A 112,776-nucleotide genomic window follows, 5' to 3' on the forward strand; every position below is an offset into this window, starting at 1 on the left:
GCCGTCTGGGCCGGGGTGAGCTCGCCGCGCATGATCTGGCGCATCAGGTCCAGCATCTCATCGTAAAACAGTTCATTGCCGTCGATCAGACGGTTGAGGGCCGCTTGCGGGCTGATCATGGAAAGTCCTTATGAGCTTTGTCGGGCCAGGTCGGCCAGTCTTTGCGTGTCCAGGTCGATTTCGCAAGCCAGGCGCGCTTTTTCGGCGCCATTGCCGCTGGCGTAGCTGGCTTCCACCCAGCCGCATTGTTGGCGACGATAAGCCTGATAGGCCTGTTGCGCGCGGCGCAGAACGCGGGCGGCGTGATAGCGGTTGTCGGTAGTGGCGTCCAGCTGCTGCATCGCAGTCAGCGACTTGTGCTCTTGCTCCGCCAATTTTCTTTCAGACTCCTCGTGCCGCTGCTTGAGGCAGCTGGCTATCGCGGGGGAGTCGGCTTGCTGCTGGGTGCATTCCTCCAGCGCGCCCGCCTGAGCCGCCAGGCTCAACAGCGATGCGACCAGAAAAGCGGGCAGTTTCATCAGGCGAATTCCTTGAGGAAGTTGTCCAGCATCTGGTGGCCGTGTTCGGTAAGGATGGACTCCGGATGGAATTGCACGCCTTCGATGGGCAGCGTCTTGTGGCGCACGCCCATGATTTCGCCATCCTCGGTCCAGGCGGTGATTTCCAGGCAGTCCGGCAGTGTTTCGCGCTCGATCACCAGAGAGTGGTAGCGGGTGCAGGTGACCGGATTGGGCAGGCCGTGGAACATGCCCTTGTCCAGATGGCTGACCGGCGACACCTTGCCGTGCATCAGCTGTTTGGCGTGGATGATCTTGCCGCCGAAGGCCTGGCCTATGCCCTGGTGGCCCAGGCACACGCCCATGATGGGCAGCTTTCCTGCGAAATATTGTATGGCGGGCACGGAGACGCCGGCCTCGTTGGGCGTGCACGGGCCGGGAGAGATCACCAGGTATTGCGGATTCAGCGCTTCGATTTGCTGCAGCGTGATTTCATCATTGCGGAACACCTTCACATCCTGCCCCAGCTCGCCGAAGTACTGCACCAGGTTGAAGGTGAAGGAGTCGTAATTGTCTATCATCAATAGCATTTTTGGCTTGGTTCCTTGATTTTACTGGCTTCAAGACGTTCGCCAGCTATTTGACACCCCTAATTTTACCCCCTGTTTATTCGCTGGGCTCTCAGGGGTGGGGGGAGGATGCGGATTACTATACCGGATGACAGGGCCGTACGCAGCCTATGCGCAAAAGGCGCAGTGCTTCCCGCTGGAATTTCACATCATCTCCAGTTATCGTCAGGTGCGAGTCCATCCTCTCGCGATATGAAATCTCCCGCTCATGTTTTCAAGCGTAAAGCCGATGAAGCTGCCCATCCTGTTTGCCGGTGTGCTGTTGACTCCTCTCGCATATTCCGCACCGCTGCCGCCCGCGCCGACGATGAGGTCGGGTTCTCGCCCAAGGGTGGCAGTCCGGCGCTTGTCTTGCAAGGCATCGATAGCGCGAAGCCGTCTATCTTTCCCTTGCCTACTCGATACCGGAGGAGGGACGTCGTTTTGAAGGTTAGGTGGAGTTGAATGGCGGCATCGCTATAGGTAGGGACCTGTCTGCGCTTGCCCTGGGGAGCATCCCGTCGTGATAAGTTTGCGTCCAAGCAGATGAACAGGCCGCCGCGCAGGATCTGGACTTGGTTGCAAGCGTTCCTGTGGGAGCTTCGGTAGCGTTCAGGCAGGGCTTGGTCGCGCTGATATCTTGCCAAGCCCGGCGCAGACGGATTTGCGCAACACAGCTTTTTCATGGTCATGCTCATCACATGCTCTTGTGAGGGCGGATGGCTGGGATAGGATCCCCAAAGCTTATTGCAGGACCACTAAAATGGGTGTCGCTATTGTCGGAAATCGTGGGATTTTGCAAGCCTGATTTGATTGGATGTTTTATTTTTTGGCAATCAGGCTGCTCATGTATTCATTTAAATCGCGCAGGTCTTTAATGCTCCACGGGAATGGCGCCAGCTTTACTCCATTCTCTCGCAAGGTTTTGGGGATTAGATCCCCGTTTGGGCGGAGTATTATTGAGGAGACGATTACGCCTGGATAGTCGTTAAGCCGCTTTCTAAAGACAGTGGTTGCAAGATTGGGTGTTGGCGGCTTGCTTCTGTTGGCGAGCGGCCCCGTGCCTTTCGCATTTTCTCCATGGCATATGGCGCATCTTGCTGAGTAAATTTTCTTTCCATTATTTGCGTCTGCAAAAGATAGTGGTGTTTGTATAAATAAAACACATGAAAGATTGATAAGTATTGTTTTGGTTTTCACGGTCAAAAATCTCTGGTTTCGTAAGGCTGCGTTTTGCGGCGGAAGCGTAGTCAGGTAGGTCTCGGCTTGCCCCTTTAAAGTAAAGGGCAAGGTCGGGACCTGGTGTATGTCAATGTGGCGGGAGGGGCGGGTTTAGCCTGAGATGTTTGATTTTCCAAGACTGGCGCGATCTATCGGTCTTGCTTTTCTGAGCATTATCATGCTCAAAGTTGTAATGATGATAATCAGGAGCATGCCAAGGCTGTAAATTGGTATCGGCTCCGCCAACCAAATGGAACACATCCAGCCGAAGCTCAAAACGGATGAGATGACTAGGCTTTGCACCGCGCCTCTTGCTATATAAACAAAAATGCAAATCAATAGTCCCGATAGAACAACACCAGAGAACCATGCGATGTCTTGGGCTTGTGATAACACTAGGTTTTCTCCCGCCTCGGCCCTGGCCTTGACTCCCATTAGAAGCCGTCTTTCCATGATGAAATGGAAAGAAACTTCCAGATAGCTGGATATTCGCTGCCATGCATTTGTTTTGTTGGCGACCTCTTGGGTTCGAATGACTAGCCGTGTCTGCTGGCCATTCACTTCTTTTAGTAGGAATGTTCCCCATTTGTCCAGGATAAAGGTTTCTTCCGGCTTGACATAGGAAACTTTAAAGTTGTACGGGAAAATGCTATGTTCTTCATTGATTGACCCTCTAATCAGGTCGCCAACTTTCATTTCTTTAAACTCAGGCTTGATGGCGTTTTGGTGGCGGGTTTCATAGCCAAGCGCTTCTTCAATAAAGGAGTAGCTGTAGAATCCTCCCCTGTCTGCGCCAAGCTGCACTAACCATTTCCATACATCCGACTTTGGAGCGTTGATGGTTATGGCTCTGGTCGCAGTGACAGCCAAATCCTTATTGTCACCGGCCATTGGCATGGATATCTCTTCTTTAGAAGCTCCCCAGGTGGTAATGATTGGTCTTGCGATGATTCCGTAAAGCAATAACTGCAACAAGGCAATGCAGGCAATGATCAGTATGGATTTGACTAAGTTACGCATATCATCCTTTCCATTGGCGGTTTGTTTATTATTTCCAAGACGTTCGTTAATCTATTTGAATCCCAAAAGCGGTAAAACAATCTGGATAAGACCTCACCCTCCAGCTCAGCTGGAGCCATGCTGAAAAGTGTTCGTGGGGGGGCAAGAATAGGCTGGTCTTCGCACAGGACTGAAGTCGTCTTTGCGTGGAATGTAGTCCGGCGAACATACGGGATTTTACCGCATGGGCATGCAATTAGCATCATTGCGTGCGCAGCATGTTGCCGCTGCTGGCATCGCCGAGGGGCGATCTAGTGTGGCTGCTGGATGAAAATCGCGACGGCCTCATCGACAAGGCCTGGCGAGGCGGGCGCATGGCGGGCGTTGCCGCCGCCAGCGGCCGCAATGGCATGGCGCTGTGGTCAGAACAGGCAGATGAGTAGGGGAGAGGTCAGCCTGTGCGGCTGACCGCTGCAAGGCTACAGCTCTTTGCCGGAGCGCCAGATCGACCAGACCAGCCAGATGCTGTTGAACAGCGCCAGCATGAAGCCGAAAAAGCCGAAAAAGGGCAGGCCAAACAGTTTGGGGCCGGCGTTCACCGTCATGACGATGGATGAGCCTATGATCAGGCAGCCGGTGACGATGCCCATGGTCAGCCGGTTGCTGCTGCGGTCCAGCTGTTTGCCGAAGCTGTCCAGACGCTGCAAGTCCAGATTGACGCGGAACTTGCCGTGGCGCATGTCTCGGCCTACGCGCACCAGGTCGCGGGGCAGGCCGGTGAGCATCTCCAGGCCTTCCGATATCGTCTGGCGGCCTCGCTTGAGCAGCGCCGCCGGATGGTAGCGGGCGACGATCAGCTCTTTGACGAAGGGTGTGATGTGGGCCACCAGCTGGAAGTCGGGGTTCAATTGCCGGCCCAGGCCCTCCAGCGTGATCAGGGCCTTGAACAGCAGGGCCATGTCCGGCGGCAGCACGATGCCGTGGTTGCGGATCAGGCCCATGATGTCGGCGATCAGCTGGCTGATGTTCAGGCCTTTGAGCGGCACATGCTCGTACTGGAACATGAATTCGCCCACTTCGTCGGCGAATTTCTGCATGTCCACCGGCGTGCTGCCTGTCCATTCGATCAGCACGTCGATGATGCCGTGTTCGTCGCGCTCGGCCACCGCCGACAGCAGATCGACGATTTCATCGCGGCGGGCATGGCTGATGCGGCCGACCATGCCGAAATCGACGAAAGCGATGCGGTGGTCGTCCAGAAACAGCACATTGCCGGGATGGGGGTCGGCATGGAAGAAGCCGTTGACCAGAATCATCTTCAGCACCGCATCGGCGCCGCGCTGGGCCAGCAGCACCGGATCCAGTCCCTGCGTTTCCAGCTTGTCCAGCTCATTGGCCGACACGCCGTGGATGAAGTCCTGCACATTGACTTCCGCGCGGGTGTAATCCCAATGGACTTTGGGCACGACGACATGGGGATCGTCGGAAAAGTCCTTGGCGAAGCGTTCCATGCTGCGCGCCTCTACAGCCAGATCCAGCTCACGCCTCAGCGAACGGGTGAACTGGACGACGATCCCCGCCGGTTGATAGCGGCGCAGCTCGGGAAACTCGGTTTCCAGCAGGTGGGCGAGGTGGGCCAGAATGCGCAGATCGGCCTCCACCTTGTCCAGAATGCCGGGCCGGCGCAGCTTGACCGCCACTTCATGGCCATCCTTTAAACGCGCGCGGTGCACTTGGGCGATGGAGGCGGAGCCTATCGGATGCATGTCGAACTCGGCGAACAGCGCTTCGGGCCCATCGCCCAGCGCCTCCACCAGCATGCGGCGGACCAAGGCTTCCGGCACCGGCGGCACCCGGTTCTGCAGTTTTTCGAACTCGTCTATCCAGTCGGGCGGAAAGACGTCCACCCGCGTGGAGAGAATCTGACCCAGCTTGATGAAGGTGGGGCCCAGCTCTTCGAACGCCAGCCTCACCCTTACCGCCGTGGGCAGCGCGGATTCATTTTCCGGCAACGACAAATTGAGCCATTCGCCGGCTTTTTCCACCGCTCGCGGCAATTTGAGCCGCTGCGCGAACTCTCCTAGTCCGTGGCGGATCAAAATTCCGCTGATTTCCCTTAGGCGCGGTAAGTCCCGCATTGCAATCAAGGTTTCCCGAATCATGTGTTTTTCGCCGTCCCGCTTGGCTTTACACTACCGGCCCTGTCCGATAGAGTGCGGCCTATGAAATTGCAACTCCGTTTATCTGCCCTGGTGCTGGCGGGCGTGATGATGCTCGCCCAGGCCGCGCCAGAGAAGGCGCCTGTGGACAGCCGCGCTCCCGCTGCCGACCGCTCCGCGCCGGATGCCCCGGATGATCCCATCTCCAAATATTCCGCTCCCCAAGAGGATGCGGTGGGAGATCTGCTTTTGCAAGCGATGAGCCTGTTGGGCGTCGCCTATCGTTTTGGCGGCAATACGCCGGACGATGGCCTGGATTGCAGCGGCTTCATCCGCTATGTGTTCCAGAAATCGCTGCGGGTGAATCTGCCGCGCACCGCCGCCGAGATGGCCCATATCGGCAAGGCCGTAGGCCGCGGCGAACTGATGCCGGGCGATCTGGTCTTTTTCAATACGCGCGGCTTCAATTACTCCCATGTCGGCATCTACATGGGCAACAACAAATTCATCCATGCGCCGCGCACCGGCAAGAACATAGAAGTGGCCAACCTGAGCCAGAGCTACTGGACCGGACGCTACAACGGCGCGCGACGGGTCAATCGTAGCACTGCCTACCTGCCGGCGGACACTTCTGATGACGTCAGCGTGAAATCGGGCGCTAAAAAAGCCGCGCCTGAGGCCAAATGCCGCAAGGGCCACAAGAAGTGCAAGGCTGAGGTGGCCTCGGCCAAGAAAGAGAAGGGCGGCAAGTCGGCCAAGGCCGGCAAGAGCGGCGGGAAAAAGAAAAAGGGCAGGCATTAAGTTTGCCACGGCGATGCCCGCGTAGCGCGGGCATCTTGTTTTTGGAATTTTGGATAAATTAGCGATGGCTTTGAAAATCGACATGCCGGTGTGGCGAGATCCGGAAGGCAATGTGGTGGCTTGCGTCGAAAAACTGAAAGTGATGCGCGAGAATCTGGAAGAGATCGCGCAGCTGGCGCAGGATGCTTTTGAAGACGCGGTGCTGATGGGCTGCGAGGAAAATCAGGTGCGCGACTATCTGGCCGCGCTGATGCAGAGCCTGGAAAACCCCTACCGTTCCGAGTGAGACGCCTACATGCCCTTTGAAGCCTTTATCGGTCTGCGCTATCTGCGCGCCAAGCGCCGCAACGGTTTTATCTCTTTCATTTCCCTGATTTCCATCGCCGGCATCGGTTTGGGCGTGGCGGCGCTGATCATCGTGCTTTCTGTGATGAACGGCTTCCAGAAGGAAGTGCGCGGCCGCATCCTCAGCGTGGCCTCCCATTTGGAAGTGGCCAGCTTCGACGGCCGGCTGCAAAACTGGCAAGGCGCGCGCAATATGCTGCTCAAACAGCCGCATGTGCAGGCGGCGGCGCCCTTTGTCACCAGCCAGGGCTTGTTCGTTGCCAATGGCAATGTGCGCGGCGGCCTGCTGCGCGGCATCGAGCCCAAGCTGGAAAACCAGGTGGTGGATGTCGGCAGCCATATGGTGGCCGGCAAGCTGGACGATCTGCGGCCCGGCGGCTTCGGCATGGCCATGGGCGTGGAGATGGCGCGCCAGCTGGGCGTTGGGGTCGGCGACAAGGTGACGTTGATGACGCCGCAGGGCAATATCACGCCGGCCGGCATGATTCCGCGTTCCAAACAGTTCACCGTGACCGGCATCTTCAAGGTGGACATGTTCGAGTTCGACTCTTCGTTGGCCATGGTCAACCTGCGCGACGCGCAGGTGCTGGAGCGCATGGGCGACGGCGTGAGCGGGGTGCGGCTGAAGCTGGATGATCCGATGCTGGCGCCAAGCGTGAAGGAAACCTTGCGGGCGCAGCTGCCGCAGCAGATGGTGACCGACTGGACCGACACCAATGCCAATTATTTCCGCGCAGTGCAGATCGAGAAACGGATGATGACCATCATCCTGACGCTGATCGTCGCGGTGGCGGCTTTCAATCTGGTGTCGACGCTGGTGATGGTGGTCACCGACAAGCAGGCCGATATCGCCATCCTGCGCACGCTGGGCGCCTCGCCGGCCAGCATCATGAAGATTTTCATGATCCAGGGCTCGGTGGCCGGCGTGCTGGGCACCTTGTCCGGCGCGGTCGGCGGCGTGGCCATTGCGCTGAACCTGGATGTGATCGTCCCCATTATCGAACGCATCATCGGCGCCAAAATTCTAAGCAGCGACGTTTACATGATCGATTATCTGCCATCCGATGTGCAGTGGGGCGATGTCTCCACCATCACCATCATCTCGCTGATTCTGGCGCTGCTGGCTACGCTGTACCCCAGCTGGCGCGCGGCGCGCACCCAACCGGCGGAGGCGCTGCGCTATGAGTAAGGTATTGAGCTGCCGCGGCCTCGGCAAACGCTATCAGGAAGGCAAGCTGGCGCTGGATGTGCTGTCCGGCATCGATCTGGAAGTGAACAAAGGCGAGCACCTGGCCATCGTCGGCGCATCGGGATCCGGCAAGAGCACGCTGCTGCACTTGCTGGGCGGCCTGGACACGCCTACGTCCGGCGCCGTGGAGGTGCTGGGCAAGGATCTGTCCAAGCTGTCCGAGCAGGAGCGCGGCAAGCTGCGCAATGAGTCCATGGGCTTTGTTTACCAGTTTCATCACTTGCTGCCGGAGTTCTCGGCGCTGGAAAACGTGATGATGCCCTTGCTGATCCGCCGCATGGATAAGCAAGAGGCCGCGCGCCGCGCCGGCGAGATGCTGGAGCGGGTGGGGCTGGGCAAACGCGTGGAGCACAAGCCGGGCGAGCTGTCCGGCGGCGAGCGCCAGCGGGCCGCCATCGCGCGGGCCTTGGTCACCCAGCCAGCCTGCCTGTTGGCCGACGAGCCGACCGGCAATCTGGATGCCCATACCGCCGGCCAGGTGTTCGAGCTGATGCTGGAGCTGAACCGCACCTCGGGCACCAGCTTGATCATCGTCACCCACGATATGGAGTTGGCCGCGCGTACGCAGCGGGTGCTGCGGTTGAACGAAGGGCGGCTGGCGCAGTCAGAACAGATTTGATTTTGACGAAACCGCCCGCGAGGCGGTTTCCTGTTTAAGCCAAGGAGAAGAATATTGCTGTGGTTCCTCCGTAAGGAAATGGACTTTTTCGCGCTGCTGGACGCGCTGCAGACGCCGAATGGTTTGATCGAGCTGGGCATTGGCGCGGTCTGCGTGATGTTGGCGCTGGTCTTCGCCCGCAAGATGTATCACCGCTGGTTCGCGCATGATCCGGAGCGCTATGAGCAGTTCTTGCCTTACACCGGCTTCCGGTTGGTGTTGCCGGTATCGGCCCAATTATTGGTGATTCTCGCCAGCCTGGCCTGGAGCCGTCTGGAACACGCGCCGATGTTGGTGTTGCATATTTTCAGCGCGCTGTTGTTCTGGTTGGCGATTATCCGTCTGTGCACCGCCGTGGTCAGACAAGCCTTCCCGCATGGCCGTTTCGAGCGCCATTCCGAACACCTGCTGGCCACGGTGCTGTGGCTGGGTTTTGTCAGCTGGGCGATCGGCTTTGATGTGGCGGTGACGGATTGGCTGGAGTCGATCAGCTTTTCGGTCGGCAAGACCAAGCTGGATCTCCTGACCATCATCAATGGCCTGCTGTGGGTGACGGTGATTGTGGTGGTGGCGCTGTGGGCCAGCCGCTTGATCGAAGCGCGCATCATGAAGCTCAAGCACCTCGATTCGAACTTGCGCATCGTATTCGCCAAGCTCACCCGCACCGTGCTGGTGATCGCGGCGGTGCTGATCGCGCTGCCGGTGGTGGGCATCGATCTGACCGTGTTGTCGGTCTTCGGCGGCGCGGTCGGTATCGGTCTGGGTTTCGGCTTGCAGAAGATCGCCAGCAACTTCGTGTCCGGCTTCATCATTCTGCTGGACCGGTCCATCCGCATTGGCGACCGGCTGATGGTCGACAACCGCGTCGGCTATGTCACTAAAATGACGTCGCGCTACGTGGTGCTGAAGGGCGCGGACGGCACCGAGGCGCTGGTGCCGAACGACACGCTGATTTCCGGCACGGTGATCAACCAGTCTTATTCCGACAAGAATATGTGGACCAGTCTGCCGGTTTCGGTGGCTTACGGCACCGATCTGGACTTGGCGCTGTCCTTGCTCAAACAGGCGGCGAATCAGCCGCGCGTGCTGAAGAACCCCAGTCCCAACGCTTTCGTCACCTTGTTTGCCGACAGCGGCATCAATCTGGAGCTGGGTTTCTGGGTAGCGGATCCGGAAAACGGTTTCATGGGGCTGAAGTCGGACATCAATCTGGCCATCTGGCGTTTGTTCAAACAGCATAATATCGACATCCCTTACCCGCAGCGGGAAGTCCGCATCGTCGGCAATCTGCCGGCGCAGCAATAATCGGAGGCAAGCATGGGCGCGAAGCGGCTGGCGATCATCGACGACGACGAGGCAGTGCGCCAGTCGCTGGTTTGGCTATTGGAAGGGCAGGGCTATCAGGCGGTAGGCTATGACGGCGGCGAGGCCTTTCTGGCCGCCGGCGACGGCGAAGAGTACAATGGCATTGTGCTGGATCTGCGCCTGTCCGGCATCAGCGGCATTGTGCTGCTGGAAAAACTGTCCGCCTGGGGCTATTGCCCGCCGGTGATCATGCTGACCGCGCATGGCGATGTGCCGCACGCGGTGGCGGCGTTGAAACTGGGCGCGCTGGATTTCATCGAAAAACCGTTTGACGACGTGCATCTGCTGGAGCGCGCGGCCGCCGCGGTGGCTTTGGACGAGCAGAACCGCGAGCGCCATGGCTATCAGCGCAAGGTGTCGGCCGCGCTGGCGCAATTGACCGACCGGGAGCGCGAGGTGATGCAGCTGGTGCTGGCCGGCAAGCTGAACAAGCAGATCGCCGAAGAGCTCAACATCAGCATGAAAACGGTGGAGGTCCACCGCTCGCGGGTATTCGAAAAAATGGGCGTCAAATCCGCCGTGGAGCTGGCCGGCATGCTGGCGGCTCCGGGCGCGCAGGGAGGAAAGGCCTAGATGGGCAATAAGCAGCCGGTGTCGGTGCTGGTGGTGATCCATAGCCGCGATGGCCAGGTTCTGTTGCTGGAGCGGGCGGACAAGCCCGGCTACTGGCAGTCGGTGACCGGCAGCCGCGAGGGGAGCGAAGACCTGTTGGAAACCGCGCGGCGCGAGGTGATGGAGGAAACCGGGCTGGATGCGTCCCGCTTCGAGCTCAGCGATTGGCGCCAGGTGAATCGCTACGAAATCTACCCTCATTGGCGGCACCGCTATCCGGAAGGCGTCACCCACAACGACGAGCATGTGTTCGGCTTGCAATTGCCGCAGCCTTGCGAGGTGGAGTTGGCGCCGCGCGAGCATCTGGGCTACTGCTGGCTGCCCTGGGCGCAAGCGGCGGAGAAGGTGTTCTCGCCTTCTAATGCCGAGGCTTTGCGCCTGCTGCCGCAAAAATTGGGTTTGGCTTTGGGCTGACCCTGAGTCGCTTCTGATCCAGAGCCCGCCTTGGCGGGCTTTTTTGCGGGCGGACGCTGGCCTGGCAAGGTGTCGACGAGTGTTGCGTGCGGCGGATCCGGGAAGCGGTGAGGATGAGGGGCCGGCCTGTTGGCCGGCCTGGCGCTGTTATTTCTTGATGGATTCCAGATAGAAGCTCGCCCGCGTCTGATCGTCCCGTGTGTAGGTCATATTGGCCGGGAAAGTCTCCTGGTGCGTGGTGATTTGGATTTCGTGGGTATGCTGATCCCAGTGGAAGAAGACCGCGCCGGTGGCCACGGCTACGCCGCTGCGATCGAACACATAAATGGCGCAGGTGGTTTCGTTGGTGCTAGAGCTGGAGGGCAGGAACACATACTCATCCAGGCCGGACGGCACCTCGACGCGGCCGATGTCGGCGGCTTCGAACACCATTTTGTAGTCGCCCGGCTCGCCGCCGGTTTTGTCATGCAGCTTCAGGCCCACGGCGAAAGCCGTATCCAGCGCCAGAACCTGGAATTTGGACAGGCCGCTGATCTGCGCGTCGATATTTTGATGACGGCCGGGTTGGTACTCGTGAGTCAGGCCGCTGCCGTTGATGTGCTGATAACAGCGCACCTTGGCGGTTTCGCCGACCTCCACGGACTTGTACTTGTCGTTGAAGTTGTCGCCGAAGTCGAAAGTGACGTCGTCGCCCACATGGTAATAGTCGGGCTCGCCCTGCAGATTGGTGGTGCGGAAGAAAGCGATCTGATCCGGTAACAGTGCCATGCGGAGCTCCTTGATGGATGGGTTCGAGAAAGCAGGTCTGGAGCCGCTGACAAGATCCCGAGGGAGTGCCCGAGCCAAGGCGAGTCGAAGCCCTGGGGCAAGGAGATGCAACACAGGATCAAGTGTTTTGTGAGCGGCGCTTAGACTGCAGGGCGCAGCATGACGGCGCGTAGTCAGGCAGGCAATGGGCCAAGCGGCCAGCAGAGCCGGTCTTGTAAATCCCGCTTTTTATGCAGGTGGCGGAACCGCAGGCGCAAAAAAGCCCCGGCCGAAACCGGGGCTGCTAGCCTTACTCCGGGGAGACGCCGGGTTCGGGCAACTGCTCGATTGGGCCGAGCAGGAAGACAAAGGCCAGGATGCCGATCACCAGCATGCAGCCAGCCACCAGGAAGGCATTGGCGAAGGAATGGGTGGCGCCGACGATGATGCCGGTGACGATGGGGGCGATGGCGCCCATCATATTGTTGGCGAAGTTCATGATGCCGCCGACGGTGCCGGTGCCGCCGCGCGGCGCGATCAGCGAGGGCAGGGACCAGCCCACCGGCGCGGCGGCGGCCAGGCCGCTGAGCGCGATGGTGATCCAGATGATGGCGATATAGGGGTCGGTGGTCGTGGTCGCGCCGAATACCGCCATGCCCATGGCCATGCCGCACAGCAGCACGGTTTTGCGGACACGGGTTTCGTCATGGCCGCGAGCGATCATCTTGTCGATCAGCCAGCCGCCGACGAACAGATCGGCCGCGGTGGCGAACAGCCAGGGGATGGCGGAAAACCAGGCCGACTTCAGGGTATCCATATGCATGGCTTGCACCAGATAGCCGGGCAGCCAGGTCAGGAACAGGTAGAACACATAGCCGTAGGCGGCGAAGCCGATGGACAGCCCCCATACCTTTCGTTGGCGCAGCAGGTAGCCCAGCATGGCCAGCGAGCTCTGCTGGCTGACGCCTTCCTCGGTCGCGCCGCCCTGAAGGATGTACTGGTGCTCGGCCGGGCTCAGCTTTTTATCGGCGCTGGGGTCGCGGTAGATCAGGCAGAAGGCGATGAAGTACAGCACGCTGAGGATGGCGGACACGCCGAAGCCCCAGCGCCAGCCCAGATGAACCACGGCCAGCGCCACCAGCGGCACGCCTATCACATTGGAAAACTTGGCAGCCGCGTCGAACAAGGCGGTGGCCATCGCCCGCTCGCGGCGCGGGAACCAGTAGCCGGTGGCCTTGGAGCTCACCGGAAAGCCCGGCGCTTCGGCTATGCCCAGCAGCACGCGGGCGGCGAAAATGCCTCCGAAGCCGCCGGCGCAGGCGGTGAGGGTGGCGGCTACGCCCCACAGCAGCGCGCCCAGCCGGCCGATGCGCGTGGTGCCGAAGCGGTCTAGGATCACGCCGGTGGGGATTTGCAGCAGCGCGTAGCTCCAGAAGAAAGCGCTGAACAACAGGCCCAGGTCAGCGCTGCTGAGGCCGAACTCCTGCTGCAATTGCGGCGCGGCCACAGAGAGGCTGATGCGGTCGAAATAGTTGACCAGGATGCCGATGCCCAGCAATCCGCCTATGCGCCAGCGGCGCGTCGGCACGGTCAGAGTAGGGTGCGAAGGGGCGTTCATGATTATTCTCCTCATTCCTCTATTTATTGGAAAGCTATTCGAGCGCGCTCAGAATTTGCCGCAGCAGCGCGTCCGGGGAAGCGCCTATGTGAGCGTCGAGGCCTTGCTCGTCGGCGGCCAAGGTCTCCAGATCGGCGAATTGGCTGTCGATCAGGCTTTCCGGCATGAAGTGGCCGCTGCGCTCGCGCATCCGGGCCGCAATCAGCTCGCGTTCGCCATGCAGATGGACGAAGCGCAGTTCGGGGTCGCCCGCGCGCAGCGCGTCGCGGTAGCGGCGTTTCAGCGCCGAGCAGGCCAATACCAGCGGCTGGCCTTGTTCGCGGCCTATTTCCAGCTCATGGGCCAGGGCGGCCAGCCAGCCGGCGCGGCTGGCATCGTCTAGCGGAATGCCGGCGCGCATCTTCTCGATGTTTTCAGGCGGATGGAAGGCGTCGCCCTCGATGAAGCGTGCGCCGATGGCCTCGGCCAACAAGCGGCCGACGCTGCTTTTGCCGCAGCCCGCCACGCCCATTACCACGATGTTACGGTCTGTCATGTTAGCGCTAACATATAAGGTTGCAATAATGGCCGGAGCGAGCCGGCCTGCTGATTTCTGCTGATGTTAGCGCTAACAAATTTAGATGAACAAGCAGTTTGATCAAGTTTTGACTGTCATGGGCTTGAAATGTAGTCGCCGCACAACATCGGGAAAGGCGAGCGGCTTGGGCGCAATTAACTGCTGCGGCGCAGCATTAATTGAAATCCAAGATCGGAGGAGGCGGCTTCGACGGCATCATCTTCCAGCATGCGCAGCAGTTGGCGCGCCGCCTGCTCGCCTATCTGCCGCCGCGGCGTGGCGACGGTGGTGAGCGGCGGGGTGGACCAGGCGGCGGCTTGCAGATCATTGAATCCGGCGACGGCCAAGCGCTCCGGCACGGCGATGCCTTTTTCGCGGCAGCGGAACAGCGCGCCCAGGGCCAAGTCGTCGTTGCAGCAGAACAGGGCGTCGCAATCCGGGCGTTGGGCGAGCGCCGCGTCCAGCATGTCCGCGCCCATTTGCATGCTGGACGGCGCGGGGTTCAGCCATTCCAGCGCCGCGTCGTGGCGGCCGGCCTCGTGCAGGGCAAGGCGGTAGCCGGCCAGCCGTTTCATCACCCGTTCGTCGAGCTGGGCGCCGAGAAAACCGATTTTGCGCCGACCCTGCGCAAGCAGATGGCGCGCCATGGCAGCGCCTGCGTCTTCTTGGGAGAAGCCGACGCAGCAGCGTCCGTCGTCGGCCAGATCCATCATGTAAACCGCGGGCAGGGCATGGCGGCTCAGCAACGCGTCGAATTGCGGCTCATGGGCGAGGCCGGTGATCAACACGCCGTCAGGGCGATGCTGCAGATAAGCGCGCAGCAATTGCAGCTCCTGCTGCGAGTCGTAATGGTAGTTGCCGATCAACATCTGGTATCCCGCCGGCTGCAGCACGTCTTCTATGCCGGACAGGGTGTCCAGGAACACGGTATTGCTGAGCGAAGGGATCAAGACCAGCGCGGTGCGCGAACGGGCCGAGGCCAGGGCGCTGGCTGAGCGGCTGGGGACATAGCCCAGCATGTCTACGGCGCGGGCTATTTTTTCCCGCAGTTCCTGCGAGACTTGTCCGGGCTGTTTCAAGGCGCGGGACACGGTGATGGCGCTGACGCCGGCCGCGCGGGCGACATCATGCATGGTGACGCCGCTGCCGGCGCGCATACGGGGTTTTCTCGGCATGGGGCAGGCGTTTTGAGAATCAGGCCCGTATTGTAGCGCAATGCCAGGCGGCGATCCTGCATGTCATGCGCAAGGACGGGGCGTGTTTTTCGCCCCGCCGCGCCGGCCGCTGGGGCGTCAATGGAAGTGCCGGTTGAGCAACTCCGCCAGCAGTTCCGGCACCGAGGGTTCGCCCTGCCGCAGCCGCTGCAGGAAACTATCCAGGAAAACGGTCAGGGAAATGGCGCCGCACAATACCGCTCCCGCGCCATTATGATCCCACTCCATCACCAAGCCCTGCATATAAGCGGTCAGCCGATTGCCGTCCTGCTTGAATGAATGGTACAGGCTGATGGCCGGCGCGCCGGGCATCTGGTAACGCGTGAGCAGGGTGTGTTTGTCCAGATGGCTGCGGCTGATGATGTCCTGGCTGTCGAACTCCACATGCCAGGGCTGCACGACCTGGCTGCCGCGGGTGTGGCAGCGGTAGGCCCGCGAAACAATGCCGATGGGGCCGCTGGGCGCGCAGGCCGGGCGGGGGCCGATGACCGGCATGCCTAGCAGCAAGGTGAAGGCGCTGGCCAGCGGGTCCGGCGTGGGTCCGGCGCTGAGTTCGAAGCAATTTTGCAGCGGATGCTTGGCCAGCCAATCCGCGGGCAAGTGGATGGCCGCGGCCTCCATATGCTGGGCGGCGGCATAGGGCAGGCCGTAGAGCGGCAGCCGGCGCTTGCCCTGCATGGCAAAGGCCTGCTGGCGGTGCTGGATGCTGTATTGGCTCAGCACGGCCTCGGTGGTGATCAGAAAACACTCGTCCCGGTATTTCAACAGCATTCCATTGCCGAAACACGGGCCGCACTTGCCGTCGGGGCGTTCTGGATGCAACGAGACGACTAGCGGACTCAACTGCAGATAAATTCTTTCCAGGCACTGCAGAGGGTCTTCCAGATCAAACAAAAACTCCATGACGACTTCCCCGAATAAGTAAGACTACGGTGTTCCTGCCCAAGCATAGTTCATACAAAAACTAAGTTTGCGCAAATTTCTTCTCCCCATGTCGAATGGGATGTCGCAGCCTGGGATGCTATACCGATAGGGATTGGCCCAAAGGCCAGATTCTATGGTCTGGCAAAGCGCGCCAAACGATGAAAGCGGAGAAATGCCGCGCCGCGGAAGGGCGCGGTTGGCCGGCGCGTACGCCAGCGGAGGAAACGGAGAAAACATGCGGTGGAATCCACGGACGCGATTCATCCTGTTTGCCGTGTCTGCTTATGCAGCCTTGGGGCTGCTGTGGCTCTTATTTCCCGCCCCATCGCTGGCAGGCATCGCACCCGCCGGCATGACATCGCCGACGATGCTCAGGGATGCGTTATTTTTCCTCGCGACGGTCGCCTTGCTGTTTGTCGCCTTGCGAGCCGTCCCCTCGGCTCGGGCGGGGGAGAATAGGCCTTGGTCTGACCCCTTGGGCGATGGCTTGTTGCCGTTTTCCGGCAACCGCTGGCTGACTTACGCCTTGTCGCTGGCGTTGACGGGCGGCATGTTGTTGGCCGCGAATGCCTTGTTTGGCGAGGGAATGGCGCAGAATCCCATCGCCGTGATCTATTTGCTGCCTATCACGCTTTCCGCCTGCCTGGGCGGCGTCGGTCCCGGGATCGCCGCCACTTTGCTGGCCGGCGCGGGAGTGGACGCGTTGGCGACGCCGCATCTGCATGAGGCCGAGTCTGCTATCAGCGCTAAATTGCAATTGGGCTTTTTGTTGCTCGACGGCGTGACGCTGAGCCTGCTGTGCGGCTGGCTGCGCCGCGCCTTGCGCAAGGTGGAGTGGGCGCGCCGTCTGCTGGACGCGGTGGTGTCCAGCACCACGGATTCGATCTTCGTCAAGGATAGCCAGGGCCGTTACCTGCTGGCCAACAAGGCCGCACTGGCTTTTGTCGGCAAAACCGAGCGCGAAGTGCTGGGCAAGGACGATTTGGGCATTTTCGACCCGATCAGCGCCAAGGAAGTGATGGTTTGGGATAAGCGCATCATGCAGGGCGGCAAAGTGCAGACCACGGAGGAAGCCTTGACGCTGCAAAGCGGCGAGCTGCTGATCTGCCAGGTCACCAAGGGGCCGATCTATGACAGCGATGGCTTTCTGACCGGGGTGTTCGGCATCGCGCGCGACATCACCGAGCAAAAACGGGCGGAAGCCCTGGTGCGGGACAGCGAGGCCGCGCTTCGGCAGGCGCAAAGTCTTGCGGGGCTTGGCAATTGGAGCTGGAGCTTCGCCAGCGACACGCACTATTGGTCGCCCGAGGTGTGCAGAATGTTCGGCGTCGACCCGCAGGCGGGGCCGCCGAGCTATTCTGCGATGCGCCGCTACTTTACCGAGGACAGCTGGGAGGGGCTGAAGAGCGCGGTGGAGCGTTGCCGCCTGACGGGATTGGGCTATGAGTGCGACGCCGAGCTGCAATTGCCGGACGGCGTGGTTCGCTGGGTGACGGCGCGCGGCGAGGCGCGGCGGGACGAACTGGGCGAAATCGTCGGGCTGTACGGCACTTTGCAAGACATCACCGAGCGCAAGCAGATGGCTTTGCAGATCAAGGCCAGCGAGGCCCGGCTGCAGTTGGTGGTGGAGGCGACGAGCGATGGTTTCTGGGATTGGGACTTGCGCAGCGGCAAGGTGTTCCGCTCCAGCCGGTATTACGAGGTGACTTTCACTCGGCCTGAAGACGATTCCGGCGATTTCCGATTTTTCCGGCAACTGGTGCATCCGGCCGACCTCCCTTTCGTATTGCAAACCATAGAGGCGCACCGGCGCGGAAAAACCGCGCGGATAGAGCTGGAATTTCGTTTGGCCAATCAGGACCAGGGCATCCGCTGGATGCAGGTGAGAGGCCGCGCGGTGGAGTGGGACGAGCGCGGCGCGGCGGTCCGCCTGGTGGGAAATCTGTCGGATGTCACCGAGCGCAAGCGGATAGACGAGGATTTGCGCCTGGTGTTGAACGAGGCTGGCGACGCGATTTGGGTGACCGATCCGGAGGGACGCTACATTTTCGCCAATCCGGCAGCCTGCCGATTGACTGGCCATGCGCTGGACGAATTGCGGCAGATGCGCATCCAGGACCTGGTGGCGCCGGAAAGCCTTGCCGCCTTGCCCGGGCATCTGGAAAAGCTGAACAATGAGCAATTCATCCGCTCTACCTGGCCCTTGAGGCTGAAGGCTGGCGGCAGCATCACCATAGACCTGACCACCGGCAAGCTGAAAGACGGCCGCTACATGGCTTTTGGCCGCGATCAGACCGAGCAGCGCAAGGCCGAGCAAGCCCTGCGGCAGCGCGAGCAACAATTGGCGCGCGTGATCGATGGTTCGGACCAGGGGTTTTGGGATTGGAATCTGCAAACCGGCAGCTTCCAGGTCAGCCCGCGCTGGGAAGGCATGCTGGGCTATGCCGCCGGCGAAATGCATGTCACCGCGGAAAATTGGTACGACCATATTCATCCAGAAGACCGAGGCACGGCCCGCGAGTCCATCCGGCGGAATCTGAGCGGCGAGACGCCCAGCCACGAGGTGGAAATACGTTGCCGGACCCGAGGCGGCGATTGGCGCTGGATTTTGTCGCGAGGCAGGGTGGTGGAGCGGGGCGAGGACGGCGAACCCTTGATCATGTCGGGCACCCATACCGACATTACCGAGCGCAAAGTGTTGGAGCAGACGCAGAAAGAGGCCGCGGTCGTGTTCGACAGCAGCTACGAAGGCATTCTGATCGTCAGCCCCGACGGCGTGATCACCAAGGTCAACAAGGCCTTCACCCGCATCACCGGCTACAGCATGGACGAGGTGCTGGGCCAGAAGCCCAGCATCCTGTCTTCTGATCACAATCCCGCCGCTTTTTACGATGAGATGTGGGGCTCGATCCAGGGGCGCGATTTCTGGAGCGGAGAACTGTGGAATCGGCGCAAGAATGGCGAATTGTACGCGGAGCTGTTGTCAGTGTCGGTCGTGCGGGATGCCGCCGGCCAGGTGCTGCACTATATCGGGATATTTTCCGACATTACCCAGTTGAAGCAGCATGAGGCGGAGCTGGACCGCGTGGCCAATTTCGACGCGCTGACCGGCATCCCGAACCGGCGGCTGTTGTCGGACCGGCTGCGCCAAAGCATTGTGCGGGCTTCGCGCAGCGGCAAGTCCTGCGCGGTCGGCTTTCTTGATCTCGATGGCTTCAAGGAGGTCAACGACCATTACGGCCACGCCGCCGGCGATCAATTGCTGATCGCCGTCGCCAATCAACTGAAAGCCGCGCTGCGAGGGGATGACACGCTGGCCAGGCTGGGCGGGGACGAGTTCGTGGTGTTGCTGATCGATATCGGCAGCACCGAGGAGTGCATGCTGGTGCTGGACAGAATACTGGACGCGGTCGCGTCGCCGGTTCAGCTTGGCAGCAAGATGGTGGCGGTGACCGCCAGCATCGGCGTCAGCCTGTATCCGCAGGATAATGTCGATCCCGATACCCTGTTGCGCCATGCCGATCAGGCGATGTATGTCGCCAAGAACGCCGGCAAGAACCGCTACCAGCTGTTCGACCCGGAAGGCGATCGCAAGGCCCAGGCGCACCGGGAATTCCTGGAGCAGTTGAGGGCGGCGCTGGGCAATGGCGAGCTGGCGTTGTTCTATCAGCCTATCGTGGATTTGTTCAATGGCGACGTGATCAGTCTGGAGGCCCTGGTGCGCTGGAATCACCCGCAGCAGGGCTTGCTGGAGCCGGCCGATTTTCTGCCGCACTTGCACGGCAACGATCTGGAGATGGAGTTCGGCATGTGGGTGGTGGACGCGGCGCTGCGCCAGATCGCCCATTGGGCGGAGCGCGGCTTCGGCATGAGCGTCAGCGCCAATGTCAACTTGAGCTGCTTGTTGCAGCCCGCTTTCCACGACAACCTCGCCGCCTCGCTGGCGCGCTATCCCAGCGTTCAACCCGGCCATCTCGAGATCGAGGTGCAGGAAGGCACGGCCAAGGTGGATATGGAGCGGACCATCGCCGCGATGGAGCAGACCAAGCGGCTGGGGGTGCGTTTCGCGCTGGATGATTTCGGCACCGGTTACGCTTCGCTGAGCTATCTGCGGCGCCTGCCGGTCGACACCTTGAAGATAGATCAGACTTTCGTGCGGGACATGCTGGGCAATACGGAGGACCGGCGCATCGTGGAGGGCGTGATCCAGCTGGCTTCGGTATTCAATATCAAGGTGGTTGCCGAAGGCGTGGAAACGCTGGAGCACGGCGCTTTGCTGCGCCACCTCGGCTGCCGCTACGCCCAGGGCTATGGGATCGCCAGGCCGATGAGCGCCGATGCGGTGCCGGGCTGGCGCAAGTCCTGGCTGGAGGGCGATGCCCGGATGGGATTGGAGAAAGCCACGCAATAAGCGCATTGGCATTGTTTGGTTTTGTGCGTATGGTGCGAACTTGGCCTGCTTGCATGTGAAGCGGGCTTTTTCATTGGAGGACACATGGCGCATGCAAGCGAGATGGCGTGTTTCGCGGTGAAGCCCGGCAAGGAGGCGCGCGCGGCCCTATGGATGGAAGCCTTGCGGCATAGGCGGCAGGAATGCGTGGAAGCGCTGGCGCGGGAGGCGATGCGTTTCGAGGCGATTTTTCAGCGTTGGGAAGGTTTGTTTTTATGCTGGCTGTCGGCTCAGGGCGAGCAGGGCAAGCGTCCCGACAGCTCGCCTTGCGATATCGATGCCGTTCACCTCGCTTTTGGGGCGGAGCGCATAGATCGATGCGCGTTGCCGCGGGAGTGGTCTCACCAGGTGGGTTTTCTGCCGGCGGAGGTGGCAGCGGTCATGCTCAAAAATGGTGCATCTTATGGCGAGTAAGCCTGTTCTGATCCGCTTGGCCAAAGGATGCGATGCCGGCGCCCTGACCGCGCTGTATCGGGAGTTGACCGGGGATGACGCCGTCTGGGTCGAACCGGCAAGGCTGGACGCATTGGCGCGGGGGAGTTCGACCAAGGTGCTGGTGGCGGAGGCGGATGGCGAAGTGGCGGGCACGGCCTGGCTCGGTTTTTGCGAGGATGTGATGTTCCGGGCGCAACCGTTCGCGGTGCTGGAGAATGTGGTGGTGAAGGCATCCCGGCGCGGCCAGGGCATAGGCGAGGCCTTGCTGGGCGAAGCGGAGCGGCTGTGCGTGCAGGCAGACTGCAGCAAGATGATGTTGTTGAGTTCGGCGAGGCGCGAGGCGGCGCACCGTTTTTTCCAGCGTTCGGGCTTTCAGGGCGACGCCAAGCGCGGCTTCGTCAAATATCGCAGCAAGATGGGCATTTCCAATTAAGCGTTGCGAACAAAACCTCGAAGAGCGCCAGAGCCAGGGCGCGCCGATGCAGACGGCGCAGCGCGAGGAGGGGCGAGGGCGCGATGCCAAGAACAAGCAAGGCGGCAAGTGTGGCAAGCAATATCGAAATCAAGGCAAGAGCGAGAGATCTCAAGGAGCTGGCTAAGCGAATAGAGGCTTTAGGCGGCGAGAGAATAGGCAGTTTCTGGCAGGACGACAGTTATTTCGCCAGCGCGGCCGGCCGTTTCAAACTGCGCGCGCAGGGCGGAGCGGGAGGCAAGCTGATTCATTACCGTAAGGACCCAGCGACAGGGCCGGCGCAATCCGACTTCTTAACCGCGGCTTGCGGCTTGGCGGGCCGGGTGCGCAAGTCTCGGCTGGCGTATCGTCTGGACGGCGGCCGGGCGCACTTGGATAGAGTGGAGGGTTTGGGCGACTTCATCAAGCTGGAGATCGAATGCTCGGACGAGTCGGAAAAGGTGGCCGCCCAGCAGCAAGTCCGCAGCTGGATGCGGCAGTTGGACATCGGCGACGCCGACCTGCTGGACGAGGGGTACTTGGAATTGCTCGCCGGGCGCGCGCCGCCGCTTGTGTCCATTGAGCTGGAGCAGCCGGACCAGCCTGAGGCGCTGGCGCTGATCGAGGCGCTGGATGCTTATCAGAAGCCTCTTTATCCGGCTGAAAGCCATCATGGCGTCGATGTCTCGGTGTTGATGCGTCCAGAAGCCGCATTCGCCGTGGCCAGAGATGCCGCCGGCGTGGCCGTAGCTTGCGGCGCGGTCTGGTGCGAGCCGGAATACGGCGAACTCAAGCGCATGTATGTCAGCCCCTCCGTTCGAGGCATGGGGGTGGCGAAACGCCTGCTGGATTTCCTGGAGAACCAGGCGCGGGCCCGCGGCTGCGGCAGCATGGCGCTGGAGACCGGCATCCATCAGCACGAGGCCATCGGACTGTATCAGCGCGCGGGCTATGACTTCTGCCTGCCGTTCGGCGACTACCTGGACGATCCTTACAGCGTGTTCATGCGCAAGCCGATTTGACGCGGCGCTGTTGTTGGAAAAGCGGACAGGGCAAGCATTGTGCTTGCCCTGTCCGCTTTTTCGGGTCCGGCCGGCTTGCCGATTATTGGGCTTTGCCCAGGTGGGAGGCCAGTTGCTGGGCGCTTTGCTTGCACCAGTCGTCCATCAGCGGTTTGAGCATGTCCAGCGAAACCTGCTGCTCCTTGGTCTTGCTCTTGCCGCCTTGGCGCAGGTTGACGGTGCCGGCCAGCAGGCTGCCGTCTTGGGAGTCTTCCAGCTGCGCCATGCTGCCTATCTTCAGCAGATAGGGTTCCTTGCCTGCCGCCAGACGGGCCAGGTTGAACACGGCCTTGATCGGCAGCAGGTCCACTGCGTCCACGCCCGGGCGGTCCTGCTCCACGCTGGTCATCGCCACGCGCAGCCGGACCACGCCCGGAGCCGGCGCATCGGCGATGGGCACGCCGGCTGCGGCCAGCTCGCTGCGCAGCTTTTGCTGGTAATAGGCGGCGATGGCGTTTTCGTCCCCGGCTTTCAGCAGCTCCCACTGGCCATTTTTGGCCTGGCGCAAGAACAGCAGCGATTCAGGCAATACCGCGTGGTAGCTTTTCAGATCGACGCCGGGTTTCAGATAGACGCGCTGATTGGCTTGCTTGCCTTGCTGGAACGCGTCCAGCGGGAGCGTGAACAGATTCTCCGGGGCGGCTTGCTCGGCGGCGAAGGCCGGCAAGCTAAAGGCGAATGCGGCGCATAAAGACAGCATGGACAATTTCATCATGAGGCTTCCTTGGTTCTGAATGCATATTTGCTTGGAGCGGCACAACGATGACCAGCCGTTTGGCGATTGGTTCAGGTGGGGAAAGGGAAGTTGGCCCGCGAACCATCCGCGGACCGTGGGCTAGCGGTGCAGATAAGTGAACAGCGCGAGTAGCAGAATGCAGCAGACGATCATCAAATTCAACAGGATTTCTTCTTGCATGGGCTCGTAATGCGATCTGTCCTGAATGCTTAATCGCGAGCGGCTTTGTTGCACAAATCACCCTCCCAGCAGGCGGGGTAGAATGACGGCATGAGCAAGCCCGCCCCGCCCAAGTACAAGACCACCAACTGGAAGACCTACAATGCTGCGCTCAAGGCGCGTGGGTCGCTGATGATCTGGTTGGACCGTGACATGCGCTGGCATGGCTCTGCAGTCGGCAAACGTGGACGGACACCGACTTTCAGCGATGCCGCCATTCAGTTCTGCCTGACGATCAAATGCCTGTTCAATCTTGCGCTCCGACAGGCCGTGGGTATGGTGCAAAGCCTGCTCAAACTGGCGGGGCTGGACTGGCTGACGCCGGACTACAGCACCGTGTGCCGGCGGCAAAAGCATTTGCAGGTGGCCATTCCTTGCCGTCCAACCACGACCGGGCTGCACCTGTTGATCGACAGCACCGGCATCAAGATGCTGGGTGAAGGCGAATGGAAAACGAAGAAACACGGCGCGGAGTACCGCCGTCAGTGGCGCAAGGTGCATTTGGGCATTGATGCGCAGACGCTGGAAATCCGGGCGATTGAAGTGACCGACAACGCGGTGGGCGATGCGCCAATGTTGCCGGAGTTGCTGGACCAGATTTCCGCGGGGGAAAGGATTGCTGCAGTAAGTGGCGATGGTGCCTACGACACCAAAGGCTGCCATGAAGCGATTGCCAAGCGAAAAGCCGAGGCGGTGATTCCTACCCGAAAGAATGCCAAGCCGTGGAAGGAAAATCGGTTGGGCGCCCATGTCCGAAACGAGATACTGCGTGCTACCCGGCTCCTGGGTCGAGCGATCTGGAGGAAATGGAGCGGTTACCATCGCCGCAGCCTGGTGGAAACCAAGATGCGCTGTTTCAAGCTGCTGGGCGAGCGGGTAATGGCAAGGGACTTCGACCGTCAAGTCGCAGAGCTCCAAGTGCGAGCGGCGATCTTGAACCGCTTCACGCGGCTCGGGACGCCGATGACGGTGCGCATGCCATAAATCCGTCCGGGGAAAGGGGCTTTGCATGCCGAAGCCTATTTATGCAACAAAGCCATCGCGAGCCGGAAAGTTTTCTCAGCCAGAATTGCACCAGATTGCGCGGACTGGGGCCGTCGGGATCGGCTTTCATGATGGATGACCTGATGTAAATAAAATGTAGGCGAAAACATTTTACCGCAGCTGCCATGCGTTTGCCATTTTTTACAGGGTTTTTACTTGCTTTTTTACTGGTTTTCGACAGGGTTTGTGCCGACAGTTTGACGCAACGCATCCAGCCGAGCTTGCAAACGCAGCGCGGCGCCATCGTCCAGCCTGCCCTGGCAGCCTTCGACCGTGCGTTCTCCAAGCGCCAGCAAGGCGGCGCGGCGCTCGTTTCCCACTGAGACAAAGGCGATATCGTTGAGGGCGGCGAGCAGACGCAGGCTGACGGCCATATCGCTTTGCGCGTAATGGCGTATCTGTTCGAACGCCGACTCCAGCAAGGCCTCGAAGTCCATCGCCGGAACGGCGACGCGCACGACGCCGGGCGGGTCGAAGAACAGCCGCTGCGGCGCGCTGCGTTGGGCGTAAAGACACAGGATGCGGCTGAGCTGATCGACGCAGCAAATGCCGGTGGTGGGGTCGTTCACCGCGGGCGAGATGGCTTTCAGGGCGATATCCACAATCTGCAGCACGCCGAATTCCACGTCTTGCTGCAGCGTGCGGCTGGGGCCGATATCGCAGGCGGCCAGCAGGGCTTTGGCCAGCGCGGGGCTGATTCTTTCCTGGCGCGAGGCCAGCAGCAAGGGCACGCCTGCCGGAATGAACTGGCCGACGCGACGCGCCACGCGCAGCTTCAGTTGATGGGCCTTGGCCAATTTGACCAGCTTGCCGGTGTCGATGAAGCGGATGTAGCCGGAAGCCTGGTTGGCGATGGGCGCGTCTGGAGGCGCGGCGCCCTGCGCCGATCCGCTGGGCCAGAGCGAAGGCTCGAAGCGCTCCGGCATCTGCTCATGAATGACCTGCTCCGTTTCCGCGGCGATGCGATCGACGATGTAATTGACGCTGATGGCGCGCGAAATGTGATGGATGAAAAACAGCAGCCCCACCACGCAGGCGACGGCCAGCATCATGGCGCCGAACACCGACAGCACCGGCGTGAACGCGTAGGGATGAGCGCGCGCCGCCGGCAGCGCCGCAATGCAATAAGAGAACGTGCCCAGGAAGATGCCCAGCGTTCTTTGCGTGACCTTGTCGCGGGAGAAGCTGACGATGATGCGCGGCGAGAATTGCATGGATGCCAGCGTCAGCGACATCAGCAGGATGGCGAACACGATGGATACCACGGTCATGATGGAGGTGGCGATGGCGGACAAGATCACCTGCGCCACTTGAGGGTCGCCGCGAGAGGGAAAGAGCGCTGCCGGCAGCCAGGCGCTGATGCGGGGATGCAGCTCCTCCAGCCATGACAGCCAGCCGCCGGCAAAGCCCAGGATCAGCGCGATGATCAAGGGGCGCACCAGGAAGCCGCCGCGGAGATTAAACAGGATGTGCTGCAGCGCGCGAGGCAAGTGGCGGGTCATGGCGTTTGGCGGGGTTATGCGAATGGCGTGCCTGGATGATACCGCTTCCGCGCGGCGCAGTCGATTTTGCTTCGTGATCTAGAATGTACGAATAAGTATCACTGCGCGGCGCGGGCAGGAGGTTGGCAATGGTGTCCAGGTTAAGCGTGGGATGGCGGATCGCCGTCTTGATTGTCTTGTCGGTATCGGTTTTCCTGCTGCTGGGCGGCATCGGCTTGGCGAGGATGCAGGCGATCCAGCAACAGTTGCGCAAACTAGACGATGTGTCGCTGGCCGAGGTGGACATTTCGCGCAGCCTGAGCGGCGAACTGACCAGCATGCGGCTGGAAACCGTGCGCTTATTGGCTAGCCGGGACCTTGCGGTCAAGCAGAAGGCTGAAGATTTGCTGAACAAGCATAGGGAGAATTTAAGCCAGTTGCTGGACGCGTATCACAAATTGCCCTTGTCGGACGAACTGCAACGCAAAGACGATCAATTCCAGGCCCGGCTGGCGGAGTACGTCGAAGCCGTGCAGCCTTTGATCGCCGCCGCCAAGGCGGATCCAGAGCATCCTCCCCCGGTTTACAACCCTAAGATCAACGGCGCCGCCGGCGCCATGGGCGAACTGGTGGATGCCATGGTGAAGGCCAGCCGCGATGACGCGAGCCGGGAAAGGGAGCAGGCGGAAAGCGGCTATGCCAGCGCCTGGCAGTCCATGCTGCTGGTGATAGGCCTGGGCATGGCGGTATTGCTGATCGCGGGCTTCATTCTGCAGCGCTCCATCAGCCTTCCTTTGCGCGAGGCGCGCGACGCGGTGGAGGGTGTGGCGCGCGAGCTGGACTTTACCCGGCGGATGTTGCCGGCCGGACGCGATGAAATCGCGGAAACCATGCTGGCGATGGATGCCTTGCTCGCCACTTTGCAGCAGAGCTTCGCCGAGGTGAGCCGGCTGGTCGGCGGCGTGGCGGATGCGGCCTCGGGTTTGCGCGGCACGGCGGGCGGCCTGGCCGACAGCGCAGGGGTCTCGTCGCAGGCTTGCGCCAGCATGGCCGCGTCGGTGGAGCAGATGACCGTCAGCATCGCGCATGTCCGCGACCGGGCGCGCGAGGCGAGCAGCTTGAGCCGCGACTCCGGCAAACTGGCCGAGGCGGGCGAGAAGGTGATTCTGCAGATGGTCGGCCAGATCCGCGCTTCGGTGGAGACGGTGCGCGATGCCGCGTCCACCGTGGACAAGCTGCGCGGCCAGGTGACGGCGATTGGAACGGTGACCGAGGTGATCAAGGGCGTGGCGGATCAGACCAATCTATTGGCCTTGAACGCCTCCATCGAGGCGGCGCGTGCCGGAGAGATGGGCAGGGGCTTCGCCGTGGTGGCCGACGAAGTGCGGCAGCTGGCGGAGCGCACCGCGCAGGCGACGCTGGAAATCAGCGGCATGATACAGGCCATGCAGCAAGAGGCCCTCAACGCGGGCAGCTGCATGGAGGGGGTGGTGAGCAATGCCCAAGGGTGCGAGCAGTCGGCGGAGGAGGCGGGCAAGACCATCATGCAGATCAGCGAACGGGCTGGGGAGGCGGTGGCGCTGGTGGGCGAAATCGCCTCGGCGATAGGCGAACAGGCCGATGCCAGCACTTCCATCGCGCAACAGCTGGAGCGGATCGCCCAGATCTCGGAGGAGAGCAGCCTGGCGGCGGACCAAACCGCCGACGCCTCCCAACAACTGAGCGCCTTGTCCGGCGAAATGCGCGCCGCGGTGTCTCGCTTTCATGTATGAGGCAGGATGATGCGCCGCATAAGCCTGTTTGCCTGGGTGTTCGCGCTGGCCGCGGCTGCCGCGCGAGGGGAGCCCGCCCATTACCGCTCTTTCACCTTGGCGGTGGAACCCTGGGGCATCATCGACACCGATAGAGGGGTGGGACCGGATTTCGTCCGTTTTCTGGCGGATCAGGCCGGGTTTGCCGTCACCGCCGAGTCCTGGCCCTATCTGCGGGTGATAGACGGCATGCGGACCGGTGAGAACGCCATCAATCTGGGCATTCCCACGCCGGAACGGGAAAAGTACGGCATCGCCATCTGTTCTATCGGATCGGTCAAGGTGTCCTTGCTTTACCGAGCTGCGTCCGGCGCCAAACGCGATGCCGCCAGCAGCTTTTCCGGCATGGCGGTGGGCGAGTTGCGAGGCAGCCGGACCCTGGATGATTTCGACCGCGCGGTGCCGCATAAAAAAGTGCTGATCAGCGATATGAGCCAGGGAATCCGCATGCTGGAGGCGGGGCGTCTGGACGCGACCATATGCGTGCGCCCTGGCTGCGGCAATATTCTGGATGGGCAGGGTGGGGAGGTGCGCGGTTTGGCCGAGTCTCGTCTGACCGAGCAATCGCTGGCCATTTATGTCTCCCGGGCCAGCCCTTTGTCGCGCGATGCGGCCGCCATGCTGCGTTTGCGGCTAGCTTGCGACTCGTATGCGGGGCGACAGGAAATGCGCCGCCTGTTGGCGCCGTTTCATTGAGGCATGCAAAAAAAAACGGCCCGGACTGACCGGGCCTGGAGCGAGGGTGATGCTGCGCTGTTTTTCCCTCCTGGCAGCGAGGGGCGGGCTTAGACCGACATCGACATCAACAGGCTGGAGATATCGTTGGTGCCGGTGTTGGCCTGATACAGGCTCAGCGCGGCCTGCAGCTGCTGGGTATTGTTGACGGTGCTGGTCGAGCCGGTGGCGCCGGTCGAGGTTTGATTGCCGTTGGCTGCGTTCAGCAGGCTTTGCAGGCCGCCGCCGTTCTGTTCGTTTCCGCCGCCGCCATGGTGATGGTGGTGGTGTCCGCCGCCGGCTTGCTGGCCTTGCTGGGTGCCGTCCGCCTGCATGGTTTGCTGCAGCTGTTGATAGGCTTGCTGCGCCTGGCTGAGATTGCCGGATTGCAGGTCTTGGCCCAGCGCGTTGAACAGCGATGACACCGAGCTGCCGCCGTTGGTGGCGCTGGTGCCCGAAACCGTGCTGTTGTTGGCCGCGGCGTACGGGTCGGTGCTGCTGGCGGCCGTTGTGCCTGAGGTCGCGGCAGTCGCGGAGGTCGCCGAAGTCGCGCTGATGGCATTGTTCAGCTGGGAGCTGAACGATGAGTTGCCATTGCTGCCGTTCAGCTGTTGCAGGCTGGCCAGCGCCTGTTGGGCGCCGCTCAGATTGCCTTGCTGAATGTCATTGGTCATGGTGCCGAAATCTTGGCGGCGCTGCTGGCGCATGGCCTGCATTTGCTGCCAATAGTTGCTGCTGGTATCAGTGTTGCTGACAGACATGTTGCCTCTCCTTGAGAACAGTTTGCGGGGCAGAGCTTTCACGGATCAGCTCGTGTCCTGGCGGCAAACCGGCAATTTCCAAGCTTGTTGCCGGCAAGCATTGCCGCCTTGCCATCGGTGCCTGCCGCTTTTCCCGCTTGAATGGGCCTTTATTGGGCTTTTCTTTACGGAACAAGGGCTTGGCTGGATGGGTAAGAGCAAGCGGCGTGCCAGTTTGAGATGGTGGGAAAGGGCAAATGTTTACAAATATGATGGCATGCACTTAGGCCGGTGAACCAACCTCAACAGAGGTCTTGAGCCAGGGCGTGTCGACGTAGATGGCGCAAGCCGCATGGCCAGGCGGCGCGACGAAAAAGCAGGGGATAGCGGCCCTTAGCCGAAACCGCGCTGTCGCAGCGCCTGGTAGAGCATGGCCACGCCCAGAGCGTCGTTCAAGGCGTCATGCCGCGGCGGGGCCGGGATGGCCAGGTCGCGGTAGAGCTCGCCCAGCCGCAGGTCGATGTGCGCGCCGGGATGTTGTTTGAACTTGTAGTCGTAATAGCGGCTGGAGATTTCGATTTGCCGTTGCGGCAGGCCGATGCCGATCAGCGGTTTGACCAGCTTGTTCAGCACCGCCACATCGTATTCCAGGTAGTAGCCAAGCAAGGGGCGGCCGCCGATGAAGTCCAGCAGCCGGGTGACGGCGTCTCGCGGAGGCAGCCCCTGATCCACATCGCGCCGTCGCAGCCCGTGGATGGCGATATTGGACGCCTCCGGCGCGCTGTCAGGACGGACCAGCAAGTTGAGCGCCTCGCTTTGCAGGATGCGGTTGCCCCGCAGCCGCACCGCGGCGATGGATAAAACCTCCGCCTTGGCGATGTCCAGGCTGGTGGTTTCGCAGTCCAGGCTGACCACTTCGTCCGGATGCTCATCGAACAAATGCATCCATGCCGGATCGCGCAGCCGGGTGCGCAAGTAATGCCGATAGAGGCGGAGCAGCATCAGAAGCTGCCCAAGCGATAATGATGGCGCAGTTGCGCCTTGAAACGTTTCACCACCGCCAGCGCCTCTTTCAATAAGTCGCGCTCCAGGGTGCCCAGCGTTTCCGGCTCCAGCAGGTTGTCGGCCGGCAAGCCGGCGTCCAGTCTGCGCAAACCATGGTCCAGGCGCAGTTGGGACAGGCAGGACAGCGCGTCCTGGATATCCGCGGCCAGCGCCGCTTCCAGATATCCCTTGGCCGCCAGGCTTTGGGCGCGGGCGGCGCTGTTGGTGTCTTCGATATCATGCTCCAGCGCCAGCGCGCGCAGGCCGTGCGTCAGCGGAAAAATGCCGCCTTTCTTCAGGTCCAAGGCCTCTCGGCCTTCGTGCTCGCGCGTTTTCAGCCGCGAGAACGGGCCTAGCGGCGTGTCGAATTGCTCGATGGCGCGGGCGAAGCGAGAGAAGAAGCTGGCGTCGTCCTGCAGCCGGCTGCGCAGATAGTCCTGGCTTTGCCGCAGCAGCGAAGCATCGCCGCATACCGCCTCGGCGTCGACGAAGATTGCCAGCTGCATCATGCCCTCGCCGCTGGGGCGGGCGAGCCAGTCGTGGATGCGGTCGCGCATTTCGGACTGGCTGAGCCGCCAGGGGGGATTGCTGATCATCACGCCGCCGGGGCAGGGCGGGTAGCCGAAGCGGGCCAGCGCCGCGGAGAACTCCAGGCAGCTTTGCTCCAGCTTGGCGTGGCGATAGCCGTCGCGCAGCAGCAGCGCGTTGTCCTGATCGGTTTTCAGTATCTGCTCGCCGCGGCCTTCCGAGCCCAGCACCAGGAGGCAGCTGTTTTCCAGCAGATCGGGCGGCGCGATCATGCCCCAGGCGCGGGCGAACAGGCGGACGTTGAGCGCGGCCACCAGCTTGCCCAGTTGCGGCGGGCGGACGCCGTGGCCGGTGAGAATGCGGACCAGCCGGTCGATCTGGCCGGCGATGTCGGCCAGCTCATCCAGCGTTTCCGCGCGTTCCAGTCGCTGGGCGATCAGGTGGGAGTGGTTGGAAAAGTAGGACAGCACGTCCACCTGGGCCAGCATGCCTTTGGGCTGGCCCTGTTCGGTCACCACCAGCCGCCGCAGATTGCGCTGGGTCATCAGCAGCAGGGCGTTGAACAGGAAGTCGTCGATGTCGATGCTGAGCAGGGTGTAGCTGCAGTGCCTTCCCACCGGCTCGCCGCTGTCAACGCCATCGATGATGATGTCGCGGAAGTCGGTGGTGGTGAAGATGCCGAGCTTGTCGCCGGCGCGCACCAGCACCGACTTGCTGCGATTCTGTTTCATCGCCGCCGCGGTGTCGCGGATGCTGGCGTCGGCATCGACGAAAACCGGCTGGCGGCAGCCGGCGTCGCGCACGGTGGCGGTAAGCAGCGTTTGCAGCTCGCGGTTGCCGGCGCGCTGCGCCAGCATGCCCAGTTTTTGCGAAACGTCGGCGAAAAAAAACGCGCCGAAGCGCGGATTGCTGGCGGTCAGGCGGAGCACGGCCTCGCGCGGCAGCGACAGCAGCAGGGCCTCTTCCTCGACGACGAAGCGGTTAAGCGTTTGCTCCGCGGCCAGGGCGCGGGCGTCGAAGCTGTCGCCGGGGTGGTAGCGGGCGGCCACTTCGTCGCCCGCCAGTTCCGCCACTACGCCCTTGATGATGACGAATAGCGCGTCGGGGCCTTGGCCGGGGCCCAGCACTTGGGCTTCATCGGGAAAGTAGACGATGTCGGCCTTGGCCTCCAGCGCGTCGCGCTCGGCGGGGCTTAGGCTGTCGAAAGGCGGTTGGCTGAAGTCGAAACGGCTCATGGCGGGTCCGTCGGAATAGGCCGGACTTCAGCATACCGCCAATCGGCGTGGGGCGTCAGTCCGGCTTGCGTATCATCAGCGGCGCGCCGTCGCGGAACAGTATCAGCTCGCCGGGGGATAGCGCCGTCCAATGCTCGTTGTCGGTCAGCGGCTGGGTGGCGACCATCGCCACTTGATCGCGCGGCGTGGTGACGGTGGCGAAGTCCACGCTGACATCGTCGTCGACCAGATGGGCGGTGTTGAACGGGGCGCGGCGAATGATGTAGTGCAAATGGGTGGAGCAATGGACGAACAGCACCTCGCCATTGCTCAGCATGAAGTTGAACACGCCGCTGCCGCTGATCTCGGCCGCCAGGCGCGCCACCTCCTCGAACAAGGCCGCCAGCTCCGGCGCTTGCGCCCATTTGGCGCGCAGTTTTTCCATGAGGTAGCAGAAGGCGCGCTCGGAGTCGGTGCTGCCGACCGGATGGAAGAACTGGCCGTCCTCGGGCGCGAAACTTTCCAGATTGCCGTTGTGGGCGAAGATCCAGTACTGGCCCCACATTTCGCGCATGAACGGGTGGGTATTGGCCAGGTTGACTTCGCCCTGCGTGGCTTTGCGGATGTGGGCGATGACGTTTTCCGACTTGATCGGGTAGCGCCGCACCAGGTCGGCCACCGGCGATTCCACCGAAGGCTTGTCGTCAAGGAAGACGCGGCAACCTTTATTCTCGAAAAAAGCGATGCCCCAGCCGTCGGCGTGATGGTCGGTCAGGCCGCCGCGGCGATGGAAGCCTTCAAAAGAAAACAGAATGTCGGTCGGGGTATTGCAATTCATGCCCAGCAGCTGGCACATCGGCGTAAGTCCACTTTCTAGTTCGGTTGTTGCCGGCGCGGATTGTCCGCGCCATGGTTTATGTAGCTGAGCTTAGGCGATTCGCGGCGGGCCGGCAATGCTCTTGCGGGCTGTCGGGCGGGGTTTGCTTGCATTTTAATGAGATATTTAAACCATCAGCCGGCATGAGGGCCGTCCTTCCAGGGCCCCGTGCCGTACTCATTACCGATGTCAGCCCGCGCGGCTAGGCCCGCTCTTACGCGGCGTCCCACGGCGCGGTCTGGCCGCCGAAACGCTCCACCAGGAAATCCAGCAGGCTGCGCAAGGATAGCGGCAGCAAGCGCCGCGAGGGGTAGAGCGCGTGTATGCCCAAGAGCGGCGGCTGCCAGTCCGGTAGCAGCGCGATCAGCTCCCCGGCCCGGACCGGTTTGGCGGCGAGATAGCTGGGCATCATGCTGATGCCGGCGCCTGCCAGCGTGGCGGCCAGCAGCGCGCTGGCCTCGTTGGCGCTGATATTGCCGGCTACCCGCACGCGCGCCTCTTCCGCGCCGCGCGTCAGCCGCCATTCGCTGCGGCCGAAGTTGCTGTAACTGAGGCAGCGGTGGCTTTCCAGCGCTTGCGGCTGTGCCGGCACGCCATGGGCGGCGAGGTAGGCGGGGGAGGCCACCAGCAGCGAGCGGCAGTCGCACAGCCGCCTGCCCACCAGGCCGGGATCGGGCTCATTGGTGATGCGGATGGCGAGGTCTATTCTTTCTTCAATCAGGTTGACCGTTCTATCTCCTAATTGCAGGTCTACTCTGAGTTGAGGATGGCGCTCGCAAAACGCGGCGACCGCTTCGCCCAGCACCGCCAGTCCGAGCGAGGTGCTGGCGGCCACGCGCAGCAGGCCGCGCACCTGGCCGTCGCGCTGGCTGGCGTCGGCGCGGACTTCCGCGGCCAGCTCCAGCATTTGCTGGCAGCGCGCCAGGCAGGCCAGGCCGGCGTCGGTGAGCGTGACCTTGCGGGTGGAGCGTTGCAGCAAGCGCACGCCCAGCCATTGCTCCAGCTCCTCGACGTAGCGGGTCACCATGGGGCGCGACATGTCCAGCTTGTCGCCGGCGGCGGTGAAGCTGCCGAGTTGCGCCACCTCGGCGAAGACTTGCATGGCGGTGAGTCTGTCCATTTATATGTTTGAAATAAGAAACAATAATGTGCAGTTTAATCGATTTATTAGTTCGATTGTTGAGCTTATAGTGTGCGCATCTTCACTGAAACGCAGTGCAACCCGCCGGCGGGCGCCGGCTTAAAGACTTAAGGAGTTTCACCATGATTCGTCAAACCCTGATCGCCGCCGCTCTCGCCGCCGCTGGTTTCGCTCACGCAGGCGACCTCAAGCTGTCCGTCTACAACGCCGACGGCAACAGCTTCAACGTCTCCTCGGTATTGGTGACCGGCGATAAGGACGCCGTGCTGATCGATACCGGCTTCACCCGCGCCGACGCTTACCGCATCGCCGCCCGCGTGCTGGATAGCGGCAAGAACCTGAAGACCATCTATGTCAGTCAGGCGGACCCGGACTACTACTTCGGCGCTTCAGTGCTGAAGCAGATCTTCCCCAAGGCCGAACTGCTGGCCGCGCCGGAAGTGCTGGCCCACATCAAGGGCAATGTGAAGGGCAAGGTGGCGTTCTGGGGCCCGAAGATGGGCGCCAACGCGCCGCAGGCCAATCCGTTGCTGCCGACCGAAATCAAGGCTGACAAGATCATGCTGGAAGGCAAGGCGCTGGAGCTGCGCGACACCAAGGGCGTGATGGCGCATCGCGGCTATGTGTGGATTCCGTCCATCCGCGCCATCGTCGGCAATGTAGGCGTCTATTCCGGCATGCACGTCTGGACGGCCGACACCCAGAACGACGCCGAGCGCAAGGGTTGGTACAAGCAGCTTGACGACATGGAAGCGCTGAAGCCGGAAACGGTGGTGCCAGGCCATATGATTGCCGGCGACAAGATGGACGTATCCGCCATCCGTTACACCCGCGACTACCTGAAGACCTTCGAAGCCAAGAACGCCGCCACCGCCAACAGCGGCGCGCTGATCGAGGCGATGAAGCAGGCTTATCCGCAAGCCGCCGAAGTGTCCACGCTGGAACTGGGCGCCAAGGTGCGCAAGGGCGAAATGAAGTGGTAAGCGAGAGCGCGATGAAACTGCATTACTTTTACGACCCGCTGTGCGGCTGGTGCTACGGCGCCTCCCCGCTGCTGAAGGCTGCGGCGGCGGTGCCTGGCGTCAGCGTGGAAATGCACGCCGGCGGCATGATAGACGAGTCCGAGGGCCGCACCATCACGCCGGATTGGCGGGGCTATGTGATGCCGCACGACGCGCGCATCGCCCAGATGAGCGGCCAGCCTTTCGGCGACGCCTACTTCAATGGCCTGCTGAAGGACATCGGCGCGCCGTTGGCGTCCAACCCGGCCATCGCCGCGGTGCTGGCGGCGGGCAAGCTGGGTTTGGAACCTCTGGCCATGCTCGCCCGCATCCAGCGCGCCCACTACCAGGAAGGCAAGCGCATCGCCGAATTCGCGGTGTTGAGCCAACTGGCGGTTGAGCTGGGCGTGGAGCCGGCGCGCTTTGCCGAAGCTTGGCAAGCGGCGCGCGAAGAGGCGGAAAGCCATATAGGCGAAACCCGCCAGCTGATGTCCAGGCTGGGCCTGCGCGGCTTCCCGTCGGCGGTGTTGGAACAGGACGGCAAGCTTGAGCGGCTGGAGTTGTCCGGCTGGTTCGGCAAGCCGGAGCAACTGGCCGCCGCCCTGGCGGAGCGCCTGCCCAAGCTGGCCGAGGCGGGCGACGACGCCTTGTTCTGCACGCCGGAAAGCTGCCGCTGAGATAGGCGGGAATCAATCCAGCCATGAAAACGCCCCTGTCGGCTTATGCCGCAGGGGCGTTGTCGCGACTACTCTTCCTCGGCGTGCTGCGGGCTTTGGAACTCGGGGTAGGCGGCTTGCTTCATCGTCGTCGCCACCAGCCTGAAGGTGTCGACCCAGGCGGTGCGCAGCTCCGGCGTCCAGTTCTCCGCCCCCAGCCCTTGCTTCAGTGTCCACAGCAGGGCATTGCCGACCGGCGTGTAGTCGCCGGGCTGCACGCCGTAATCGACATGCTTGATGGCCAGCTTGGCCAGCACCGGCGCGATCAGATCCAGATCGTTGAGGCCGGCGATGGCCAGTTTGAGCGTGGACATCAGCATCTGCCGTTGCCGGGCCATGTCGTTTTGGAACAGGGTCTGCAGGTCCGGAGCGTACTCAAACAGCTTGTCGTAAAACAGCTGGGCGGCCTGGTCGGCGATCGGTTCGACTTTGGCGAAGCTTTCCTGCACCAGACGGATCTGCGCGGGGGTGAGAGCCATGTCACGCTCCTTGGGGGCGGATAATGACTTCAGCTTAGCAAATGTTCGCGCAAGTTCGAGCGTTTATGACGTTTGTCCGCCAGGCTGCGCGAGGTCTCTTTCTATCATGTCCAGCACTTTCTGCGCCTTGGCGCGCGGACTGGCGCCAGGCATGTCGGGCAGGGCGATGTCGGGCTGGATGCCCGCAACCTCATCGCTGCCGTCCTTTCTTAGCCGCACGCAATTCGGGATGCGGAAGCGCAAGCCTGAGTGGGGCAGCGTCAAGGGCAGGTTGGTGCCCATGAAGCCGCAGCCGTCGCCTCCGGTCTTGGCGCCGATGATTTTAGCCAGGCGATTGTCTTGTATCGTGGCGGCGAACATTTCCGCCGAGGAATAGGATTTGCCATCGGTCAGCACATAGGCGGGACCAGGCCAGGCGGCCTGGCTTTGAAAGGCGAGGGCGGGCCAGAACAGATTTTCCGCCACCGCCTGAGAGTATCGGCCGGCTTCCAATTCCGCCAGCAAGCCGGAGGCGTAGCCAGTCTGCATCAGTCCGCTGTAGGGCGCTTCCGGCTTGAAAGCGCGCTGTTCGCGCCAAGCCCAATCCATTCCGGTGCGCGGATGTTGTTTGAGATCGGTGTGCAGGCTGCGAACCTGCAGCAGGAAGGGCTGCAGAATGGTTTTGTCTTGCGGCGTGGTGTCCGGCGGCAGGCCGCTGCTCAAGTCTTCCTCCCATCCTTTCAGGTAATTTTCAGCCGCTTGCGAGCGCGTCATCCATAACGGCGCGGCCTTGCCCGGCTTGGCGCCCAGCAGTCGCGCCATGCTGTTGCCGCTGTCGTTGCCGCCGGGATTGTCGCCGACATCGATAATCAGGGCCTGCGCGCCGGCGGCCTTCAGATCGCGCATGCGCTGAGCGGTTTCGGCATACCACTGCTTCATGGTTTCGCCAAACAGCTGGTCCGGGTCGAAATGTCCCACGCGCGCCGACACCGCGCTCCAGGCGCGCTGGCAAGCCAGGGGATAGTCGTGCGGAGAGAAGGAGGCGATGCGCAGCAGGCCCAGCTTGCCTTTCGGGCCCAAGTCTATGATGGCGCTGCGCATGGACTGGCTCAAGCCGTCGCTCAATAGCCTGACGCCGGGCAAGGTCTCGAAGGGCAGGGAGAAATTGATGCGGCTGCTTTGCACATAGCCTTGGGCGGCGCAGCCATCCAGCGGCGAGTCCAGCGCGGGGTCGCGTTTGGGTGGCTCGCTCGCGGCGGCCGCCGCCGGTGCGGGCGGGGCGGCTTTGAGCAAGGAAAAGTGGCCGTCATGGAAGCCGCTTTGAAAGTCCAGAATCGCTCGGCGGGCCTCGCCATCGTCGCGGGCCGCGGCCAGCGCGGCTTGCGCTTTCTGGTTCAGCGCAGGCAGGTCCACGCCGCTTTGCGGCGACGCCATCCAGGCCAGGTGGGAGTAGCGTTTCTCCAGCTCTTGTTTCAGCAGTTGGAAGTCATGCTGCCAAGCCTTGGCGTCAAAGCTTGTTGCCGCGGCGGCCTGGCAATTGGCGGCCGCCAGCAGGCATAGCGCGGCGGGAAATAGGAATGAATGGCGTCTCATGAGTTGGATCTGTGTTTGTCCTAATAGGTAGCATCATAAAATCTCGCTGCAAAAATGACAATTAAATTATAAGTGCCAAAAATTTATTATTTGACATCTAAATCGAGTGTGACTGATTGATTGAAATTTACTTGACATTTAATGCTTGAAACTTGCTGATGGTGACATACGCTGAAATACCAATTAAATACCAATTGTGACAAGGAGACGGCAAATGCGGCGAATGATGGCGAGGGGACTTAGCGTGATTGCGGCTGGGCTATTGCTGGGGCACGGCCCCACGGCGCTGGCGGCGGCTTGCCCGGCTTGGGCGGAGGGCACGACTTACAAGGCCGGCGATGTCGTGAGCTACAGCAACGCCAATTATACGGCGCTGGTGGCGCATACGGCTTATGTCGGCGCCAACTGGAACCCAGCCGCCTCTCCTACCTTGTGGAGCGCGGGCGGCAGCTGCTCGGGCGGCGATCCCACCCCGCCGACGCCGCCGAATCCGCCCACGCCGCCCAGCCCGCCGCCGGGCAATACGGTTCCGTTCGCCAAGCATGCGTTGGTCGGGTATTGGCATGATTTCGCCAATCCCAGCGGGCCAGCCTTCCCCTTGTCGCAGGTCAGCGCCGACTGGGATGTGGTGGTGGTGGCGTTCGCCGATGACGCGGGCAACGGCAATGTCAGCTTCACGCTGGATCCGGCCGCGGGCAGCGCGGCGCAGTTTGTCCAGGACATCAAGGATTTGCAGGCTAAGGGCAAGAAGGTGGTGCTGTCTTTGGGCGGACAGAATGGCTCGGTGACCTTGAACAACGCGACCCAAGTGCAGAATTTCGTCAACAGCCTCTACGGCATCATCAGCCAATATGGCTTCGACGGCATCGATCTGGACCTGGAGAGCGGCAGCGGCATCGTGGTGGGCGCGCCCATCATCAACAATCTGATCACGGCGGTACAGCAGCTCAAGGCCAAGGTAGGGCCAAGCTTCTATCTGTCGATGGCGCCGGAGCATCCTTATGTGCAGGGCGGCTTCGTCGCTTTCGGCGGCAATTGGGGCGCTTACCTGCCCATCATCGATGGCTTGCGCGACGATCTGTCGGTGATTCACGTCCAGTATTACAACAATGGCGGCTTGTATTCGCCGTACTCTACCGGGGCGCTGGCCGAAGGTTCGGTGGACATGCTGGTGGGCGGCAGCAAGATGCTGATCGAGGGCTTCCCCATCGCCAACGGCGCTTCGGGCAGCTTCAAGGGCTTGAGGCCCGACCAAGTGGCCGTGGGCGTGCCGTCCGGGCCTAGCTCGGCCAACTCCGGCTTTGTCAGCGCGGACACCATCGCCAAGACTTTGAGCTGCCTGACCGCGCAGAAGGGCTGCGGCAGCATTCAGCCGGCGCAAGCATATCCGACCTTTCGCGGCGTGATGAGCTGGTCCATCAACTGGGACAGGCGCGACGGCTACAACTTCAGCAAGCCGGTGGCGGCCAGCCTGCATCAACTGCCGGTGACGAATGCGGCCAGCAAGAAAAAAGCCGCCGGCAAGGCGCCGGCGGCTCGTTGATCCTTTGTCAGCTTGGGCGCTTTAGCGCAGCGCTGGCCATGCCGGCGCTGCTTCATTTTTTGGCGCTTCGCTGTCGCGGGGCTCAAGCGGTCATTTGGTAGCCGCTGATCTGGGCGGACGACACCAGGCCGTTCAGGTATTCGTGCATGGCTTGATTCATCGCCAGGTCGCTCAGGTATTGCTGCAGGCGTTCCTTGATCTCGTCGAAGCCGATCTTGCCGCCTTCCTCGCGCTGCTCAACCTGAATGATGTGGTAGCCGAACTGGGTTTCCACCAGGTGCGGGGTGATGTCGCCGGCGGCGGTGCTGAATACCGCTTGTTCGAATTCCGGCACCATCTGGCCGCGGCCGAATTGGCCAAGGCTGCCGCCTTGCTTGCCGGACGGGCAGGTGGAGTGCTCTTGCGCCAGCGCGGCGAAGCGGGACGGCGTGGCTTGCACTTCCGCCAGGATGCCTTCGGCCTTGGCCTTGATCAGGCCGGCTTCCAGGCCTTCGCCCTTGGGCAGCAGGATGTGGTTGGCCACGGCGCTTTCGCCGGTGTTGAAACGGTCCGGGTATTGCTCATAGAAGGCCTTGGAGCTGGCTTCGTCAACCGGCTCGATTTGCAGCTCGCGGTCCAGCAGCGTCTGGATGGCTTGCTGTTCGTCAGCGGCTTCAATGCCTTCAGCCTGGGCCTTTTGCACCAGCAGGGTGTGCAGGATCAGTTGCTGGATGGCGGTGTCGCGCGGGCTCGGGGTGTCCGCGTAGTGGTCCAGTTGGGACGCGATCATTTCTTCGCTGATTTCAACGCCGTTGACGATGATGGTCATGAGTTTTCCTGTGTGGCGCACGCAAAGCGTGGCTGGGTGGGGCCGTCGGACGGCCGGTGAATCGGGCAGGCGGGCCTGCGGATGACGGCGCATGCGCCGAGCGATGCCGGCGAAGGTAAGCGCAGCGGCTGGCGCTGTCAAGCGATGGCAAAGAAAAAGGGACGACAGCATGTCGTCCCTTGGCGCTTTTGGCGGATTACTGCTGGATCTGGGCCTTGGCCTTCAGGTCGCTCACGTATTTTTCCACGCGGGAGCCCATTACGCGTTGGGTCAGCTGCGGACGGATTTCATCCAGCGGCGGCACGTTGCGCTGGGTGCGCACGTCGTCCAGCTTGATCACGTGCCAGCCGAACTCGGTCTTCACCGGCTTGGCGGTCACTTCGCCCTTGGCCAGCTTGCTCATGGCTTCGGAGAACGGGGCGACGAAGGTGCCGGCTTCTTGCCAGCCCAGGTCGCCGCCATTGGCCTTGCTGCCCGGATCTTGCGACTTTTCCTTGGCCAGCTTGTCAAAAGCTTTGCCCTTCTTCAGCGCTTCGATCACGGCCTTGGCTTCGGCTTCGCTCTTCACCAGGATGTGGCGGGCGTGGAATTGCTTGGTTTCCGGCACCGAAGCCACCAGCTTGTCGTATTCGGCCTTCAGTTGCTCGTCGCTGATCGGATTGGCCTTCTCGTAGTTCTTGATCAGGCGGTTGGCCAGCGCCATGGCTTGCATATTGGCCAGCTCGGCGGCGAAGTCGGGCGACTTGTCCAGGCCTTGCTTGACAGCTTCCTGGCGCAGCACTTCGGCGGTGACCAGTTGGTCCTTGATCTGGTCGCGGGCTTGCGGGGTCACGTTTTGACCCTGGGCTTCCATCATCTTCGCGACGGCGTCGATGCGGGCGTCGGAGATCTGCTGGCCGTTGATAGTCGGGCCGGCAATGGCGATGGCGCTGCCAGCCAGGGCGGCGACGACGGCGGATGTCAGCAGGAGTTTACGCATGTTGTTCTATTCCTGATTGATTAGGACGGGTTATTGGATCTTGCTTTTGGCGCGCAGTTCTTCCACGGCCTTGGCAATGGCTTCTTCCTGCAGCTGACGGCCCAGTTGGGGCTTGATCTGCTCCAGCGGCGGCACTTGGGCGGCGCGGATGTCGGCGATCTTGAATACATGCCAGCCGGCCGGCGATTGGTAGGGCTCGGCGCTGACCTGGCCCTTGGAGATCTTCTGCAGGGCTTCGGCCAGTTTGGGGTCCATCTGGGACAGATTGCCCCAGCTCATGTCGCCGCCGTTTTGCTTGGATGCCGGATCGATGGAACGGGTCTTGACCAGGTCCTCGAACTTGGAGCCTTTCTTCAGCTGGGCGATGACTTTTTGCGCGTCGTCCTTGTTGACCAGCATGATCTGGTAGGCGTGCACTTCCTTGGTGTTGCCCACTTGCGCGGCCAGTTGGTCGTAACGCGCCTTGATTTGCGCGTCGCCGATGCCGGACTTGTCGGCGATGTCGGCGAACAGGGCGTCGCGCAGCAGTTCGGCGCGTAGCTCATCCAGGCGCTTGGTGAACAGGGGCTGCTTGTCCAGGCCGCGGCGCACCGCCTCTTGCAGGATGACTTCGCGGTTGATCAGCGAGCCTTTCAGTTGCTCGCGCAGTTCAGGCGAGTCTTGAACCTTGCCGCCGTTGCTTTGCACTACGTTGGCGACGGCTGCGTCCAGCGCGCTCTTGTCGATGGCGGTGCCGTTGACGACCGCGATGGATTCGGCTGCGGCCGGCAGGCTGATGGAAGCTGCCAGCAGCAGCGCGGCGATACGGGAGTGCTTCATGTTTGCCCTTTGTAGAATCTTAAAGTTCTTCCGGAGTGAGCGCGCGGATGGCCAGCGCGTGCACGCGGCTGGTCATCAGGTCGCCCAGCGTCTGATAGATCAACCGGTGGCGCTGGATGCGGCCCAAGCCGGCAAAGCGAGCGCTGACTATGGTCAACGTATAATGGCCGCCACCGCCTTTGGCGCCGGCATGGCCGGCGTGCAGGGCGCTGTCGTCCTGAATGTCGATGTGGTCCGGCGCCAGAGACTGCAGCGCCGCTTCCAGCATCTCAATCGTGCTGCTCATGCGGGGAATACCTGGCGAAACGGTTTGACTTCCACGCTGGCGTAAACGCCGGCGTCCTTGTATGGATCGGCGTCGGCCCAGGCTTGGGCATCGGCCAGCGAGGGAAACTCGGCCACGATCAGGCTGCCAGAAAAGCCCGCCGGGCCGGGATCGATGCTGTCGATGGCGGGGCAGGGGCCGGCCAGCTTGAGCCGGCCTTGATCCTGCAAGGCTTGCAGCCGGGCGAGGTGGGCAGGGCGGGAGGCCAGGCGCTTGTCCAGCGTGCCGGGCGCGTCATGACCCAGGATCACATACAGCATTATTTTTTTTCCTCGATGTACTTGGCCAGGAACAGGCTCTGGGCGATGACGAACAGCAACATCAGCCCCATGCCGCCGAATAGCTTGAAGTTGACCCACACGTCTTCGCTGAAGTGGTAGGCGACAAACAGGTTGAGCCCGCCCATAAAGGCGAAGAAGCCGGTCCAGGCCCAGGTCAGCTTGCGCCACACCGGATCGGGCATGCTGATTTGCTGGCCCATCATCAGGCGCAGCCCGCTCTTGCCCAGCAAGTCGCTGATCAGCAGGCCGCCGCCCATCACCCAGTACAGCACGGTGGGTTTCCACATGATGAAGTGTTTGTCATGCAGCAACAGCGTCGCGCCGCCCAGCACCACGATCAAGCCCAGGCTCACCCATTGCATGGTGTCCACCTTGCGATGCTTGATCCAGGCCCAGGCCACCATCAGAACTGTGGCGGCGATGGCGAAGCCGGTGGCGACGAACATGTCCCGGGTCAGCCAATAGGCGCCGAAGAACAGCAGAACGGGTAAAAGGTCGGTAAAAAATTTCATGCGGGTGATTATGCGGGCTGACGCCGGCATATTCAAGCCGCGCCAGCCCTGGCCTCGGGCTTATCGGTTAGTTTGTTTTACCACGCTCAGCGCGCTGGCCACCAGACCGCCGACGTCGGCGACATTGCTTGGCATGATGATGGTATTGTTTTCCTTGGCCAATTTGCCGAAGGCGGCGATGTATTGCTCGGCCACCTTGAGGTTGACCGCCTCCAGGCCGCCCTCGGTGCGGACGGCGCCGGCGATGCGGTTGATCGCGTCCGCGGTGGCGTCGGCCACCAGCCGGATGGCTTCGGCTTCGCCCACCGCCTGGTTGATGGCCGCTTGCTTGCCGCCCTCGGAGTTGTTGATGGTGGCTTGCATCTCGCCCTGGGACTTCTGGATGGCGGCTTCGCGCGCGCCGGTGGCCAGGTTGATCTGCTCCACTTTCAAGCCTTCGGATTGGGCGATGCGGGCGCGTTTTTCGCGCTCGGCGGTGATCTGGGCCTGCATGGCGTGCAGAATGTCCTGCGGCGGCACCAGGTCTTTGATTTCATAGCGCAACACCTTGACGCCCCAGTTGATGGCGGCTTCGTCCAGCGAGGCCACCACGCTGCGATTGATGTCGTCGCGCTCCTCGAAGGTTTTGTCCAGCTCCAGCTTGCCTATCACCGAGCGCAGCGTGGTTTGCGACAGCTGGGTGATGGCGACGATGTAGTTGCTGGTGCCATAGGAAGCCAGCTTGGCGTCGGTCACCTGGAAATACAGAATGCCGTCCACCTTCAGCTGGGTGTTGTCGCGGGTGATGCAGATCTGGCTGGGCACATCCAGCGGGATTTCCTTCAGGCTGTGCTTGTAGGCGATGCGGTCGACAAAGGGCGTGATGATGTTGAGGCCTGGCGTCAGGGTGGCATGATAGCGGCCCAGCCGCTCCACGATATAGGCATGCTGCTGCGGCACCACCGCCAGCGATTTGAAAATGAAAATAACGACTGCGACAAACAGTATCAGGGCGATTTCCATATTTTTTATTCCGGTTGTTGCGACGATATTTTGAATAGGTTGCCATCCCGGCCGGCGATGTAGCCGTTGCCGCCGGCCTGCAGCTGGTCATCCAGCAGCTCGGCGTCCCACTCCGCGCCGCGGTAATGGATGCGGGCATGTCGGGGCGGCGCCAGGCTGATGATGGAGACAGGACGGCCCCAGTCCGGGTCGTCCTGAGGCAGGGCTTGCGGGCGCGGCTGGCGGCGTTTGCGCTGGCGCACAAGGATCAGGCCTATGGCGCCGCCTACGCTGGCGATCAGCCATTGGGCCAGCTCCGGCGCGCCCAGCCAGGCAGCCAGCCCGCCGCAGGCGAAGGCGGCGGAGATGACCAGCAGGTAGAAGGTGCCGGACATGAATTCGGCGATCAGCGCCGCCAGGGCGCAGATCAGCCAGAATGTGATGGCTTGCAAGTGTGAGGTCCCCGGCTAAACGGCTATCAGGCATTGTCCCGCTTTAAGTTGGTGATGACAATGGTCTTGCGGGCCGGGCGGCGCTCATACGTGGTCGATATCCGGAAGGAAGTGGGAGAGGTGTATGGTCTCCTCGCTGTCCAGCCAGCTTTTCTTGACGTAAACCGCCAAACCGACGATGGCGATGAGCAGCAGCAATGCAGTCATGGCGGTTTCTCCTGGCAGGACTGGACTATTGATTCCAGTTTAGACCTTCCGCTTGATTTTGCCCTGCCCGCATGGGCCCGCGCGGGTTTACAATGCCCGCCCGTTTCAGACAGCAGGATAGCCAGAATGTTCCAGCTCGCCGCGCCGGCTCGCGCCGAAATCGAAATCCGCAAAAGCCGCTTCATCGGTTTGGTCTATCCAGTAGGCAGCAGGGAGGAGGCGCAAGTCCTGCTGGCGGCGATTCGCCGCGAATGGCCGGATGCCCGCCATTATTGCGCGGTGCTGCTGTGCGCGGGCGATTCCATGCTGGATGACGATGGAGAACCTTCTGGCACCGCCGCCAAACCGATGTATAACGTATTGCAGCATAAGCAGATTTCCAATGTGCTGGCGGTGGCGGTCCGCTATTTTGGCGGCATTAAATTGGGAGCGGGCGGCCTGGTTAGGGCCTATACCCAAGCTATCAACGCGGCATTGGATCAGGCGGAGCTGATTCCGGTGCGCAAGATGCGAGGGATGCGCTTGACGGTGGATTTTTCGGCCGAGGCGCGCTTGCGCCATCTCTGCCAGGAGTTGGAGTGGCGGGTCGTCGCGCAGCAGTATGCGGAGAAAGTCGCCTTGGGTGTCGAGGCGGTGGACGAAGGCTTGAGCGACAAGATGGCCCTGCTGCGCGACAAGCTGGCTGGCGCGGTGGAGATTCAGCAAGCGGAGTGATGGGCGGGAAGAACAGGAGGCTGGGAAATGTCGCAAAAACAGTATCGATTGGTGACGCGCAGCGATTTTGACGGCTTGGTGTGCGCCGTGCTGCTCAATGAGCTGAATTTGATCAATGAGGTGAAATTCGCCCATCCCAAGGATATGCAGGACGGCAAGGTGGACATCACCGGCGACGACATCACCACCAACCTGCCTTATGTCGCCAAAGCGCATCTGGTGTTTGATCACCATCTGTCGGAAACGCTGCGCAACGCCACCGACGTCGACAATTACGTGATCGATCCGCGCGCGCCGTCCGCCGCGCGGGTGGTGTACAACCATTACGGCGGCAAGCAGGTTTTCGCCAATATCGGCGATGAGATGATGGAGGCGGTGGACAAGGCCGATTCCGCCCAGTTCAGCACCGAGGAAATCCTCAATCCCAAAGGCTGGGTGCTGTTGAACTATCTGATGGACGCCCGCACCGGGCTGGGGCGCTTCCGCGAGTTCAAGGTCAGCAACTTTCAGCTGATGATGGATTTGATAGGCTATTGCCGCAATCATTCGATAGACGAGATTTTGCAGTTGCCGGACGTGCAGGAGCGGGTGGCGCTATATCGCGAGCACGAGGCGCTGGCCAAGGAGCAGATCCGCCGCTGTTCGCGGGTGCATGGCAACTTGGTGGTCTTGAATCTGCTGCATGAGGAGGTGATCCATCCGACCAACCGCTTCATGATTTACGCGCTGTTTCCCGATTGCAATATCTCCATCCATCAAATGTGGGGCGTGAACAAGCAGAACACGGTATTCGCGGTGGGCAAGTCCATCGTCAACCGCACGTCGAGCACCAATGTCGGCGCCTTGATGCTGCAATACGGCGGCGGCGGCCATGAGGCGGCGGGCACCTGCCAGGTGGGGCATGATCAGGCCGAGGATGTGCTGGATGAATTGATAGCCCGCATTCGCGGCCACGGTTGAGCGGCCGCGCTGGATTTGACGGCGAAGGGCGCGCCCGCAGGCTATGCGGCGCGTCTTTTGTTTTGCGTCAGAGGGACTGGATCAGCGCGAGCGCGCTGCGCAGATCGTCGCAAACCGCCAGCGCGCTGGCGCGCAGGGCGGGTTCCGGCGCGATCAGGTCTGGCACCATGATGGCTCTCGCGCCTGCCGCTAGGGCGGCCTGCATGCCATAGGGCGAGTCCTCCAGCGCGATGCAGCGCGCTGCGGAAATGCCTAGCTTGTCGGCGGCGGCTAAATACAAGTCCGGCGCAGGTTTGGCGTGGACCACCTCGTCGCCGGCTACGGTGTGCTCGAAAAAACGCGCCAGCCCGCTGTTCGCCAGCTTGATGTCGCAAATGGCGCGGCGGGTGGAGGTGGCTACCGCGCGCGGGATGTTTTGCTGCTTGGCCCACTCCAGCAGCTCGATGATGCCGGGCTTGAGCGGGATGGATTCCTGTTCCAGCATTCTGCGATAGTGCGCCCGGCTGCTTTTCTGCAGCCGCTCGGCCAGTTCGGCGTTTTGGAAATGCTCGGCAATGTAAACGGTGCAGCGGGCTTCGGAGAGGCCTACCATGCCCAGCAGCATGGCGTCTTCAATCTCGACATCCAGTTCCTGGCCGGCAAGGCGGGTGGCCGCGCACGAGAGCTGCTCGGTGTCCAGCATCAGGCCGTCCATATCGAACAGCAGTGCGTCAAAGCTACGATTCATACATTCTCCCTTCGAATCGACCTTATCCGCTTATCCCGCCGCCGGCAAGGACTATGGCTCTGGTATAGTGTCTGTTGTCCATTTCAAGACAGGGGAGTGCGTCGTGCAGTCGGTTCTGATAGCCAATCCCAAGGGCGGCAGCGGCAAGTCCACGCTGGCCACCAATTTAGCCGCCTATTTCGCAGCCAGTGGCAAGAAGGTGATGTTGGGGGACGTCGACCGCCAGCAGACCTCCTTGCACTGGCTGTCGCAGCGTCATCCCGATCTGCCGGGCATCGCCGGCTGGGAGGTGGAGCCCAATGAACCCAAGCGGCCGCCCAAAGGCACCGAGCTGGTGGTGTTGGATAGCCCGGCGGGTTTGCACGGCAAGAAACTGTCTAATTTATTGTCGCTGGTGGATCATGTGATCGTGCCGGTGCAGCCGTCGCCTTTCGATATGTGGGCGACTGAGGCCTTCTTTGAGCAAGTGCTGGAAGAAAAAGCCATCCGCAAGAGCAAGGTGCAGTTGGCGGTAGTGGGCATGCGGGTGGACTCGCGCACCAAGCTCGCGCGCGAGCTGGAGCAGTTTCTGGACAGGCTGGAGGTGCCGGTGCTGAGCTGGCTGCGCGACACGCAGCTTTACGGCCAGGCTGCGGCGGAAGGCATGTCCTTGTTTGATTTGCCGATTTCGCGCGCCGCGCGCGACCGCGAGGAATGGCAGCCGATCTTGCGCTGGCTGGGGGACGATCCTCACGCCTGGTGCGACAAGTGAAAAAATTTTATTTCAAAAGTCTTGACGTGGAAAAAGTCGAGGCGTAAATTTGCAACGTATCTGCGTGCGAGCCAAGCAAAGGCGTCGCAGGGAGCAGCGCAATCGGGAGCCGACATGGCTCCCGTTATTGTTTGGGGCCCCTGTATTTTCATTCAAACTTTGCTTTGGGAGCATCACGCATGATCAAGACCGAATTGAACTACGGCGACGTATACTTGGTACCGAAACGCACGCTGGTGGATAGCCGCAAGGAATGCGATACCTCGGTGCAATTCGGCCCGCGCCGCTTTGCGATGCCGGTCTTTCCGTCCAATATGAAATCGGTGGTCTCGGCTGAGACCTGCGAATTCTTCGCTCGCCAGGGCTGGTTCTACACCATGCACCGCTTCAATGTCGACGCGGTGGCCTTCACCCGCGACATGCAAGCCAAGGGCCTGTTCGCCTCGATCAGCGTCGGCGTCAACGAAGACACCATCGAGCAGCTGGATGCGTTGCAAGCCGCAGGCCTGGCGCCGGAATACATCACGCTGGACGTCGCCAACGCCTGGTGCGTCAAGGCTGAGCGGATGATCCGGCACATCAAGAAACATTTCCCGAATGCCTTCCTGATCGGCGGCAACGTCGCCACCGCCGAAGCGGCGCGCGACCTGGAAGCCTGGGGCTGCGACGCGATCAAGGCCGGCATCGCCGGCGGCCGCGTTTGCATCACCAAGAACAAGACCGGCTTCCATCGCCCGATGATCTCCACCGTGCAGGATTGCGCGGCGGCGGTGAAAGTGCCGGTGATCGCCGACGGCGGCATCGTTGAGCACGGCGACATCGCCAAGGCGCTGGTTTGCGGCGCGGCCATGGTGATGGCGGGATCCTTGTTTGCCGGTTACGACGAGTCGGCTGGCGACATCGTGGAAATCAACGGCAAGCATTACAAGGAATACTTCGGCAGCGCCTCGCAGTTCAATAAGGGCGCCTACGTCAACGTCGAAGGCAAGAAGATCCTGGTCGAATACAAGGGCAGCATAGGCAAGCTGCTGCGCGAGCTGCAGGAAGACCTGCAATCGTCGGTCAGCTACGCCGGCGGCACCACGCTGTCGTCCCTGCGCGAAGTGGAGATGATCCAGGTTTATCGCTGACTCAAGGCGGTATGAGCAAGGGCCCCGCATATCGCTAGGCGATGGCGGGGCCTTTTTGCTCGCGGCGCGCGACGGCGCAGAGGCTATGATGAAGTGCGGCGTTTTCAGGCGATGCGCCGCGCGAGCGCCTGCCATCATCCGGCATGACGCATGCTGCCAAGGAGTGCTTCATGTTGCGCAAATGGCTTGGGTGGGCGGTGGTCTTGTGGGGCGCGTCTTCGGCGTTGATGGCGGCTCCATTGCAGTTGGGAACGGATGAGTGGCCGCCGTATGAGATGGTGAACGAGCCCCAGTCGCCTGGGTTCAGCGTCGAGGTGATCCGCCGCGTGTTCGAAAACATGGGCGTGCCGGCGGAGATACACCAGTACCCGTGGGCGAGGGCGCAAAGCATGGCGTTTGCCGGGCAGAACGACGGCTTGTTTTCCGCGTTCCGCAACGCGGAGCGTTCAGCGCGCTGCTACTACCCGGACGAGCCGCTGGCTGTTGACCGCTGGGTGTTGTTCGTGCGCAAGGACAACGTCAACCGGCTGGCCTTCCATTCGCTCGACGATCTGAAAGACCGGCTGGTCGGGGTGGTGCGCGGCGCGGCGGTGTCGCCCGAGTTCTGGGCTTTTGTGAAGGCGCGTCATGGCTATGAGGAGTCGGTGGACGATGACGCGAACTTCCGCAAGCTGCTGGCGGGGCGGGTCGATTACGTTGTCGCCAGCGAGGTCAACGGCGCGCGCGAGCGTTTCCGCATCCCTGATGGCGAGCAGATAGCGGAGCTGCCCGGATCGGTGTTGAAGGAGGATGCCATGTATCTGATCTTCAGCAAGCGCACGGTAAGTCCGCAGGCGGTGGAGGCCTTTTCCAAGGCTATGTCCCAATTCCGTGTTGGGAGCTATGCTGAATACAGTAGCAGACCGGGAGTCGCGCCATGGATGCCCAGAGTTTTCAGCGTTTTCTTGCCCAACTGGATCAGCTCACGCTCAAACAGAGGAGCTTGCTGTCTTCTGCGCTTAAACATCCCACTCACCATGACGCCATTCAGGACGCCTTGCCTGACCTGACGGCTTGCCCACACTGCCAGGCCGAGGCCAACCAGTTGGCGTTATGGGGCTGGAGCCGAGGCCTGCGGCGTTATCGCTGCAAACAGTGCCACCGGACCTGCAATGCCTTGTCGGGCAGTCCATTAGCCAAATTGCGCAAGGCCGATCGCTGGCTGAGCTACGCCCAAGCACTGCAGGATGGCTTGACCGTGCGAGCAGCCGCTCGTGCATGCGGCATCAGCAAGAACACGGCTTTCCTATGGCGGCATCGCTTCTTGCATCGCGCATCAGACCATCTGGCGGCGCAAGCCCGAGGCATCGTCGAAGTAGATGAAACCTTCATTCTGGAATCATTCAAAGGGCAGCGGTGCCTCCCCCGCGCGCCGCGCCAGCGGGGTGGCGTCAGCCAAACACGGGGAACCGGGCCGGATCAGATTCCCATCATGGTGGTGCAGGACCGAGAGGGACATATAGCGGACTTCAAGTTGAAGAAGCTCAATGGCGCTCATGTGGAAGCGGCTTTAGCCCCGTTGGTGGATAGCGACGCCATCCTGTGTTCGGACGGCGCAGCGGTGTACTCGACCTTTGCCAGGCAGCATGGCATTACCCATCGAGTCGTGCATGCCAAGACGGGACAGCGGGTACGCGAGGGGGCGTTCCATATCCAGCATGTGAATGCCTACCATAGCCGCTTGAAGCTTTGGATGGCTCGATTCCACGGGGTTGCCACCAAATACCTTGAAAACTATCTGGGGTGGCGACGGATGCTGGAGCGCTATCAGCAAACCATGCAGCCTTGCCACTGCTTGCAGGAGGCAGTGGGTCGTCCCTTGCAACACATTATTGGGACATAGCCTTTTCCAAGGCCCTGCATCAGTTCAAGCAAAGCGGCGAGTATCCGGCGATCTTCCAGCGCTATTTTCCGGACATGGCGGGGGGAGCGAGCCGCTAGCCGTTCAGGCGGGCAGCCTCCCTGGACAGCTCTAGACGGCGGCGCCGGGCTCTTGGGCGCGGCATTGCATCCAGATCGCGCACTCCAGTTGCATCGCGATGCCGCCGTTCTGGTTGCGGGTGGTCCACTTGACTTTCACCACGCCAAACCCCGGCTGGCTGCCTGAGCGGCGCTTGTCCAGCACCTCCACTTCCACATGCAGCGAGTCGCCCGGCCGCGTGGGCTGGGGCCAGCGCATTTGGTCGATCTGCATGCCGATCAGGCCATTGGCGGCCTGGCCCAACTCCGTCTGCTCGACCAGGCGCATCGACAGGCTGCTGGTATGCCAGCCGCTGGCGGCCAAGCCCTGAAAGAAAGTCTGCTTGGCGGCTTCCGGATCGGTATGAAAAGGCTGAGGGTCGAACTGGCGGGCGAAAGCGATGATTTCAGCCTCGCTCAGCGTATGCGCGCCGCTGAGAAAGCGTTGGCCGGGCTGCAAGTCTTCGAAGTAGAGCATGTTTCAACTTACGTTAACGTCACATCGAGGCTTGCAGCATAACGGTAAAGGGCGTGATGGTCAAAGTTGAAACTAGCGCGCGGCGTAGACGAGCACCAGATCGCTGGTCGTCTCCCCATGCAGTTGAGCGGTTTCTTCATGGCTGAAATGAAAGCCAGCCTTGATCAACACGCGCTGCGACGCGCCATGGCGACTGTCCGCAGCCGCTGCGTGTGGCCAATCAGAGGCGGCGTCATGGCGCGTCTCCCAGTGCGGCAGCGATGGCCGCGGCGAGGCCCGCGGGATTGTCCCAGGCCAAGGCATGGCCGGCGTCTGCGACGATGCGGACGGCGATGCCATGTTGCGGCAGCCATTCGGTGTCCGGGTCGGGGAGCGATTTCTCGCCGAAGATGATGCAGCGCGGCATGGCCAAGGCCAACAATTGTTCTCGCCAGCTGATCGGGCTGCCTGCTATCAGCCCTTTGGCCGCTCGGTGCACGGCCAGCGCAGAGGCGACGGCCATGCTGCCGGCCCAGTTGGGATTGTCCGTACCAAAGGCCTGAATGCTATCCCTGTGGCCGAGCGCGGCGTAGTCGGCCTCGTTCCAGGCGGCTATCGCGCGGCTGTAAGCGCCGCCGCCGCTGTCCAGATTCGGTTCGGCCAATATCAGATGGCCGATGCGATCCGGCATCAGCGTCGCCAGTTCGATGGCGACGCTGCCGCCCATGCTGTGGGCGAACAGGTCGAAGCCGCGCAAGTCCAGCGCCTCCAGCCATTGCGCCAGCGCTTGCGCCTGGGCGCGCGGGGTGTAGCTGAAGTCTTCAGGCTTGTCGCTGAAGCCATGACCGAGCAGATCGACCAGCAGCGCGCGGCGGCCGGCCAGGCCGGGCTCGGCCAGCAGGCGCGGATAGTCGAACGAGGATGCGCAGCCTATGCCGTGCAGCATGAGGAGCGGCGCGCCATGGCCGGGAATGTCGTGATAGCGCAGGTGGGCGGCGGGTTCGATGAGCTTGTGCGATTTCATGGTCGAACTTCAGAATTTAGTTGGTCAAGGCGTATAGGGCGGTATCGCGCATGCTGCCGTCCGGGGCGATCCGCTCATTGCGCAGTATGCCTTCCAGCTGGAAGCCGGCGCGTTCCGCCACGCGGCGGCTGTCCAGGTTCAAGGTATCGGGCAGGCAGCTCAGGCGGCGGAATTGCAGTTGAGTCATGGCGAAATCAGCCACGGCTTTCACCGCTTCGCTGATCAGGCCTTGGCCTTGCCATTTCCGGTGGCACCAATAACCGATCTCGGCTTGCTTGTGCTTCCAGTGGATGCGGTGCAGGCCGGAGGCGCCGACAAAGTGGCCGTCCTCTTTCAGAAACAGCAGCAGCGGCAGGTTATGGCGCGCCAGATAGTCCACGCGGCCTTGGCGGCAGAAGGTTTCCGAGGCTTCTTCGGAAGGCTCTTCCTGGGCCCAGGGCATGGAGGCGGGCCAGGCGCGCAGCTGTTCCAGCGTGGCGACGACGCCGGCGTGGACGGCGGGGCCGTCGCCCGGCATGGGACTGCGGATGATCAGGCGACGGCTTTCGATTTGGTCGGGGAGGTCCAGCAGGATGGTGCTCACTTCATGCTCCTTGCATTGTGCAATGCAATAGTAGCATGCGATATTCAAAACGTATTATTCAAATACGAAGCGAGGCGATCAGCTCCGCCTCCAGCGCCAGCGCCGTTTTGTCGTCCTTCAGCGCGCCGCCGGCGATCTGGAACGAGTCTTCCACGCGTCCGCCCAGCGTCATGATTTTGGCGGATTGCACATTGAGCCGATAGTCGGCCAGCACTTTGGCGATCCGCGCCAGCAGGCCGGGGCGGTCTCCCGCCACGATGGACAGAATGTAGAAGTTGTCCCTATCGTCCGGGCGGATAGAGACTTGCGGCGTGATCGGGAAATGTTTGAGATGGCGGCTGATGCGGCCCTGCGGCGGCAAGGCCAGCGGCTTGTCCGCGGCCAGCGCGGCGGCCAGTTCGAACTCGATGAAGTTGATCATGTCGCGGTAGTCGCCGTCGTGGTGCTCGGGCACGAAAACATGAAACGTGTCGAGCGCGTAGCCGTGGCGGGTGGTGTAGACCTTGGCGTCGGCGATGCTGTAGTTGGTGCGGCCGAAAAAGGCGCAGGCGCGGGCGAACAGCTCGGGCCGGTCCGGCGAATAGACCAGCACTTGTATGCCTTCATGGTCGTCCGCCACGCGGGCGCGCACTTGCGGCGCGTCCGGGCTGACTTGGCGATTCAGCGCGCGGGCGTGCCAGGCGATCTCTTTGGCCTCATGGCGCAGAAAGTAAACCGTATCCAGCTGCGCCCACAGCGCGGCTTCGGCGCCATCGGGGATGGCGTGCAGGCGCAGTTGCGCGCGCGCCTGGTTCTTGCGTCCCTCCAGTTCGGAGGCGAGGTCGATTTCGCCGCCGCGCGACAGCACTCGCAAGGTGGCGTGGTAGAGGTCTTCCAGCAGCTTGGCTTTCCAGGTGTTCCACACCTTGGGGCTGGTGCCGCGGATATCGGCCACCGTCAGCAGGTAGATCGCGGCCAGCCGGCGCGGCGTCTGCACCAGCTCGGCGAAGCGCAGCACCGTTTCCGGATCGTAGATGTCCTGCTTCTGAGCGATGCTGGACATGGTCAGGTGCTGGCCCACCAGCCAGCCCGCCAGCTCGGTGTCTTCCTCGCTCAGGCCGTGGTCGCGGCAGAAGGCTTCCGCGTCGGCGATGCCCAGTTGTGAATGGTCGCCGCCGCGTCCTTTGGCGATGTCATGGAACAGGCCGGCCAGATACAGCACTTCCGGCCGCTCGAAATCATTGATCAGCCGCGACAGGAAGGGGTATTCGTGGTTGTAGGCGCTGATGGCGAAGCGGCGCAGATTACGCACCACCATCAGGATATGCTCGTCCACGGTGTAGACGTGGAAAAGATCGTGCTGCATCTGGCCGACGATCTGGCCGAAGTTGGGCAGGTATTGTCCCAGAATGCCGTACAGATTCATCCGCCTGAGCGTGCGGGTTAGGCCGGCGGGCTCGCGGAAAATCTGCAAAAAGGTGCGGCGGTTGCGCGGGTCCTGGCGGAAGCGGTCGTTGATCAGGCTGCGGCCATGCCACAGGCCGCGCAGCATCTTGGGCGCGAAGCCGGACAGCTCGGGATGGCGCTGCAGGGTGAGGAAGGCTTCCAGGATGGCGTGGGGATGCTTGTCGAAGACATTGGTTTCGCGTATGCCCAGCATGCCGTTCACGGCGTGGAAGTAGTCGTTGATGTGCTGGGTGACGCGCGGCACCTGGCAGTAAATGCGGCCGCGCAGATTGGGCAGCAGGATGCCGTTGAGCTGGTTCACCGTCTTGGCGGCGCGGAAGTACAGCTGCATCAATTGTTCGCTGGCACGCTTGGCCTGCGTGTCTTCCAGGCCCCAGGCTTGGGCGACTTGCTGCTGCAGATCGAATATGAGCCGGTCTTCCCTGCGCTTGGCCAGCAAGTGCAGGTCGATGCGCAGCTTGATCAGCTGTTCTTCGCTGTGTTTGATCAGCCGGGATTCGGCTAGCGTCAGAATGCCGCGCCGCACCAGCGCGTCCCAGTTGTCGCCCAGGCCCGCCGCCTTGCTGATCCACAAAATGGTGTGCAGATCGCGCAGGCCGCCGGGGCTTTCCTTGAGGTTGGGCTCCAGATTATTGCTGACGCCGAAATGACGGGTGTGGCGCTGCTGCTGCTCCAGCGTCTTGCCTTCGAAAAAGGTCAGGGGGTCGCGCTGGGCCTCGAGCTGGCGGATCAATTGCTGCCATGGCTCGGCCGGGCCGGCTATCAGCCGGTTTTCCAGCAGATTGGTTTCGATGGTAATGTCACCGGCCGCTTCGCGCAGGCACTCGGCCAGGGTGCGGACGCTGTGGCCGATCTCTAGGCCGATGTCCCACATCAGGCCGATGAAGTGGCTGACCTTGTCATTGATGTCGGCTGGCGTGGGATCGGGCAGCAGAATCAGGATATCGATGTCGGAGCAGGGAAAGAGCTGGCCGCGGCCATAGCCGCCCACCGCCGCCAGCGTGGCGGCTTCATCCAGCCCTTGCTCGCGCCAAAGCTCAGCCAGCGCCTGGTCCACCGCCAGGCTGAAGTGGCGCAGATAGGCGGTGGCGTCCCGATCGATGCGGTAGGCTTGGGCGAGTTCGTTGCGCTTGTCGGCCAGCGTCTGCCGCCAGTGTTGCAGAGGAGTGGCCGCAAGCGTCATGTCAGCGTCTTTCTTGTTTGGCGATGATGCCGATGCCGCCCAGCAGGAATGTCAATGTGGGCAGCGTGGCGGACAGGATGGCGTTCCAGTCGTACAGCAAGCCCAGGTGGCCGAACAGGCGGTTGATGAAGAAGAAGGTCACGCCCAGGCAGATGCCGGCGAACAGCTTGATGCCCAATTGGCCGTGGCGGCGTTGCTGCGGCGTGAACGCCAGCGCCACCAGCGCCATCGAGATGCAGGCCAGCGGGTAGAACAATTTGCTCCACAGCGCGATTTCATAGCGCTGGGTCTGTTGTTTGTTCTTTTTCAGGTGTTCGATATAGGTCAGCAAATTCATCGCCGACATTTGCTCTGGCACTACCAGCAGAACCGACAGAATGCCCGGCTCGACAATGGATTTCCACTTCAGCGTGGCGTAGCTGCTGCTGACGGTGTGATCCTGGTCCAGTTCGGTTTGCTTGACGTTTTCCAGCAGCCAGCTGTGTTCGTTTTTCATGAAGGTGCCGCGCTCGGCCAAACTGGTGCGGACCAGTTTGAAATCTTCATCGTAAGTGTAGATGCGCAGGCCGAGCAGGGTATTGTCCGGCAGCATTTCATGGACGTTGATGAAGTTCTGATTGTCCTTCACCCAGATGCCGGAACGGAACTCCTGAGCCACCATGGAGTGGGTGGCGGACAGCTTGCTGCGCTGCGCCTCTTGCATGGCCCAGGGCGCGACAAATTCGCCCAAGATGATGGTCAGCAAGGCGAAGCCAATGCCGAACTTCACCAGCGTGCCGGCTATCTGGTTCAGCGTGACGCCGGAGGTGCGGATCACGGTGTATTCGCTGGAGCTGGCCAATTGGGTCATGGCCACCATGCCGCCTATCAACACCGCCAAGGGCATCAGCTCATAGGCATGGCCGGGCATCAGCAGCGCCACATAGCCTGCCATCACGCCGAAGGTGTAGTTGCCGGTCCCCAGATTGGGCACTTCGCCCAAGAGATCGAAAAAGCCGTAAAGACCCAGCAGGGCCATCAGCGTGAACAAGGTGGATTGCGTCAGCGTGCTGACGATATAGCGGTGAATCAGTTTCATTGGCCGCTCCTGCCAAACATCTTGGCCAGCGATTGGCCGAACGGGATCTGGGGACGATTGCGGTGCTTGAGCAGCGCCAGCGACAGCAGCAGCATCAAGACATGCACCAGCGCGACCGACCAGACGCCGGTTTTGCCCATGGAAATCCAGTTCCGGGCCAGGGTGAGCGCATTCTGATAAACGAAAAACGCCAGCAGGGCGAACAGCAGGTTATACGTGTGGCCGCTGCGCGGGTTGTAATACGACAGCGGCAGTGCCAGCAGCGCCAGCAGGATGCAGCTGATCGGCATGGACAGGCGCCAGGCCAGTTCGGCCCGGTAATCCGGATTGGCGCTGCCTATGAGTTGTTTGGTGGGGATGGACTGGCGATTGCTGGCCGGTCCATTGATGTTTTGGCTTTCGCCTATGCCTGCGGTGTAGCGCTTGAATTCGCCGACTTGATAATCCGCCTTGCCTGGCTCGCCGACATAACGTTTGCCGTCCTCCAGCACCAGTACGCGCTCGCCGTCTGGCTTGGTGGAGATGTAGCCGTGTTTGGCGAAAATGGTGCTGACTTTGCCGTCGGTGATGTCCTGCATGAAAATATTGGTGGCGGCGCTATTCAAGCCGGAATAGTTTTCAATGAAATACACCTTGGTCGAGGATGCCGATTCCTTGAACACTCCGGGGGAGATCGCCGAGATCTCCTCTCGCCGCTTGATGATCTCCGCGTAATCCTGGCTGCGCTGGTCCGCCCAGGGGCCGACGAACAGCGTAACGGCCGCCACCAGCACGGCCAGCGGGACGGTGAAGCGCATGATGGGCCAGATCCAGTCCTTCAGCGACAGGCCGGAGGACAGCCAGACCACCATCTCATGATCGCGCCAGCAGCGGGTGAGCACCATCAGCACGCTGACGAAAACCGTCAAAATCATCAAAACCGGAAAAAAGCCCAGCGTCCAGAATCCGATCAGCGCGGTGACCGCCTCGTTGGCGATCTGGCCTTCGGCGGCGCGGCCCAGCAAATTGATGGCCTGAGTGGAGACGATAATGGCCAATAGCACGACGAACACGCCCAAAGCGGTGAAAGTCAGTTCGCGCGTCAGGCTTTTTTGAAAAACCATTTATTCAGAGCCTTTTTGACTTTTTATGAGAAGCATTGTGATAATTCGAAGAGACAATCCTGAAGCGCCAATTTCCGGCAAATTCGGATCAAACAACAATCCTGCTTTCACCTGCGGCCTGGCCATCTGTCTTAAGCGAGCTTAGGAGGCCGTCATGGGGAGGGCAGCCGACACTCGTTCTACAGCGGAGTACTTATGGAATTTAACATAAAAAGCGGCAGTCCGGAGAAGCAGCGCGTCGCCTGCGTCATCGTCGGCGTGTACGAATCGCGCAAGCTGACTTTCGCCGCCGACCTGCTTGATCGCATTTCCAACGGCTTCATCAGCGATGTGATCCGCCATGGCGACATGGAAGGCAAACTGGGCTCCACGCTGGTGCTGCACTCGGTGCCGCATACGCTTTGCGACCGCGTGATGCTGGTCGGTCTGGGCAAGGAGCGCGACTTCCGGGCCAAGGAGTACCGCGAAGCCGTGCGCGCTTCGGTCAAGGCTTTGACGCAAACTGCCGCGACCGAGGCGGTGAGCTATCTGACCGAATTGACAGTCAAGAAACACGATGTCGAATGGATGATCGAGCAAGCGGCCGTTGTGACGCTGGACGCTCTCTACCGTTTCGACCGCTTCAAGAGCAAGCAGGACGAGCCGTCCCGCGAGCCGCGCAAGCTGACGCTGGCCGTTCCGCGCCGCAGCGATCTGGCCGACGGCGAGAAGGGCCTGCAACGCGGCATGGCGATCGGCAACGGCATGAAGCTGGCCAAGGATCTGGGCAATCTGCCGGGCAACGTCTGCACCCCGAACTATCTGGCCGAAGAAGGCCGCAAGGTGGCCGAGGCCTACGGCGCCGGCGTGGAAATCCTGGGGCCGCAGGAAATCGGCGAACTGGGCATGCATTCCTTCCTGTCCGTGGCCAAGGGCAGCGTGGAAGAGGCTCGCCTGATCGTGCTCAAGCACAACGGCGCCAAGAACAAGGACGACAAGCCCATCGTGCTGGTGGGCAAGGGCATCACCTTTGATTCCGGCGGCATTTCGCTGAAGCCCGGCGAAGGCATGGACGAAATGAAGTACGACATGTGCGGCGCCGCCACCGTTTTGGGCGCGTTCCGCTCGGCGGTGGAAATGAATCTGCCGCTGAACATCGTCGCCATCATCCCGGCCTGCGAAAACATGCCGAACGGCAATGCCAACAAGCCGGGCGACATCGTCACTTCGATGTCAGGCCTGACCATTGAAATCCTCAACACCGACGCGGAAGGCCGCCTGATCCTGTGCGACGCCTTGACCTATGCCGAGCGCTTCAATCCGGCGACGGTGATCGACGTGGCTACGCTGACCGGCGCTTGCGTGATCGCGCTGGGTCATATCGCCACCGGTCTGTACAGCAATCAGGACGGCCTGGCGCGCGAACTGCTGGCCGCCGGCGAAGAAGTGGCCGACCGCGCCTGGCATATGCCGCTGTGGGATGAGTATCAGGAATTGCTGAAGAGCCCGTTCGCCGACATGGCCAATATCGGCGGCCGTCCGGGCGGCAGCGTCACCGCGGCCTGCTTCCTGTCGCGTTTCGCCAAGGCTTTCGACTGGGCCCACCTCGACATCGCCGGCACCGCCTGGAAGGGCGGCAAGGACAAGGGCGCCACTGCGCGTCCGGTGCCGTTGCTGGTGCAGTTCCTGCAAGACCGCGCCGACATCGCGCTGGGCAACGTGGTTCGCCGCGGCCGTCCGCGTCGCGAGGCGCCCGAAGTGGCAGAAGATGACCAGGATTGATTTCTACACCAATGTCGCCGATCCGCAGGCATTTGCCTGCAGATTGGCGGATACGGTGCAACGCAAGCGGGAACGGTTGCTGATCTGGCTGGACGATGAGCGCAGCGTAGAAGTGTTCAGCAACCGCTTGTGGAGTTTCGGCGATACCCGCTTTGTGCCGCATTGCCGGCTTGAGGCGGCGGAAGCCGCCGAAACGCCGGTCTGGCTGACCGCAAGGCTGCCGGACGACTTGTCGCACCCGGTTTTGCTCAATCTGGGGCCGCAATTGCCCTTTGAATTTGAGCGGTTTGAGCGCATTCTTGAAATAGTGGGGCGGGATCCGGCATCGCTGGCGACCGCTCGCGAGCGCTTCCGTGCCTACCGTGAGCGCGGTTGCGCTATCGAACATCACGACATGAGTCAAACGCCAACATGACTGAGTCGACGCAATCCAATCAGGCTGACTGGTCCCATCTCAACCTGCCGGTCTTGACCGACGTGGTGGATGAAGCCGCCGTGCCGACGCTGTCTGAAGATGTCCCGGCGGAAACGCTGGAGATTCCGGAGTTCGATTTTTCCAGCGAACTGGATTTGTTGGAAACCGAGCTGGGCGACAGCGCGGAGTCCGGCGAGGCCAGCCTGGAGATCCCCGAGCTGACGCTGGAGCAATTGCTGCCCGAGTCCGCGGCGGCGCCGGCCGAAACTTCACCCTTATTGGATTTCGCCAACCTGCCGTCGCTAGAGCTGGAGGATGCCAGTCTCGAGAAAGACGGCGGCCTGGATTTCGTTTTATCGCCCAAGAGACAAACGTCAAGCGCGGAAGCGGACCAAGGCGGTTTGGCGGCCTTGTTCGCGAGGGCGAATCCGGAGCAAGGGGCTGAGGCTGTTGAAAAGTCCGAGGCGCCAATCGAACCCATGCCCGCAGCTTTGGAGTCCGTGTTGGCGGAGCCGGAAGCGGCGAGCGATACCGTGCCTGAAGGGGCGGTGGAGCTAAGTTGGTCCGATGTTGTGGAGGCGGCCTCGCGCTTGCCGGATTCGGCCGAGGCGCCGATGGCGGCTGGCCAAGAGGCGAGAATGGAAGTCATGCCCTCGGCGGCGGAGTCTGTTCCGTCCTCGCTCGAGGCTGCAGAGCCTGAAGCTGAGCCGGCTGCTTTCCAGTCGATTTCCATCGATAGTCTCCCAAGCGGCGTGCTGGGCGGCGGCATCGGTCGTGAGCCGCCAGCCAGGCAGCCGGATAATCTGGAGTGGCTGTCTTCGCTGACGCCAGCCAAACCGGCGGAGCCGGAGTCTGTAGCAGCGCCAACGCGGGACCAGGTCTTGCAAGAGGCCGAACGTGTTTTGGCCGAGGAGAAGCTGGCCCTGCAGACTGACGACGAGATAGTCGCGCCGCCAGCGGACCAGCCAGAGATGCAGGCTGCGGCGCCTGTTGCTGAGCCGACTCTGGATTTGCCTATTCCAGAGATGGGGGCAGAGCCTTTCGCCGCGACAACGCCGTTTGAAGCCGAGTTTGCGCCAGAGCTGAGTATTCCTGAGGTTGCGGAAGAGCAATCAATCGCAGAGCCGCAGCTCGAAGCCGAACCCATCGAAGCTGCGCCAACCATCGATTGGGAAGCGGTTGCCGAGTCTGCGCCGGAGCTGACGATTCCCGAGTCGGCAGAAGAGCAGGCAATGGCAGAGCCGCAGCTCGAAGCCGAACCCATCGAAGCCGCGCCGGCCATCGATTCGGAAACGGTAGCCGAGCCTGAGCCGGAGCTGCTTATTCCTGAGGTTGTAGAAGAGCAGGCAATGGCAGAGCCGCAGCTCGAAGCTGAACCCATCGAAGCTACGCCAGCCATTGATTGGGAAGCGTCAGCCGAGCCTGTGCCTGAGTTAGTTATTCCTGAGGTTGCAGAAGAGCAAGCAATCGCAGAGCCGCAGCTCGAAGCCGAACCCATTGAAACTGCGCCGGCCATCGATTGGGAAGCGGCAGCCGAGCCTGAGCCAGAGCTGAGTATTCCCGAGCTGTCGGGAGAGCTAGCAATCGCAGAGCCGCAGCTCGAAGCCGAACCCATCGAAGCTGCGCCGGCCATCGATTGGGAAACGGCAGCCGAGCCTGTGCCGGAGCTGACGATTCCTGAGCTGGCGGAAGAGCAAGCTGTTGCAGAGCCACGGCCGGAAGCGGAGTGCATTGAAGCCGTGCCGGCCATCGATTGGGAAACGGCAGCCGAGCCTGTGCCGGAGCTGATGATTCCCGAGTTGGCGGAAGAGTCCGCAATTACAGAGCCGCAGCAGGAATCAGAGTCCATAGAAGCGGCGCCGGCCATTGATAGGGAAGCGTCTGCCGAACCTGCGCCTGGGCTCACTATGCCTGAGTTGGTGGAAGAGCAAGCTGTCGAGGAGCAGCCTCCAGTGGAGGCTTCGCTTGGCTCGGAGCCGGCGATCGGGGATGAGGCAAGCCTTGAGCCGCAGGCCTCTTCAGCGGAAGCGGCATCGTCTGAGCTGGCTGCCGCGGCAGGGGCTGGCGCTGTTTTGGTTGGAGCGGCTGCGCTGGCCTTGGCGGACGCCGGTCAAAACCCGGCGGATGAGGATGTGCCTGCGCTGTCAGGGTTGCTGGATGGGCGTCGAGGAGAGGCTGCCAAGCAAGCCTCTGAGCCTGCGGCTGCGCCCGAGCCTGAGTCTGAGTCCGCTGAGTTTGTCGAGCCGGCGCCTGTCGCCGTCGTCAAGGTGGCGGCGATGTCCGGCGGTTCGGCCGCCAAGCGCGCTCAGCCGGCGTACGATCAGCAAGCCTTGTTCAATGCCTTGTATGAGCAGATGCTGCCGCGGATGAAGCTGGAGCTGTCCTTGTGGCTGCAGGAAGCCATCGAGGTGCAGGCCAAGCAGATGTTGTCCGGCATGATGCATCAGTTGAAAGAAGACTACGAAATGTTGTTTGGCGACGCTTTGAAAGAGAGCCTGCGCCAGGCGCTCCAAGCGGCGAATGAGCCGAGCAGGGAAGACGCGAAAGATGAGTGATAGATTGTCCAATATCGTTACCCGCACCGGCGACGACGGCAGTACGGGTCTGGGAGACGGCAGCCGGGTCGCCAAGGACGGGGTTCGCATCCAGGCGCTAGGCGATGTCGATGAACTCAATTCGGTGATCGGCCTCTTGTTGGCGGACGCGCCGCCGCAGTCCATGGCGCAGTGGCTGGAAGAAATTCAGCACGACTTGTTCGATCTGGGTTCCGAATTGGCGGTGCCTGGCTATCAGGCCATCGGCGATGCCCACGTGCAGGCGCTGGAGGGCTTGGTGGCGTTCATGAACGAGGAGCTGGGGCCGCTCAAGGAGTTCATCCTGCCTGGTGGCTTGCGTGTCGCCGCGCTGGCGCATCAAGCGCGTTCGGTGTGCCGCCGGGCGGAGCGCTCGGTGGTGGCCTTGGCGCGCGAGGAAGCCCTGTCCATGCCCTTGCGCCGCTATCTGAATCGCTTGTCGGATTTTCTGTTTGTGCTCGCGCGTTTTCTGAATCGCGAAGGCGGCGTGCCGGATGTGCTGTGGAAGGCCAAGCGCGAGCGTTGAGGCGCTGGCGTTGAAGAAAAGCCGGGTCGAATCACGATCCGGCTTTTTCTTTGTTTTCGATCTTTTGGGCTGGGCGGCTATGCCGCGTCGCGAGTCGAAAAATGCTTGCCGAAACCGATGATCACCAGCGCGGTGGTGAAAATGATCTGCAAATCGGCCAGGAGGCGGATGGGCCAGTAAGTCGGGTACATGTCGCCATAGCCCACCGTCGCGGCGGTGGCGATGGAGAGATGGAAGCAGTCCAGGAACAGCAAGGCCGCGCGGCCATAAAAGCCGGGCAAGGGCTCGCCCCCCGGCGAATACAAGGCAGTCATGCCATGAAACGGCGTGCCCTGAGTCAGCAGCAGCGCAAACAAGTAGTACACCACGGCAAACTGCAGCACCAGACCGATGTACAGGCCGATCAAATCGCCCAGCTGTCTTTGCCTGGGGCGCTGGATGATGTGGCGTATGGTGCGGCTGATGGGCCAGAAGAACACCGCCCAAGCCAGCCATTCCTCGCCCTGGCGCGGCAGCGCGCTATGCAGGCCCAGGCCATGCCACAGCCAGGTGAACAGCACGGCGCTGCCCAAGGACAGCGCCGTGCTGGCATGCAGCTGCAGCTTGGTTTCCAGGCTGGGCAGCGGCAGCGAGGCCATTATTGCGCCAGACGCTGGCGGATGCTGTTCTCGATGCCGGCGGCGTCCAGGCCGCAGTTTTTCAGCAGCAGGGCGGGGTCGCCGTGCTCCACGTAATCGTCCGGCAGGCCCAGTTGCAATGCCGGCACGGACAGGCTCATTGCCTGCAGCGCCTCGATACAGGCCGAGCCTGCGCCGCCCATCACCACGTTTTCTTCCACGGTGACGATCAGCTCATGGCTTTGCGCCAGTTCGCGCACCAGTTCGGCGTCCAGCGGCTTGACGAAGCGCATGTCGGCGACAGTCGCATCCAGCTGTTCGGCGGCGGCCAGCGCGGGATGAACCATGCTGCCGAAAGCCAGGATGGCGATCTTCTTGCCTTGGCGGCGAACCACGCCTTTGCCTGTGGGGAAGGCCGTCATCTGTTGCTGGATTTCCGCGCCCGGGCCGACGCCGCGCGGATAGCGCACGGCGCTGGGACCCTCGTGCTGGAAAGCGGTGTACAGCAACTGGCGGCACTCGTTTTCATCAGACGGCGCGATCACCATCATATTGGGCACGCAGCGCAGGAAGCTGAGATCGAAGGCGCCGGCATGGGTAGGGCCGTCGGCGCCCACCAGGCCGGCGCGGTCGATGGCGAACAGCACTGGCAGGTTCTGCAGCGCCACGTCGTGGATCAACTGATCGTAGCCGCGTTGCAAAAAGGTGGAGTAGATGGCCACCACCGGCTTCAGGCCGTCGCAAGCCATGCCGCCGGCGAAGGTCACCGCATGCTGCTCGGCGATGGCCACGTCGTAATAGCGGTCTGGGTGTTCTTTCTCGAAGCGCACCATGCCCGAGCCTTCGCGCATGGCGGGGGTGATGCCCACCAGCCGTTTGTCCAGCTTGGCCATATCGCACAGCCAGTCGCCGAACACCTGGGTGTATTGAGGCTTGCCCGCGCCGCCCTTGCCGCCGGCCAAACCGTTGGCGGGATCGAATTTGGTGACGCCGTGGTATTTGACCGGATCGTTCTCGGCCAGTTTGTAGCCCTGGCCCTTCTTGGTGACGATGTGCAGGAACTGCGGGCCTTTCAAGCTCTTGATGTTCTTCAGCGTGTCCACCAGAACGTCCACATCGTGGCCGTCTATCGGGCCGATGTAGTTGAAGCCGAACTCCTCGAATAGCGTGCCCGGCGTCAGGAAGCCCTTGACGTGCTCTTCCATCTTGCTGGCGATTTCCTTCAAGGGCGGAGCCATGCCCAGCACCTTGCTGGAGCCTTCGCGCATGGCGGCGTAGAAACGGCCGGACATCAGCTTGGCCAGGTAGTTGTTCAGCGCGCCGACATTGGGCGAGATCGACATGTCGTTGTCGTTCAGCACCACCAGCAAATCGGTATCCATCGCGCCGGCGTTGTTCAGCGCTTCGAAAGCCTGGCCCGCGGTCATGGCGCCGTCGCCGATGATGGCCACGCACTTGCGGTCTATGCCCTGGGTCTTGGCGGCTACCGCCATGCCCAGCGCCGCGCCGATCGAGGTGGACGAATGGCCGACGCCGAAGGTGTCGTATTCCGATTCCTCGCGCTTGGGGAAGCCCGCCAGGCCGCCATGCTGGCGCATGGTATGCATCTGGCCGCGGCGGCCGGTGAGGATTTTGTGCGGATAGGTTTGGTGGCCTACGTCCCACACCAGGCGGTCGTGCGGAGTGTCGAACACATAGTGCAGGGCGACAGTCAGCTCCACGCTGCCCAGATTGGACGCGAAGTGGCCGCCGGTCTTGCTGACCGATTCGACCAGGAAGTCGCGTAGCTCGCGGGTCAGTTGCGGCAGCTGGTTGCGCGACAGCTTGCGCAGGTCGGCGGGATATTGGATGGTTTCAAGCAGCGGATACATATTGAGTTTCTGCAGTCTGTGGCCCGGCGGGCGGTCTGGCCGCCCTTGTCGGTTTATGCGTTCTCGGGCCGGTCAAAACGAGCGGGCGACGATGTAGTCGGCCAGTTGTTTCAGTCTGTCCGCCTGCGGGCCGAAGCCCTCCAGCGCGGCGAAGGCCTGATCGTGCAGGTCTTTGGCCATGCGCTTGGCTTCGGACAGGCCCAGCAGGCTCACATAGGTGGGCTTGTCGTGGGCGGCGTCTTTGCCGGCGGTTTTGCCCAGCGTGGCGGTGTCGGCCTCGCAATCGAGCACGTCGTCCACCACCTGGAAGGCCAGGCCTATGCGTTTGGCGAAGGCGTCGAGCGCTTCTTTTTCCGCCGGGCTCAGCTCGCGGCCGGCGGTGGCGCCCATCAGCACCGAGGCGCGGATCAGCGCGCCGGTCTTCAGCATGTGCATGAATTCCAGCTCGGGCAGCGTCAGCGGCAGGCCCACGCTGGCCAGATCAATCGCCTGGCCGCCGGCCATGCCGGCGTGGCCGGACGCATGGGCCAGGATGCGGACGATTTCCAGCTGGCTGGCCGGCGCGATGCCGGGCAGGGGCGTGGAGATCAGCTCGAAGGCGCGCGTTTGCAGCGCGTCGCCCACCAGCAAGGCCGTGGCTTCGTCGTAAGCCACGTGACAGGTGGGCTTGCCGCGTCGCAGCACATCGTCGTCCATGCAGGGCATGTCGTCGTGCACCAGCGAGTAGGCGTGGATCATTTCCACTGCCGCGGCGATGCGCGCCAGGTTGTCCGGCGCCGCGCCCACCAGCTCGCCGGCGGCGAAAGCCAGCAGGGGCCGCACGCGCTTGCCGCCTTGCAGCGTGGCGTAGCGCATGGCTTCATGCAGTTTTTGCGGGGCGCATTCAGACGCAGGCAACACATGTTCCAGCGTCTGTTCCATGAATTGCTGGATGGAGGTCATCCAGCCGATGAAGGTTTCATTGGCCATTGGGCAGATCCAGCGCCTTCAGTTCGTTGTTTTCCAGGATTTTCAACTGCTGTTCCGCGTCGGCCAGCTTGCCTTGGCAGAACTTGATCAATTCGGTGCCTTGCTTGTAGGAAGCGAGAGCGGTTTCCAACGGCAGGTCGCCGCTGTCCATCGCCTGGATGATGTCCTCCAGCTGAGCCAGCGCGGTCTCGAAACTGGCCGGTGCTTTGGCGGCTTTTGCCATGGCGGTCTTCCTCGTGCGTGTCAGGCCGACATTCTAGTCCAATTCGGCGGCAAAACGACAGTGCCGCGACGCTGTGTTTGTCATGTGGGCGTTCCAGCGGCATCGCCTATGGTGTAGGGTGGCGCGATGTTATTCAGTTTATAGGAATTTGTCATGGCGCACGCGTCCCCCGTTATCTTGATCACCGGCTGCTCCAGCGGCATTGGCTACCATACCGCCAAGTTGCTGCAGGCGCGCGGCTGGACGGTATTCGCCAGTTGCCGGAAAAACGAAGACGTCGAGCGTTTGCGGGGGGAAGGGCTGAATTGCCTGTTGCTGGATGTCGATGACAGCGAGGCTATCCAGCGCGCCCTGGCGGATTTGCTGGCGCAAACCGGCGGTCGTCTGGACGCCTTGTTCAACAATGCCGGTTTCGGCCAGCCGGGGGCGGTGGAGGATATTTCGCGGCAAGCGATGCGCGAACAGTTTGAAACCAATCTGTTCGGACCGTGGGAGCTGGCCAATGCCGTCATGAAGGTCATGCGCAAGCAAGGCCGGGGCCGCATCGTATTCAACAGCTCCATTCTGGGCTTTGCCGCCATGCGTTGGCGCGGCGCTTACAACGCCAGCAAATTCGCGATGGAAGGCTTGTGCGATACCTTGCGCCATGAGCTGCACGGCACGGATATCCATGTGTCGCTGGTGGAGCCCGGGCCGATTGAAAGCCGCTTCCGCCCCAATGCCTTGGCCAGGTTTCTGAAAAACGTCGATATCGACGGCAGCTTTCATCGCGAAGCCTATCAGCAGCAATTGGCGCGCCTCAAGAAAGAGGGCCATGCCGCGCCGTTTACCTTGCCGGCCGAGGCGGTGGCCGAGGCAGTATGGCAAGCCATTACACATCCTCATCCCAAGGCCCGTTATCGGGTCACATTCCCCACCAAGCTTTACTGGGCATTGCGCCGTTTGCTGCCCCAGCGCTGGTATGACCGCGCCTGCCGCGCTGCAACATGATGCGGTGCTGAGGCGGAAAAATCAGTCAAATGATTTTTCCTGATGCCGTTTTGATAATTTTTTGTTGATCTGATTGGCATGTTGGCTATACATTCATCCGCGCCGTCCATCGTGAAATCGTGATGAACAGGTAAAAGAAGAGGGGAGCCGGAACCGGCGACCCCGCTACGAAGGAGAAGAAAATTATATGAAGCACCTGACCTGGCTGCCCATGCTAGCCCTGGGCGCCTCGCTGGCTACTCACGCCTATGCGGCCGATCCTAATAAAGTGCTCCGCGTCAGTTTCGCAGTTGCCGAAACTGGTTTTGACCCCGCCAAGGTCAACGATGTCTATTCGCTGGGCGTGACCGAGAATATTTTCGATACGCTGCTGCGTTACGACTATCTGGCGCGCCCGCTGAAGGTCAAGCCTGGCACGGCCGCGGCCATGCCGGAGGTGTCGGCCGACGGCAAGGCCTACACTATCAAGATCAAACCCGGCATCTACTTTGCCGATGATCCGGCCTTCAAGGGCAAGAAGCGCGAGCTGACGGCTGCTGATTACGCTTACAGCTTCAAGCGCTTCGCCGATCCGGTGGTCAATTCGCCAGTCGCCAATATGATGACGGATTGGATTGCCGGTCTGGAAGACGCGGGCAAGAGAGCAAGCAAAAACGGCAAGTTCGATTATGAGGCGCCGATTTCCGGCATCCAGGTGCTGGACCGCTACACTTTGCGGCTGACGCTGGTCAAGCCCAATTACATTTTCAATTACACGCTGGCAGCCAAGCAGTTTGGCGCGGTGGCGCGCGAGGTGATCGAGGCCTACGGCAAAGACACCATGTCGCACCCGGTTGGGACCGGGCCCTTCATGCTGAAGGAATGGAAACCGGGCAATAAGATCGTGCTGGTGGCCAATCAGAATTACCGCAAGGAAGTATTTGACGGCGAACCGGGAGACAATCCGGAAGATCAGAAGATCGCCAAGGAGTTGGCCGGCAAGACGCTGCCCCAGGTCGGTCGAGTGGAAGTCCGCATTATCGAGGAAGAGCAGCCGCGCTGGCTCTCTTTCCTGAACAAGCAACAGGATTGGACCGTCCTGCCCAAGTCGGCGGTGAAGACCGCGCTGCATGTCGACAGCGCCAATCCTAAAGTCACCACCTTGAACCCGGCGCTGGCAAAACGCGGCATTCAGCTATCGCATACGCAGGCGCTGGACGTGACTTATGCCTACTTCAATATGCTGGACCCGGTGGTTGGCGGCTACGGCAAGGACAAGATCGCGCTGCGCCGCGCCATCGCCCTGGCGTATCCGGTGGAAAAGGAAGTGATTCCGCTGCTTTACGCCAATCAAGCGATTCCGATGCAGAATTTCGTCACGCAAGGCATTCCTGGTTCGAGCCCGAATTTTGAAGGCCGGCAGAAATTCGATCCGGCTCTCGGCAATGCTTTGCTGGATCAGTTCGGCTACAAGATAGGCCCGGATGGCTACCGCACCTTGCCCAATGGCAAGCCTTTGCTGATTGTGCAAGCCACTCAGCCCTCTGCGCTGGACAAACAGTTCAACCAGGTTTGGCAGAAAACTTTTGAGAGTCTGAAGATAAGAGTGCAGTTCAAGGCTGCCAAGTGGAGCGAAAACCTGAAAAACGCTTACGCCCACAAGCTGCAGATGTGGTCGCTCGGCGGCTCCGCCTCCATGCCGGACGGCGACGACAGCATGGTGGAGTTGTGGTCCAAGTCCATACCCAGCGGCAGCAATCTGGCGGCATTCAGCCGGCCTGAATTTGACCGCGCCTTCGAGGAGTCTCGATTGCTGCCGGATGGACCGGAGCGCGAGGCCAAGTTCGAAAAAATGAACCGCGTGATCGCCGCTTATCAGCCGATAGTGCACAGCGTGACGCGGATGTACAACGAACTGACTCAAAGCTATGTCTCCGGCTTCAAGCGCCATCCGATTTATTCGATAGGCGGTTTCTGGCGCTACGTGGACGTGGACAAGCGTTAAGCCCCGCTCATTCAGCTTCGCCTCACTTTAAAGAGGTGGAGGAAGGACGATCATGATCGCATATTTTATTCGTCGCTTATGGCAGATGATTCCCACCATGCTGGGGGTGATGCTGCTGGTTTTCGTGCTGTTCAACTGGGTGGGCGGCGACCCCACCTTCATTCTGGAAGGCAAGCGCCTGACGCCGGAAATCATGGCCAATATCCGGGTGCAGCTCGGATTGGATAAGAGCCTGCCTGAGCAGTTCCTGCTGTTCGTCAAGCAAGTGCTGACTTACGATTTCGGCAACTCCTGGGCCACGCAGCAATCGGTGAGCGCCACGCTGGCCAATCGCGTGGGCCCTTCGGTGATACTGGCCGGCAGCCTGCTGTTGTTGGAACTGCTGACCGCCTTGCCCATCGCCGTGGCCGTGGCGTATTTCCGCGGCAGCCTGACCGATCGCCTGGTCACCATGATCTGCACGGTCGCCATGTCGGTCAGCTCGCTGGTTTACATTATCGTCGGCCAATATCAGCTGGCTTTCGCCTGGGACTTGTTCCCGGTGATGGGCTGGGACGATAACAGCGCCGTGGCCAATCTGCTGGTTTACCTGCCCCTGCCTTTGCTGCTGGGCCTGCTGGTGGCGCTGGCGCCCAGCGTGCGCTTCTATCGCAGTTTCGTGGTGGAGGAGCTGAATCATGATTACGTGCGCACTGCGCGCGCCAAAGGCTTGTCCGAGCCCAAGGTGTTGTTCAAGCACGTGCTGCGCAATGCCCTGATTCCAGTGGTCACCAATATCACCATGTCCTTGCCCTTCCTGATGCTGGGCTCGATGCTGCTGGAGCGCTTCTTCGGCATTCCCGGCATGGGCAATGAGTTGCTGAATGCGGTCGATAAAAGCGACTTCCCGGTGATCAAGGCGATCACCATCACCATCGCCGCCGCGGCCATGGTGTTCAACCTGCTGGCCGACCTGCTGTACAAGCAAATCGACCCGCGCGTTCAGTTGAAATAAGGGAGGGACGACATGACGACTTTGCAACATGCCGCCGGCGCCGCGCCGGCACCCGCTCCGTCCCGCAGCCTGTGGCAATTGGGATGGCAGCGCCTGAAACGCGACCGCATCGGCTTTGCCTGCCTGTGGATCGTCGCGGGCTTCATCGTTCTGGCGCTGGCCAGCTGGGCGGGCTTGGCGGGCCGCGGTTGGAATGATGAAATCGCGGTGTCTTACGCGCCGCCCACCTTCCTGTATCAGCAAGAGCATAAAGCGGTTGCTGCGGCATCCGCCGTTCAAACCGGCAGCGAGCCCAAGCTGCAGGGCTTGTTGCCGCAAGAAGATCCGATCTGGGCGGAAACCCAGGCGGCTTACAAGAACCGCGCCAAGTATGTGATGCCGGAAGTGAAGAAGGAGCCGTCGCTGACCTTCGGCGCGGACATCCGCGGCCGCGACTTGCTGGACAAGGTCATCAAAGGCACCTCCACCTCCTTGTCGGTGGGTTTCTTCGGCGCTTTGCTGTCGGTGGTCATCGGCGCGGCGCTGGGCGCCAGCGCGGGCTTTTTCGGCCGCAAGGTGGACGATTTCCTGATGTGGTTCTACAGCGTGTTCACCGCCATGCCGGACATGCTGTTGCTGCTGGCTTTCGCCGCGGTGGCGGGCCGTGGGCTGGGCACGGTGATTCTGGTGCTGTCGCTGACCAGCTGGCCGGGCACCTTCCGCCTGGTGCGCGCGGAGTTCATCAAGCTGCGCTCGCGCGAGTTCGTGCAGGCCGCCGACGCCATCGGCGCCAGCAGCAGCCGCAAGATGTTTATTCACATCCTGCCCAATATTTCCCACCTGCTGCTGGTGCAGTTCTCCTTGCTGATGGTGGGCCTGATCAAGTACGAAGTGATCCTGTCCTTCCTGGGCTTCGGCGTCGATGTGCGCCAGGTGAGCTGGGGTTCGATGTTGGCCGAAGTGCCTGAAGAGCTGCTGCAGGGCTATTGGTGGCAACTGGCCATGGTGGTGGCGTTCATGTCGGTGCTGGTGACGGCGTTCAGCATGCTGACCGACTCCCTGCGCGATGCGCTGGACCCGAAAGTGAAGTGAGGATAAACACATGAGCAATACCCAACCCCTGCTTTCGGTGCGCAATCTGCGGGTGAGTTTCCGCCAGGAAGGCGGCGGCACCTTTGAGGCGCTCAAGGGCGTCAGCTTCGATATTCCGGCCCACCGCACGGTGGCGCTGGTGGGCGAGTCGGGCTCCGGCAAATCGGTGACGTCGATGGCGGTGATGCGCCTGCTGCCGCCGCAGTCTAGCTTGATCGATCCGGCATCCGAACTGTTGTTCCAGGGCAAGAACCTGCTGGCGATGAGCCCGGCCGAGCTGCGCAAGCTGCGCGGCAAGGATATCGCCATGATTTTCCAGGAGCCGATGAGCTCGCTGAACCCGGTGTTCACCGTCGGCGAGCAGATCGTCGAAACGCTGACCCTGCATGCCGGCCTCAGCCGCGGCGCGGCCAAGAAGCGCGCGGTGGAGCTGCTGACCGAAGTGGGCCTGCCGGAGCCGGAAAAACGGGTGAAGGCCTACCCGCATGAACTGTCCGGCGGCCAGCAGCAGCGGGTGATGATCGCCATCGCCATCGCCTGCGAGCCCAAGCTGTTGATCGCCGACGAGCCGACCACGGCGCTGGATGTCACCATTCAGAAGCAGATCCTGCAATTGATCGCGCAATTGCAGAAGAAGCACGGCATGTCGGTGCTGTTCATCACCCACGATCTGGGCGTGGTGGGCGAGTTCGCCGACGAAGTGATTGTGATGCGCCATGGCGTGATCCGCGAGCAGGGCACGGTCAAGCAGATCTTCGAAGATCCGCAGGACGCCTACACCAAGGCGCTGCTGTCGTGCCGCCCGCACCTGGACCGTAGGCCGGAGCGGCTGGCGGTGATCGACGACTTCCTCAAGCCGGGCGGTTATGTGGAACCCGCCGATCGGAGCCGCGGTTACGCGGCGGACGACGAGTTCATTCTGGACGTGCAGGGCCTGTGCAAGAGCTTCGACATCCGCGAGGGTTTGTTCGGCAAGCGCCAGTTCCACGCGGTGAAGGATGTGTCCTTCAAGCTGGCCAAGGGCAAGACGCTGGGCATCGTCGGCGAATCGGGCTCGGGCAAGACCACCGTGGGGCTGACGCTGGTGCGGCTGCACCAGGCCACGGCCGGCCGCGCGCTGTTCCATGGCAAAGACCTGATCGGCATGAGCGCCAAGGAATTCCACGCGTATAAAAAGCGCATCCAGATCATCTTCCAGAATCCGTATGCGTCCTTGAACCCGCGCTTCACGGTGGAGCAGATCCTGACCGAGCCGATGCTGCTGCACGGCATCGGCCAGAACGCCTCGCAGCGCGCGCAATTGGCGCAAGATTTGCTGGATAAGGTGGGTCTGCCGGCAGGGGCGCTGCACAAGTACCCGCACGAGTTCTCCGGCGGCCAGCGGCAGCGCATCGCGATCGCGCGCTGCCTGACGCTGAAGCCGGAAGTGCTGATCTGCGACGAATCGGTGTCGGCGCTGGACGTGTCGGTGCAGGCGCAGGTGCTGAACCTGCTGCAGGATCTGCAGGACGAGTACAAGCTGTCCTATTTGTTCATCTCGCACGATCTGGCGGTGGTGAAGCACATCTCCGATCAGGTGCTGGTGATGAACAAGGGCCAGGTGGTGGAGCAGGCGGACGCGGACGTGATCTACCGAGAGCCGCAGGACAGCTACACCAAACGGCTGCTGGGCGCGATACCGCAAGGCTGGAACCCGACGCTGGCGCTGGCGTAAGCGGCAGGCCTGACGGGCATCCAGACAAAACCGGCTCCCATTGGGGGCCGGTTTGTTTTGCGAAGTTCAACAATACGAGCTCAGTTGTCAGCGAAATCCATGGTCATGGTCCATGGGGTTTGCAAGGTGACGGTATAGCCGACCTTGGCTTCGCCGGCGCCCTCGGTGACGTCCAGCAAGCCGCTTTCCGCTTGCTGTCCAAGCGTCAGTTGATAAAAGCCATCGCCGCCGTAGTCGTAGTCCGGGCCGTCGGCGAAAATCACGCCCATCATGTATTCATTGGCGGGCCCATTCCACTCCACGCTCAATTGGACTGACTGGTCGGGCTTCAATTCGGCCATTTGAGCCAAAGGTTGCTGGTTCATCAACAAGACCTGGTCATCCCAATTGGGATCGCCTTCGATGAATACGCTGCGGCTGGCGTGATTCTTGATGGTGACGACGGGATTGCTCATCTGGCATGTCCTTGCGGTTGGACGCCCAAAGCGGCGCAGGGACAGCATAGCGGAAGCATCGGACGGTCTTGGCGGATACCGTCCTTTCATGCAGGTGCGGGTGTCCGCTTCAGACACCCGCGGCGGGCAGATCCATACTTTCGCTCAGCGCGTGCAGCAGCCAGGCGCCGGCTTTTCCCAATGGTTTCCGATGCAGCCAGATCAAGTCGGTAGGCACTTGGCGCGGCCAGCCGGCGACATCCAATTGACACAATTCCCCGCCGCCGCAGATTTCGGCTTGCCAAATCGGCAGTTCGGCCCAGCCGACGTCCATGCGGGCCATTTCCAGCAGCATCAGGTAGCTGGGCGCCAGCCAGCGGCGGCGGCCGAAAGCTGGCGGATGGGCGCTGGCGTAGGTGTTGAGGCGCAGTTCGCGGTGCGCGGCCAAGTCCTCCTCGCGCAGTCCCCGCATTTGCGCCAGCGGGTGGCGGCGAGAGGCGAACAGTCCGATTTGCCCGCTGTCGGGCAGGCTGACGTGGCCGATGTCGGTGGGGTAGACGCCCTGGCTGGCCACGATGCCCAGTTGCGCGCGGCCGGTCTGCACCAGCTCGGTGACATCGTCGCTTTCCGCCACCAGGCATTCCAGCTCCAGGTCGGGGAAGCGCGCCTCCAGCGCCATCATGATTTTTTGCAGGCGGTCGGACTGATAGGTGTCGGACAGCGCCCAGGTCAGCCGCGCCTCGACGCCGTCCGCCAGCAGGCTGGCATGGCGGCGCATCGCGTCGTTGGCGGACAGCACCTGCCGCGCGTGGCGCAGGAGCTGTTGCCCGGCTTCGGTCAATACCGGCGATCGGCCTTCCCGGCTGAACAAGGCACTGCCCAGCTCGATCTCCAGATTGGCGATGGTTTCGCTGATGGTGGATTGGCTTTTCCCCAGCCGCCGAGCGGTGGCGGAAAAGGATCCCAGCTCCGCCGCGCAGGAAAAGGCCGACAACATTTCAATGGTGATGGACATATCGGAAAGGGCGATGGATGTTATTTTGCAAGTATCCATAAAACCAATAAAAATGCCCAGAATTGTTTGAAGGAGCTGGATATGCGCGAGCTGGGCAAACCTTGGTGGGAACGGATTCTGCACGCAGTGCTCTATGAGGTGTGCGCAATGGCTATGCTGGTGCCGCTGTCAGCCATGCTGACGGGCCAGGACATGGCGCATATGGGCGCGCTGGCCTTGATGATGTCGTTGACGGCCATGGCCTGGAATATGGCTTTCAATGCGCTGTTCGAGCGTCTTGAGCGCGCCCGGGGCTGGCGACGCACGCCCTGGGTCCGCTGCGGCCATGCATTGGGCTTCGAAGGCGGCCTGGTGGTGATGCTGGTGCCGCTGGCGGCCTGGTGGCTGAATACCGGCTGGTGGCAGGCGTTGCTGCTGGATTTGGGCTTTTTTGCTTTCTTTTTGCCTTATACCTATGTGTTCAATTGGCTGTACGACCATTTCCGCGCCCGCGTAGCCGGCCGGAAGATGGCGGCGGCCCAGGGGTGACGAATGAAGGTGTGGTTGTTTTTGATGGGGGCGATTGTGTCCGAGGTGCTGGCCACCTCGGCCTTGAAAGCGTCTGAGGGTTTTACCCGCTTGTGGCCCTCCTTGTTGACGGCCGGCGGCTATGTGCTGGCATTTTATTTATTGTCGCAAACCTTGCGGGAGATTCCCGTCGGCGTCGCTTACGCCTTATGGTCCGGCATAGGCATTGTGCTGGTTTCGCTGATCGCCTGGCTGCTGTACGGGCAGAAGCTGGACGGCGCGGCTATCGCCGGCATGGCCTTAATCATCGCCGGCGTGGCTGTGATCAATCTTTTTTCCCGCAGTGCAGCACACTGAAAAGACCCGAGCGCGAGCAACATCCGCCTAGACAAGGCCATTCCCTGTGCCAATATGGAATTAGCTTGCTTATCTAATTGCAAGTTTAACTGTCTGTATTGAATAAATCGGGATGCGTCTGTGTTGAAAGTCGGCGAAGGGATTTCGCCGATCCTGCGCCTGGCTTGGTCATGCGGCACGCGAACCCGCGGAAAATCGACTGTCGACAGCTATTGCGGATGAATTTATTCCGCCTGGGCTTCCGGGTTTTTTCTGGGGTTCGCCGCCTGGCGGCGTGATCAGTGGGCAAGGCAACGAAATGGCGCGGCCATGTGGCAGAGGCTTGGCATGACCATTTTGTCGATTTGCGGCGTCCGCGGCGGTTGCGGCGCCACCGCTATCGCCGCGGGCCTGGCCTGGTATCGCGCGGAACAGGCTCGCTCCACGCTTTTGATCGACCTGTGCCCGCAGAATCTGTTGCGGCTGCATTTCGGCGTGCCCTGGAGCGAAGAGGGCGGCTGGCGGGCCAGTTTGCAAAATGGAGGCGACTGGACGCTGTCGGCTTGGCAGATCGGCGACGGGCAACTCTCGCTGGTTCCGCATGGCCGTTTCGAGCCCAAGAAAGGCGTCTTGCCCGCCGGGTGGCTGCATGGCGAGCTGGAGCGGCTGGCGCGGCCGGTCGACGACCTGGTTGTGCTGGATACCCCGCTGCTGTATGAGAATGCCCGGGAACTGGCGTTCTCCAGCGCCAGCCATGTCTTGGTGGTGCTGCCGGCCGACCCTATCAGTTGCGTCCTGTCCGACAAGCTGGAGGCCGATCTGCTCGGCCGGGGCTTCTCTCGCCATGAAATCCTGTATGTGATCAATCAGTTCGATCCGGCGCGGCGGCTGGATCGCGACGTGGAAATGCTGTTGCGCAAGATGCTGGGCAAGCGGGTGGCGCCGCTGCCGGTGATGCGCGACGAGGCGATGCGCGAGGCGCTGGCCGCCGGCATGCCGGTAGCGGCCTTCGCGCCGGAAAGCCAGGCGGCGGAAGATCTGAAGGAGCTGTCGGTCTGGCTGGCCATCCGCATGCAGCAAGCGGAAAGGCAGGTGGCGTGATGGGGCTGGCGAGTCTTGGCATCCTTGGCGTGCGGCTGAAGCTGCTGCATCCGGCCGATAAGCCAAGACCGCTTATTTTCCTGCTCTCGCTGCTGTTCGTGACCCCGCCCCAAGGCTGGCAGGCATGGTCGCAAAAGGTTAGAGCCTGTTTTCCCCATGTCAATTTTTCGCGCCTGCGCCTGACCGATCTGGTGCGCATCCCTTTGCAACTGCTCTGGCTGGCCTTGGTGCTGCCGACGCCGCCGGCCGGCGCGGGCCGTTCCCGGCAAAGCGGATGGGCAATGCGCGGCGTCAAAGCCATCTGGGCCTGGCTGGCTGACCGCTATGCGGACTACCGCGCCTGGCGGCGGCGCATCTTGCCTGCCTGGGTCAATACGGAATGGCTGCGGCGGGCAATGGATGGACTGGCCAGCAATAGCTGGTGGGAGAGCGCTTTTCTGCGCGGCGTCAGTTACCTGTTGGCTGGCGTGATGGCGCTGATTTGCGTCACCACGCCGTTTGACGAGGCATCGCAAGCGGTATTTTCCTCGGTGCTGCTGCTGATCGCCTTGTGGGTGCGGCGCGTGCCGGGGCAGGTCTCCACCCTGATCCTGATGGTGTTTTCCGCCGTCGTGTCCACCCGCTATATGTGGTGGCGCGCCACCAGCACCATCAATGACGACACCTGGACCAATTTTCTGTTTGGCATGGGCCTGTTGTTGGCCGAGGTTTTCGCCTGGATTGTGCTGTTGCTGGGCTTCTTCCAGTCCTCCTGGGTGCTCAAGCGCAAGGTCGTGCCTTTGCCGGATGATGTCGGCAAATGGCCCGGCGTGGACGTGCTGATTCCCATCTACAACGAGCCCTTGCGGGTGTTGAAGCCAGCGGTGATGTCGGCGCTGGAAATGGACTGGCCCTTCGACAAGCTGCGGGTCTACATCTTGGACGACGGCACGCGGGAGGACATCCGCGAGTTCGCCGCCAAAGTGGGGGCCGGCTATATCACCCGCAAGGAGCACAAGCACGCCAAGGCGGGCAATATCAATCACGCGCTGGCCATCACCTCCAGCGAGTTCGTGGTGATTTTCGACTGCGACCATATCCCGACCAAGGCTTTCCTGACCTCCACCATGGGTGGTTTCCTGCGCGACGAAAAGCTGGCGCTGGTGCAGACGCCGCACCATTTCTTCTCTCCTGACCCGTTCGAGCGCAATCTGGATACGCATGGCTCGGTGCCTAACGAGGGCGAATTGTTCTATGGCCGGGTGCAGGATGGCAATGATTTATGGAACGCCACCTTTTTTTGCGGCTCTTGCGCGGTGCTGCGCCGCTCGCACCTGATGTCGGTGGGCGGCATCGCCGTGGAAACGGTGACCGAGGACGCCCACACCTCGCTCAAGCTGCATCGCAAAGGACTGCGCTCGTCCTATGTCAACGTGGTGCAGGCGGCGGGCTTGGCGACGGAGAGCCTGGCCGCTCACGTGAGCCAGCGTATCCGGTGGGCGCGCGGCATGGCGCAGATTTTCCGCACGGATAATCCCTTGACCGGTCCGGGTCTGACCCTGGCGCAGCGCATCTGTTATCTGAACGCCATGCTGCATTTTCTGAATGGCTTGCCGCGGCTGGTGTTCCTGACCTCGCCCATGGCCTTCCTGTTGTTTCACGCCTATACCATTTATGCGCCCGCGCTCGGCATCATGCTGTATGTGATTCCGCACATGATTTTCTCCGTGCTGTGCAATTCGCGCATGCATGGCCGCCATCGCCGATCCTTCTGGGGCGAGGTCTATGAAACCGTGCTGGCCTGGTACATCGTGGTGCCCACCACGGTGGCGCTGTTGTTTCCGGGACTGGGCAAGTTCAATGTCACCGCCAAGGGCGGGGTGATGGAAGAAAACTTCATCGACTGGGGCATCTCCAAACCTTATCTGGCCTTGCTGCTGTTCAATATGTCCGGCATCGCCTATGGCTTTTGGCGGCTGTGGTCGGGGCCGGAATTTGAAAAAGGGACGGTGATGGTCAATATGATCTGGGCCATCTACAACACGTTGCTGCTGGGCGTGGCGTTGGCGGTGGCGAAGGAGTTGCGCCAGGTCCGGGTGTCGCACCGGGTGCGCGCCAGCCTGCCGGTGACGCTGCATCTGCCCAATGGCCGCGCCTACCGCTGCCAGACATTGGATTATTCCGAAGGCGGCATGGCTTTGCAGCTGGCTTCCGAGCTGCGGCAAAAAATCGCCCGCGACGCCGAGTTGACGATATCGCTGCGAATGGGGGAGCGCAGCTACGCTTTCCCGTGCAAACTGGTTTTCGCCAAGGGCGACCGCTTGAGCGTGCGTTTTTCCGATTTGTCGCTGACGCAGGAGAGCGAGCTGGTGCAATGCACCTTCGGCCGGCCGGACGCGTGGTCCGAGCGCGAGGACAAAACCGACGACAGCCCCTGGTACAGCGCGATCAATATCTTCCAGATGGGCTGGCACAGCCTGCGCGGCATGTTCATGGTGCTGGCGCCGGTGGCGGTGGGCGGTCCCCGCCGCGCGGCCGTGGCGCGCTGGCTGATCAGCTTGCTGCCGAGGCAGCCCAAGCTGGCGGGGAGCGCGCGATGAGAGCCGCCTGGATGTGGATAGGGATTCTGCTCGCGGCGCTCTGTCTGCCCATGGCCGCGCGGAGCGCCGAGATGCAGGACGCCAGCGCGCCGGCGGCGGCCGCGCCGCAGGCCTCGCCCTTGGTCAGCACGCGCCTGTTGAGCTTCAAGCAGCTGGGCGCCAATTCCTCATTGAAAATGCGCGGCGGCAATGCGGTGGCGGTCGTCAATTTCGGCAGCCGAGTGGATGAGCTGATCACCAGCATCACGCTGCATTTGCGCTATATCTATTCCCCGGCCATGTTGACCGAGCTTTCGCATATCCAGGTGCTGCTCAACAATCAGGTCGTCACCGTGCTGCCCTTCACCAAGGGGCAGGGCGGCAAGGTGCTGGAAACCACGCTGACATTGGATCCCCGGTTGCTCAGCAGCTTCAATCAGATCCAGTTCCGCTTGATCGGCCATTACACCGAGCGTTGCGAAGACGAAGCGCACAGCAGCATCTGGGCCGAGGTGAGCAATAGCAGCGAAATGACCTTGACGGTGCAGGCGCTGCCTTTCGCCAATGATCTGACCTTCTTTCCCGAGCCCTTCTTCGATCAGTACGACTACACGGCGCTGAATCTGCCGATGATGTTTTCCGCCAAGCCGTCGATGGGCACCTTGCGCGCGGCGGGCGAACTGGCGTCGTGGTTCGGCGCGCTGTCCGGCTGGCGCGGCTCGCGCTTCCCGGTGATCCTGGATGGCGCGCCGCCGCCGCAACACGGCATCGTCTTCGCCACCAATGCCGAACGGCCCTCTTTCCTGGCCAGCCTGCCGCCGGTGCAGGGGCCGATGATCGCCATCATGTCCCATCCCATGCGGCCGGAGAAAAAACTGCTGCTGCTGCTGGGGCGCGACGCCAAGGACCTGGCACTGGCGATCCGGGCGCTGGAAGTGGGGCAGGCGGGCATGACCGGCGACCTGGTCAATGTCCACGACGTCAAGCTGATCGCCCCGCGCAAGCCCTACGACGCCCCCAACTGGGTGCGTTCGGACGCCCCCACCCGCTTGGGCGATCTGGTGGCCCGCCGCGATGATCTGCAAGTGAGCGGTCTGCAGCTGTCGCCGATGCGGGTGCCGTTCCGGGTGCCGGGCGACCTGTTCACCTGGGGCAGCCGCGGCATCCCGCTCAACCTCAAGTTTCGCTATACCGGGCCGCAAACCATCAACGGCTCGCGCTTGACCATAGGCATCAACGATTTCTTCGTGCAAAGCCTGAATTTGAACGCCAGCGGCATAGGCGGGGTGCAGACCAACCTCAGGCTGCCGGTGTTGGAAAACGGCCTGTTGACCGACATCGACCAGATCCTGCTGCCGCCATTCCGGGTGAGCAGCCGCAACGAGCTGCAATTCCAGTTCGCCTTCGCCTATGAAAAGCAGGGCGAGTGCGCCAACGGCGTGGTGGACAGCTTCCGCGCCGAGGTCGATCCGGACTCCACCATCGATTTCAGCCAATACCCGCACTATGCGCAAATGCCCAATCTGGCCTTGTTCGCCACCTCGGGCTTTCCCTTCACCAAGCTGGCCGACTTGGCGGAAACCGCCGTGGTGCTGCCGGCGAAGCCGCAGCGCCAGGACATCGATGTCTTCCTGGCTGCGATGGGGCGGATGGGCGCGTCCACCGGCTTTCCCGCCTTGCGTTACCGCCTGGTCAACGAGGATGAATTGGACCCGGTCAAGGGGACGGATTTGCTGGTGATAGGCAACTCGCGCCGTCTGACCTTGCTGCGCGATTGGCGAGCCCGCTTGCCCACCATGCTGGATGGCGACAACCGCCAGGTGGCCGACGGCGCCAATTCGCCGCAAGAGGGCGCGATTACGTTTCAGTCGATAGGCATACGCGACAACCCGGTCAATGGCGAGGCGGCGTTCACTTCCAGCGGCAAGGTGGCGGCGCTGATAGGCATGGAATCGCCGCTGACGCAGGGCCGCAGCGTGGTGATCATCACCGCCAGCGGCGACGATGCGATGGGCATCGCTTCGTCGGCCTTGAGCGACGACGGCAAGCTGGGCCAGATGTCCGGCAGCGTGGTGCTGATACGCGGCGACAATGTGGACAGCCAGGCGCTGGGGCCGGTGTATCACGTGGGCAGCTTGCCGCTGTGGGCCTGGATCTGGCTGTTCCTGTCCGGCCACCCCTTGCTGTTGGCGGGGCTGTCCGCTGTGGCGGTGCTGATCGCGGCGCTGGTCATCCTGCGCATCTTCCGCATGCTGGCCGCGCGGCGGCTGCGGGAGTCTTGAGATGGCCCGTCTGGCCCGTCTGGCCCGTCTGGCCTTGGCGCTGGCATGGCTACCCGGCGTTTGCGCGGCTGCGCCATGCGACGGCTGGCCGGAGTGGCAGGCCTTCAGCCGCCATTTCGTCGCCGATGGCGGCCGGGTGGTGGACCAGAGCCAGGACAACAAGCCCACCACTTCGGAGGGGCAGAGCTACGGCCTGTTTTTCGCACTGGTCGCCAACGATAGGCCGGCCTTCGAGCAGATGCTGGGCTGGACGCGCGACAATCTGGCCGCCGGCGATTTGCTGGCGCGGCTCCCCGCCTGGCTGTGGGGGCGGGACGCGAATGGCCGGTGGACAGTGCTGGACGACAACAGCGCCTCCGATTCCGACATGTGGATAGCGTATGACCTGCTGGAGGCGGGCCGCTTGTGGCGCGAGCCGCGCTACACCGCCATGGGCAAGTTGCTGGCCCTGCGCATCCTGCGCGAGGAGGCGGCAGACCTGCCGGGGCTGGGGCTGACGCTGCTGCCCGGAAAAGTCGGCTTCTGGGACGGCAAAGGAAAAGCGCGCCTCAACCCCAGTTATCTGGCGCCGCAATTGCTGGCCCGTTTCGCCCACGCCTTGCCTGACAGCGACTGGGTGAAGGCGCCCAAGAGCAGCGTCCGGGTGCTGCTGGACGGCGCGCCCAAGGGGTTTGCGCCGGACTGGCTGGCCTACCAGGCCGGCAAGGGCTTGCAGCCGGACGCCGACAGCAAGGCCGAAGGCAGCTACAACGCCATCCGCGTGTATCTGTGGGCCGGCATGCTGGCGCCGGACGCGCCCCTGCGCGCCGAACTGCTGAAAACCTATGGGCCGATGTCGCAGGCCACGGTCAAGCAAGGGCAGCCTCCGGAAAAAGTGGATACCCGCAGCGGCGCCGCCGAGGGCCGGGCGCCGGCAGGGTTTTCCGCCGCCATGCTGCCTTTCCTGGAGGCGCAGAACGAAGCCGCCGCCGTGCAGACGCAATTGCTGCGCATGCAGGCCATGCCGCTGAGCGAACGTCCGGATAATTACTACGACCACGTGCTGACGCTGTTTGGCCAAGGTTGGCAGCAGCGGCGTTATCGTTTCGCGCGCAATGGCCAGTTGCTGCCGGCCTGGGAGGGATCGTGCGCCGCCTCGCGCCCGGCCTCGCGCTAAGCCTGATGCTGGCCGCGGCCTGGGGCGCGCCGGCGGTGGATCCTGGGCAGGCGCTGTTGGAGCAGGTGCGGCTGTGGCAGTCGCTGGGGCGGCCTCAGGATGCCCAGCGCGCCCTGGACCAGCTGTTTCGCATCGCGCCGGTCGGTTCGCCGCTGAATGCCGAAGCGATGACGCTGCAGGCGCTGGGGCAGATCCAGCAGCGGCAGGATGTGGCGGCGAAACAGACGCTTGCCAGGCTGCGCAGCCTGTATCCAAAGTATTTCGGCATCGCCCGGGTAGAACAGATGCTGAGGCTGCGCGGCGCGGACAGCGCCAGGCTGCTGCGCGCGCGCGAGCTGTTCCAGGCCGGCAAGTTCGAAGAGGCTTATGCAGCTTTCAATGAACTCTATCAGGGCCATCCGCCGGAAGGCGCGCTGGAGCTGGAGTATTGGCAGCTGGTGTCCCGTTTGCCGCGCGGCGGCTGGGAGCGCAGCCGGGTCGAACTGTCGCGGATGGCGGCCGAGCATCCCGCCAATCATCAAATCCGTCTGGCGCTGGTCAGCATTTACTTATTGCGGCCGCCTTTGTCCCAGGCCAATTTCGCCGAACTGAAGCTGTTGAGCAAGTTCGACGACAGCCGCGGCGAGGCGCTGGCGCAGTGGCGGCGCGCCCTGTTGCAGGTGGACGGCGGGCTGCCGGAGGCTAATTACCAGGACTATCTGGTGCTGGCGCCGGATGACCAGACCGTGCGCAGCAAAATCGAGGACATCAATACGCGGCAAGCCCGTCAGCGGGCCTTACTGGCCGACCCGGGGTATCGCGCGCTGCTGTCGTCCACCAAGCAGCTGGACGCCAACCAGCTGGGCGCGGCGGAGCAGAGCCTGCGCCAGGCGGGCAGCCGTTACGCGCTGCAGGGCCAGTATCTGCAGAATCTGGGGCGTCTGCTGGAGAAGCAGGGCCGCTACGCCGATGCGGTCTCGGTGTATCGGCGCGGACAGGCGGCGGGTTCGGGCGGCAATTGGAGGGGCCGGATCGAGGATGCGCGGCTGAGCGACGCCTTGGCCAAGGCGGATGCGGCCATGCAGAAGCAGGATTGGGCCGGCGCGCGCGCGCAATTGGACATCGCCCGGCAGATCCGTCCGGCCGATCCGGATGTGCTGATCGCGGAAGGAGACTGGCAAGCCAAGCAAGGCCACGCCGCCGCCGCGCGCGACGATTACTGGATGGCGCTCAAGCGCAAGCCGGACAGCGGATCGGTCTTGTCCGGCCTGATGGCCGTGTACCTGGATCAGGGCAAGTTCGACGACGCCAAAAAGCTGCTGGATGCGATGCCGGACAAGCAGCGCAAGGCGCTGGGCGAGTCATATCAGACTGCGCGGGCCCAATTGGCGCGCGCGCAGGGCGACGTTTGGCTGGACAAAGGCCAGGCCGAGCCGGCGCTGCCTTTCCTGCGCGAGGCGGTCAGGCTGCAGCCGGATAATGTGTGGAATCGTTATGCGCTGGCCAATGCCTTGCTGGCGACGGGCAAGGGCGAGGAGGGCAGCAGGCTGCTGCGCGAGCTGGCGGCGCGTCCCGCCGTCGATCCCGCCAGCCTGTACGCTTACGCCTTGTTCCAGTCCAAGCGCGACGACAACCGCGCGGTGCTGGGCGCCTTGGAGAAGGTGCCGCAAACCGCCCGCACGCCGGGCATGGCCGACCTGCAGCGGCGCGTATGGCTGCGGGAGACGCTGGCCTTGGCGGACGCCGAAGCGGCCAATGGCCAGCCGGAGCGCGCAAGGCGGCGGTTGACAGAGGCGGAGCCGCTGATGGCGGGAGACGGCCCGCGCGTGGTCCAGCTTGCCGACGAGTGGCAAAAGCTGGGCGACGCCGCGCATGCGCGAGAGCTGCTGCAAGCGCAGTATCTGGCCCAGCCCTCCAGCGATACCGAACTGGCGTACGCCGATTTGTTGCTGGGCCAGGACGAAGCCGCTGCGGCAGCGCCGCTGCTGGATGCGGCGCAGCGCAATCGCTCCGCCCTGAGCCAGGATCAGCAACTGACGCTGGACGGTTTGCGCGGCCGCTTGGCGGCGGCGCAAGCGGCGCAGGCGCGCGCGGCGGGCAAAGCCCAGACCGCGAGCGATATTTTGCAAGCGGCGGCCAAGCAATTGCCGGGCGATATCCGCATCCAGCGGGCGATGGCGGATGACGATCTGCAAGCCAAGCGTTGGGATGCCGCCCGCGAGCGGGCGCTGAAAGTTCTGGCCGCCAATCCCGGCGATGACGAAACCCGGCTCAGCCTGATGGACGCTTATCTGGGCGCGGGCCGCGCCGAGGACGCCCGCGCGGTGGCGGAAAGCCTGTTGCAGCCGGTGGAAGGCGGCCGTGCCCCCGATTTCACCTTGCGGGTGCTCAGCCGCTTGGAAGGCTTGGGCGATATGGCGCGCGTGAATCGGGAACTGGACAGGATGTTCGCCGCCGGCCAGAGCGATCCCGGCATGTATCAGCTGGCGGCGGAGCGGGCGCAAAAGCAAGATCAGCCCGATCAGGCCTTGAGCCTGTACCGCCAGGGGCTGGAAGCGTCGGCGGCCGCCTTGTCTCCGCCAAGCCAGGCGGCGGGACCGGACCAAACCGGCGAAGCGCTGGCGGCGGACGGGCCGCTGCAGCCTTTGGCCGCGGAGGGAGGGCGCGCCGAAAGCCTGCATTCGGCCTATGCCGAGCAATACGATCAGCGGCAGCTGAAAGTCTGGCAGGGCGTGGACTTGCTGTATCGCCGCCCGGGCGACGGCACGCCGGGCACTTCGCAGATGGCGATGTGGCAAGCGCCGCTGCTGGTGGAAATCCCAGCCAAAGGCGGCGGGCATTATTTCATCCGCGCCGACGGCGTGGACATGAATGCCGGCACGCTGGACCTGAACCCGAGCAATGACTATACCCTCAACCGTTTCGGCACGGTGGCCGCCTGCGCCGCCAATTCCACGCCGCAAGCCTGCGCGGCGGCGTATGGCGCGCAGCATGCCAGCGGCCTGACCCTGGGCGCGGGCTATCAGAATGATAATTGGCGGCTGGATGTCGGCGCCACATCGCCTAGCTTCCCGGTGTCCAATGTCATCGGCGGCGTCCAGCATTCAGGCAGCCTGGGGACGCTCAGCTATACCGTGGAGGCGTCGCGCCGGCCGCTGACCAGCTCCTTGCTGACCTATGCCGGCGTGCATGATCCCTATGTCGGCGAGAACTGGGGCGGCGTCACCGCCACGGGGCTGGGCGGCAGCCTGGGCTACGACAAGGGCGGTGCCTTCGGCGTGTGGTCTAACTTCGCCTACCAGCAATTGAGCGGCGAGAATGTGGAAAGCAATCGCAAACTGACGGCGATGGCGGGCGTGTACTGGCGCTTGATCGACCAGCCGGCCCGCTCGGTGACGCTGGGGCTGAGCACGGTGAATTTCTGGTATCAAAAGAATCTGGGCGGCTTCACCTTCGGGCAGGGCGGCTACTACAGCCCGCAACGCTACGACTCCTTGTCCATCCCGCTGCGCTACGCCGCGCGCAATGAGCGCTGGAGCTATTTCATCCGCGGATCGGTGTCGGTCTCCAGCGCGCGCGAGGATGCGTCGCCGTTCTATCCCACCCGGCCCGATTTGCAAGCCTTGGCCGGCAATCCCTATTACTCGGCCAGCTCCGGCCCCGGCTGGGGCGCTTCGCTGACCGGCGGCTTCGAATATCAATACTCTCCCACCCTGGCCTGGGGCGGCTTGCTGGACATCCAGCATTCGCAGTTCTACCAGCCCAGCCATCTGGTGCTGTATCTGCGTTACCAGCCGGATGGCACCGCCATGCCCCTGGCGATGCCGGTCGAGCCCTTGCAGCCGTATTCGGGATTCTGATCATGAAGCGCGTGTTGATGGTTCTGCTGCTGACTCTGGCCGCCTGCCATTCCCTTCCCTCGCCGGCGGAGGCGGAGCTGGCGGCGGCACGGACCCAGTATTGGCAGCACCCCTATCAACCCGAGTCCATCAATCGCCTGGCCATGCTGTTGGCGGAACGGGGCGACAAGGCCACGGCGGCTTTGCTGCTGGAGCGCGCTTTATTGATCTCGCCAGGACGGGACGATATTCGCGCCAACCTGGAGCGGGTGCGCCGGGGCGAGCGGCGCGCCGCCGCTTCCGCGCCAGCCACCATCGCCGCGGCGGCCCAAGCGCCTACCGCGGCGTCTGTTCCGGCGGCGCAGCCAAAGCCCATCGCATCCTCCGCGCCTTTGCCATCTCCCTGGCCCCTGGCCGATCCCGTGTCCTGGTAGGGCGGAAGCCCGGCCTTGCCGGGCGTTCCGCCGCGAAGCTCGGCGCATGTCATGGCGCTTGGCTATCTGTTGCGGGGGCTGACTCTTTGCTGCGCGGTCTGCGTGCTTGGCGGGCATGATTCATGAGCGTTTGCCGGGAGTGGAAATGGCGGATCGCCCCGCGAGCGGGGCATCCGCCCTACGGCGCGTATTCTGTCCAATCGCCGCCGCTTTGCCGCATCAGGAAGCGCTGGCCGTTCTGCATCATGACAAAACTGGAGCTTTCCGAGACAAAGGGCGTGCCGGGCAGATCGTGGGTGTAGCTCTCCGGCCGGTAGTCCGCGCCGAAGGGGCTTTTCACCAGCATCCGCGACAGGATGGTCGAAACGGCGGTGTAGCTGACGGCCTGGTCTATCCTTTGCTGGGTGATTTTGGCCTGGCCGCCTATCACCTTGATGCCGGCCGGCACGATGGTGATGCGCGGCGTGGGGATTTCGCGCAGCCCGCTGAATTGCAGCTTGTCGCCGCGCAGGGCCGCGCCATGCTCGGGCACGAACAGCAAAATCACTTTGCGGTGGCTTTGCTCCAATTGATCGATGAACTGCTCGATGTCGTGCAGCACCCGCGTGGCGCGATATTTATAGCTTTCATTGGTGTCCAGGCCCGGCGCTTCCGGGATGCGGTTGCCGTCGTGCAGGCTGATGGTGTTGTAATAGGTGGCCACGTGCGGGCTGCCATCCTGGCCGCGCAACTGCAGCCAGCGGTTCAGCGCGGCGTAGTCGTTGTAGATGGGGCTGCTGTCGAAAGCGCGTAGGCTGACCGGCAATTGCTGCTGGTTGAGCAGCGGCTCGTTGAGCTTGCCATAGCTGCGGATCTGCTGCAGAAAGCCGTCGAAGCTGCCGTCGTGGTTCATCGTGATTTCGGTTTTGAAGCCTAGCTTGGCCAGATTCTTGAACAGGAAGCAATCGTCCGGCGCGCCCTCGTACAAGGCGCTGTGGCGCGGCTGGCCGCAAGTGGCGCGCAGCACCCGCAGCGCGGCGGGGCCGCTGTAGGAGGCGGCGGAGTTGAAGTTGTTGAAGACGATGTCGAATTTACTCAGCAGCGAGTGGTGCTCGAAACCTATCGCCTTCAGATCATCCCAGGACAGCGAGCAGACATGGATCAGCAGCACATCGAAGCTGGGGTCGGCCAGGGGGCCCGGGAAGCTGACTTTTTGCTGAGCCTGTTCCTGGAAGAAGGCATCCAGCTGCTGGGTCGGCGTTTGCGGCGCCGATTGCGCGCCGCCGCTGGCGGCGGTGGCGCTTGCCGCCACCATGGCCGGCTCCGGCGCGCGCTCCTGCCATAACTGTTTGCCGCTTAGCCACAGCAGGGCCGCCAGCACCAGGGTGGCGAGCCGCAGATAGCGAGACAGCAGCAAGTAGCCGCCCAATAAGGCGGCGAAAGCGGTCAGCAGCTGCGGCGTGACGATGCGCTCGGTCAGTTCAAGCAGATAACTGAAGCTGAAGCCTTTCAACATCAGGGCCACTTGCGGCAAGGCTTGCTCCGGCGGCGGCAGCCAGGTGTCGTGATACAGCAGCGCGCCGGCCGCGCACCAGGCCAGCATGGCGCGCAGAATCCGCGGGCCGCGCCTGCGCGCCGGCAGCAGCAAGAGCAGGGCAAACGCCAGATTGGGCAGCGGATGCAGGTTGAGCATGCCGCGCCATGCCATCAGCAGCTTGGCGATGAAGTAGAAGTTCCAGCCGCCTAGGCCGGAGGCCTTAAGCGGCTCGTTTGCTTTCGTCGCGGCGGCGGAGGTTGTCTGGCTCATTCGGTTTCAGTAGTTTGGCGCGCGCGGGAGGGCGCGCTGGTGCGCGGACGGTAAGGGTGGGGCTGGAAGTGCCGCAACCGGCTGATGCTCACCTTGCGCAGCCAGGGCACCAGCAGGGCGTGGACCATATAGCCCGCGATGCCGGCGGCCAAGGCCGTCAGCATCATCAAAAACTGGGTTTCGCTGAACTCGTAGTCGAACATGTCACGGCGTCTCCGGTTCCGATTTGCGTCTTTGCAAGGCCGCGCGTTTGACGGCGATGCGCGTCGGGGCGTGCTCGGCCGGCGCCTGGTGCTCCACGTCGGCCAGGGCCTGGTTGAAGTCGGGCAGATTGCCTTGCCCCTCCAGCCGGGACAAGGCTTGCAGAATGCTGGCGCTGTCCGGGCAACGGACTTCGTTCTCCGCCAGTTCCGATATCGGCAGGCGGAACAGGTTTTTCAACGCCACCTGCACATCGCTTTCGCCGCAGGCGAACAAAAACAGATAAGCGTGGGTCCAGTCCGCGCTGCAAAGGTCGCCGGCGCGCTGGAAGCGGCCTTGCTCCAGCAACTCGCGCGGGCCTATGCCGCCCGCCGGCTTGAATATGACCAGCGTGTTGGCGATGTTGATGGCGCCGCTGCGTTGCACGGTATTGCGCACGGCTTCGACGAAACGCTCCGGCAGCAGGTAGCCGCGGTCGGGCAAGGGCTGGCTGGCATCCTGCAGCCTTTCCGGCGCCAGCTGGCTGTATTGTTGGAACACCGCAGGCTGCATGGCGTGGATCAGGCTGACGGTGCTGGCAAACTGCAGTTCGGCGGGCAGCACCATATTGGCGCCCAGGCGCAGCATCAATTGCGCCTCGTTTTGCCGCAGCCGGCGGTTGCCCACCTCGCGCACGAAAATCTTCAGCCGGCTGCCGCCGCGCTGCCGCAATTTGCTGACGGCTTCCACCAGCGCTTCGCGTTGCCGGCCGGCGGTGTCCAGCAGGACGCTGGCGGCCACGGCGTCGCGGGTGGCTTCCAGCAGCGCGTCCAGGTCTTCATATTGCTGCCATAGCGGAGTGGGCGGCTCGTTGCCGGTCATGCTGGTGGCGGTGGCGTAGACCTGCAGGATGTCGTTGGCGGGACGGGCGGCGATGTCGTCGGGGTCGGCCTTGAAGCGCGTCAGCGCGCCGTCGGCGTTGCGGATCAATACCTGGGCCTCGGGCTGCGCGGCGTCCGCGCCCAGCCAGTGGTCGACTTGCCAGCTGTAGGTGTCCACACCTATGGACTGCGTCTGCACCACGCCGCCGCAGTTACGCGCCGCCTGGCTGAGCATGGCCAGCGAAGCCATGTCCAGCCGTTGCTGGTTCACCAGCAGCAGCACGCAATGGCCGGTTCGCGCCGCCCATTGCATGGCCTGGCTCAGCTCTTGCTGCAGCAGCTTGGGGTTGCCGAAGCGCAGATAGTCCTCGGCGTTGCCTATCGCCAGCAAGGCATTGGCGCCCTTGGCGCGCAAACGGTCCAGGCCGTGGCGCAGCTCCTCCAGGCAGGCGGTCAGCAACAGTTCCGGCGCGGGCTTGGGGGCGAGCAGCAACAGGCTGCCGGTGGCCAGGCGGCGGTCCAGCCAGGCGGTGTTTTGTCTGGGCGCGGGCGCCAGGCGGCTGCAGCAAAGCATGGGGTGGCGGTTGACCGCCGGCAAGTTGGCGAACAGCAAGGCGACGTCGATATCGTCGCTGCCGCTGGCGATCAGGTACAGGCCGCCGCTGACCATGGAAGTGGCGGAGGCGGACAGGCCGGGAATGCCAAGGCTGAAGTGCGTATCCATCGAGATTTTTTGTGTGCGGACCTCATTCATACTAGCAGGTGATGGCGATCCTCCCCGTTCGCTCAATGGAGGCCTTTCAGCCAGATCCCAAGATAGGCTTTGCGATACGCCTGGTTGTCCTCGATTTCGCCGTCGCGGCCGCCGGCTTGCAGCTTTTCCTGCGTCACCAATATCGGCTTGCCGACGAAGCCGCTGGGCGGCTGATGGGCAAAGCCGCGGTTCAGTTCGTCGGCCAGCTGCCAGCCTTGCTGATTGAGCGGTTCCGCCACCGTGGCCTTCTGCTGGGAAATGCCTTCGCGGATGCGGTTCATCGCCGAATTGGAGCCGTCGCCGGCGGAAATGTTGACGATGTCCGGCCGGCCCGCCTGGTGCAGCGGGAAGTTGATGTTGTCGAAGTAAAGGTCGTTGATGGCCAGCGTGTGCGTCCAGGCTTTGCCGTATTTGCGCGCCAGTTCCGGCACCAGCTTGGGGATGATCTGCACAGTCTGGCTCAAGTCCACGTCTTGCACCGCCAGCACCTTGCAGCGTTGGCATTTCTCCAGCGCGGTCTTCATCGCGGCGGCCTTGCGCATGGCGATGGCGAAGTGCGAGTCGGTGAAAATGACGGCGCCCATCGCGCCGCTGCTGCTGCCTATCGCGTAATCCGCCGCCGCCTGGGCCACGGCCAGCGGGTCGGTGGTGATGTTGGCGGCCAGCTCGGCATTGGCGCCGGGCGCGCTGCCGGCATGCCAGCCCACCGCCACCTTGCCCATCTGCTTGAGCAGGGCGAATTCCAGATGATAGCTGGCGCTGTCGCTGCCGATCAGGGCCACGCCGTCCAAATCCTTGGCGGTGGCGTGCAGCAGCAATTGCTCGCGCACGGCGTCGTTGCCGCTCTTGGCGTCCGCCACTTTTACCTGCCAACGCAAAAAGCCCGCGGCGTTGAGGAAGCTGCGGGTGGTTTTGGAAATGCCGCCGTTGCGCAGGTCGTAGGCTATCAGCAGCACATGCTTGCCGAATTGTGCCGGCGGGCCGGACGCTGGCGCGATGGCTTCGCCGCGAACCGCGCCGGCATGGCAGGCGAGGGCGAGGCATTGCGCCAGCAGGACACGGGCGGGCGGCGGGCGATTCATGCGGGAGACGGGCGGCATGGCGGGCGGCGGCTCAAGCAAGCGGTATGCATGATCAACTATAGCAAGCGGCCAGAGCTTCGCAGCGCCAGCGTTCCGGTAGGCGAGCCGGCGGCATCGCCCAATACGGACAGGCGGCTTGCGGCATCGTCCATGCGCGCGTCGCCGCCAAATGGCGATGCCGAAGCGGATGGCGCGGCTGGGCATGGCGCAGAGTGGCGAGATTGATACCTGTCCTAAAGCAGGGTTGCCGCCGGAGCGTTCCATCTGTGTCTGAGGCTTAATGCGCAAACGATATTTTTTATCGGGAGGGAGGAGGGCCAGCTATAGCTTGTTATAGAACATAAGCATTTTTACTTATTAATTAAATGCGAATTGATTGTAATGAAATTGAATGAATGGTTTACAAATGCGCCGTTAAGAAATATTGCGAGCATTAACAAATGCTGATTAGATGGTTTGGCGATGTAAAGTATTTGCTCTATATCGTGATGAATCAAAGTTCAGCGCTTATTTTAAGAGCGCCAGAGCTTGTTTTCTCTATTATTTCAGCAGGGGATAAAACATGCATTTGAAAAAAACCATCCTTCCCGTTTCTGTTCTATTCATGGCTGCCCAGCAGCTGGCATGGGCAGCGGATACCGTTCCACAGTTCAATGATGTGGTGTATACGGAAATGTCGCCCGATAATGAATCGACGATTAGAAAAATCGTCACCTCGGATGAGTTCTTCAAGCCATGGTCTTATTTGGCGCATTACTTCGGCTATGGCTGGGTGGGCGGCAATACCAATGGCAATACGGCGGTGGGGAAGGAGTTTGAATATAAGCGCATCGACACCATGTTGGACAATCTGTCGATGCCGGATAATAAGTACCGCTATATGATGAACGCCAAGTACGATCCCAAGGGGCCGGGCGGCTATTGGGCGGACAAGCGTTTCCGCATGGCTTTTTCCAATATCCAGTGGATGATGGAGCCTGGCGACATGCAGCTTGGCGCGCCGGAGCTGTACAATAAAAAGCCATTGAAAGTCGTGAATGTCGAGCTGGAAAACCACAGCGACCAGTCCGATACCGGCGTGGCGAATTTGAAATACGATTCCACGGTGAGCTGGTCAAAAGCCGACAAGATCAGCGTCAGCGGCAAGGTGACGATGACCAATAAGTGGACCGGCGGTTTGCCATTGATAGGCGGGGCGGAAACATCTGTGGCGGTGGAAATCGCCTCCGGCGCCGATTGGACCACCACCAACGGCACCAGCAGCACCACGTCTCAAACGGCGGAGTATCGCGCGGTGCTGCCGCCCAAGAGCAAGCGCATGATCACGCTGACCTTGTTCGAGCAAAAAGCCAATATTCCCTATAGCTCCAAGATGTTTCTGACTTACGAGGCGGAGTTGTACAACTTCTTGCGTTACAGCGATAACGCGCTGAATGGCCATCCCTCCAATCGGCCGTTCTATCTGGCCAAGTTCGGCGGCAAAGACGGCTTGAATGGCGCACAGGACCTGCTGTCGCAATACCTCAATCCGGCCACGTCGAAATGGGACTGGCCATGGGCGACCAACCAATACTCGCGCAGCACCATCGAGTATTACATCGGCGCCATCGCCAAACGTAAGTTCAAGCAGCACTTTACCGGCGTGTTCACCGCCGTGGACTCGACGGCCTACATCATCACCGCCGGGCCGGTGCAGCCGCTGAGCGCGCAGTCGCAGACAGCGAGATCGGCTAACTTGGGGGCTGCGGCCTCGGGCGGACTCCAGTACCGCGTAGTGAGCGGCGACTGGAAAGATGTGCCCGGCAAGCTGAAGAATCTGCAATTCAGCTTGAGCAAGCCGCTTGCCGCGCCGTCGGCCGCGTCGCCGCTCAAATAAGCTTTTGAAGCCATCCGCCATGGCGCTGGCGCATTCTGGCCGGCGCCATGGCGGCTTACTGGCGTTCCCCATGCGCCCGGCTTGGCAAAAAGGACGCCATCGAGTAGGGAAAGGGGCTCGGAGCGCGCGTCAAAACCGGTTATAATCGAGCCATTTTTCCATTCAGAAAACCAAGATTCAGCACCATGGAACAACTTGCCAAAAGCTACGAACCGGGCGACCTCGAGCGCCGCTGGTACCAACACTGGGAACAGGCCGGCTACTTCAAGCCGAGCATGGACACCGCCAAGCCGTCCTTCGCCATCCAGCTGCCGCCGCCCAATGTGACCGGCACGTTGCACATGGGCCACGCCTTCAACCAGACCATCATGGACGGCCTGACCCGCTTCTACCGGATGAAGGGCAACAACACCGTGTGGGTGCCAGGCACCGACCACGCCGGCATCGCCACCCAGATCGTCGTGGAGCGCCAGCTGGCCGACCAAGGCCTGAACCGCCACGACATGGGCCGCGAAGCGTTCACCAGCAAGATCTGGGAATGGAAGGAAAAGTCCGGCGGCACCATCACCAGCCAGATGCGCCGCGTCGGCTGCTCGGTGGATTGGGACCGTGAATACTTCACCATGGACGACGTCCGCGCCGAAGTGGTGACCGAAGTCTTCGTCCGCCTGTACGAACAAGGCCTGATCTACCGCGGCAAGCGCCTGTCCAACTGGGACGCCAAGCTGGGCACCGCCATCTCCGACCTCGAAGTGGTATCCGAGGAAGAAGACGGCCACATGTGGCACATCAAGTACCCGGTGGTCGGCAGCGATGAATATGTCACCGTCGCCACCACCCGTCCGGAAACGCTGCTGGGCGACGTGGCCGTGGCCATCGCCCCGGACGATGAGCGCTACCAGCACCTGCTGGGCAAGCAGCTTGAGCTGCCGCTCACCGGCCGCGCCATCCCGGTGATCGCCGACGAATACGTGGACAAGGAATTCGGCACCGGCTTCGTCAAGATTACCCCGGCGCACGACTTCAACGACTACGAAGTGGGCAAGCGCCACAGCACCCAGCTGATCAATGTGATGAGCCTGGAAGCCAAGATCCTGGCCAAGGCGCAAATTTTCGGCTTCGACGGTTCCGCCCAAGGCACCATCGAGCTGCCGGCCGCCTACGCCGGCCTCACCGCGCAGGAAGCGCGCAAGGCCATGCTGGCCGACCTGCAAGCCCAGGGCCTGCTGCTGGAAACCAAGCCGCACAAGCTGATGGTGCCGCGCGGCGACCGCACCGGCACCGTGATCGAGCCGCTGCTGACCGACCAATGGTTCGTGGCCATGAATAAAGTGGCCGAAGGCGACCCCACCGGCCAATCCATCGCCGCCAAGGCGATCGAGGCCGTGGAGTCCGGCGAAGTGCGCTTCGTGCCGGAAAACTGGGTCAACACCTACAACCAGTGGATGAAGAACATCCAGGACTGGTGCATCTCCCGCCAGCTGTGGTGGGGCCACCAGATCCCGGCCTGGTACGACGAAGACGGCAACATCTACGTCGGCCGCACCGAGGAAGAAGCCCAGGCCAAGGCCGGCGGCAAGACGCTGCGCCGCGAACAGGACGTGCTGGACACCTGGTTCAGCTCGGCCCTGGTGCCGTTCTCCACCCTGGGCTGGCCGGAAGAAACCCCGGACCTGAAAGCCTTCCTGACCTCCAACGTGCTGGTGACCGGCTACGAAATCATCTTCTTCTGGGTGGCCCGGATGATCATGATGACCAAGCACTTCACCGGCAAGGTCCCGTTCAAGGATGTCTACATCCACGGCATGGTGCGCGACCACGAAGGCAAGAAGATGTCCAAGTCCGAGGGCAACGTGATCGACCCAGTGGACCTGATCGACGGCATCGCGCTGGAGCCGCTGGTGGAAAAACGCACCACCGGCCTGCGCCGCCCGGAAAAGGCCCCGGCCATCGCCAAGGCCACGGAAAAGCTGTTCCCGGAAGGCATCCCGGCTTACGGCACCGACGCGCTGCGCTTCACCATGGCCAGCTACGCCACGCTGGGCCGCTCGGTCAACTTCGACTTCAAGCGCGCCGAAGGCTACCGCAACTTCTGCAACAAGCTGTGGAACGCCACTCGCTTTGTGATGATGAACGTGGATGGCAAGGACTGCGGCCAGGACGAAAGCCTGCCGCTGGAATACAGCTTTGTCGACCAGTGGATCATCGGCCGCCTGCAGCAGGCTGAGATCGACGTCACCAACGCGCTGGAAACCTACCGCTTCGACATCGCCGCCCAGGTGATCTACGAATTCATCTGGAACGAGTACTGCGACTGGTACGTGGAACTGGCCAAGGTGCAGATTCAGGGCGGCAACGAAGCCCAGCAGCGCGCCACCCGCCGCACCCTGGTGCGCGTGCTGGAAGTGGCGCTGCGCCTGAACCACCCGCTGATGCCCTTCATCACCGAAGAGCTGTGGCAGACCGTGGCCCCGCTGGCCAACGCCAAGAAGACCGAATCGCTGATGCTGGCCCCGTGGCCGGTGGCGGACGAATCCAAGATCAGCGCCGCGGCCAACGCCCGCATGGACGCGTTCAAGGACATGGTCAACGCGGTGCGCAATCTGCGCGGCGAAATGGGCATCGGCCCGGCCGTAAAGGCGCCGCTGTTCATCGAAACCGCCGACGCGTCCATCGCCGACTTCGTGCCCTACCTGAAGCTGCTGGCCCGACTGACCGAAGGCACGCTGGTGGCCAAGCTGCCGGAAGATGACGCCCCGGTGGCGATGTCCGGCGAAGCGCGCCTGATGCTGAAGGTGGAAGTGGACAAAGCCGCCGAAACCGCGCGCCTGAGCAAGGAGCAGGGCAAGGTGGAAGCCGAGCTGGCCAAGCTGACCGCCAAGCTGGAGAAGCCGGGTTATGTCGACAAGGCGCCGGCGCACTTGGTGGAGCGGGACAAGGCGCAGTTGGCTGAGCTGAATGACAAGTTGGAGAAGATTAGGGCGCAGCTTGCTAAGTTAGCCTGATCTGACGGACAAAACCTCCAGGGATGACCTGGAGGTTTTTTTGTGTTCCAAACAGCACACTTTCGATAGAGAAAGTACTGCTGCCTGGTGATGCAGACTTCGTTGGTCCGGCAATGCCATCTAAATTGTCGCCACAAGCCTATGCCTCGCTCAGAAAGCAGACGCCGACGCAAAGCATTCGCGACATGGTCAATGCGGGTGATGGCCCATTTTCTGATCCGGTATATGGGTATTCTGTCAACCGACTCCAGGCTGACCACATTGTGCCAATGAAGGTCATTACTGAGGTGCCGAACTTCAATATGCTTGAACGGGCCGGTCAGGTTGATGTGTTGAATAATCCGGAGAATTTCATGGGTCTTGGAGGACCATCAAATGCATCGAAGGGAGCTTTGATGTGGTCTGATTGGTCAGGGCATTCGCAGCTTGGGCCCATACCACCCGGGTTTAAACAGCAAATGATTGACCGACAAAATCAGTTGTTGACTATCTTGCAGCAACAAATTAACAACGGGGTTCGCAATGGGATGTAGTAAGCGCCAGATTGGTCAATGGATGTTCAAAGTCAATCATGCCGAAGGGATGGATTGTCAGGCGGACTGGCTGTTGTCTTGTTTTGAAAAGATGCAACATGAAGGTGTGTCGTTTTCTCACGGATTGAGGATAAAGTTGGGTTGGTCAATTTTGGAGTTGCAGAGTGAACAAGGAAACTCCCTCGTTGTATGTGAACCGGACTTTTTACGAAACCCATTTGTTGATTTTCGACCAGATGTGAGTGTCTCGCTACAAGTGCAAGCGTCACAAGTTGCCTTTGTTAATCAGTTGAACCTTGCTCCATTGGAGACGTCGTTTCAAGACAGGATAATTTTCGCAAAAGGTTGCTGGGATGCGAAGAAAATATACATGGAACGAGTTGCTCCAAGACCAGAAAATGGAGATTCTGGGTGGTTTTTCGGTGTTGTTGATGGAAATAATGAGCCGGGAAATTTGCAGTCTGGATTTGTATTCCAACTATTGAAATTGCGCCCAATGTTACTTCAGTTACTTCTGCTTCCTGCTGGGTATATGGTGGTTTTGGACGGTGGTGGAGTTGAGGCCGTCTTGGACCAATATGGGAGTTCTGTCGAGGTTAAATAAAATGAGGCCGCCAGGGTGGGCAGGCCAAAGACTTTGCCAGCATGTTGAATGAGCTGCATGAGTTTGATCGTTGCTTGGGATCGAAGATCGGCGCATCTCCATTGGGGATGCGCCGATTGTCGTTTCTGAGGACGAGCGGCCGAACCCTTTCCCCTTCCGAAATCGGTCACACATTACGCACGCTTACGCGAGCCAGGGCATGCGCCTGCATGGACAGATAGCGCAAGGATGGACGCGGGTGCGGATCCGAGCCTCGACAAAACCATCCACGAAACCATCCACGAAACCATCCACGAAACCATCCACGAAACCATCGACGAATCCATTGACGATTTCGCCGCAAACTCCCGGACAGGATGCCTTTGTAGGCACAACTGGAAAACTGACTCAGGGCGTAGCCCCGAGATCAGGCCACTCGACTGGAGGGCCGTAGGTTGGGCTGAATGTAATGAAGCCCAACGTTTACCGCGTTGGTTTGTTAGGATTTTTGTGCCCGCTCCGCGGGCGGATATTTGAGTGCCGGTTCCGCCCGGCTGACGGGTCCATTTCTTTTGCTCCGCCAAAAGAAATGGACGAAAGAAAAGGCGGCCCAGCAGCGCTTCGAAACCCGGTCTTCAAAGCCATTTTCAAGGAGTCGCCGGAACTAGCGGCGCGCTACCGTCGCGCCGCGTCGAACAGCCGGCGACTTAAAACCTTGAAAATGGCTTTGAAGTCGGCTTGCGCTGATGGGGTAGGGGCACGACGGTTCGTTTCTAAGCCCTGGAACCTTGTCTGTGGTATTCACGCTGTATTACACCCCACCTTCATTTGATTTCCTGCTCTTCTTGCCAGTCTTCCCGCCGTCATTTACTCTTGACCCTCTTGTGCCTGGGTTCTAGCCTTGTCGGATCGTGTTTAACAGCACGATTGGGTTTGGCGACCCAGACTACACGGCAGGCGTAGCTTTGGTTATGTCTGCTGTCCTCGTGCGCGTTCATGCACTCCATGGCGGGCCGGGTGGGGAGACCTCCGGGTCTGCCGGGTCCGTGTAGCCGGTTCGCCAACCCCGCCTTGGCCTGCCACCCTCGTTTGGCGACGTGGGGGCAGTTAGTGAAACTGCACGGAGATTCACTCATGGCACAGTCCATCCAATCACCCGCGTTCTCATCTTTGCGGGAATTCACATTTCTCGATAAACCCTTCCATCTCCTGCATCGCCATAACGGCCTATGGTTCTTTGCCGATGATGTCGCGGCGGCGATCAAATGCCGTACTACGGCGGCCTTGCTGAGCAAGCTGAACAAGGAGGAGGTCCGCGCCATGCCGTTGGGCGGCGGGGAGGTGGTTTGCCTGTCGGAAACCGGCGTGTCCATGGCGATTCGGCGCTATCGCAAGCCGGCGGCGCGGCGGTTTCGGCGTTGGCTGGAGGAGGAGCTGCTGCCGGCCTTGCGGCGGGAGGGCGAGGAGGCGTTGACGGCGGATCAGCTGGAGCTGGCCTTGGCGCTGGCGGCGGAGGCGGCGCGGCAGGTGAGCCGGGCGGTGCTGGATGCGGTGTTGGAGAATGGTGAGGTGTGCTGGCAGCATACCCGCTGGCTGGTGACGCTGGACTACGAGCGCCATAACCGCCAAAAACACCCGCTCGGCCGCATGATGGGCCTCAACAGTTCCGTCGCCACCCTGGATGCGCTGGCGGAGTTGATCGCCGTGCCGGACGGCATGCCGGCCAGCGATACCGAGCTGGTGAAGTTGGCGGCGGCCTGCCATCTGAGATTGGCTGAGCGGATGAGCCTGCGAATAGGGGATGAGTGATGTAGGGTGCGTCACCCCCTTCTTGGCGGCGCAACGCACCGTTTGTTTTCCGTACCTTTCAAATGTTGATCCGGTGAACGATGTGGGCGGTGCGTCGCCCCTGCGGGTGATGCACCCTACCGGGCTGCGGACCTGGGCTGTTATAGAGTGAGACGGCCTTCAATGCAGCTTACGGCATTGCCGCCGATCCACACATCGTCGCCCACCTGTTCCACCTCGATGCGGCCGGCGCGGCCCATGCTCAAGCCCTGGCTGACGCGATAGCTCGCTGGCGCCATTCCAGCCCCCAGCAACCATTGGGCAATGCCGGCGTTCAGGCTGCCGGTGGCGGGGTCCTCTGGCATGCCATCGCCTGCGATAAAGGCTCTTACCTCGAACTGCGCATCGCTATCGTCGTGTTGCGGATCGCAAGGGGCGATCACCCCCACCGCCAGCCCGATCAAAGCCGGATAGTCGGGCTTGAGGTCCAGTACCTGCTGACGATTGGCGAGCATCACGGCCAGCCAGCCCGCGCCATTGTCTACCCATTGGGCGTCGACAATCTCTTCGGGCGCCAAGCGCAAGCCCAGGCGCACCTGTTCTAGCAGCTCGGCCGAGACGGGGCCGGAGCGCAGCAAGGGCGGCGCCAGAAACGCCAACTGTCCCGCGTGGCGGCGAATCCGTATCAGGCCGACCTCGCATTCTTGAATGATGTCTTCTCCTTGCGGCTTTCCTCCGGACTCCAGCCAGGCGTGGCAGCTGCCCAAAGTGGGATGGCCGGCGAAGGGCAGTTCTTCCAGCGTGGTGAAGATCCTCAGGCGGTAGTCGGCGCGCGGGTCTCTGGGCTGCAGGATGAAGGTGGTCTCGCTGAGATTGGTCCAGTTGGCAAAGGTGGCCATCTGCTGGTCATCGAGCCCATCAGCATCGAAAACTACGGCCACCGGGTTGCCCTTGAGGGGAGTGGAGCTGAAGACATCGACCTGCTTGAAGTTCATGGAATTCATGGAATGTTCTGTTCATGCACGGGTTGGGCGGCTAGTCTACGCGCATTTTTCGCTGCGCCGCGGCGAATGAAAATCATATTTGCTGCCAGGGGCTCATCATGGCGGCTTGCGCGCTCACGTATCCGCTCCTGCGCAGCCCGGATGTTTTGTCGTAGAGCTTGGCCGCATCGCGGCGGATTGTCCCCAATGTTTGAGGCAATAATCCCCTGCGCGGCCTTGATCGAGTTGTTGTGGCGGTTCTGGTGCATGGCGCTAGGGCGTGCCATCTCGGCGGCGCGCCGCAAGGCTTGTTTACAAAGTCCGAACCCATTGGCCTTATCGTGGTCTATTCATTTAATGCTGCTATGCTGTGGCTAAAGCAGCCTTCATGCAGGTTTCTCGATCGCACTCCCAGAATGGTTGCCCGGCTTGTTCCGGCTTGGCTTTTGCCGGGCGGGGCCGGCGGCCGTTCGTCAACAATAAGGAAAATCCATTGGCTCATAACACGATTCCGCGCTGGACCATCATCACCCCTGTATTGGCCTGGGCCGCCATCGCCGCGTCTTCAGCTGCGGGCGGGCATGCGCTCTATCTGACGCTGCTGGCGGTTTTGCTGGCGGGGACGGTTTTTGCCGCGGTGCATCACGCCGAGGTGGTGGCGCATAAGGTGGGCGAGCCTTTCGGCACGCTGATCCTGGCACTGGCGGTGACGGTGATCGAGGTGGCGCTGATCATTTCCTTCATGCTGGGCGGGGGCGAGGAGAAGCTGGCGCTGGCGCGGGACACCATTTTTTCCGCCATCATGATCACTTGCAACGGCATTCTGGGCATTTGCCTGCTGCTGGGCGGCTTGCGCCATCGCGAGCAGAATTTCCAGCTCAGCGGCGCCAAAGCGGCCTTGACCGTGCTGGCGGCGATTTCGGTATTGGCGCTGGTGCTGCCCAACTATGGCACCAGCCAGCCGGGGCCCTTGCTGTCGTCGTCGCAGCTGGCGTTTACCGGCGTGGTGTCGCTGGTGCTGTACGGCGCGTTCGTGTTTGTGCAAACCATTCGCCACCGCGATTATTTCCTGGTGGAGGGCAGCCATGACGAGGACGAGCATGCGCCGCCGCCGTCCAATAAGGTGGCCATGTTGAGCGTGGGCGCGCTGTTGATTTGCCTGGTGGCGGTGGTGACCCTGGCCAAGCTGCTGTCGCCGTCTATTGAGCGGTTTGTGTTGGAGGCGGGCGCGCCGGCGGCGGTGGTGGGCATTATCATCGCCTCGCTGGTGCTGTTGCCGGAGGGGCTGGCCGCCGCCAATGCGGCGCGGGCGGACCGGGTGCAGACCAGTTTGAATCTGGCGCTGGGGTCGGCGCTGGCATCCATAGGCCTGACCATTCCCACGGTGGCGATGATTTTCGTGTTCATGGGCGAGCCGCTGATTCTTGGCCTGGAAAACAAAGAAACCATCTTCCTGTTGCTGACGCTGGTGGCATGCTCCCTGTCGCTATCGGTGGGCCGCACCACGATTTTGCAAGGCATCGTGCATCTGGTGATCTTCGCCTCTTTCGTATTTTTTGCCATCAGCCCCTGAGCGAAAAGCTGTAAGTGAATGCAAAAGCCGCTGGCCCTGCGCTGGCGGCTTTGCTGTTTCAGCGGGTTGGTTGTGACCCCGTCAGGCTGCTGCGGGAAGACGTATCAGCATTTGGCTGATGTCGAGGTGTGCCATGCGCAAGGAAACTTCTGGGCGCGTTATATATTTCAATCTGGTGGTCGGCTCCAGCGCCGGCGGTTGGCTGATCGTGCGGCATGGCATGTCGGCGGCGATCTGGGGCGGAGTTGGCTTCGCGTTGGCGGCTTTGCTGTGCGTGGCGATCCGAATAGCCTGGCTGCGGCTTGGCGAGCGGCAGCGGACGCTGGCACGGGCGTAAGGCGTGTTGTCGCTTGCGCATGAGATGCATAGGGGAGGCAGGCATGGCGATTCGGCATGGCATCGATATGAATAAGGCGGAAGCCTTGCACCGCGCTGAAGCGAGCGATTTCCTGCGCCGGCATCTGCGCTCGCAGGCTTTATCCAAACAGGCGGAGCGGCATTTGCTGTTTGGCGTGCCCATGCACTGGATGGCGGACTGGCCGACGCCTTGCGGCTTGTTCATCGAGCAGGCGCAGGGAGTGGCCTTGCGGGATGTCGATGGTGGCGAGTATGTCGATTTCTGCCTGGGCGACACCGGCGCGATGTTTGGCCATGCGCCGGCGCTGGTGGTGGACGCCATAACGCGCGAATCGGCCAGAGGGTTGACAGCCATGCTGCCGGGCGAGGACGCGCTGTGGGTGGCGGAGGAGTTGGCGCGTCGTTTCGGCCTGCCGGTTTGGCAGTTCGCGCTTTCCGCCAGCGACGCCAACCGTTTCGCCATCCGCTGGGCCCGCGCGGTGACGGGGCGCGATCAGATCCTGGTGTTCAATGGTTGCTACCACGGCACGGTGGACGATGTTTTCGTCGATTTGAAAGACGGCGTCGCCAAACCGCGGGCCAGCTTGCAGGGCCAGGTTTATGCCTTGACCGAGCATACGCGGGTGGTGGAGTTCAACGATCTGGCGGCGCTGGAGGCGGCTTTGGCCGATGGCCGGGTGGCCTGCGTGCTGGCCGAGCCGGCCATGACCAATATCGGCATGGTCTTGCCGCAGCCGGGTTTTTGGGCGGCGGCGCAGGACGTCATCCGCCGGCACGGCAGCCTGTTGCTGCTGGATGAAACCCACACCATCAGCAGCGGTCCGGCCGGTTATTCCGGCGAATACGGCCTGGAACCGGACTTGCTGGTGGTGGGCAAGCCTTTGGCCGGCGGCTTGGCTGCGGCGGCCTATGGTTTCAGCGAGGATCTGGCGCGGCGAGCGCATCGGGCCAAGCTGGACGCGCCGGCGGGGCATTCCGGCATCGGCACCACGCTGAGCGCCAATCGCCTGGCTTGCGCGGCGATGCGGGCCAATCTGGCGGAGGTGATGACGGCGGCGAATTACCGGGTGATGCAGGAGAGGGCGGCGCAGTTCGCCGAAGGCATGCGCGCTTTGCTGAGCCGTTTGGGTCTGCCTTGGTGTGTGACGCAGTTGGGGGCGCGTTGCGAATTCCAGTTTCGTTTTTCTCCGCCGCTGAATGGCGGCGAGGCTGCGGCGGCGCAGGATGAGGAGTTGGAGCGCTTCATCCATCTTTACTTGCTGAATCGCGGCTGTTTGATCACGCCTTTCCATAATATGTTGTTGTTCGCGCCGGCTTTGGCGGAGAGCGATGTGGCGCATTTGCTGGGAAGCTTTGAAAGCTGGCTGGAGCGGGTGCGCGGGTAAACAATTGTCCGGGATTCGGCGGCTTCTGTTAATTTCAGTGTCATCTTCCGGGGCGGCGGCAGGGCGGATGGTATAACGCAAGCTGATGCCGTTTTCTGGAATGATCCATGCGCTTCGCCATTACCTTGTCCGACCGATTCAAGCCGGTGCTGGATGTGTTTCTGCAGGCCGGTTGGCAGCCGCTCAAAGTATTCTGCACGCCGGTGGACCACCGCATGCACCATCACAAACTGTCGGTGGCTTTCGCCGAGCAGCGCAAGCTGCCTTTGCAGCTGTCGCCGATGCGGCCCCAAGACCTGCAAGAGTTGGCGGAGATGGGCTGCGAGACGCTGATTCTGGGCAGCTATAACTGGCGGATACCGGATTGGACGCCTTATCTGCGCTACGCCATCAACTTTCATCCATCCTTGCTGCCGGAAGGGCGCGGACCCTATCCTCAGGTGCGGGCCTTGCTGGAGGGGCGGCGCGAGTGGGGCTGCACCTGCCACAAGGTGGGGCCGGAATTCGATAGCGGCGATATTTTGGCTCAGGAGCGTTTCGCGCTGGGCGAAACGGACACGCATCAGGCGCTGGACATCAAGCTGCAACTGGCCTTGCATAGGCTGAGCCATAAGGTGGCCGGCGATTTCGAGCGTTTGTGGGGCGAGGCCCAGCCACAGGGAGAGGGCGGCAGCTATTGGCCGCTGTGGACCGATCAAGACCGTATCTTGGACTTCAAGCGCGGTACGGCAGATTTGCTGCGGCAGGTGCGGGCCTTCGGCGATTTCGAATGCGCGGCCACTATCAATAACGTCACCATTTTCATTCATCGCGCCGAGGGCTGGGTGGAAACCCATGGCTTCGCGCCGGGCTCCTTGATCTACTCTCAGGCCGAGCAACTGCTGGTGGCGACAGGGGACGGCATGCTGCTGGTTACCGAGTGGAGCTTGTACGGCCCAGATGTGATTAACGGCAGGCTGCGCAAGTAGGGAGGTAGCCCGGCTTGGCCGGGCGCTCCGCTGCGCTGGCTGGATTTCTGGCGGCAAGGCTAATGGCGGAAGGCCTCTGGAGGGGCTCCTGCCCGACATTGTGTAGCGTGGGCGATGCGCGCTGTTGCCGCATCGTTCGCATGGACAAGCCTTGGGCCGGCCATTCGACGGAGCGCCCCTGAAGGGGCTTCCGCCCTACAGCTCGATCAATTGTTTGCGGCGCGCATCGGCCTGCGCCATGATTTGATCGAATAGCGCCTGCACGGTTGGAATGTCGGCGATCAGCCCCTGCGCCTGGCCTATCAGTTGCACTCCCTTCTCGTGATCGCCATCTTGAATCGCCAGCCGTATCGACTCTGTCGCCGCGCCGAACAGCGCCAGCTGCCGCAATGCTTGTGGTTGGGAGATCATGCCGCCTATCGCCACTTTGACCACCGGCATGCCCATGCGGCGAGCCATCTGGCTGGCTCGGAAGGCGGCGGGGATCAGGCCCAGCGGTTTCTTGCAGGCGCGTCTGGCGGCCGGGGTGTCCATCATTCGGCACCATAGTCCGTCGAAATTCTTGGAATACAGCGTGTCGCTGACGCCGCGCTCCAGCACCATCTGCTTGGTAGCGGCGTGGACCGGGCTTTCCTGGGTCATGGCCAGGCGCGAACCCATCGCCACGGCATCCGCGCCCAGCGCTAGCGCGGCGATCAGGCTATTGCCGTCCGCGAATCCGCCCGCCGCCACGATGGGCAGCGAGCTGGCGCGGCGGATGGCGGGCACCAGCACCAGCGAGGTGACGCTGCCGCCATGGGCGGCGGCCTCGTGTCCGGTGACCAAGAGCGCGTCTGCGCCGCATTTTTCCGCCGAAATGGCGTGCTTTTCCGTCACCACCGTGGCCAATACCTTGCCGCCGTAGCGGTGGGCGGCCTCGGCGATCCAGTCTCCCTTGCCCAGCGAGTAATTGATCACCGGCACTTTCTCCTCCAGCGCCGCCTTGGCGTTGTCGGCCGCGCCCGGCATCATCAGCGTGCAGCCGATGCCGAAAGGCTTGTCGGTCAGTTCGCGGATGCGGCGGATGGCGGCGCGCGTCTGCTCGGCGTTCAGCGGGCCGGTGGCGAGGATGCCCAGGCCGCCGGCATTGGATACGGCGGCGACCAGCTCGGGCGTGGCGATATAGCTCATGCCGGGGCAGAGCAGCGGACGTTCTATGCCGAAGAGGCGGGTGATGGCGGTTTGCATGATGGCGGCGGGCGGCTGGTTTAGAATGACGCTCTATTGTTGATGTATTTGTCCTGAAATTCAAACGATTGTTTAAACATGACGCTGATCATTGTATTGATGGCATGGCTGTACGTGGTGGTTCTGTATGCGGCCGGCCAGGCAAGCGTGGCGGCCGGCGCGGCGATTTTCATTTTCCTGGGCGTGGCGCCGACCTGGTTTGTGGCATGGGTGGTCCGCAACAAGCTGCGCAGGCGGCGCGAAACGGAAAAAGAGGCTGGAAAGGCTTGAGCGCGCGGCATTCAGGATGTTAGAATCTCGTGTTCCCTGCCTTGTGGCGGGGAATATTTTAATCAAACTACGCACATCCGCGCCAAAGGGTGCCCGAAGCATCGGGTTGTCTGCGCGGATGGAGGCTTAACCCTTTTAGGAGTTTTTGCATGTCCACCAACGTTACCATGCGTCAAATGCTGGAAGCCGGCGTTCACTTCGGCCACCAAACCCGTTTCTGGAACCCGAAGATGGCTAAGTACATCTTTGGCAGCCGCAACAAGATCCACATCATCAACCTGGAAAAGACTCTGCCGCTGTTCGTGGAATCCCAGGAGTATGTGCGTCGTCTGGCCGCCAACAAGGGCACCGTGATGTTCGTGGGTACCAAGCGTCAGGCGCGTGAGATCGTACGTGAAGAAGCCGCTCGCTGCGGCATGCCGTTTGTTGATCACCGCTGGCTGGGCGGTATGCTGACCAACTACAAGACCGTGAAGCAGTCCATCAAGCGTCTTGAAGAGAAGCGTGCCATCCTGGAAGGCGCTGGCGAGACCGGCTACAACAAGAAAGAACTGCTGGACCTGCAACGCGAAGTTGAAAAGCTCGAACGTTCGCTGGGCGGTATCAAGGATATGAAGGGCCTGCCGGACGCCATCTTCGTTATCGATACCGGCTACCAGAAGGGCACCATTGTTGAAGCCAAGAAGCTGGGCATTCCGGTGATCGGCGTTGTTGATACCAACAACTCCCCGGACGGCATTGATTACGTAATTCCGGGCAACGACGACTCCAGCCGCGCCATCCGCCTGTACGCTCGCGGCATCGCCGACGCCGTGCTGGAAGGCCGCGCTCACTCTCTGCAAGAGATTGTCGCTGCTGCTGAATCGGCTCAAGCCGAGTAAGCAGAAAAAGGGGGCGCAAGCCCCTTTTTTTGGACCCGATTATTTACGTAATCCAAAATATTTAGGAGTAGGAAGATGGCGGAAATCACCGCAAAAATGGTTTCGGATCTGCGCGCGGCCACCGGCCTCGGCATGATGGAGTGCAAGAAGGCTCTGGTTGAAGCCGAGGGCGACCTGGCTAAGGCTGAAGAAATCCTGCGCATCAAGTCCGGCAACAAGGCCTCCAAGATGGCCGGCCGCCTGGCTGCCGAAGGCATCATCGGTTCCTATGTCGAAGCCGGCGTGGGCGCTTTGGTTGAAGTCAACTGTGAAACCGACTTCGTCGCCAAGGATCCGACCTTCCTGGCCCTGGCCGCCGCCGCCGCCAAGGCCGTAGCCATTGCCAACCCGGCTGATGTGGAAGCCCTGGCTTCTGTTGAGGTTGACGGTCAGCAAGTGGAAGAAATCCGCAAGGCTGCCATCGCCAAGCTGGGCGAGAACATGACCATCCGTCGTTTTGTTCGCTACCAGACCGAAGGCGCTATCGCCACCTACCTGCACGGCGCCAAGATCGGCGTGATCGTCGACTACGCCGGTCCGGAGCAAGTGGGCAAGGACGTGGCCATGCATGTCGCCGCTTCCAAGCCGATCTGCGTGTCCAAGGATCAAGTTCCGGCTGAAACCCTGGAACAAGAGCGCAAGATCTACACCGCTCAGGCTGCTGAATCCGGCAAGCCGGCCGACATCGTCGCCAAGATGGTGGAAGGCCGCGTGAACAAGTTCCTGGCCGAGGTGACCCTGATGGGCCAGCCTTTCGTCAAGAACCCGGATCAGACCGTTGAAAAACTGCTGGCCGAGCAAAAAGCTTCCGTCAATGCATTCACCATGTTCGTAGTGGGTGAAGGCATTGAGAAGAAGGTAGTAGACTACGCAGCTGAAGTCGCTGCAGCTGCCAAGCTGTAAGCCCAGGCTTACCGCTTCATCGACGGCACCCTGCCCGCAGGGTGCCGTTTTGCAAACTGAAATACCATAAACCGCCAAATCCGAGGACATCATGAGCCAAGTTCCTGCCTATAAACGCATCCTGTTGAAGCTTTCCGGCGAAGCCCTGATGGGGGATGATAACTATGGTATCAATCGCGCCACTATCGAGCAGATCGTGGGCCAGATCAAGGAAGTTGTGGAGCTGGGCATCGAAGTGGGCGTGGTGATCGGCGGCGGCAATATTTTCCGCGGTGTGGCGCCGGCGGCGGCCGGTATGGATAGAGCCACTGCCGACTACATGGGCATGATGGCTACCGTGATGAACGCGCTGGCGCTGAAGGATGCGATGACCAAGGTGGGCCTGATCGCCCGCGTGCAGTCCGCGCTGACCATGCAACAGATCGCCGAGCCCTATGTGCGCGGCAAAGCCATGCAGTACCTGGAAGAGGGCAAGGTGGTGATTTTCGCCGCCGGCACCGGCAACCCCTTCTTCACCACTGATACCGCCGCGGCGCTGCGCGGCATGGAAATGAACGTCGACATCATGCTGAAGGCCACCAAGGTGGACGGCGTATACACCGACGATCCGAAAAAGAACCCCGATGCGGTGCGCTATCAGAGCGTCACCTTCGACGAGGCCATCTCGCGCAATCTGAAGGTGATGGACGCCACTGCCTTCGCGCTGTGCCGCGACCAGCATCTGAACATCAAGGTGTTCAGCATCTTCAAGAACGGCGCGCTGCGCCGGGTCGTGCTTGGCGAAGACGAAGGCACGCTGGTACACTGCTGAGTTTGAAAATTGCTGAGGGCGAAAACGGCAATGGCCGTTTTCGCCTTGTCATTTGAAGTATTGTTTTGGAGTGCGACATGATTAACGACATCAAGAAATCGGCCGAACAAAAAATGCAGAAATCGCTGGAGGCGTTCAAGAACGACCTGGGCAAGGTTCGTACCGGACGCGCCCACACCGGCATTCTGGATCATGTCATGGTTGACTACTACGGCAGCGACGTGCCGGTGAACCAAGTGGCCAACGTCACCCTGATCGACGCGCGCACCATCGGCGTCCAGCCGTGGGAAAAGCCGATGCTGGCCAAGATCGAAAAAGCCATTCGCGATTCCGACCTGGGCCTGAACCCGGCTTCGATGGGCGAGATCATTCGCGTGCCGATGCCGATGCTGACGGAAGAGCGTCGCAAGGACCTGATCAAAGTCGTGCGCGGCGAGGCTGAAGGCGCCCGCGTGGCGGTGCGCAATATCCGCCGCGACTCCAACACCGATTTCAAGAATCTGCTGAAGGACAAGGCCATCACCGAGGACGACGAGCGTCGCGGCCAGGATGAAATCCAGAAGCTGACTGACAAGTACATCGCCGAAATCGACAAGATGCTGGCCGCCAAAGAAGCTGATCTGCTCGCAGTGTAACCAAGGGGCTCGGATCTTGTTTGCCGGTTCTGTAAAAAAAATGCCGGAGGGGTGCGAGCCGCCCCGGCATATCGCCATCATCATGGATGGCAACGGCCGCTGGGCCAAGAAGCGCTTTTTGCCGCGCGTGGCGGGGCATAAGCGCGGTCTGGACGCCGTGCGCGAGGTGGTCAAGGCTTGCAAGGAGATGGGCGTGGGTTATCTCACCCTGTTCGCCTTCTCGACTGAAAACTGGCGCCGCCCCCAGGAGGAAGTGTCCTTCCTGATGGAGCTGTTCCTGCGGGCGCTGGATAATGAAGTCGCCAAGCTGCACAACAACAATATCCGCTTGCAGGTATTGGGTTCGCGTGAGCGCTTCAATGCGGAATTGCGCGAACGCATTGAAAAGGCGGAAGCGAAAACCGCCGGCAATGATGGCCTGGTGTTGAGCATCGCCGCCGATTACGGCGGGCGTTGGGACATCGTGCAGGCCGCCAATCGCCTGCTGGCGCAAGGCGCCGCTGAAATTACCGAAGAGGCGCTGAGCCGGGAGCTGAATCAGTCCTGGGCGCCGGAGCCGGATTTATTCATACGCACCGGCGGCGAGCAACGGATCAGCAATTTCCTGCTCTGGCAGCTGGCCTACTCCGAACTCTACTTTACCGATCTGCTGTGGCCCGACTTTGACCGGGCGGCGCTGGAGCAGGCCCTTTCCTCGTACTGGCAGCGCGAGCGCCGCTTTGGTCGCACCAGCGAGCAATTGCCGGAGCATCTGCGCCGCGAGAAACCCTGACCCTACATGCTCATTACGCGAATTCTGACCGCGCTGGCGCTGCTGCCCTTGATGCTGGCAGCGCTTTTTCTCTTTCCTGCCGACGCCTGGGCGGGCTTCTCCTGGTTTGTCGTCGTTCTTGCCTTGTGGGAATACACCCGCATGGCCAAGATGCCTTTGCTTCAACAGGCGTGTTATCTTGGCTTGACGACGGCCTTTGCCGCGCTGGCATGGCTTGATCATTGGCGCATGCCTCTGGCCGGACATGGCGTGGCCTTGGCCTTCTGGCTGGTCCTGGTGCCGATTTGGCTGGCTCGCCGTTGGGCGCTGCCCAGGGGCCTGGGCGCCTGGGTTTTGGGCTGGGTGTTGATGTTGCCGGCCTGGTTCGCTTTCCTCGAGTGGCGTCCCAATCCCAGCAGCCATGACGCGCTGGCCTTGTTGGCGGTGATGGGCTTGGTGTGGGTGGCGGATATCGCCGCTTATTTTTCCGGCAAGGCCTTCGGCCGCCGCAAGCTGGCGCCGGCCATCAGCCCGGGCAAGAGCTGGGAAGGCGTGTATGGCGCCGTGGCGTGCGTGGGCTTGTACGTGGCGGCGGTAGACCATTTTGCCTGGCTGGATATTAAATTGCCGCTGTGGGCGTTATTGCTGCTGGCTTTGCCTTTGACTGCCGTCAGCGTCGGAGGCGATTTGTTGGAGTCCTGGTTTAAACGCACGGCCGGCATTAAGGACAGCAGCAAGCTGCTGCCGGGCCATGGCGGCGTTTATGATCGCATCGACAGCCTGATCGCCGTGCTGGCGGTCACCAATGCCCTGCGCGCGCTGGGCGGCCTGTAATTCTGGAATCGATTCAAATGAGCAAACCTCAGGGCATTACTGTGCTGGGGGCGACGGGCAGCGTGGGTTGCAATACCCTGGATGTCATTTCCCGTCATCCCGAACGTTATCGCGTGGTGGCGCTGACCGCGCATCGCCAGCTGGACAAGCTGTTTGAGCAGGCCTGCCGTTTTCGGCCGGAGTATCTGGTGGTGGCGGATGAAGCTTCCGCGCTTGCTTTGCAGGCCAGGCTTGCCTCCAGCGGCGTGGTGGCCGAAGTGCTGCATGGGCCCGAGGCGCTGATTCAGGTGGCTACTTTGCCGCAGGTCGATGCCGTGATGGCCGCCATCGTCGGCTCGGCGGGCTTGCCCTCCGCCTTGGCGGCGGCGTGCGCAGGCAAGCGCATCTTGCTGGCCAATAAAGAATCGCTGGTGGTGGCCGGGCGTCTGTTCATGGATGCCGTCCGCGCTGGCGGCGCGCAGTTATTGCCTGTCGATAGCGAGCACAGCGCCATCTTCCAGTCCTTGCCGGCCGATTATGCCGGCGATCCGGACGCTTCGGGCATCCGCAATATCATTCTGACCGCCTCCGGCGGTCCGTTTCGTTCCCGCTCCGCTCAGGAAATGCTGAATGTCACGCCGGAAGACGCTTGCCGTCATCCCAACTGGAGCATGGGGCGGAAAATCTCCGTCGATTCGGCGACCTTGATGAACAAGGGCCTGGAAGTGATAGAGGCGCGCTGGCTGTTCAATGTCGCGCCCAGCCGCATCCAGGTGGCGGTGCATCCGCAAAGCGTGATCCATTCGATGGTTCAGTACAAAGACGGTTCGGTGCTGGCGCAGCTGGGTTCGCCGGATATGCGCACGCCCATCGCCTGCGCGCTGGCGTGGCCGGAGCGGATCGAGGCGGGCGTTGAGTCGCTGGACTTCTTCTCTTTGTCGGATTTGAGCTTCGAAAAGCCGGATCTGCAGCGCTTTCCTTGCTTGCGGCTGGCTTTTGACGCGCTGGAAACCGGCGGCGACGCGCCGGCGGTGCTGAATGCGGCCAATGAGGCGGCGGTGGCGGCGTTTCTGGATGGCCGATTGCGTTTTGTCGATATCGCCAAGGTGGTGGAAGAAACCATGGCCGGCGTGTCGGCGGCGGCGAGCGACACCTTGGAGGCTTTGTTGGCAAAAGATGCCGAGGCCAGGCGCTTCGCCGAGGGCAGGGTGGCCGCATGTTGACGCTGTTGGCTTTCCTGGCGGCCATCGGCCTGTTAGTGACCTTTCATGAGCTTGGCCACTACTTGGTCGCCAAGCTGTGCGGCGTCAAGGTGTTGAGGTTTTCTTTGGGCTTTGGCGCGCCCTTGCTGCGTTTCCGCCCGCGGGAAACTGAATGGGTCATTTGTCCGATCCCACTGGGCGGCTATGTGCAAATGCTGGACGAGCGGGAGGGCTTCGTGCCCTTGTCCGAGCGGCCGCGCGCATTTACCAGCCAGAACGTGTTCAAGCGGATGGCGATCGTCGCGGCGGGGCCTGTGGCGAATCTGTTGCTGGCGGTGTTGCTTTACTGGGTGGTGGTGGCGCAGGGCGTGCCGCAGTTGCGGCCTTTGATCGGTTCTG

At 61.9% G+C, this 112,776-nt stretch carries 107 protein-coding genes (2 of these 107 cut by a window edge); 59 read left to right on the plus strand and 48 right to left on the minus strand.

Annotated elements, in window-relative coordinates; all coding sequences use genetic code 11:
* From trpD to NKT35_RS17775, 5 genes are all read right to left on the minus strand, one after another.
* Positions 1-119 carry the 5' portion of an anthranilate phosphoribosyltransferase gene (trpD, locus tag NKT35_RS17755; RefSeq protein ID WP_254295471.1) on the minus strand. Its footprint begins 910 nt before the window's first position, so only the first 119 of its 1,029 coding nucleotides appear in the window; it begins with the start codon at positions 117-119; the stop codon falls past the left edge of the window.
* A 9-nt stretch (positions 120-128) separates the two neighbouring features.
* On the minus strand, positions 129-518 hold the full coding sequence (locus tag NKT35_RS17760) for a lysozyme inhibitor LprI family protein (RefSeq protein WP_254295473.1): 390 nt from the start codon (positions 516-518) through the stop codon (positions 129-131).
* The gene (locus NKT35_RS17765) at positions 518-1,087 is read right to left on the minus strand and encodes an aminodeoxychorismate/anthranilate synthase component II (RefSeq protein ID WP_254295475.1); all 570 of its coding nucleotides are present in this window, start codon (positions 1,085-1,087) and stop codon (positions 518-520) included. Before NKT35_RS17765 ends, NKT35_RS17760 begins: the two co-directional genes overlap by 1 nt.
* A gap of 840 nt (positions 1,088-1,927) precedes the next feature.
* Positions 1,928-2,305, minus strand: coding sequence for a cytochrome c (locus tag NKT35_RS17770; RefSeq protein ID WP_254295477.1), 378 nt, complete (start codon positions 2,303-2,305; stop codon positions 1,928-1,930).
* Between the two features lie 132 nt (positions 2,306-2,437).
* On the minus strand, positions 2,438-3,346 hold the full coding sequence (locus NKT35_RS17775) for a hypothetical protein (protein WP_254295479.1): 909 nt from the start codon (positions 3,344-3,346) through the stop codon (positions 2,438-2,440).
* A gap of 257 nt (positions 3,347-3,603) precedes the next feature.
* On the opposite strand from NKT35_RS17775, the gene NKT35_RS17780 reads away from it, so the two are divergent.
* Positions 3,604-3,768 carry a hypothetical protein gene (locus NKT35_RS17780; RefSeq protein WP_254295481.1) on the plus strand — a complete coding sequence of 55 codons (165 nt, stop codon included), beginning with the start codon at positions 3,604-3,606 and terminating at the stop codon, positions 3,766-3,768.
* Between the two features lie 36 nt (positions 3,769-3,804).
* Here the strand turns inward: NKT35_RS17780 and NKT35_RS17785 are convergent, their stop codons facing one another.
* Positions 3,805-5,424: an ABC1 kinase family protein gene (locus NKT35_RS17785; RefSeq protein ID WP_254295483.1), complete on the minus strand. Its 1,620-nt coding sequence runs from the start codon at positions 5,422-5,424 to the stop codon at positions 3,805-3,807.
* 123 nt (positions 5,425-5,547) lie between these two features.
* On the opposite strand from NKT35_RS17785, the gene NKT35_RS17790 reads away from it, so the two are divergent.
* The 7 genes from NKT35_RS17790 (at position 5,548) to nudB (ending at position 10,928) form a co-directional block, all read left to right on the plus strand.
* Complete coding sequence (locus NKT35_RS17790; protein WP_254295485.1) at positions 5,548-6,285, plus strand: C40 family peptidase; 738 nt, start codon at positions 5,548-5,550, stop codon at positions 6,283-6,285.
* A gap of 64 nt (positions 6,286-6,349) precedes the next feature.
* Positions 6,350-6,571, plus strand: coding sequence for a hypothetical protein (locus NKT35_RS17795; protein WP_254295487.1), 222 nt, complete (start codon positions 6,350-6,352; stop codon positions 6,569-6,571).
* A gap of 9 nt (positions 6,572-6,580) precedes the next feature.
* Positions 6,581-7,819, plus strand: coding sequence for a lipoprotein-releasing ABC transporter permease subunit (locus NKT35_RS17800; RefSeq protein WP_254295495.1), 1,239 nt, complete (start codon positions 6,581-6,583; stop codon positions 7,817-7,819).
* A complete protein-coding gene (gene lolD, locus NKT35_RS17805; protein ID WP_254295497.1) occupies positions 7,812-8,498 on the plus strand; it encodes a lipoprotein-releasing ABC transporter ATP-binding protein LolD in 687 nt (228 codons plus the stop codon). The genes NKT35_RS17800 and lolD overlap by 8 nt, the downstream gene beginning before the upstream one ends.
* A gap of 54 nt (positions 8,499-8,552) precedes the next feature.
* Positions 8,553-9,842, plus strand: a complete 1,290-nt coding sequence (locus NKT35_RS17810) for a mechanosensitive ion channel family protein (RefSeq protein WP_254295499.1) — start codon at positions 8,553-8,555, stop codon at positions 9,840-9,842.
* 12 nt (positions 9,843-9,854) lie between these two features.
* Positions 9,855-10,475 carry a response regulator transcription factor gene (locus NKT35_RS17815; RefSeq protein ID WP_254295500.1) on the plus strand — a complete coding sequence of 207 codons (621 nt, stop codon included), beginning with the start codon at positions 9,855-9,857 and terminating at the stop codon, positions 10,473-10,475.
* Complete coding sequence (gene nudB, locus NKT35_RS17820; protein ID WP_254295502.1) at positions 10,476-10,928, plus strand: dihydroneopterin triphosphate diphosphatase; 453 nt, start codon at positions 10,476-10,478, stop codon at positions 10,926-10,928.
* 147 nt (positions 10,929-11,075) lie between these two features.
* Here the strand turns inward: nudB and NKT35_RS17825 are convergent, their stop codons facing one another.
* The 5 genes from NKT35_RS17825 to NKT35_RS17845 all read right to left on the minus strand — a co-directional run bounded on the left by NKT35_RS17825 (position 11,076) and on the right by NKT35_RS17845 (position 15,966).
* On the minus strand, positions 11,076-11,696 hold the full coding sequence (locus NKT35_RS17825; RefSeq protein WP_254295504.1) for a beta/gamma crystallin domain-containing protein: 621 nt from the start codon (positions 11,694-11,696) through the stop codon (positions 11,076-11,078).
* 289 nt (positions 11,697-11,985) lie between these two features.
* A complete protein-coding gene (locus NKT35_RS17830; RefSeq protein ID WP_254295506.1) occupies positions 11,986-13,293 on the minus strand; it encodes an MFS transporter in 1,308 nt (435 codons plus the stop codon).
* A 34-nt stretch (positions 13,294-13,327) separates the two neighbouring features.
* Positions 13,328-13,828, minus strand: a complete 501-nt coding sequence (locus tag NKT35_RS17835) for a gluconokinase (protein ID WP_254295508.1) — start codon at positions 13,826-13,828, stop codon at positions 13,328-13,330.
* Positions 13,829-14,004: 176 nt separating this feature from the next.
* Positions 14,005-15,006 carry an HTH-type transcriptional regulator GntR gene (gene gntR, locus NKT35_RS17840; protein ID WP_254295511.1) on the minus strand — a complete coding sequence of 334 codons (1,002 nt, stop codon included), beginning with the start codon at positions 15,004-15,006 and terminating at the stop codon, positions 14,005-14,007.
* 135 nt (positions 15,007-15,141) lie between these two features.
* Positions 15,142-15,966 (minus strand): hypothetical protein, encoded by an 825-nt coding sequence (locus tag NKT35_RS17845; protein WP_254295513.1) that lies wholly within the window; start codon positions 15,964-15,966, stop codon positions 15,142-15,144.
* Positions 15,967-16,222: 256 nt separating this feature from the next.
* On the opposite strand from NKT35_RS17845, the gene NKT35_RS17850 reads away from it, so the two are divergent.
* The 4 genes from NKT35_RS17850 (at position 16,223) to NKT35_RS17865 (ending at position 22,345) form a co-directional block, all read left to right on the plus strand.
* The gene (locus NKT35_RS17850; RefSeq protein WP_254295515.1) at positions 16,223-20,398 is read left to right on the plus strand and encodes a PAS domain S-box protein; all 4,176 of its coding nucleotides are present in this window, start codon (positions 16,223-16,225) and stop codon (positions 20,396-20,398) included.
* An 84-nt stretch (positions 20,399-20,482) separates the two neighbouring features.
* A complete protein-coding gene (locus NKT35_RS17855) occupies positions 20,483-20,851 on the plus strand; it encodes a DUF6176 family protein (RefSeq protein ID WP_254295517.1) in 369 nt (122 codons plus the stop codon).
* Positions 20,841-21,305 (plus strand): GNAT family N-acetyltransferase, encoded by a 465-nt coding sequence (locus tag NKT35_RS17860; RefSeq protein WP_254295523.1) that lies wholly within the window; start codon positions 20,841-20,843, stop codon positions 21,303-21,305. The genes NKT35_RS17855 and NKT35_RS17860 overlap by 11 nt, the downstream gene beginning before the upstream one ends.
* Positions 21,306-21,415: 110 nt before the next feature.
* Positions 21,416-22,345, plus strand: a complete 930-nt coding sequence (locus tag NKT35_RS17865) for a GNAT family N-acetyltransferase (RefSeq protein WP_254295525.1) — start codon at positions 21,416-21,418, stop codon at positions 22,343-22,345.
* An 82-nt stretch (positions 22,346-22,427) separates the two neighbouring features.
* On the opposite strand, the gene NKT35_RS17870 is transcribed toward NKT35_RS17865, so the two are convergent.
* Positions 22,428-23,099 (minus strand): DUF3313 domain-containing protein, encoded by a 672-nt coding sequence (locus NKT35_RS17870; protein WP_254295527.1) that lies wholly within the window; start codon positions 23,097-23,099, stop codon positions 22,428-22,430.
* A gap of 291 nt (positions 23,100-23,390) precedes the next feature.
* Here NKT35_RS17870 and NKT35_RS17875 point away from each other — a divergent pair, with 291 nt between their 5' ends.
* Complete coding sequence (locus NKT35_RS17875; RefSeq protein WP_254294827.1) at positions 23,391-24,323, plus strand: IS5 family transposase; 933 nt, start codon at positions 23,391-23,393, stop codon at positions 24,321-24,323.
* 224 nt (positions 24,324-24,547) lie between these two features.
* Here NKT35_RS17875 and NKT35_RS17880 read toward each other — a convergent pair whose 3' ends face one another.
* On the minus strand, positions 24,548-25,885 hold the full coding sequence (locus tag NKT35_RS17880) for a DUF2254 domain-containing protein (RefSeq protein WP_254295529.1): 1,338 nt from the start codon (positions 25,883-25,885) through the stop codon (positions 24,548-24,550).
* Between the two features lie 128 nt (positions 25,886-26,013).
* Here NKT35_RS17880 and NKT35_RS17885 point away from each other — a divergent pair, with 128 nt between their 5' ends.
* Together NKT35_RS17885 and NKT35_RS17890 are read left to right on the plus strand one after the other, a co-directional pair.
* Positions 26,014-27,636 carry a methyl-accepting chemotaxis protein gene (locus NKT35_RS17885; RefSeq protein WP_254295531.1) on the plus strand — a complete coding sequence of 541 codons (1,623 nt, stop codon included), beginning with the start codon at positions 26,014-26,016 and terminating at the stop codon, positions 27,634-27,636.
* A gap of 6 nt (positions 27,637-27,642) precedes the next feature.
* A complete protein-coding gene (locus NKT35_RS17890) occupies positions 27,643-28,371 on the plus strand; it encodes a substrate-binding periplasmic protein (RefSeq protein ID WP_254295533.1) in 729 nt (242 codons plus the stop codon).
* An 89-nt stretch (positions 28,372-28,460) separates the two neighbouring features.
* On the opposite strand, the gene NKT35_RS17895 is transcribed toward NKT35_RS17890, so the two are convergent.
* The 5 genes from NKT35_RS17895 to NKT35_RS17915 all read right to left on the minus strand — a co-directional run bounded on the left by NKT35_RS17895 (position 28,461) and on the right by NKT35_RS17915 (position 33,912).
* Positions 28,461-29,150: a hypothetical protein gene (locus NKT35_RS17895; protein ID WP_254295535.1), complete on the minus strand. Its 690-nt coding sequence runs from the start codon at positions 29,148-29,150 to the stop codon at positions 28,461-28,463.
* A gap of 372 nt (positions 29,151-29,522) precedes the next feature.
* Entirely contained in the window at positions 29,523-30,131 is a 609-nt protein-coding gene (locus NKT35_RS17900) for a 3'-5' exonuclease (RefSeq protein ID WP_254295537.1), read from the minus strand.
* The gene (locus NKT35_RS17905; RefSeq protein WP_254295539.1) at positions 30,131-31,936 is read right to left on the minus strand and encodes a putative nucleotidyltransferase substrate binding domain-containing protein; all 1,806 of its coding nucleotides are present in this window, start codon (positions 31,934-31,936) and stop codon (positions 30,131-30,133) included. The genes NKT35_RS17900 and NKT35_RS17905 overlap by 1 nt, the downstream gene beginning before the upstream one ends.
* Positions 31,937-31,991: 55 nt before the next feature.
* Complete coding sequence (locus tag NKT35_RS17910) at positions 31,992-32,771, minus strand: class II glutamine amidotransferase (protein ID WP_254295541.1); 780 nt, start codon at positions 32,769-32,771, stop codon at positions 31,992-31,994.
* Positions 32,772-33,006: 235 nt separating this feature from the next.
* Entirely contained in the window at positions 33,007-33,912 is a 906-nt protein-coding gene (locus NKT35_RS17915; RefSeq protein WP_254295543.1) for a LysR family transcriptional regulator, read from the minus strand.
* A gap of 143 nt (positions 33,913-34,055) precedes the next feature.
* Here NKT35_RS17915 and NKT35_RS17920 point away from each other — a divergent pair, with 143 nt between their 5' ends.
* Together NKT35_RS17920 and NKT35_RS17925 are read left to right on the plus strand one after the other, a co-directional pair.
* Positions 34,056-34,916, plus strand: a complete 861-nt coding sequence (locus NKT35_RS17920) for an MBL fold metallo-hydrolase (RefSeq protein WP_254295545.1) — start codon at positions 34,056-34,058, stop codon at positions 34,914-34,916.
* Between the two features lie 11 nt (positions 34,917-34,927).
* Positions 34,928-35,611 (plus strand): DsbA family protein, encoded by a 684-nt coding sequence (locus NKT35_RS17925; protein WP_254295547.1) that lies wholly within the window; start codon positions 34,928-34,930, stop codon positions 35,609-35,611.
* Between the two features lie 68 nt (positions 35,612-35,679).
* On the opposite strand, the gene NKT35_RS17930 is transcribed toward NKT35_RS17925, so the two are convergent.
* On the minus strand, positions 35,680-36,129 hold the full coding sequence (locus tag NKT35_RS17930) for a globin family protein (protein ID WP_254295549.1): 450 nt from the start codon (positions 36,127-36,129) through the stop codon (positions 35,680-35,682).
* A gap of 63 nt (positions 36,130-36,192) precedes the next feature.
* Positions 36,193-37,701 (minus strand): S41 family peptidase, encoded by a 1,509-nt coding sequence (locus tag NKT35_RS17935; protein ID WP_254295552.1) that lies wholly within the window; start codon positions 37,699-37,701, stop codon positions 36,193-36,195.
* A 214-nt stretch (positions 37,702-37,915) separates the two neighbouring features.
* Here NKT35_RS17935 and NKT35_RS17940 point away from each other — a divergent pair, with 214 nt between their 5' ends.
* Positions 37,916-39,244 carry a chitinase gene (locus NKT35_RS17940; protein ID WP_254295554.1) on the plus strand — a complete coding sequence of 443 codons (1,329 nt, stop codon included), beginning with the start codon at positions 37,916-37,918 and terminating at the stop codon, positions 39,242-39,244.
* Positions 39,245-39,326: 82 nt separating this feature from the next.
* Here the strand turns inward: NKT35_RS17940 and NKT35_RS17945 are convergent, their stop codons facing one another.
* The 9 genes from NKT35_RS17945 to NKT35_RS24060 form a co-directional block, all read right to left on the minus strand.
* The gene (locus NKT35_RS17945) at positions 39,327-40,052 is read right to left on the minus strand and encodes a peptidylprolyl isomerase (protein ID WP_254295556.1); all 726 of its coding nucleotides are present in this window, start codon (positions 40,050-40,052) and stop codon (positions 39,327-39,329) included.
* 196 nt (positions 40,053-40,248) lie between these two features.
* Positions 40,249-41,031 carry a peptidylprolyl isomerase gene (locus NKT35_RS17950; RefSeq protein WP_254295558.1) on the minus strand — a complete coding sequence of 261 codons (783 nt, stop codon included), beginning with the start codon at positions 41,029-41,031 and terminating at the stop codon, positions 40,249-40,251.
* Between the two features lie 30 nt (positions 41,032-41,061).
* On the minus strand, positions 41,062-41,850 hold the full coding sequence (locus tag NKT35_RS17955) for a peptidylprolyl isomerase (protein WP_254295560.1): 789 nt from the start codon (positions 41,848-41,850) through the stop codon (positions 41,062-41,064).
* Between the two features lie 19 nt (positions 41,851-41,869).
* Positions 41,870-42,136, minus strand: coding sequence for a BolA family protein (locus NKT35_RS17960; protein ID WP_254295562.1), 267 nt, complete (start codon positions 42,134-42,136; stop codon positions 41,870-41,872).
* Positions 42,133-42,435, minus strand: a complete 303-nt coding sequence (locus tag NKT35_RS17965; RefSeq protein ID WP_254295564.1) for a YciI family protein — start codon at positions 42,433-42,435, stop codon at positions 42,133-42,135. The genes NKT35_RS17960 and NKT35_RS17965 overlap by 4 nt, the downstream gene beginning before the upstream one ends.
* Positions 42,435-42,968 carry a septation protein A gene (locus tag NKT35_RS17970; RefSeq protein WP_254295566.1) on the minus strand — a complete coding sequence of 178 codons (534 nt, stop codon included), beginning with the start codon at positions 42,966-42,968 and terminating at the stop codon, positions 42,435-42,437. The genes NKT35_RS17965 and NKT35_RS17970 overlap by 1 nt, the downstream gene beginning before the upstream one ends.
* A 60-nt stretch (positions 42,969-43,028) precedes the next feature.
* Positions 43,029-43,970, minus strand: a complete 942-nt coding sequence (locus NKT35_RS17975) for an SPFH domain-containing protein (protein ID WP_254295568.1) — start codon at positions 43,968-43,970, stop codon at positions 43,029-43,031.
* Between the two features lie 5 nt (positions 43,971-43,975).
* Entirely contained in the window at positions 43,976-44,401 is a 426-nt protein-coding gene (locus NKT35_RS17980) for an NfeD family protein (RefSeq protein ID WP_254295570.1), read from the minus strand.
* Between the two features lie 84 nt (positions 44,402-44,485).
* Complete coding sequence (locus NKT35_RS24060; RefSeq protein ID WP_256493411.1) at positions 44,486-44,608, minus strand: hypothetical protein; 123 nt, start codon at positions 44,606-44,608, stop codon at positions 44,486-44,488.
* Between the two features lie 126 nt (positions 44,609-44,734).
* Here NKT35_RS24060 and NKT35_RS17985 point away from each other — a divergent pair, with 126 nt between their 5' ends.
* Together NKT35_RS17985 and NKT35_RS17990 are read left to right on the plus strand one after the other, a co-directional pair.
* On the plus strand, positions 44,735-45,322 hold the full coding sequence (locus NKT35_RS17985) for an IMPACT family protein (protein ID WP_254295572.1): 588 nt from the start codon (positions 44,735-44,737) through the stop codon (positions 45,320-45,322).
* A gap of 27 nt (positions 45,323-45,349) precedes the next feature.
* Positions 45,350-46,282 carry an exopolyphosphatase gene (locus NKT35_RS17990; RefSeq protein ID WP_254295574.1) on the plus strand — a complete coding sequence of 311 codons (933 nt, stop codon included), beginning with the start codon at positions 45,350-45,352 and terminating at the stop codon, positions 46,280-46,282.
* A 67-nt stretch (positions 46,283-46,349) separates the two neighbouring features.
* On the opposite strand, the gene NKT35_RS17995 is transcribed toward NKT35_RS17990, so the two are convergent.
* On the minus strand, positions 46,350-47,009 hold the full coding sequence (locus NKT35_RS17995) for an HAD family hydrolase (protein ID WP_254295576.1): 660 nt from the start codon (positions 47,007-47,009) through the stop codon (positions 46,350-46,352).
* A 103-nt stretch (positions 47,010-47,112) separates the two neighbouring features.
* Between NKT35_RS17995 and NKT35_RS18000 the strand changes: the two genes are divergently transcribed.
* The 4 genes from NKT35_RS18000 (at position 47,113) to NKT35_RS18015 (ending at position 50,772) form a co-directional block, all read left to right on the plus strand.
* The gene (locus NKT35_RS18000; protein ID WP_254295577.1) at positions 47,113-47,760 is read left to right on the plus strand and encodes a nucleotide-binding protein; all 648 of its coding nucleotides are present in this window, start codon (positions 47,113-47,115) and stop codon (positions 47,758-47,760) included.
* 179 nt (positions 47,761-47,939) lie between these two features.
* Positions 47,940-48,890, plus strand: coding sequence for a GMP reductase (locus tag NKT35_RS18005; protein WP_254295579.1), 951 nt, complete (start codon positions 47,940-47,942; stop codon positions 48,888-48,890).
* Between the two features lie 170 nt (positions 48,891-49,060).
* The gene (locus NKT35_RS18010; protein WP_254295581.1) at positions 49,061-49,939 is read left to right on the plus strand and encodes a substrate-binding periplasmic protein; all 879 of its coding nucleotides are present in this window, start codon (positions 49,061-49,063) and stop codon (positions 49,937-49,939) included.
* Entirely contained in the window at positions 49,843-50,772 is a 930-nt protein-coding gene (locus NKT35_RS18015; RefSeq protein ID WP_505190947.1) for an IS1595 family transposase, read from the plus strand. The genes NKT35_RS18010 and NKT35_RS18015 overlap by 97 nt, the downstream gene beginning before the upstream one ends.
* Positions 50,773-50,901: 129 nt before the next feature.
* Here the strand turns inward: NKT35_RS18015 and NKT35_RS18020 are convergent, their stop codons facing one another.
* The 6 genes from NKT35_RS18020 to lptF form a co-directional block, all read right to left on the minus strand.
* Positions 50,902-51,366 (minus strand): MaoC family dehydratase, encoded by a 465-nt coding sequence (locus NKT35_RS18020; RefSeq protein WP_254295582.1) that lies wholly within the window; start codon positions 51,364-51,366, stop codon positions 50,902-50,904.
* A 232-nt stretch (positions 51,367-51,598) separates the two neighbouring features.
* Complete coding sequence (locus NKT35_RS18025) at positions 51,599-52,369, minus strand: alpha/beta fold hydrolase (RefSeq protein ID WP_254295585.1); 771 nt, start codon at positions 52,367-52,369, stop codon at positions 51,599-51,601.
* Positions 52,370-52,385: 16 nt separating this feature from the next.
* A complete protein-coding gene (locus tag NKT35_RS18030; protein ID WP_254295587.1) occupies positions 52,386-52,952 on the minus strand; it encodes a GNAT family N-acetyltransferase in 567 nt (188 codons plus the stop codon).
* Between the two features lie 58 nt (positions 52,953-53,010).
* On the minus strand, positions 53,011-55,581 hold the full coding sequence (locus tag NKT35_RS18035) for a [protein-PII] uridylyltransferase (protein WP_254295589.1): 2,571 nt from the start codon (positions 55,579-55,581) through the stop codon (positions 53,011-53,013).
* Between the two features lies 1 nt (position 55,582).
* Positions 55,583-56,659 (minus strand): LPS export ABC transporter permease LptG, encoded by a 1,077-nt coding sequence (gene lptG, locus NKT35_RS18040; RefSeq protein ID WP_254295591.1) that lies wholly within the window; start codon positions 56,657-56,659, stop codon positions 55,583-55,585.
* Complete coding sequence (gene lptF, locus NKT35_RS18045) at positions 56,656-57,762, minus strand: LPS export ABC transporter permease LptF (RefSeq protein WP_254295593.1); 1,107 nt, start codon at positions 57,760-57,762, stop codon at positions 56,656-56,658. Before lptF ends, lptG begins: the two co-directional genes overlap by 4 nt.
* Positions 57,763-57,957: 195 nt before the next feature.
* Here lptF and NKT35_RS18050 point away from each other — a divergent pair, with 195 nt between their 5' ends.
* The 4 genes from NKT35_RS18050 to NKT35_RS18065 are packed head-to-tail and all read left to right on the plus strand — an operon-like array spanning position 57,958 to position 63,037.
* The gene (locus NKT35_RS18050; RefSeq protein ID WP_254295595.1) at positions 57,958-59,523 is read left to right on the plus strand and encodes a leucyl aminopeptidase; all 1,566 of its coding nucleotides are present in this window, start codon (positions 57,958-57,960) and stop codon (positions 59,521-59,523) included.
* Positions 59,510-59,938: a DNA polymerase III subunit chi gene (locus NKT35_RS18055; protein ID WP_254295597.1), complete on the plus strand. Its 429-nt coding sequence runs from the start codon at positions 59,510-59,512 to the stop codon at positions 59,936-59,938. The genes NKT35_RS18050 and NKT35_RS18055 overlap by 14 nt, the downstream gene beginning before the upstream one ends.
* Positions 59,935-62,493: a hypothetical protein gene (locus NKT35_RS18060; protein ID WP_254295599.1), complete on the plus strand. Its 2,559-nt coding sequence runs from the start codon at positions 59,935-59,937 to the stop codon at positions 62,491-62,493. The genes NKT35_RS18055 and NKT35_RS18060 overlap by 4 nt, the downstream gene beginning before the upstream one ends.
* Positions 62,486-63,037 carry a cob(I)yrinic acid a,c-diamide adenosyltransferase gene (locus NKT35_RS18065; RefSeq protein ID WP_254295610.1) on the plus strand — a complete coding sequence of 184 codons (552 nt, stop codon included), beginning with the start codon at positions 62,486-62,488 and terminating at the stop codon, positions 63,035-63,037. The genes NKT35_RS18060 and NKT35_RS18065 overlap by 8 nt, the downstream gene beginning before the upstream one ends.
* Positions 63,038-63,114: 77 nt before the next feature.
* Here the strand turns inward: NKT35_RS18065 and NKT35_RS18070 are convergent, their stop codons facing one another.
* From NKT35_RS18070 to NKT35_RS18085, 4 genes are all read right to left on the minus strand, one after another.
* Positions 63,115-63,675, minus strand: a complete 561-nt coding sequence (locus NKT35_RS18070; protein ID WP_254295612.1) for an ion channel — start codon at positions 63,673-63,675, stop codon at positions 63,115-63,117.
* Positions 63,675-65,525, minus strand: coding sequence for a 1-deoxy-D-xylulose-5-phosphate synthase (gene dxs, locus NKT35_RS18075; RefSeq protein ID WP_254295614.1), 1,851 nt, complete (start codon positions 65,523-65,525; stop codon positions 63,675-63,677). The genes NKT35_RS18070 and dxs overlap by 1 nt, the downstream gene beginning before the upstream one ends.
* 72 nt (positions 65,526-65,597) lie before the next feature.
* Positions 65,598-66,494 (minus strand): polyprenyl synthetase family protein, encoded by an 897-nt coding sequence (locus NKT35_RS18080; RefSeq protein WP_254295616.1) that lies wholly within the window; start codon positions 66,492-66,494, stop codon positions 65,598-65,600.
* Positions 66,484-66,717: an exodeoxyribonuclease VII small subunit gene (locus NKT35_RS18085; protein WP_254295618.1), complete on the minus strand. Its 234-nt coding sequence runs from the start codon at positions 66,715-66,717 to the stop codon at positions 66,484-66,486. Before NKT35_RS18085 ends, NKT35_RS18080 begins: the two co-directional genes overlap by 11 nt.
* Before the next feature lie 153 nt (positions 66,718-66,870).
* On the opposite strand from NKT35_RS18085, the gene NKT35_RS18090 reads away from it, so the two are divergent.
* The 5 genes from NKT35_RS18090 to NKT35_RS18110 all read left to right on the plus strand — a co-directional run bounded on the left by NKT35_RS18090 (position 66,871) and on the right by NKT35_RS18110 (position 73,470).
* Positions 66,871-67,707, plus strand: coding sequence for an SDR family NAD(P)-dependent oxidoreductase (locus NKT35_RS18090; protein WP_254295620.1), 837 nt, complete (start codon positions 66,871-66,873; stop codon positions 67,705-67,707).
* Between the two features lie 187 nt (positions 67,708-67,894).
* The gene (locus NKT35_RS18095; protein ID WP_254295622.1) at positions 67,895-69,691 is read left to right on the plus strand and encodes an ABC transporter substrate-binding protein; all 1,797 of its coding nucleotides are present in this window, start codon (positions 67,895-67,897) and stop codon (positions 69,689-69,691) included.
* Positions 69,692-69,743: 52 nt separating this feature from the next.
* A complete protein-coding gene (locus NKT35_RS18100) occupies positions 69,744-70,685 on the plus strand; it encodes an ABC transporter permease (protein WP_254295624.1) in 942 nt (313 codons plus the stop codon).
* Between the two features lie 12 nt (positions 70,686-70,697).
* Positions 70,698-71,756, plus strand: coding sequence for an ABC transporter permease (locus NKT35_RS18105; protein WP_254295626.1), 1,059 nt, complete (start codon positions 70,698-70,700; stop codon positions 71,754-71,756).
* A 10-nt stretch (positions 71,757-71,766) separates the two neighbouring features.
* A complete protein-coding gene (locus NKT35_RS18110; protein WP_254294920.1) occupies positions 71,767-73,470 on the plus strand; it encodes an ABC transporter ATP-binding protein in 1,704 nt (567 codons plus the stop codon).
* An 80-nt stretch (positions 73,471-73,550) separates the two neighbouring features.
* Here NKT35_RS18110 and NKT35_RS18115 read toward each other — a convergent pair whose 3' ends face one another.
* Positions 73,551-73,925, minus strand: a complete 375-nt coding sequence (locus NKT35_RS18115; RefSeq protein WP_254295628.1) for a hypothetical protein — start codon at positions 73,923-73,925, stop codon at positions 73,551-73,553.
* 109 nt (positions 73,926-74,034) lie between these two features.
* The gene (locus NKT35_RS18120; protein WP_254295630.1) at positions 74,035-74,919 is read right to left on the minus strand and encodes a LysR family transcriptional regulator; all 885 of its coding nucleotides are present in this window, start codon (positions 74,917-74,919) and stop codon (positions 74,035-74,037) included.
* Positions 74,920-75,000: 81 nt separating this feature from the next.
* Here NKT35_RS18120 and NKT35_RS18125 point away from each other — a divergent pair, with 81 nt between their 5' ends.
* From NKT35_RS18125 to NKT35_RS18160, 8 genes are all read left to right on the plus strand, one after another.
* Positions 75,001-75,447 (plus strand): multidrug/biocide efflux PACE transporter, encoded by a 447-nt coding sequence (locus tag NKT35_RS18125; protein ID WP_254295632.1) that lies wholly within the window; start codon positions 75,001-75,003, stop codon positions 75,445-75,447.
* A gap of 3 nt (positions 75,448-75,450) precedes the next feature.
* Complete coding sequence (locus tag NKT35_RS18130; RefSeq protein ID WP_254295634.1) at positions 75,451-75,783, plus strand: SMR family transporter; 333 nt, start codon at positions 75,451-75,453, stop codon at positions 75,781-75,783.
* A gap of 327 nt (positions 75,784-76,110) precedes the next feature.
* Positions 76,111-76,863: a cellulose biosynthesis protein BcsQ gene (bcsQ, locus tag NKT35_RS18135; RefSeq protein ID WP_254295636.1), complete on the plus strand. Its 753-nt coding sequence runs from the start codon at positions 76,111-76,113 to the stop codon at positions 76,861-76,863.
* Positions 76,863-79,442, plus strand: coding sequence for a UDP-forming cellulose synthase catalytic subunit (gene bcsA, locus NKT35_RS18140; RefSeq protein ID WP_254295638.1), 2,580 nt, complete (start codon positions 76,863-76,865; stop codon positions 79,440-79,442). Before bcsQ ends, bcsA begins: the two co-directional genes overlap by 1 nt.
* A complete protein-coding gene (gene bcsB / locus NKT35_RS18145; protein ID WP_254295640.1) occupies positions 79,439-81,703 on the plus strand; it encodes a cellulose biosynthesis cyclic di-GMP-binding regulatory protein BcsB in 2,265 nt (754 codons plus the stop codon). The genes bcsA and bcsB overlap by 4 nt, the downstream gene beginning before the upstream one ends.
* Position 81,704: 1 nt before the next feature.
* Positions 81,705-82,859, plus strand: coding sequence for a cellulose synthase complex periplasmic endoglucanase BcsZ (gene bcsZ, locus NKT35_RS18150; RefSeq protein ID WP_254295642.1), 1,155 nt, complete (start codon positions 81,705-81,707; stop codon positions 82,857-82,859).
* The gene (locus NKT35_RS18155) at positions 82,829-86,698 is read left to right on the plus strand and encodes a cellulose synthase subunit BcsC-related outer membrane protein (RefSeq protein ID WP_254295644.1); all 3,870 of its coding nucleotides are present in this window, start codon (positions 82,829-82,831) and stop codon (positions 86,696-86,698) included. Before bcsZ ends, NKT35_RS18155 begins: the two co-directional genes overlap by 31 nt.
* Before the next feature lie 2 nt (positions 86,699-86,700).
* The gene (locus NKT35_RS18160; RefSeq protein WP_254295645.1) at positions 86,701-87,111 is read left to right on the plus strand and encodes a hypothetical protein; all 411 of its coding nucleotides are present in this window, start codon (positions 86,701-86,703) and stop codon (positions 87,109-87,111) included.
* Between the two features lie 178 nt (positions 87,112-87,289).
* On the opposite strand, the gene bcsG is transcribed toward NKT35_RS18160, so the two are convergent.
* The 4 genes from bcsG to NKT35_RS18180 all read right to left on the minus strand — a co-directional run bounded on the left by bcsG (position 87,290) and on the right by NKT35_RS18180 (position 91,812).
* Positions 87,290-88,897, minus strand: a complete 1,608-nt coding sequence (gene bcsG / locus NKT35_RS18165; RefSeq protein ID WP_254295647.1) for a cellulose biosynthesis protein BcsG — start codon at positions 88,895-88,897, stop codon at positions 87,290-87,292.
* Complete coding sequence (locus tag NKT35_RS18170; RefSeq protein WP_254295649.1) at positions 88,894-89,100, minus strand: hypothetical protein; 207 nt, start codon at positions 89,098-89,100, stop codon at positions 88,894-88,896. Before NKT35_RS18170 ends, bcsG begins: the two co-directional genes overlap by 4 nt.
* 1 nt (position 89,101) lies before the next feature.
* Positions 89,102-90,682 (minus strand): cellulose biosynthesis protein BcsE, encoded by a 1,581-nt coding sequence (gene bcsE, locus NKT35_RS18175; protein WP_254295650.1) that lies wholly within the window; start codon positions 90,680-90,682, stop codon positions 89,102-89,104.
* A 62-nt stretch (positions 90,683-90,744) separates the two neighbouring features.
* Positions 90,745-91,812, minus strand: coding sequence for a type 1 periplasmic-binding domain-containing protein (locus tag NKT35_RS18180; protein WP_254295651.1), 1,068 nt, complete (start codon positions 91,810-91,812; stop codon positions 90,745-90,747).
* Positions 91,813-92,356: 544 nt separating this feature from the next.
* Here NKT35_RS18180 and NKT35_RS18185 point away from each other — a divergent pair.
* From NKT35_RS18185 to NKT35_RS18205, 5 genes are all read left to right on the plus strand, one after another.
* Positions 92,357-93,670, plus strand: a complete 1,314-nt coding sequence (locus NKT35_RS18185; protein ID WP_254295653.1) for an aerolysin family beta-barrel pore-forming toxin — start codon at positions 92,357-92,359, stop codon at positions 93,668-93,670.
* Between the two features lie 185 nt (positions 93,671-93,855).
* Positions 93,856-96,675 carry a valine--tRNA ligase gene (locus NKT35_RS18190; RefSeq protein WP_254295655.1) on the plus strand — a complete coding sequence of 940 codons (2,820 nt, stop codon included), beginning with the start codon at positions 93,856-93,858 and terminating at the stop codon, positions 96,673-96,675.
* Positions 96,676-96,698: 23 nt separating this feature from the next.
* Positions 96,699-97,208, plus strand: a complete 510-nt coding sequence (locus tag NKT35_RS18195; RefSeq protein ID WP_254295657.1) for a hypothetical protein — start codon at positions 96,699-96,701, stop codon at positions 97,206-97,208.
* A gap of 22 nt (positions 97,209-97,230) precedes the next feature.
* Positions 97,231-97,812 (plus strand): immunity protein Imm33 domain-containing protein, encoded by a 582-nt coding sequence (locus NKT35_RS18200; RefSeq protein ID WP_254295658.1) that lies wholly within the window; start codon positions 97,231-97,233, stop codon positions 97,810-97,812.
* A gap of 1,113 nt (positions 97,813-98,925) precedes the next feature.
* On the plus strand, positions 98,926-99,600 hold the full coding sequence (locus NKT35_RS18205; RefSeq protein WP_254295660.1) for a BRO-N domain-containing protein: 675 nt from the start codon (positions 98,926-98,928) through the stop codon (positions 99,598-99,600).
* 140 nt (positions 99,601-99,740) lie between these two features.
* Here NKT35_RS18205 and NKT35_RS18210 read toward each other — a convergent pair whose 3' ends face one another.
* Complete coding sequence (locus tag NKT35_RS18210) at positions 99,741-100,583, minus strand: PhzF family phenazine biosynthesis protein (protein ID WP_254295661.1); 843 nt, start codon at positions 100,581-100,583, stop codon at positions 99,741-99,743.
* A gap of 472 nt (positions 100,584-101,055) precedes the next feature.
* Here NKT35_RS18210 and NKT35_RS18215 point away from each other — a divergent pair, with 472 nt between their 5' ends.
* The 4 genes from NKT35_RS18215 to NKT35_RS18230 all read left to right on the plus strand — a co-directional run bounded on the left by NKT35_RS18215 (position 101,056) and on the right by NKT35_RS18230 (position 104,845).
* On the plus strand, positions 101,056-102,135 hold the full coding sequence (locus NKT35_RS18215; protein WP_254295663.1) for a calcium:cation antiporter: 1,080 nt from the start codon (positions 101,056-101,058) through the stop codon (positions 102,133-102,135).
* A 133-nt stretch (positions 102,136-102,268) separates the two neighbouring features.
* Positions 102,269-102,472 (plus strand): hypothetical protein, encoded by a 204-nt coding sequence (locus NKT35_RS18220; RefSeq protein WP_254295665.1) that lies wholly within the window; start codon positions 102,269-102,271, stop codon positions 102,470-102,472.
* Between the two features lie 43 nt (positions 102,473-102,515).
* Positions 102,516-103,877 (plus strand): aspartate aminotransferase family protein, encoded by a 1,362-nt coding sequence (locus NKT35_RS18225; protein WP_254295667.1) that lies wholly within the window; start codon positions 102,516-102,518, stop codon positions 103,875-103,877.
* A 107-nt stretch (positions 103,878-103,984) separates the two neighbouring features.
* On the plus strand, positions 103,985-104,845 hold the full coding sequence (locus NKT35_RS18230; RefSeq protein ID WP_254295668.1) for a methionyl-tRNA formyltransferase: 861 nt from the start codon (positions 103,985-103,987) through the stop codon (positions 104,843-104,845).
* A gap of 195 nt (positions 104,846-105,040) precedes the next feature.
* Here NKT35_RS18230 and NKT35_RS18235 read toward each other — a convergent pair whose 3' ends face one another.
* On the minus strand, positions 105,041-106,072 hold the full coding sequence (locus NKT35_RS18235; RefSeq protein WP_254295670.1) for an NAD(P)H-dependent flavin oxidoreductase: 1,032 nt from the start codon (positions 106,070-106,072) through the stop codon (positions 105,041-105,043).
* 78 nt (positions 106,073-106,150) lie between these two features.
* On the opposite strand from NKT35_RS18235, the gene NKT35_RS18240 reads away from it, so the two are divergent.
* From NKT35_RS18240 to rseP, 9 genes are all read left to right on the plus strand, one after another.
* Complete coding sequence (locus NKT35_RS18240) at positions 106,151-106,342, plus strand: hypothetical protein (RefSeq protein ID WP_254295673.1); 192 nt, start codon at positions 106,151-106,153, stop codon at positions 106,340-106,342.
* A gap of 149 nt (positions 106,343-106,491) precedes the next feature.
* On the plus strand, positions 106,492-107,223 hold the full coding sequence (rpsB, locus tag NKT35_RS18245) for a 30S ribosomal protein S2 (protein WP_254295674.1): 732 nt from the start codon (positions 106,492-106,494) through the stop codon (positions 107,221-107,223).
* Positions 107,224-107,298: 75 nt separating this feature from the next.
* Positions 107,299-108,165 (plus strand): translation elongation factor Ts, encoded by an 867-nt coding sequence (tsf, locus tag NKT35_RS18250; RefSeq protein WP_254295676.1) that lies wholly within the window; start codon positions 107,299-107,301, stop codon positions 108,163-108,165.
* 91 nt (positions 108,166-108,256) lie between these two features.
* The gene (pyrH, locus tag NKT35_RS18255; RefSeq protein WP_254295678.1) at positions 108,257-108,976 is read left to right on the plus strand and encodes a UMP kinase; all 720 of its coding nucleotides are present in this window, start codon (positions 108,257-108,259) and stop codon (positions 108,974-108,976) included.
* A 77-nt stretch (positions 108,977-109,053) separates the two neighbouring features.
* On the plus strand, positions 109,054-109,611 hold the full coding sequence (gene frr, locus NKT35_RS18260; protein WP_254295680.1) for a ribosome recycling factor: 558 nt from the start codon (positions 109,054-109,056) through the stop codon (positions 109,609-109,611).
* A gap of 40 nt (positions 109,612-109,651) precedes the next feature.
* On the plus strand, positions 109,652-110,383 hold the full coding sequence (uppS, locus tag NKT35_RS18265) for an undecaprenyl pyrophosphate synthase (protein ID WP_254301411.1): 732 nt from the start codon (positions 109,652-109,654) through the stop codon (positions 110,381-110,383).
* A gap of 6 nt (positions 110,384-110,389) precedes the next feature.
* Positions 110,390-111,196 carry a phosphatidate cytidylyltransferase gene (locus tag NKT35_RS18270; protein ID WP_254295681.1) on the plus strand — a complete coding sequence of 269 codons (807 nt, stop codon included), beginning with the start codon at positions 110,390-110,392 and terminating at the stop codon, positions 111,194-111,196.
* Positions 111,197-111,213: 17 nt separating this feature from the next.
* On the plus strand, positions 111,214-112,398 hold the full coding sequence (gene ispC / locus NKT35_RS18275; protein WP_254295683.1) for a 1-deoxy-D-xylulose-5-phosphate reductoisomerase: 1,185 nt from the start codon (positions 111,214-111,216) through the stop codon (positions 112,396-112,398).
* Positions 112,392-112,776, plus strand: partial view of an RIP metalloprotease RseP gene (gene rseP, locus NKT35_RS18280; protein ID WP_254295684.1) — the 5' portion only. Its footprint extends 959 nt past the window's final position; the window shows 385 of its 1,344 coding nt (coding positions 1-385); its start codon is at positions 112,392-112,394; the stop codon falls past the right edge of the window. The genes ispC and rseP overlap by 7 nt, the downstream gene beginning before the upstream one ends.

The sequence above is a fragment of the Chromobacterium sp. IIBBL 290-4 genome, from assembly GCF_024207115.1.
Taxonomy (GTDB): domain Bacteria; phylum Pseudomonadota; class Gammaproteobacteria; order Burkholderiales; family Chromobacteriaceae; genus Chromobacterium.

Coding starts and splice junctions, on each gene's coding strand:
- NKT35_RS17825 (WP_254295504.1), bottom strand. CDS start 11,696: ATGGCACTGTTACCGGATCAGATCGCTTTCTTCCGCACCACCAATCTG.
- bcsG (WP_254295647.1), bottom strand. CDS start 88,897: ATGAGCCAGACAACCTCCGCCGCCGCGACGAAAGCAAACGAGCCGCTT.
- gntR (WP_254295511.1), bottom strand. CDS start 15,006: ATGCGCGCCGGCAGCGGCGTCACCATGCATGATGTCGCCCGCGCGGCC.
- NKT35_RS17945 (WP_254295556.1), bottom strand. CDS start 40,052: ATGACCATCATCGTCAACGGCGTTGAAATCAGCGAAGAAATGATCGCG.
- NKT35_RS17850 (WP_254295515.1), top strand. CDS start 16,223: ATGCGGTGGAATCCACGGACGCGATTCATCCTGTTTGCCGTGTCTGCT.
- NKT35_RS18195 (WP_254295657.1), top strand. CDS start 96,699: ATGACCTGGAGGTTTTTTTGTGTTCCAAACAGCACACTTTCGATAGAG.
- NKT35_RS17990 (WP_254295574.1), top strand. CDS start 45,350: ATGTCGCAAAAACAGTATCGATTGGTGACGCGCAGCGATTTTGACGGC.
- NKT35_RS17925 (WP_254295547.1), top strand. CDS start 34,928: ATGAAACTGCATTACTTTTACGACCCGCTGTGCGGCTGGTGCTACGGC.
- NKT35_RS17910 (WP_254295541.1), bottom strand. CDS start 32,771: ATGTGCCAGCTGCTGGGCATGAATTGCAATACCCCGACCGACATTCTG.
- NKT35_RS17795 (WP_254295487.1), top strand. CDS start 6,350: ATGGCTTTGAAAATCGACATGCCGGTGTGGCGAGATCCGGAAGGCAAT.
- NKT35_RS17815 (WP_254295500.1), top strand. CDS start 9,855: ATGGGCGCGAAGCGGCTGGCGATCATCGACGACGACGAGGCAGTGCGC.
- NKT35_RS17885 (WP_254295531.1), top strand. CDS start 26,014: ATGGTGTCCAGGTTAAGCGTGGGATGGCGGATCGCCGTCTTGATTGTC.
- NKT35_RS17835 (WP_254295508.1), bottom strand. CDS start 13,828: ATGACAGACCGTAACATCGTGGTAATGGGCGTGGCGGGCTGCGGCAAA.
- NKT35_RS17940 (WP_254295554.1), top strand. CDS start 37,916: ATGCGGCGAATGATGGCGAGGGGACTTAGCGTGATTGCGGCTGGGCTA.
- NKT35_RS18005 (WP_254295579.1), top strand. CDS start 47,940: ATGATCAAGACCGAATTGAACTACGGCGACGTATACTTGGTACCGAAA.
- bcsA (WP_254295638.1), top strand. CDS start 76,863: ATGGGGCTGGCGAGTCTTGGCATCCTTGGCGTGCGGCTGAAGCTGCTG.
- NKT35_RS18020 (WP_254295582.1), bottom strand. CDS start 51,366: ATGCTCTACTTCGAAGACTTGCAGCCCGGCCAACGCTTTCTCAGCGGC.
- ispC (WP_254295683.1), top strand. CDS start 111,214: ATGAGCAAACCTCAGGGCATTACTGTGCTGGGGGCGACGGGCAGCGTG.
- NKT35_RS18160 (WP_254295645.1), top strand. CDS start 86,701: ATGAAGCGCGTGTTGATGGTTCTGCTGCTGACTCTGGCCGCCTGCCAT.
- NKT35_RS18010 (WP_254295581.1), top strand. CDS start 49,061: ATGTTGCGCAAATGGCTTGGGTGGGCGGTGGTCTTGTGGGGCGCGTCT.
- NKT35_RS17780 (WP_254295481.1), top strand. CDS start 3,604: ATGTTGCCGCTGCTGGCATCGCCGAGGGGCGATCTAGTGTGGCTGCTG.
- NKT35_RS17900 (WP_254295537.1), bottom strand. CDS start 30,131: ATGCTGCTCCGCCTCTATCGGCATTACTTGCGCACCCGGCTGCGCGAT.
- NKT35_RS17860 (WP_254295523.1), top strand. CDS start 20,841: ATGGCGAGTAAGCCTGTTCTGATCCGCTTGGCCAAAGGATGCGATGCC.
- nudB (WP_254295502.1), top strand. CDS start 10,476: ATGGGCAATAAGCAGCCGGTGTCGGTGCTGGTGGTGATCCATAGCCGC.
- NKT35_RS17955 (WP_254295560.1), bottom strand. CDS start 41,850: ATGAAGCACTCCCGTATCGCCGCGCTGCTGCTGGCAGCTTCCATCAGC.
- pyrH (WP_254295678.1), top strand. CDS start 108,257: ATGAGCCAAGTTCCTGCCTATAAACGCATCCTGTTGAAGCTTTCCGGC.
- NKT35_RS18095 (WP_254295622.1), top strand. CDS start 67,895: ATGAAGCACCTGACCTGGCTGCCCATGCTAGCCCTGGGCGCCTCGCTG.
- NKT35_RS18200 (WP_254295658.1), top strand. CDS start 97,231: ATGTTCAAAGTCAATCATGCCGAAGGGATGGATTGTCAGGCGGACTGG.
- lolD (WP_254295497.1), top strand. CDS start 7,812: ATGAGTAAGGTATTGAGCTGCCGCGGCCTCGGCAAACGCTATCAGGAA.
- NKT35_RS18225 (WP_254295667.1), top strand. CDS start 102,516: ATGGCGATTCGGCATGGCATCGATATGAATAAGGCGGAAGCCTTGCAC.
- NKT35_RS18105 (WP_254295626.1), top strand. CDS start 70,698: ATGACGACTTTGCAACATGCCGCCGGCGCCGCGCCGGCACCCGCTCCG.
- NKT35_RS18035 (WP_254295589.1), bottom strand. CDS start 55,581: ATGACGCTTGCGGCCACTCCTCTGCAACACTGGCGGCAGACGCTGGCC.
- NKT35_RS17995 (WP_254295576.1), bottom strand. CDS start 47,009: ATGAATCGTAGCTTTGACGCACTGCTGTTCGATATGGACGGCCTGATG.
- NKT35_RS17930 (WP_254295549.1), bottom strand. CDS start 36,129: ATGGCTCTCACCCCCGCGCAGATCCGTCTGGTGCAGGAAAGCTTCGCC.
- NKT35_RS18065 (WP_254295610.1), top strand. CDS start 62,486: ATGAGTGATAGATTGTCCAATATCGTTACCCGCACCGGCGACGACGGC.
- lptG (WP_254295591.1), bottom strand. CDS start 56,659: ATGAAACTGATTCACCGCTATATCGTCAGCACGCTGACGCAATCCACC.
- NKT35_RS18180 (WP_254295651.1), bottom strand. CDS start 91,812: ATGCCGCCCGTCTCCCGCATGAATCGCCCGCCGCCCGCCCGTGTCCTG.
- NKT35_RS18270 (WP_254295681.1), top strand. CDS start 110,390: ATGCTCATTACGCGAATTCTGACCGCGCTGGCGCTGCTGCCCTTGATG.
- NKT35_RS17960 (WP_254295562.1), bottom strand. CDS start 42,136: ATGAGCAGCACGATTGAGATGCTGGAAGCGGCGCTGCAGTCTCTGGCG.
- NKT35_RS17760 (WP_254295473.1), bottom strand. CDS start 518: ATGAAACTGCCCGCTTTTCTGGTCGCATCGCTGTTGAGCCTGGCGGCT.
- frr (WP_254295680.1), top strand. CDS start 109,054: ATGATTAACGACATCAAGAAATCGGCCGAACAAAAAATGCAGAAATCG.
- NKT35_RS18085 (WP_254295618.1), bottom strand. CDS start 66,717: ATGGCAAAAGCCGCCAAAGCACCGGCCAGTTTCGAGACCGCGCTGGCT.
- NKT35_RS18210 (WP_254295661.1), bottom strand. CDS start 100,583: ATGAATTCCATGAACTTCAAGCAGGTCGATGTCTTCAGCTCCACTCCC.
- NKT35_RS18125 (WP_254295632.1), top strand. CDS start 75,001: ATGCGCGAGCTGGGCAAACCTTGGTGGGAACGGATTCTGCACGCAGTG.
- NKT35_RS17830 (WP_254295506.1), bottom strand. CDS start 13,293: ATGAACGCCCCTTCGCACCCTACTCTGACCGTGCCGACGCGCCGCTGG.
- bcsZ (WP_254295642.1), top strand. CDS start 81,705: ATGGCCCGTCTGGCCCGTCTGGCCCGTCTGGCCTTGGCGCTGGCATGG.
- NKT35_RS24060 (WP_256493411.1), bottom strand. CDS start 44,608: ATGACTGCATTGCTGCTGCTCATCGCCATCGTCGGTTTGGCGGTTTAC.
- tsf (WP_254295676.1), top strand. CDS start 107,299: ATGGCGGAAATCACCGCAAAAATGGTTTCGGATCTGCGCGCGGCCACC.
- NKT35_RS17965 (WP_254295564.1), bottom strand. CDS start 42,435: ATGCTGTATGTGATCCTGGGTCATGACGCGCCCGGCACGCTGGACAAG.
- NKT35_RS18110 (WP_254294920.1), top strand. CDS start 71,767: ATGAGCAATACCCAACCCCTGCTTTCGGTGCGCAATCTGCGGGTGAGT.
- NKT35_RS18205 (WP_254295660.1), top strand. CDS start 98,926: ATGGCACAGTCCATCCAATCACCCGCGTTCTCATCTTTGCGGGAATTC.
- NKT35_RS18235 (WP_254295670.1), bottom strand. CDS start 106,072: ATGCAAACCGCCATCACCCGCCTCTTCGGCATAGAACGTCCGCTGCTC.
- bcsE (WP_254295650.1), bottom strand. CDS start 90,682: ATGGATACGCACTTCAGCCTTGGCATTCCCGGCCTGTCCGCCTCCGCC.
- NKT35_RS18100 (WP_254295624.1), top strand. CDS start 69,744: ATGATCGCATATTTTATTCGTCGCTTATGGCAGATGATTCCCACCATG.
- NKT35_RS17775 (WP_254295479.1), bottom strand. CDS start 3,346: ATGCGTAACTTAGTCAAATCCATACTGATCATTGCCTGCATTGCCTTG.
- NKT35_RS17875 (WP_254294827.1), top strand. CDS start 23,391: ATGAGCAAGCCCGCCCCGCCCAAGTACAAGACCACCAACTGGAAGACC.
- NKT35_RS17800 (WP_254295495.1), top strand. CDS start 6,581: ATGCCCTTTGAAGCCTTTATCGGTCTGCGCTATCTGCGCGCCAAGCGC.
- NKT35_RS18025 (WP_254295585.1), bottom strand. CDS start 52,369: ATGAAATCGCACAAGCTCATCGAACCCGCCGCCCACCTGCGCTATCAC.
- NKT35_RS17935 (WP_254295552.1), bottom strand. CDS start 37,701: ATGAGACGCCATTCATTCCTATTTCCCGCCGCGCTATGCCTGCTGGCG.
- NKT35_RS17915 (WP_254295543.1), bottom strand. CDS start 33,912: ATGGACAGACTCACCGCCATGCAAGTCTTCGCCGAGGTGGCGCAACTC.
- NKT35_RS17905 (WP_254295539.1), bottom strand. CDS start 31,936: ATGAGCCGTTTCGACTTCAGCCAACCGCCTTTCGACAGCCTAAGCCCC.
- NKT35_RS17895 (WP_254295535.1), bottom strand. CDS start 29,150: ATGTCTGTCAGCAACACTGATACCAGCAGCAACTATTGGCAGCAAATG.
- NKT35_RS17790 (WP_254295485.1), top strand. CDS start 5,548: ATGAAATTGCAACTCCGTTTATCTGCCCTGGTGCTGGCGGGCGTGATG.
- dxs (WP_254295614.1), bottom strand. CDS start 65,525: ATGTATCCGCTGCTTGAAACCATCCAATATCCCGCCGACCTGCGCAAG.
- NKT35_RS18120 (WP_254295630.1), bottom strand. CDS start 74,919: ATGTCCATCACCATTGAAATGTTGTCGGCCTTTTCCTGCGCGGCGGAG.
- NKT35_RS18185 (WP_254295653.1), top strand. CDS start 92,357: ATGCATTTGAAAAAAACCATCCTTCCCGTTTCTGTTCTATTCATGGCT.
- bcsB (WP_254295640.1), top strand. CDS start 79,439: ATGAGAGCCGCCTGGATGTGGATAGGGATTCTGCTCGCGGCGCTCTGT.
- NKT35_RS17985 (WP_254295572.1), top strand. CDS start 44,735: ATGTTCCAGCTCGCCGCGCCGGCTCGCGCCGAAATCGAAATCCGCAAA.
- NKT35_RS18220 (WP_254295665.1), top strand. CDS start 102,269: ATGCGCAAGGAAACTTCTGGGCGCGTTATATATTTCAATCTGGTGGTC.
- NKT35_RS17880 (WP_254295529.1), bottom strand. CDS start 25,885: ATGACCCGCCACTTGCCTCGCGCGCTGCAGCACATCCTGTTTAATCTC.
- NKT35_RS17950 (WP_254295558.1), bottom strand. CDS start 41,031: ATGCGTAAACTCCTGCTGACATCCGCCGTCGTCGCCGCCCTGGCTGGC.
- NKT35_RS18055 (WP_254295597.1), top strand. CDS start 59,510: ATGACCAGGATTGATTTCTACACCAATGTCGCCGATCCGCAGGCATTT.
- NKT35_RS17855 (WP_254295517.1), top strand. CDS start 20,483: ATGGCGCATGCAAGCGAGATGGCGTGTTTCGCGGTGAAGCCCGGCAAG.
- NKT35_RS18230 (WP_254295668.1), top strand. CDS start 103,985: ATGCGCTTCGCCATTACCTTGTCCGACCGATTCAAGCCGGTGCTGGAT.
- NKT35_RS17970 (WP_254295566.1), bottom strand. CDS start 42,968: ATGAAATTTTTTACCGACCTTTTACCCGTTCTGCTGTTCTTCGGCGCC.
- NKT35_RS17845 (WP_254295513.1), bottom strand. CDS start 15,966: ATGGAGTTTTTGTTTGATCTGGAAGACCCTCTGCAGTGCCTGGAAAGA.
- NKT35_RS18050 (WP_254295595.1), top strand. CDS start 57,958: ATGGAATTTAACATAAAAAGCGGCAGTCCGGAGAAGCAGCGCGTCGCC.
- NKT35_RS18115 (WP_254295628.1), bottom strand. CDS start 73,925: ATGAGCAATCCCGTCGTCACCATCAAGAATCACGCCAGCCGCAGCGTA.
- NKT35_RS18130 (WP_254295634.1), top strand. CDS start 75,451: ATGAAGGTGTGGTTGTTTTTGATGGGGGCGATTGTGTCCGAGGTGCTG.
- NKT35_RS17870 (WP_254295527.1), bottom strand. CDS start 23,099: ATGATGAAATTGTCCATGCTGTCTTTATGCGCCGCATTCGCCTTTAGC.
- lptF (WP_254295593.1), bottom strand. CDS start 57,762: ATGGTTTTTCAAAAAAGCCTGACGCGCGAACTGACTTTCACCGCTTTG.
- uppS (WP_254301411.1), top strand. CDS start 109,652: ATGCCGGAGGGGTGCGAGCCGCCCCGGCATATCGCCATCATCATGGAT.
- NKT35_RS18190 (WP_254295655.1), top strand. CDS start 93,856: ATGGAACAACTTGCCAAAAGCTACGAACCGGGCGACCTCGAGCGCCGC.
- bcsQ (WP_254295636.1), top strand. CDS start 76,111: ATGACCATTTTGTCGATTTGCGGCGTCCGCGGCGGTTGCGGCGCCACC.
- NKT35_RS18070 (WP_254295612.1), bottom strand. CDS start 63,675: ATGGCCTCGCTGCCGCTGCCCAGCCTGGAAACCAAGCTGCAGCTGCAT.
- NKT35_RS18060 (WP_254295599.1), top strand. CDS start 59,935: ATGACTGAGTCGACGCAATCCAATCAGGCTGACTGGTCCCATCTCAAC.
- NKT35_RS17765 (WP_254295475.1), bottom strand. CDS start 1,087: ATGCTATTGATGATAGACAATTACGACTCCTTCACCTTCAACCTGGTG.
- NKT35_RS17890 (WP_254295533.1), top strand. CDS start 27,643: ATGATGCGCCGCATAAGCCTGTTTGCCTGGGTGTTCGCGCTGGCCGCG.
- NKT35_RS18170 (WP_254295649.1), bottom strand. CDS start 89,100: ATGTTCGACTACGAGTTCAGCGAAACCCAGTTTTTGATGATGCTGACG.
- NKT35_RS17975 (WP_254295568.1), bottom strand. CDS start 43,970: ATGGAAATCGCCCTGATACTGTTTGTCGCAGTCGTTATTTTCATTTTC.
- rpsB (WP_254295674.1), top strand. CDS start 106,492: ATGTCCACCAACGTTACCATGCGTCAAATGCTGGAAGCCGGCGTTCAC.
- NKT35_RS18090 (WP_254295620.1), top strand. CDS start 66,871: ATGGCGCACGCGTCCCCCGTTATCTTGATCACCGGCTGCTCCAGCGGC.
- NKT35_RS18240 (WP_254295673.1), top strand. CDS start 106,151: ATGACGCTGATCATTGTATTGATGGCATGGCTGTACGTGGTGGTTCTG.
- NKT35_RS18080 (WP_254295616.1), bottom strand. CDS start 66,494: ATGGCCAATGAAACCTTCATCGGCTGGATGACCTCCATCCAGCAATTC.
- NKT35_RS17920 (WP_254295545.1), top strand. CDS start 34,056: ATGATTCGTCAAACCCTGATCGCCGCCGCTCTCGCCGCCGCTGGTTTC.